Here is an 88,536-nt window from a genome sequence, read left to right on the forward strand (position 1 = left end):
GAACGGAATGAAATCCTGCAGCTGATGGACGATCTGCGGTCCGCCAATGTCGACTTCATGACCATCGGCCAATACCTGCAGCCGTCGAAGAAGCACCATCCGGTGATCCGCTTCGTCACTCCGGAGGAGTTTAAATCTTTCGAGACGATCGGCCGGACCAAGGGTTTCCTGCTGGTGGCGTCCAGCCCGCTGACGCGTTCGTCGCATCACGCCGGCGACGATTTCGCCAAGCTGCGTGCGGCACGGGAAGCGATTCTCAAGAAAACAGCTTAACCCGCTGGTTTCATGCCAAAATTCGAAGCCACCCGACGCGTATCCCATACACCCGAGCAGATGTTCGCGCTGGTCGCCGATGTTGAATCCTATCCGCAATTCCTGCCGCTTTGCGAAGCGCTGACGGTTCGCTCGCGCAAGGAGCGTGACGGGCGCACGGTTCTGCTTGCCGACATGAGCATCGGCTACAAGGCGATCCGCGAAACCTTCACGACGCAGGTGCTGCTGAAGCCCGCCGAGAACACCATCGAGGTGAAGTACATCGACGGGCCGTTCAAATATTTGAGCAACGTCTGGCGTTTCGAAGCGGACGGCGTCGGGTGCACCGTCCGCTTCTTCATCGACTACGAGTTCAAGAGCCGTATTCTGGGCGCGGTCATGGGGACCATGTTCGATCGCGCCTTCCGCATGTTCGCCGAAGCCTTTGAGAAGCGCGCCGACGTCATCTACGGTGCAGCACCCCGGGTCCAGGGTTAGCCGAGTGCTTGCAGGCCCAGCTCCAGCGCTTGCCGGACCGTTTCGCGACGAATGAAATCGCGGCCTTTGTCTGCAAAGAGCTGGTGCTCGGCGACAATCGGTCGGCCGTCCAGCGCAACCCCGAACCAGACCAGGCCGACCGGTTTTTCCGCCGAACCGCCGCCAGGCCCAGCGATCCCGGTGACCGCCAGGGTCAGCCCGGCGCGCGAACGGGCAAGCGCGCCTGCCGCCATTTCAATCGCAGTCTCGCGCGAAACCGCGCCATGCGCCCCGAGCGTGGCGGCGGAAACGCCGAGCATGTCCATCTTGGCTTCGTTGGAATAGGTGATGAAGCCACGATCGATCACGGCGGACGAGCCGGCGATGTCGGTCAACGCGGCGATGATCATGCCGCCGGTGCAGCTTTCCGCCGTTGCCAGCATAATGTCGCGTCTCTGGCAGGCTTGCAGCAGGGCATTTGCCAGCTCGTTGTGGGTCATTCCGGCACCTCGCCGGGAAACACCACGCTGGCGGTGGCGATCGCCGCAATGCCTTCCTCACGCCCGACAAAGCCGAGCTTCTCATTGGTTGTGGCCTTGATCGAGATGCGATCCGGCGTAATTGCCAGCATCTGCGAAAGGGCTGCGGTCATGGCCTCGCGATGCGGGCCGACGCGCGGCGCTTCGCAGATCAGCGTGATGTCGGCATTGGCGATGCGGCCGCCGCGCGCGCGCACCAGCCTTGCCGCATGCTCGACGAATATGCGCGACGCAGCGCCTTTCCACTGCGGGTCGGATGGCGGGAAATGCGTGCCGATGTCGCCGGCGCCGCAAGTCGCCAGCAGCGCATCGGTCAAGGCGTGCAGACCGACATCGGCGTCGGAATGGCCGGACAGCTTCTTGTCGTGCGTTATGGCGACGCCACACAAAGTGACATGGTCTCCCGGTTCGAAGGCGTGGACGTCGTAGCCATTGCCGGTACGGATGTCGGGAAAGCGCACGCGTTCGCCGGAAAGCCGCTGGTCCGCCATCGCAATATCCCGTGCCCAGGTGAGTTTGACATTGTCCGGCGAGCCCGGAACGATCTTGACCGGAATATGCGCCCATTCGGCGATCGCGGCATCGTCGGTAAAATCCGTTTTTCCCAGATGATGGGCTTTCTCGTGCGCGGCAAGAATGGGCCAGAACGGAAAACCTTGTGGCGTTTGCGCCGCGTGAAGCCCGCTGCGCGATACGGTTTCGCCAACCACGCCGGAGGCAGATTCGCGCTTCAGCGTGTCGGCGACGGGCAAAGCGGGCAACGCGCCCTCGCGCTCGCCGATGGCGGCGATGGTACGATCTATCAGGTCCGCATCGACAAACGGACGCACGGCGTCATGGATCAGAACCTGCGCCGGCGCGTGGCCTCTAAGGGCAAGCAGGCCGAGCCGAACGGATTCCTGCCTCGTCGCCCCACCCATGATGGCGGTGACGCGCTCGGCATTGGCGCCCGCCGCCTGCCGGAACAGCTCATGGTCATCGGCATGAATGGCGACGACGATCTCGCTGGTCCGCGGGTGGGCCAGAAAAATGTCCAGCGTGTGTGCAATGACGGCAAAGCCGCCAATGTGTTGATATTGCTTCGGTCCGTTGGCCTGTCCGGCGCGCGCACCACGGCCGGCCGCAACGATCACCACCGCGACCTTGCCATCCGCACCCGAAACGTGATTTTCACTTGCGTCAGTCATGCCTGTTTGGTCCTAGCGCACGATCCCGAAAAGTGTAATCGGTTTTCGGAAAGATCGTGCGCTAAGTATGAAATTCCAAAGCGTCTTTTGCGCGTCCTCGGCGACGCGCGGCGCTTTGGTCGCGGCCAAAGCCGAAGGCCAGCATTTTCCCAATTGCGCCTTAATGTGGCGTCATTCCGCGTTGCACATTGCGCCGGTTGTGGCTAGAGAATGTGCAACGAATGAAGGTGCTTGGTTTTTGTGCATGGTTAACTTGACCAAATTGGCCGCGCCGCTCGATGTCGGTGGCGTGAGAATCCGCAATCGCGTGTTCCTCGCACCGATGTCGGGGATTACGGACGAGCCGTTCCGGCAGCGTGCCCACGCGCATGGAGCGGGCCTGGTCGTGTCCGAAATGGTTGCCAGCGGCGAGCTCGCCAAGGGCAGGGCCGGTTTCAACCTGCGCATACGCCACTCCGGCCTGCCCGTCCATATGGTTCAGCTTGCAGGCCGTGAGGCGATGCACATGGCCGAAGGTGCCAGAATCGCCGCCGGTGAGGGGGCCGACATTATCGACATCAACATGGGATGCCCGGCCAAGAAGGTCACCGGCGGTTATGCGGGTTCGGCATTGATGCTGGACCTCGACCACGCACTGTCGCTGATCGACGCCGTTGTCGGCGCGGTCGAGGTGCCAGTGACGGTCAAGATGCGGCTTGGCTGGGACGAAGGCGCGCTCAATGCGCCGATGCTCGCGCGCCGCGCCGAACAGGCCGGCGTCAGCATGGTGACCGTGCACGGCCGCACGCGTTGCCAGTTCTACCGGGGCAAGGCCGACTGGCGCGCCATCGCCCGCGTCAAGGAAGCCGTGTCCATCCCGGTCGTCGCCAATGGTGACGTCTCTTCGCCGGCGGAAGCGGCCGACATTCTCGATCAATCGGGTGCCGACGCCGTGATGATCGGCCGTGCCCATTATGGCGCGCCCTGGATCGCAGGCGGCATTGCGGCCGCAGCGACCGGCGAGGCGACGCCAAACATGCCACGGGACTCGACAGCGGTCGCCGACTACATCGTGGCCCATTATGAGGACATGCTGGCGCTCTACGGCGCCGAAAGCGGCCTGCGCCAGGCGCGCAAGCATCTTGGCTGGTATCTTGATCGGCATGCTGGCGGCGTCGCCGACGACAGCCGAAAGGCCATACTGACTGCATTCCAGCCCGCACGCGTCATTGCCTTGCTGCGCGATGTGTTTTCGCGCGATCCGCAACCCTTGAACCTGCGGAGCGCCGCATGAACGCCGCCGCCGGCCAGGGCGCTGAAATGGCGGATGCCGCCCAGATCGTGCTCAACACCATCCGTCGCCCGGTGATCATGATCAGCGAGGAGGGGTTCATCACCTTCGCCAACGCCGATGCGGAAGACTTCTTTCGCTCGAGCGCGACCATGCTGGCGCGGAACACGCTGTCAAAACTCATTCCCTTCGGCAGCCCGCTGCTGACGCTGGTCGATCAGGTGCGCGAGCGTCGGGCTCCGGTCAACGAGTATCGGGTCGACGTGTCGTCGCCGCGTCTCGGCATCGAGAAGGTCGTCGATCTCTACGTCGCGCCGGTGCCGGAATATCCGGGCTCCGTCGTGGTGATGTTCCAGGAACGGTCGATGGCCGACAAGATCGACCGGCAGATGACGCATCGGGGTGCCGCACGTTCGGTGACCGGTCTGGCGGCGATGCTTGCCCATGAGATCAAGAACCCGCTCTCAGGCATCCGGGGCGCGGCCCAACTGCTTGAACTGTCGGCTTCCGACGAGGACCGTGCGCTGACGCGGCTGATCACCGACGAGACGGACCGCATCGTATCGCTGGTCGATCGCATGGAGGTGTTTTCCGACGAGCGGCCGATCGATCGCTATCCCGTCAATATCCATGTCGTGCTCGACCATGTGAAGGCGATTGCCAAGAACGGTTTTGCCAAGAAAATCAAGATAATGGAGGATTATGATCCTTCATTGCCTCCGGTGTTTGCCAACCGCGACCAGCTCATCCAGGTGTTCCTCAACCTGGTCAAGAACGCTGCCGAGGCGATCGGCAGCGACCCGCAGGGCGAGATCGTGCTGTCGACCGCCTTCCGGCCGGGCATCCGTGTTTCCGTTCCGGGCACGCAGGACCGCGTGTCGCTGCCGCTGGAATTCTGCGTGCGCGACAATGGCTCCGGCGTCTCCGAAGACATCCTGCCGATCCTGTTCGACCCGTTCATCACCACCAAGCCGAACGGCTCCGGGTTGGGTCTTGCGCTGGTCGCCAAGATCGTCGGCGAGCATGGCGGCATCATCGAATGCGAATCGACGCCGCGCGGCACCACATTCCGCATCCTGATGCCGGCCTGGAAAGAAGCGCCAAACGGCGCCGATGATGACGGCGAAGGAGACCTCAAATGACCGTTCGCGGCAATATTCTCGTCGCCGACGACGACGCGGCGATCCGCACCGTCCTCAACCAGGCGCTTTCACGCGCCGGTCATGAGGTGCGCGTCACCTCCAACGCTTCGACGCTTTGGCGCTGGGTGGCGGCGGGCGAGGGCGATCTGGTCATCACCGATGTGGTGATGCCGGACGAAAACGCCTTCGACATGCTGCCGCGCATCAAGAAGGCCAGGCCGGAGCTGCCGGTTATCGTCATGAGCGCCCAGAACACATTCATGACGGCGATCCGCGCCTCCGAAACTGGCGCTTACGAATATCTGCCCAAGCCGTTCGACCTGACCGAACTGCTCAACATCGTCAACCGGGCGCTTTCCGAGCCGCGTCGGCCAAAGATCGATGCGCGGCCGGAAGAACAGCCGGACGCGATGCCGCTGGTCGGCCGCTCGGCGGCCATGCAGGATATCTACCGCATGCTGGCGCGCATGATGCAGACCGACCTGACGGTGATGATCTCGGGCGAATCCGGCACCGGCAAGGAGCTGGTGGCGCGCGCGCTGCATGAATATGGCCGCCGCCGCGGCGGCCCCTTCGTCGCCATCAATATGGCGGCGATCCCGCGTGACCTGATCGAATCGGAACTGTTCGGTCACGAGAAGGGTGCCTTCACCGGCGCGCAGAACCGCTCGACCGGCCGCTTCGAGCAGGCCGAAGGCGGCACGCTGTTCCTCGATGAAATCGGCGATATGCCGATGGAGGCGCAGACGCGTCTGCTGCGCGTGCTGCAGCAGGGCGAGTACACCACGGTCGGCGGACGCACGCCGATCAAGACCGACGTGCGCATCGTCGCTGCCACCAACAAGGATCTGCGCACGCTGATCAACCAGGGGCTCTTCCGCGAGGATCTTTTCTATCGCCTCAACGTCGTGCCGCTCCGGCTGCCGGCGCTGCGTGAGCGCTCCGAGGATGTGCCGGACCTCGTCCGCCATTTCTTCAAGCTCGGCGAAATGGAAGGCCTGCAGACCAAGCGCATTTCTTCCGGCGGCATCGAGTTGATGAAGCGCTATCCGTGGCCGGGCAATGTGCGCGAACTGGAAAACCTGGTTCGCAGGCTCGCCGCGCTCTATTCGCAGGACGAGATTTCCGCCGAGATCATCGAGGCGGAGCTCAAGACCGGCGAACGTCCGGTGGTGCCGGGTGGCGGCAATCTGATCCCCGACGATTTGTCGATCGGGCAGGCGGTCGAGCACTTCCTGCAGCGCTATTTCGCTTCCTTTGCCGGCGAATTGCCGCCGGCGGGGCTTTATCAGCGCATCCTGTCCGAGGTCGAGTTTCCGCTCGTCCTGGCCTCGATGACGGCAACGCGCGGCAACCAGATCAAGGCTGCGGAACTGCTGGGCTTGAACCGCAACACGCTGCGCAAGAAGATCCGCGAGCTCGGCGTCAACGTCTACAAAGCATCGCGGCAGGGCTGAGCCTTGATCTGAGCCCGCGCTCTTTTCAGGGGATCGGCTCGCGAAAGATTTCCGTCTCGGTCACACTTGTTGCATAATCGCCACAATGCGTTGCATACATCCGACGCAATCATGGCTCTAGACGGCGACATGGCTCCGCAGGCACCGACAACAAACCAACCGCTCTTCAGCGAACCCGGCGCTCGTGACGGGCGCCGGCTGCTTGCGCTGCCGGGTGTGATCGCGGTCGTCGGCGCGCTGATGACGGCGGCGATCTCGTTCACCATCCTCGTTGGCGCCACGCCGATCACACCGAACGAGTCGACGACGCTGGCGTTGATTGCCCTCAACGCGGCTTTCGTCCTGTTTCTTATCGCGCTGGTCGGGCGTGAGGTGCACCGCATCCTGATGGCGCGCCGGCATGGTAAGGCCGCTTCGCGGCTGCATGTGCGCATTGTCGCCATGTTCGCCCTGGTTGCCGCCATTCCCGCCATCATGGTGGCCATCATTGCCTCGATCACGCTCGACATCGGCCTTGACCGCTGGTTCGAGATCCGCACCAAGACGATCGTCAATTCATCCCTCTCGATCGCCGACGCCTATGTCCAGGAAAATGCCCGCAACCTCCAGGGCACGACATTGTCCATGGCCTATGATCTCGATGCGTCGCGCACGCTCTACGGCCTTGATCGTACCGGCTTTCTCGACCTGATGAACAAGGAAGCCGTGGGCCGTTCGCTGGCCCATGCGGCGCTGATCAAGCCGGACGGCTCTTTCGTCATGAGCGCCAAGACCGATACGGAGTTCGCCATGCCCGAGCCGCCGGAAGGCGCGGTGGCCAGCGCTGCCGACGGCAAGCCGGTGCTGATCGAACCGAAAACGCGCAACATCATGGGCGCCATCGTCAAGCTGCGGGAGATCGAAGGGCTCTATCTCTACACCATTCGGCTCGTCGATCCCGAAGTGATCAAGGCACGGCAGATCGTCAGGTCCAACACCGACGAATATCGGGGGCTGGAAGATAACCGCCGTACCTCGCAGGTGGCCTTCGCGCTGCCCTATCTGTCGCTGACGCTCATCATCATCCTGTCCGCGATCTGGACCGGCATTGCGGTCGCCGACCGTCTGGTGCGGCCTATTCGCCAGCTCATCGGCGCCGCCGACGAGGTGGCGACCGGCAATCTCGACGTCGCGGTTCCCGTCAGGCCTTCGGACGGCGATGTCGCCTCGCTCGGCGATACCTTCAACAAGATGCTTCTCGAACTGAAATCGCAGCGCAATGAGATCCTGTCGGCCAAGGACCTGATCGACGAACGGCGCCGCTTTTCCGAAGCCGTGCTTGCCGGCGTTACCGCCGGCGTCATCGGCGTCGATCCCTACGGCATCGTCACCATCGTCAACCGCTCGGCCGAGGCGATGCTGGCGATTTCGGCCAGCGCAGCCCTTGGGCAGAATCTTTCCGCCGTGCTGCCGCATGTCGGCCGCGTCTTCGAGATCGGTCGCAAGTCCGGCAAACCCGTCTATCGCGAGCAGGTGACCTTTTACCGCGCCGGTGCCGAGCGGACCTTCAACGTGCAGATCACCATCGAGGCCCGCGACGACGGTTCGGAGGAAAAATCCTATGTCGTGACGGTCGACGACATCACCGACCTGGTTCAGGCGCAGCGCTCGTCGGCCTGGGCTGATGTGGCACGGCGTATCGCCCACGAGATCAAGAACCCGCTGACGCCGATCCAGCTCTCGGCCGAACGCATCAAGCGCCGTTACGGCAAGGTGATTACCGAGGACCGCGAGGTTTTCGACCAATGCACCGACACCATCATCCGTCAGGTTGAGGATATCGGCCGTATGGTCGACGAATTCTCGGCGTTCGCGCGCATGCCAAAGCCCGAGATGAAGGCGATAGATCTGCGCGAATCGCTGCGTGAGGCCTCGTTCCTGGTCGAGGTCAGCCGCGCCGACATCACTTTCGAGCGGATCTTCGGCACCGAGCCGCTCAAGGGCACTTTCGACAGCCGCCTGATGGCGCAGGCTTTCGGCAATGTGATCAAGAACGCCGCCGAGGCCATCGACGGATTGGAACAGAAGGACGGTTCGCACGGCATAATCCGGATTCAAGCCGCGCGCCAGAATGGTGCGATTCGAATCGACGTCATCGACAATGGCAAAGGCCTGCCGCGCGAGAATCGCCAACGGCTGCTCGAGCCCTACATGACCACACGCGAGAAGGGCACCGGACTTGGCCTCGCTATCGTCAAGAAGATCGTGGAGGACCATGGCGGCAGGCTGGAACTACACGATGCTCCAGCGGACTTCCACGATGGGCGCGGCGCGATGATCAGCATCATCCTGCCGCCTGCGGCCGCAACGGCTCCGCGCAGCGAAAGCAGGGCGGAAAACGAAAGAGAAACTGAAAAGGTCGGTAATGGCGTCTGATATTCTCATCGTCGATGACGAGGAAGACATCCGTGAACTCGTCGCGGGCATACTGAGCGACGAAGGTCACGAAACCCGCACGGCATTCGATGCCGACAGCGCGCTCGCTGCTATAGCTGATCGCGCGCCGCGGCTGATTTTCCTCGATATCTGGCTGCAGGGCTCGCGCCTGGACGGGCTGGCGCTGCTCGACGAGATCAAGACCATGCATCCGACCTTGCCGGTGGTGATGATTTCCGGCCACGGCAACATCGAAACGGCGGTCTCCGCCATCCGGCGCGGCGCCTATGACTTCATCGAAAAGCCGTTCAAGGCCGACAGGCTGATCCTTATTGCCGAGCGTGCGCTGGAGACCTCGAAATTGCGGCGCGAGGTTTCCGACCTCAAGCTGCGCAGCGGCGAAACCTTCGATCTGATCGGCATGTCGTCGGCGATGAGCCAGTTGCGCCAGACCATCGAACGCGTCGCGCCGACCAACAGCCGCGTGATGATCATCGGACCGTCGGGTTCGGGCAAGGAACTGGCCGCGCGCGCCATCCACACGCTGTCGGCGCGCAAGAGCGCACCTTTCGTGACGCTGAGCGCCGCCAACATCACGCCCGAGCGCATGGAGATCGAGCTGTTCGGCACCGAATCGAATGGCGTCGAGCGCAAGGTCGGCGCGCTGGAGGAGGCCCATCGCGGTATCCTCTACATCGACGAGGTGGCCGACATGCCGCGCGAGACGCAAAACAAGATCCTGCGCGTGCTGGTCGAGCAGCAGTTCGAGCGGGTAGGGGGAACCAAGCGGGTCAAGGTCGATGTCCGCATCATCTCCTCGACCTCGCAGAACCTCGAAGCGATGATTGCCGACGGGCGTTTCCGCGAGGATCTTTACCATCGCCTCGCGGTGGTTCCGGTCATCGTGCCGGGATTGGCCGAGCGGCGCGAGGATATTCCCTACCTCGTCGACAATTTCATGAAGCAGATCGCCCGCCAGGCCGGCATCAAGCCGCGCCGCATCGGCGACGACGCGCTGGCCGTGCTGCAGGCGCACAACTGGCCGGGCAACGTTCGCCAGCTGCGCAACAATGTCGAGCGCCTGATGATCCTTGCGCGCGGCGACGACGTCGATGCGCCGATCACCGCCGATCTGTTGCCGGCCGAGATCGGCGATGTCATGCCGCGCACGCCGAATCAATCCGACCAGCACATCATGGCGCTGCCGTTGCGCGAAGCGCGTGAGCAGTTCGAGAAGGACTACCTGATCGCCCAGATCAACCGTTTCGGCGGCAACATCTCGAAAACCGCCGAGTTCATCGGCATGGAGCGCTCCGCACTGCACCGCAAGCTGAAGTCGCTGGGCGTCTGACGCGGGTTAGCCGCGCCTGGGCCAAGCATTTGCCGGTTACGGCCGCGGTGGAATCGCATAAGAAAGCCCCAGAATTTCCTAGAGGTTGCCCATGCCGCGCATTGCCTATGTCAACGGGCGCTATGTCACGCACGCCGACGCTGCAGTGCATATCGAGGATCGCGGCTATCAGTTCGCCGACGGTGTCTATGAGGTCTGCGAGGTGGCGCATGGCTTCATCGTCGACATGCCGCGCCATCTGGCCCGGCTGAACCGCTCGCTGACCGAATTGTCGATCGCCTGGCCAGTCACCTCTCGAGTGCTGCCGCTTATCCTGCGCGAGGTGGTCAACCGCAACCATGTCGCCAACGGCCTGGTCTATGTCCAGGTGACGCGGGGCGTCGCCAGCCGCGACTTCGTCTTCCCTTCCGCCGACACCAAGCCGGCCCTGGTGGTGACCGCCAGGAAGGCCGACCCCGCAGCCGGAGCAAAGCGCGCCGAGACCGGCATCGCGGTCATCACCGTGCCGGAGAACCGCTGGGACCGCGTCGACATCAAGACCGTCGGGCTGCTGCCCAATGTATTGGCCAAGCAGAAGGCAAAGGAGGCCGGTGCGCAGGAAGCCTGGTTCGTCGACGCCGAAGGTAACGTCAAGGAAGGCGGCTCGTCCAACGCCTGGATCGTCACCAGGGACGGCGTCCTGGTCACCAGGCCGGCCGAGCACGGCATCCTGCGCGGCATCACCCGCACGACCATGTTCGAAGTGGCGGCCAAGCTCGGCCTGAAGATCGAGGAGCGCGGCTTTTCCGTCGCCGAGGCCAAGGCGGCACGCGAGGCGTTCATCAGCTCCGCAACGACACTCGCCATGCCGGTGGTGGCTATCGACGGCGATACGGTCGCCAATGGGCACCCCGGCTCAATAACACTTTCCTTGCGGCAGGCCTTTTTTGACATTGCGGAAAAAAGTCCAGCCTGATAACCGCACAGGTGGAATGAACATCAATATATCTCGTTCTGCTTGTCGTTACTGACGACAAGACGGTGTTTGCGAGCTTGACATGCGCCCGTTAATTTGGCGCATTGGCTTGCAAACCGAAGGGGATCGGCGAAAGACAAGAACAATGGCGGAACGATCGCAAAACCTTCAGGACCTGTTCCTGAATTCAGTTCGCAAGAGCAAGAACCCGCTCACCATCTTCCTTATCAACGGCGTCAAGCTGACCGGCGTGGTCACTTCGTTCGACAATTTCTGTGTCCTGCTGCGCCGTGACGGTCACTCCCAGCTCGTCTACAAGCACGCCATTTCCACGATCATGCCGAGCCAGCCGGTTCAGATGTTCGATGGCGAGGAAAGCCAGGGCGCCTGATTGGCACGTGAGAAAGACGCGGACGCCACCGTTCGCGGGAAACCAACGCATCATCCCGGGACGGAAGCCAAGGGCCCGACCCGGGCTGTTGTCATTGTGCCCGTCCTTACCCGCCACCAGCGCAACGACGACGAGACCAACCGTCCTCGGCTGATGCGTTCGGCTGATGCTCGTCACGACGAGGCCGTCGGCCTTGCCCGCGCCATCAACCTGGATCTGATCCACACTGCGGTGGTGACCGTCAACGATCCGCGCCCGGCGACGCTGCTCGGCAGCGGCAAGGTTGCGGAGTTCGCGGAAATCGTCAAAGAGGGACATGCGGAAGTGGTCGTCGTCGACCATCCGCTGACCCCGGTGCAGCAGCGCAATCTCGAAAAAGAGCTGAACGCCAAGGTGCTGGACCGCACCGGGCTGATTCTTGAGATCTTCGGCGAGCGCGCACGCACCAAGGAAGGCACGCTGCAGGTCGAACTCGCCCATCTCAACTACCAGAAGGGCCGCCTCGTGCGCAGCTGGACCCATCTGGAGCGCCAGCGCGGCGGCGCCGGCTTCCTCGGGGGCCCCGGTGAAACGCAGATCGAATCCGACCGGCGGCAGCTGCAGGAAAAGATCATCAAGCTGAAGCAGGAGCTGGAAACGGTGCGGCGCACGCGCGACCTGCACCGCGCCAAGCGCAGGAAGGTGCCGTTCCCGGTGGTGGCGATCGTCGGCTACACCAATGCCGGCAAGTCGACGCTGTTCAACCGGCTGACCGGGGCGGATGTGCTGGCGCAGGACATGCTGTTCGCCACGCTCGACCCGACGCTGCGCCGCGTGCGCCTCCCACATGGCACGCCGATCATCCTCTCCGATACGGTCGGCTTCATTTCGGACCTGCCGACGCATCTGATCGCGGCTTTCCGCGCCACCCTGGAAGAGGTGGTCGAGGCCGATCTCGTGCTTCATCTGCGCGATATTTCCGATCCGGACACTGCGGCACAGGCGGAAGATGTCGAGCGCATCCTCGCCGACCTCGGTGTCGACGCCGGCGACGCCAAGCGCGTGATCGAAGTGTGGAACAAGATCGACCGGCTCGACGAAGGCAACCGGACCCGGCTGCTTGCAGACGGCGCCGATGCCAACAAGGCGCCGCCGATTGCGGTGTCGGCGGTGACCGGCGAGGGCATCGATGCGCTGAAGGCGATCATCGAAACACGGATGGCGGGCGAACTCGAAGACCTCACCGTGACGATCGAGCCGGCCCAGTTCGGCCTTGTCGACTGGCTTTACCGCAATGGCGATGTCGTTTCGCGAAGCGACAATGACGACGGCAGCGCCACCATCTCGCTCAAGGCCACGCAAAGCGCGCGCGAAGAGATCGAAAGCAGATTGCGTCGTAAAAACAACGGGTAATCCGGAGCAATTCCAGGAAAAAGTGTATAGCGGTTTTCCGTCCGGAATTGCCCGAAAGAGAGATTACTTCGCGGTCTTTGCTTCCTGCCAGAGCGCTTCCATCTCGGCCAGATCAGCCTTTTCTAGTGTGCTACCGGATTTTTCCAGAGCTTGTTCGACATAGTGGAAGCGCGAGCGGAATTTTTCGTTGGTGCCGCTTAGCGCTGCTTCGGAATCGAGCTTGAGGTGACGGCCGAGATTGACGACCGCAAACAGCATGTCGCCGAACTCATCCTTGATCGAGGCGGTGTCGCCCTTGGCCAGCGCCTCGCGCAATTCGCCGATCTCTTCCTCGATCTTGTCGAGGATGGGCGCTGCCTCGCTCCAGTCGAAGCCGACGCGGGCGGCCTTCTCCTGAAGTTTCAGCCCCCGGGTCAGCGCGGGCAGGGCGACCGGAACGCTGTCCAGAAACCCCTTGCCGTTGTCTTCGGGATCGAGACCACGCGCGAGGCGGGCGCTTCGTTTCTCCGCCTTCTCTTCGGCCTTGATCTTTTCCCACATGCCCTTGGCCATGCCGGCGTTGCGGGCTTTCTCGTCGCCGAAGACATGCGGATGGCGGCGGATCATCTTCGTCGTGATGGCTTGCACCACATCCGGGAAGGCGAATTCACCGGCCTCCTCGGCCATCTGCGCGTGATAGACAACCTGCAGCAGAAGGTCGCCGAGCTCGTCGCGCAGATCGTCAAGGTCGCCGCGCGCGATGGCGTCCGCCACCTCATAGGCTTCCTCAATCGTGTAGGGCGCGATGGTCGAGAAATCCTGTTCGATGTCCCAGGGACAGCCGGTCTTCGGCGCCCGCAGCGCCGCCATGATCTCGATCAGGCGCGAAATGTCTTTCGATGGTGTCATAGGGCTGATGCTATCGCGCGGCCGGCCGCGCGGCCAACGCTGTCAGCCGGCGAGAGTGCCTTGTCCACAGGCGAGCCACGTCAGTCGAGCACAGAAACGATCGCCTTGGCGAGCTCGTCCATGCCGTCTTCGGGCAGGCCGGCGACGTTGATGCGGCTGTCGCCGACCATATAGATGCCGTGCTCGGCACGCAGTCGCTCGACCTGCGCTTCCGTGAGCCCAAGGCGGGAGAACATGCCGCGATGGCTGGCGACGAAATCGAAACGGTCGGAATTCGACTGCCGGCGCAGCGCCTCGGCGAACTGCACGCGTAGCCTGAGCATGCGCAGCCGCATCTCTTCAAGTTCGGCTTCCCAGTCGGCGCGCAAGGCGGCATCTTCGAGCACGATGCGCACGGCGGCAGCGCCATGGTCCGGCGGCATCGAATACATGGCGCGCGCCGCCGACAGCATCTGGCTCATCGCCACATCCGCCTGTGCGCCGTCCCTGGCCAGGATCATCGCCGCGCCGACGCGGTCGCGGTAGACGGCGAAATTCTTCGAGCAGCTCGAGGCGACGACCATTTCCGGAACTTTTGCCGCCAGCAGGCGCAAGCCGAGCGCATCGGCCTCGAGCCCATCGCCAAAGCCCTGATAGGCGATGTCGACAAACGGCAGCAGCTCGCGCTCGACGACCAGATCGGAAACGGCTGCCCACTGGCCCGCATCCAGATTGGCGCCGGTCGGGTTGTGGCAGCAGCCATGCAGCAGCACGACGTCGCCGCTGTTTGCGGTCCGCAGCGCTGCCAGCATGTCGTCGAAGCGAACAGCGCCCGAGGCGGCGTCGAAATAGGGGTATTCACGGATCTGCAGGCCGGCGGCGCGCATCACCGGCATGTGGTTCGGCCAGGTCGGGTCCGACAGCCAGATGGTTGCATCCGAGCGTGTCCGCTTCAGCAGTTCCGCCACCAGCCGCAGTGCGCCGGAGCCGCCGGGCGCTTGTGCAGCGCGGATGCGCGTCATGTCGGCGCCTGGACCGAAGGCGAGCTTGGCCATCACCGTGTTGAAGCCGGTGTCGCCGGCAAGACCGAGATAGGCCTTGGTGTCCTGAACCTGCAGCAGGCGCTTTTCCGCTTCGCGCACGGCGCGCATGACCGGCGTCTTGCCGTCGCGATCCTTGTAGACGCCGACACCGAGATCGACCTTGTCTGGACGCGGATCGGCTCGATAAAGGCCGATCAGGGCCAGGATCTTGTCGGCGGGGGCGGGCTGCAGGGCTTCAAACATCGCTAGGGCTCCAATAGCGGCGGAGTGATACGCAAATCGGTCGCGTTTCGCCAGCGGTTTTAGCTAGGTGCTCCAGCCTGAGACGGGGGTGCCGGGAAGCCTGCCCTGCCTGCTCCTTTCAGCTTTGCCTCGGCCAGCGGTCAGCCCCCGCCGTGTTTCCCAGTCTGCCGCAACAGATAGACGACCGCGCCCAGCACCATCAAGGCCAGCCCGAACCATGTCAGGGCATAGGCCAGATGGTTGTTGTGGAACGAAACGACCGTCAGGCCGCCGACCGGCCACCCTCCCGGATTGGGCGCGGCATCGGCATCGATGAAATAAGGAGCGACCTGCCCGAGGCCTTGCGTCGTGGCGATTGCCTGCACATCGCGCGAATACCAGCGGTTGGCGGCCGGATCGTTGTTGCGCAGGAAGCCGCCCTTCGGTTCGGTCAGGCGCAGCAGGCCGCGAATTCCGGTGTGATCGCCCGAGGGCTTGCCTTCGAGGCGGGTTGCCGGATCGCGCTTGTCCGTCGGCACGAAGCCCCTGTTCACCAGAATCGTGAAGCCATCATCCGCTCGGAACGGCGCCATTACCCAGAAACCACCGCCGCGATCGGTGACCGCCTGGACCAGGGTCTCGCGATCACCGAGAAACCGGCCCGTGACGGCAAGCTGGCGATACTCGTCATCCCTGGCGTTGATCTCTGACCAGGCCGAAGGCGCCGGGGCGGCCACAGGTACTGCCTTGAGACGATGGTCGACACGCTCGATCAGGTCGAGTTTCCAGACGCGGCGCTCCAGCTGCCAGACACCAAGCGCCGAAAAGCCGGTGATGCCGATGGCCCCGCAAAGGCAAAGCACCAACAGCGTCCATGGTGAACGCGTAACCCTTTGGCCGTCGCCTGTATTCGAATGCGGTGTCGTCCGCGCCTGTTCGTCCAAAGCCAGGTCCCTCTCTCAGGGTATCTGACTCATGTCATGGCCGGGCATCATGTTGACGTTCAGATGGTACATGACCCAGAGCGAGCCCGTCAGCGCGATCACCACCAGGATGAGGGTGAAGATCAGGGCCATCATGGTCCAGCCGCTCTCCGACCTGGTGTTCATATGCAGAAAGAACACCATGTGGACGATGATTTGCACGACGGCGAAGGCCATGATGGCAATCGCCGAAGCCATCTGATTGCCGAGTGCGTTGGTCATGACCAGCCAGAAGGGAATGGCGGTCAGCACGACGGACAGGCCGAAGCCTGTCAGATAGCCGCGCAGCGAGCCGTGGTCGACGCCGTGATGCGCGTGGCTCTGGTCGCTGGTGTCTGTGTGGTGGCCGGCGCTCATCGCAACATTCCCATCAGATAAACGAAGGTGAAGACGCCGATCCAGATGACGTCGAGGAAATGCCAGAACATGCTCAGGCACATCAGGCGCCGCTGGTTCGCGGCGATCAGCCCGTGCCTGGAGACCTGCACCATCAGCACCACCAGCCAGACCAGGCCGAAGGTGACGTGCAGGCCGTGCGTTCCGACCAGCGTGAAGAACGACGACAGGAAGCCGCTGCGCTGCGGCGTCGCCCCCTCGTGGATGAAATGGGCGAATTCGTAGAGTTCGATGCAGAGAAAGGCGAGGCCGAACAGGCCAGTGATCACCAGCCACACCTGCATGGGCTTCACCCGTCCCTTCGCCATCTCCAGCATCGCGAAGCCGTAGGTGATGGAGGACAGGAGCAGCATGGTGGTGTTGAGCGCGACCAGCGGAAGATCGAACAGATCCTTTGGCGCGGGTCCGGCCGCGTAATTGCCACCGAGCACGCCGTAGACCGCAAACAGCATCGCGAAGATGAGGCAGTCGCTCATCAGGTAGATCCAGAAGCCGAGCATGGTGCTGCTGCCGCTCTCGGCATGGCCGTGGTCGTCTTCCAGGTGGAAGACCGTGTCGTCGATCACCGTGTCGGCGTGTGCCATGGTGCTTATCCCGCCTGGCTGGTGGCTGCGAGCAGGCGTGTCCGCTCGTCCTCGACGCGGGTGACGTCACTGGACGGAATGTGGAAGTCCCGGTCGTAGTTGAAGGTATGCGCGATGGCGTAGCCGATCAGGGCGACGAAGCTGACGATCGCCAGCCACCAAATGTACCAGATGAGCGCCATGGCAAGCACCACGCTCAACCCGGCCAGGACGACGCCGGCTCCGGTGTTGCGCGGCATGTGGATGTCGCGGAAGCCCGTCAACGGACGCTGGTAGCCGCGATTCTTCATGTCCGCCCAGGCGTCGAGATCGTGGACGACCGGCGTGAAGGCGAAATTGTAGGCCGGGGGCGGCGACGAGGTTGCCCATTCGAGGGTGCGCCCGTCCCAGGGATCACCGGTATCGTCGCGAAGCTGCTCGCGCCGCCGCACGCTGACGAAGATCTGGATGAGGAAGGATAGGATCCCAAGCAGGATCAGGAAGGCGCCGAAGGCGGCGATAATGAACCAGATCTGCAGCGAGGGATCCTCAAAGGTGCGCAGCCGGCGCGTTACGCCCATCAAGCCGAGGATGTAGAGCGGCATGAAGGCGAACCAGAAGCCGACCACCCAGAACCAGAACGACATCTTTCCCCAGAACGGATCGAGCCGGAAGCCGAATGCCTTGGGGAACCAGTAGCTGATGCCGGCAAACAGGCCGAACAGCACGCCGCCGATGATGACGTTGTGGAAATGCGCGACCAGGAACAGGCTGTTGTGGAGCACGAAGTCGGCCGGCGGAACCGCGAGCAGCACGCCGGTCATGCCGCCGACGACGAAGGTCAGCATGAAGGCGACCGTCCACATCATCGGCAGTTCGAAGCGGATGCGGCCGCGGTACATGGTGAACAGCCAGTTGAATATCTTGGCGCCTGTCGGGATCGAAATGATCATCGTTGTGATGCCGAAGAACGAGTTGACGCTCGCTCCCGATCCCATGGTGAAGAAGTGATGCAGCCAGACCAGGTAGGACAGGATGGTGATGACGACTGTCGCGTAGACCATCGACGTGTAGCCGAAGAGCCGCTTGCCGCAGAAGGCCGAGGTCACTTCCGAAAATATGCCGAAGGCCGGCAGGATCAGGATGTAGACCTCGGGGTGGCCCCAGATCCAGATCAGGTTCACGTACATCATCGGATTGCCGCCGAAGTCGTTCGTGAAGAAGTTGGTGCCGACATAGCGGTCGAGAGCCAGCAGGGCCAGCACCGCCGTCAGCACCGGGAAGGCGGCGACGATGAGCACATTGGTGCAAAGCGCGGTCCAGGTGAAGATCGGCATTCTCATCATGGTCATGCCAGGCGCGCGCATCTTGACGATGGTGCAGACCAGGTTCACGCCCGACAGCAGCGTGCCGACGCCCGCCACTTGCAGGGCCCAGATATAATAATCGACACCGACATCGGGACTGTAGCCGATCCCCGACAACGGCGGATAGGCAAGCCAGCCGGTGCGGGCGAATTCGCCGACGAACAGCGACATCATGACGATGACCGCGCCGCCGACCGTCATCCAGAAGCTGAAATTGTTGAGGAACGGAAACGACACGTCGCGGGCGCCGATCTGCAGCGGGACGACGAAATTCATCAGGCCCGTCACCAGCGGCATCGCCACGAAGAAGATCATGATCACGCCGTGCGCGGTGAAGATCTGGTCGTAGTGATGCGAATTGAGATAGCCTTCCGAACCGCCGAAGGCCATCGCCTGCTGGAGCCGCATCATGATGGCGTCGCTGAAGCCGCGCAGCAGCATGACGATGCCGAGCACCATGTACATCACGCCGATGCGCTTGTGGTCGACGCTGGTGAACCATTCGCGCCACAGATAGCCCCAGAGCTTGAAATAGGTCAGTGCGCCGACGAGTGCCACGCCGCCCAGCGCGACGACCATGAAGGTCGCGACCACGATGGGTTCGTGCAGCGGCAGCGACTCGAGCGTAAGCCGGCCGAAGATCGCCTTGAGAAAAGCAGGATTGTCGAACATGTCTTGCGTGGCGCCTCAGGAGTTGAAGGGCGACCGAAGCGTCCCGGTTGCGGAAGGTGACGGCAGTCGGATCGACAGGGGCAGTGGCCGTTGCAGACCGGCGCCGACTATCGGCGTCGAGATCATCGGCGTGGCGGATTGATCGGCCTTCGAAGCCGCCAGTGCTTCTTCGGTCGTGCATATGCTGGCGACATAGGATGGGGCAGGGCCGAATATCGTGCCGCGCCGGGCGAACTTGTCATACAGCAGCGGCAGGGTGTTGCGGATGCCGGCCATTCCCAGACCGCCCTTGGCATCGATCTGCGACATCTCGCTCATGCACATCTTGCCGGGCTCGACGCACATGTTGAGGATCGCCTTGTAGAGATCGGCATCCACCGCCGCATAGTGGCGCACGGGTTGGTTCTCGCTGGGCTGTTCGAGTTCCAGATAGCCGTTTCGGTCGAGCTTGCCGCCGCCGTCCTTTGCCTTCGCGATCCATGCCTGGAAACCGGCATCGTCCAGGCCGTGGAACGCGAAGCGCATTCCCGAGAAGCCGGCGCCGCTGTAGTTGGCGGAGAACCCTTCATAGTCGCCGGACTTGTTTATGACCGCGTGCAGCCTGGTTTCCATACCCGGCATTGCATAGATCTGGCCGGCCAGTGCTGGAATGTAGAAGGAGTTCATCACCGATGCGGAGGTGATGCGAAAGCTGATCGGCCGGTCGACCGGCGCAGCCAGTTCGTTGACCATGGCGACGCCGTACTCCGGATAGATGAACAGCCATTTCCAGTCGAGCGCGACGACTTCGACCTCAAGCGGACGCACGTCCGGCGGCAGCGGCTTGCCGGCCGCTACACGTCCGATCGGGCGATAGGGGTCGAGCAGATGGGTGCCCATCCAGGTCACTGCGCCCAGGCAGATTATGATCAGAAGCGGCACAGCCCAAATGACGAGTTCGAGGTGGGTCGAGTGGTCCCAATCCGGCTCGTAGCGCGCCTCGCGGTTGGACTGGCGGTATCGCCAGGCAAAGAATATGGTGAGAGCCATCACCGGTATGATGACGATCAGCATCAGTGCCGTGGACACCATCAGCAGGTCGCGCTGCTGCGCGGCGACGTCGCCGGCAGGGTTCATGACGACCATGCTGCAGGAGCCGAGCGATGCCAGCAGGGGCAGCAGGAAAAGGGTACGGAGACGGCTCAATGTATGACCTGTCGGTTGTTCCCCCCAGTGCTAACCGTACCGCGGCAATGAAGGCATTGGACAATTTGTCCAATGCCGCAATGACGCGGCAGGCGTCATCAAAGCACCTGGCCCGCGCACATGGCAAGCGATCGTATGAGACCGCGGCGGGGCGACGGAGAATGCTGTGAGCCCAACTTCGAAGATCGAAGCCGACGCAAGACGGATCAACGCGCGGCATCATGAGGTGAAGCCCGGCGAAATCGCTGTCGGCGTCATCATCGGCAGGACGTCGGAATTCTTCGACTTCTTCGTCTACGCGATCGCTTCCGTCATCGTTTTTCCGAAGCTCGTATTTCCTTATGCCGACCCGTTGACCGGCACGCTCTACTCCTTCGCCATCTTCGCGCTTGCCTTCATCGCGCGGCCGATCGGGACGGCGATCTTCACCGCGCTCGACCGCGCCTACGGACGCAGCGCCAAGCTCACCATCGCGCTGTTCCTGCTGGGGACCTCGACCGTGTCGATAGCCTTCGTGCCCGGTTACGACCAGATCGGCCAGGCTTCGGCCTGGCTGCTGGCCATGTTCCGGATCGGTCAGGGACTGGCGCTGGGCGGGACATGGGACGGACTTGCCTCGCTGCTGGCGTTGAATGCGCCCGAAAAGCGCCGCGGCTGGTATGCGATGATCCCGCAGCTGGGCGCACCACTCGGGCTCATCGTTGCCAGCGCCCTGTTTGCATATTTCGTCGGCAACCTGTCGGCCGAAGACTTCTTCAGCTGGGGCTGGCGCTACCCGTTCTTTGTCGCCTTCGCCATCAATGTCGTCGCCCTGTTCGCACGGCTGCGCATCGTGGTGACGCCGGAATACACCAAACTGTTCGAAGGCCAGGAACTGGAGCCGACTTCCGTCCGCGAAACGTTGCGCGCCGAAGGGCGCACTGTCGTGCTCGGCGCCTTCGCGCCGCTGGCGAGCTTCGCCCTGTTCCACATGGTGACGGTGTTTCCTCTGTCCTGGATTTTCCTGTTCACGCGCGAGGGACCGGCCCGGTTCCTCGTCATCGAGACGATCGGAGCCTTCTTCGGCCTGGCGGCAATCGCGATCTCGGGCTTCGTCGCCGACCGGGTTGGGCGCTGGCCCTTGCTCGGAGGCTCGGCGGTGGCCATTGCCGTGTTCAGCGGTTTCGCGCCACAGCTGCTCGATGGCGGCTTCGTCGGAGAGTCCGTCTTCATGGTCTTGGGCTTCGTCCTGCTCGGCCTGTCGTTCGGCCAGTCTTCAGGAGCACTCGCCTCGAACTTTTCAAAGACCTACCGCTATACAGGGGCGGCGCTGACCTCGGATCTCGCCTGGCTGTTCGGGGCGGGCTTCGCCCCCATAGTCGCCCTGTTCCTGTCCGCCCATTTCGGGCTGATCTCATCAGGCGCCTATCTGTTGTCGGGAGCGCTATGCACGTTGCTTGCGCTGAGACTCAATCAGCGCCTGGATCGGACGCCCGCTTGAGTGACCTGCTTGGCCAGGGCTGGGGACCTCCCGGCCCAATGACGTTGCACGACAAGACCAACAAACAGAATTTTCTGCTTCTGATTCAACTGCGCTGGATCGCGGTCGGTGGTCAGATCGTGACGATCCTGTTCGTCCGCTACGTGCTCGGCATTGGATTGCCGCTGGTCCCGATGGCGGTGGTGATCCTGCTGCTGATCGCTCTCAATGTCGCCAGCCTGCGCCGGCACAGCAGCCAGGACGCGATCACCAACACCGAGCTGTTTCTTGGACTGCTGCTCGACGTCACCGCGTTGACGGTCCAGCTTTACCTGAGCGGCGGCGCGTCCAATCCCTTCATTTCGCTTTACCTGCTCCAGGTCATCCTGGGCGCGGTGCTGCTGGAGACATGGTCGGTTTGGGCGCTTGTCTTCATTGCAAGCACGTGCTTCATCGCGCTGACTACTTTTTACCGTGAGATCAGCCTGCCCGCCGCACACGGTGCCGGGCTGTTCAGCCTGCACATCCAGGGCATGTTCATCTGTTTCGTCCTGGCGGCAACGCTTCTGGTGCTGTTCATCACCAGGGTCCAGAACAACATTCGCACCCGCGACGCCCATCTTGCGGATTTGCGCCAGCAGTCGGCGGAGGAGGCTCACATCGTCAGGATGGGCCTGCTCGCCTCCGGTGCCGCGCATGAGCTCGGCACGCCGCTGGCCACGCTTTCCGTCATCCTCAATGACTGGCAGCGCATGCCGGCTCTCGAGGCAGATCCGGATCTGGCGCAGGAAATCCGGGAGATGCAGGGCCAGTTGGACCGTTGCAAGAAGATCGTTTCGGGAATCCTGATGTCGTCGGGCGAATTGCGCGGCGAAGGCACGGTTCGCACCTCCGTCGACGCGTTCCTGGCGGAGCTGGTGGCCGAATGGAAATCGACACGGCTGCCGCAAGGTTTCGAATACACCAGGCGTTTCGGCGCCAACCAGGAGATCGTCTCCGATCCCGCGCTCAAACAGGTGATGTTCAATGTACTGGACAACGCACTTGAAGCGTCGCCTCTATGGGTCGGGTTGATCGTCAGCCGCCACGCGGACGATCTCATCGTCGAAGTTGTCGACTCGGGACCAGGATTTGAAGAAGCCATGCTTGCAGAATTCGGCAAGCCCTACACGTCGACCAAGAACCGGCCAGGTAGCGGGCTCGGCCTGTTTCTGGTCGTCAATGTCATCCGCAAGCTGGGGGGTACCGTCACCGTAAGAAATAGAACCGAGGGGGGAGCTTCGGTTACGTTGCATCTGCCACTGGCTGCTCTGTCTCCACGAGGGCACAATGCCGACTAAACGCACGCTGTTGATCGTCGAGGACGACATCGCCTTTGCCAACGCACTGCGCCGGTCTTTCGAACGGCGTGACTACGAAACGCATAGCTGCCGGAGCGTCGACGGCGTGCATGCGCTGATCGGCACCGTTGCCTTCCAATATGCCGTCGTCGATCTCAAGCTCGCCAGCGGCTCGGGCCTGGAATGCGTCAGGGCGCTGCACGAGCACGATCCTGAAATGCGGATCGTCGTGTTGACCGGCTTTGCAAGCATCGCCACCGCTGTCGAGGCGATCAAGCTCGGCGCCTGCCAGTATCTCGCCAAACCCGCCAATACAGACGACATTGAAGCGGCTTTCGGCCAGGTCGAAGGCAATGCTTCGGTGCCGCTCGCCGAGCGACCAACCTCGATAAAGAACCTCGAATGGGAGCGCATCCACGAGACGTTGGTGGAGGCCGACTTCAACATTTCGGAGACGGCACGACGGCTGGGCATGCACCGCCGGACTCTGGCGCGGAAGCTGGAGAAGAGGCGTGTGAAGTAGGCACGATCTACTGCATTCCAGTCGCCACATTGGGCTCACTGCCGCCATGCCTGCCATCGATGCACCGATGGAAATCACCCGCACAACGATTCCGGGAGCTTGTATTCTCGGCTTCATCATGCGGTTCTAGGGATAGCCCCTCGATGCTGCGAGGCGAGGGTAGAGGCGAACGATGTCCTCAAAGGGAAAAAATTGGCAGGGCAGGGATTAAAATCCCTACATGCTCCGTAAACAGGACATGAAACCGCCGGTGCCACGCTTTGACATCATAGGACAGCTCGGTTCGCTGCGTCGCTATGCGCGCTCGCTGACGCGCGACAGCACCGACGCCGAGGATCTTGTCCATGACGCGCTGGTGCGCGCCTATGAGCGGCGCAGCACGTTCCGCTCCGGCGGAAACCTGCGCGCGTGGCTGCTGTCGATCGTCCACAACACCTTCATCGACAAGATGCGGTCCCGCAAGTCCGAAGCGTCGCGCGTCGAACAGGCTGGATACCTGGCCGACGGCAGCACGCCGGCACCACAGGAGCATTCGGTGCGCCTGGCGCAGGTGCGCGAGGCTTTTTTCAGCCTGCCGGAAGAACAGCGTTCAGCGCTGCACCTCGTCGCCATCGAAGGCCTCTCCTATCAACAGGCCGCCGATGCCAGCGGCGTGCCGCTCGGCACGCTGATGTCCCGCATCGGCAGGGCGCGCGCCGCACTGCGCGAGATGGAGGAGCCGGCGAAGGCAAAAAACCACCTCAGGATCGTTGGAGGCCCGTCATGACCGCAACTGTCGATCCCGTGACCGATATCGACCTCGACGCCTATGTCGACGACCAGGTCGACGTTACCCGCCGCATCGAGGTCGAAGCATTCTTGTCCGCTCGCCCGGAGGCGGCGGCGCGCGTGATGTCGGATCTCAGGACCCGCGATGAACTGCGCGTGGCGCTTGCCGGCTCCAAGGGCATGGCGCGCCCTGCGACCGCCGATGCCGCGCGGCGGCTGGAGAGGGGGCTTGCCCGCGGCCGGCTCTTCGGCGTGTTGCAGCGCGCGGCGGCGGTCGCCGGCTTCGTCGCCGCCGGCTGGCTGGCAAACGGCATCATCGGGCCGATGTCGGTGACCAAGGTTGTCGCCTCGCCGCAGCCGCCCGCCTATGTCGACGAGGCGGTGCAGGCCCACAGGACGACGCTGGTGCGCGAGAGCATGCCATCGCAGGCGGAAACGCCCAATTACAACGCCGGCGAAATCCGCGCCGCCACTGCCATCGTCATGCCGTCGCTGCCGACGGATTGGAGGGTGCGCGACGTGCAGATCTATCCGTCGCGCTTTGGGCCGAGCGTCGAGATGGCGGTCGAGACGAAAGACATGGGGCTGGTGTCGCTGTTTGCGATCCGGCCCGGAACCTTCGACGTCGTCAAGCCGGCGATAGCGCCCTCGGGCGACATTTCGTCGGCCTATTTCCAGATCGGCGATGTCGCCTATGCGGTGGTCGGACGAAGCGAGGTCCACGACCTCGACCGCGCCGCCGAGACGCTTGCCAAGACGCTTTACTGATCGATCCACAAAGGAGAACGCAAATGAACACCCCCAATCTGGGATATCGCGTCGGCGCCGGCGCCCAAACCGGAGCCATCTTCGACGAGGGCCTGCGCCAGCATATGCTGCGCGTCTACAACTACATGGGCGTCGGCCTGGTGGTCACCGGCCTCGTCGCCTTCATGATCTCATCGACGCCGGCGCTCTACGTGCCGATCTTCTCCAGCCCGCTGAAATGGGTGGTGATGCTGGCACCGCTCGCCTTCGTCTTGCTGTTCTCGTTTAAAATGCAGACCATGTCGGCGGCGAGTGCCCAGGCGATGTTCTGGGCCTTCTGCGCGGTCATGGGCCTGTCGCTCGCCTCCGTGTTCCTGGTCTTCACCGGAACCAGCATCGCGCGCACCTTCTTCATCGCCGCCACCATGTTCGGCGCCACCAGTCTCTACGGCTACACGACAAAGCGCGACCTGACCCAGTTCTCGTCGTTCCTGATCATGGGCCTGATCGGCGTGGTGATCGCCAGCATCGTCAACATCTTCCTCGGCTCGACCGCGCTGCAGTTCGCCATCTCGGTGATCGGCATCGCCGTGTTCATCGGCCTGACCGCCTGGGATACGCAGACGATCAAAGAACAGTATGCCGAGAATTTCGACGCGGAATCGCGCCAGAAACTTGCCGTCTTCGGCGCCTTCTCGCTCTATCTGAACTTCATCAACATCTTCCAGCTGCTGCTGAACTTCACTGGCGAACGCGAGTAATCCGGACCGTAGCAGGCAACATTTCGCAACTTACCGTGGCCGGAGGGAAACCTCCGGCCACGGTTTTTTATTTGAGGCAGCATTTGCCATGTGCGGTGGATCGTTCATCGCGGCTGACTGAGACGCGATGTAAATCTGCCGCTCTTGAGTTCGCACGTCCCCTTTTGCTAGCCTGCCGGCCACGCCAGATAGCCGCGAGGACGCATGGAACAGGACAGCCTGACGCTTCACGGTGACGGCATCTCGGCGACTGTTGTCGGGCAGGGCGCCGAACTTGTCTCCCTACGCGATGCCGACGGCACAGAGTTTCTGTGGCAGGCCGGTCCGGAATGGCGGCGTCACTCGCCGGTGCTGTTTCCAATCGTCGGCCGGCTGAAGGGCGACCAACTGCGCCATCGCGGCCAGACCTATCCGATGACCCAGCACGGCTTCGCGCGCGACAAGCCGTTCGCCTGGGCGCAGAGGGGACCACGATCCTGCACGTTGGTGCTCACCGACGATGCCGATACCCGCGCGCACTACCCCTTCGCCTTTCGCCTGGCAGTGACTTACACGCTGGACCGCCATCAGCTTGATGTGACCTTCGACATCACCAACACCGGCGATGAGCCGCTGCCGGCATCGATCGGGGCGCACCCGGCGTTCAATTGGCCTTTGCTTCCGGATCTGACCAAGACGGATTACCAGCTGACCTTTGCCTCCGCCGAGCAAGCGCCGATCCGCCGCCTGAAGGACGGCCTGCTGCTGAAAGCGCCACAACCGACGCCTGTGGAAGGCAAAAGGCTGGCACTCTCCGAAAGGCTCTTCGGCGAGGACGCGGTGATCATGGATCGGCCCGTCAGTTCCAGCGTGCGCTACGCTGCCGAGAGCGGTCCCGCGATCGAGATGTTGTGGCAGGGATTCCAGGAATTGGGTATCTGGTCCAAACCCGGCGGCGCGCCATTTCTTTGCATCGAACCCTGGCATGGCCTTGCAAGCCCGGTGGATTTCGATGGTGAGTTTATCGATAAGCCTAGCGTGATGTTGATCGAGCCTGCCGCGAAGCGTGTTCTGAGCTATCAGGTACGTCTGCTGCAGCGTCGTGCGCGAATGGCTGAATTGGAGTGAGCCCAGTGAATTCTGAAACAATCGAGATCTACCATCCACGTGGTGTTTCGAATTTGGGCCAATGGGACATTGGCGGTCTCAAGCTCAAAGTCTATGGCCTCGTCGCAGACAACAAGAAGGTCGACGGACCCATGGTGACCCTGGCACAGTCATTCGTGCGACAGGAGGTTCTGCCGCGTGTGGTGGACGAGGGTGACGACAATGGCATGGGCTTTGTGATTATTCATCCTGGCGAGCTGGGTGTTTCCATCTCGGTTCACTGGTGGATACAAGGTTCGGTGCTTTGTCAGCATATCTATCGGAAGCTGTATTCCGCCGCCGAACCGATGGATACGGTAAAGAGACCTGTTGTTGCCTGTGTTTGGGAATTGGCTCTGATGAATGCCGAGCAGGAAGCTTGGCGAAAAACGATGATGAAAAGCGAGCCCAGTCCGTCAGGATACATGGACGCTCGAGCTGGCTTCGAAGCTGCATAGAGACCGCCCATGATCGACTATGGCGTGGTCGCTCAGACCGTCGGTGCCCAATGAAGCTGTATTTCAGCCGCAATCCCAACCCTCGGCTCGCGGTCGCGGTGGCACGCTACCTCGACGCGAAAGTCGAATTTGAATTCGCCTCGCCATTCGCTCCGGGGCAAGCGGAGAAATTTCGCCGGTTAAATCCCAATCTCTCGCTGCCCATCCTCGCGGAAGAAGAGGGAAAAAGCCTCTGGGAGGCAGACGCCATAGCCTGCCGGCTCTCGCGCGATGCGCATTCGGATTTCTGGCGCACCGGCGATGACGAACCCGAGATGATCCGCTGGCTGAGCTGGGGCAAGGAGCACTTCGCACTCGCTTGCGACACGGTGCATTTCGAACGTGGGACCAAACAGCGGTACGGCATCGGCCCGATCGATCAGAAGCGGGTGGAGGAGGGCCTAAACCAATTCCATACGGCCGCGGCAATACTCGACGCCGTGCTTGCCGAGCGGCAGTGGCTGGTCGGGAATTCGGTTTCCTATGCCGATTTTCGAATGGCGACCTTTCTGCCGTTCAACGATGCCGCCAGATTGCCGCTCGACGATTATTCCTCTGTCAGCCGCTGGTACCGTCGGCTTGAAGACATCGGCCCCTGGCGTGACCCTTTCAAGGGGATGGATGCACCCGAATTGCCGCCGGTGCCGCAAACGGCTGTCGCGGACCAGCGGTGAGAACGCGCGCGAAGAGCCGCGCAGCAGGCCGAGCCTACCAAGGCAGTGATGTGCGGGGGATCGGATGAATATCTATGTCCTGAGCGTGGTCGAAGGACAGGAATGGGTCCTTCCCCGACAGGCGGACGACTACCAGCTGTTTTCGACGCTCTGCGGCCGGAAGCAGACACAATGGCATCCGCCCGGGATGGAGATCCTGTGCGAACACGACGACGGTACGCTCCGGCAATATTCAGATTTTCCATGGCTTGGCGAGCATGTGCTCATCCTGCGGGCGAGGGCGTTGAAGTTGCTTCGGCCAACCCTCGAACCGTACGGTGAATTCCTGCCGCTTCGTGCCGACGAGGCCATATCGCTCTTCAATGTCACCACTGTGATCGATGCGCTGGACGAGGAACGTTCAAAGATCGTTCGCTTTGACGATGGCGGCATAATGGTGATCGAAAGCCTCGTCCTTCGAGCGGACGCAATCGGCGGTACCGAGATATTCAAGCTGCCCGAGCGTGCCGATGGGGTGCGAATATCCGATATCTATCTGCAGGAGACGATCGTACGCCGGATCGGGGAGCTTGGGCTCAAGGGCATTGCTTTCAACTTGGTTTGGAGCGACGAGCCGGCCGGACAAGGCAGGATCGAGTACCCAGGTGTGGAAAAGGGCATTTCAACCGCAAGCTCGCTCACGCGCCTTTGGGCCGGTCTGCGGCGAAAAGCAGGGTTTTGATATCAAACCTGCCGGACGACGGTGCCGACCACATTGACGAGAAGGCGCGCGGCGGTCAGCGCTGACAGGCCGTCAATATCGGCCGGAGGATAGAACTCGACAAGGTCGAATCCTGCGATCCGGGCCCGTCTGCCGAGGCCGGCGATCAGGTCGATCACCTGCATGTAGGTTAGGCCGCCGGGTGTACGCGCCGCCACGCCCGGCATGACGCTTGGATCGAGGCTGTCGCAGTCGAGGGTGACGACAACCCGCGCGCCTTCCGGAATATGCCGGAGCGCGGCTTCGACGCCCTGAGCGTGAACCTCGCGGGCGGTCACGAAGTGGCTGCCATAGCGCCGTGCCGCTTCGATCTCGGTGATGCGTGCGCTGCCGACGCTGCGCAGGCCGACTTGCACCATGCCTGCGACATGCGGCATCTCGCTCGCCCTGCGCATCGGGCTCGAATAGCCGTGGCGTTCGCCATACACCTCGTCGCGCCAGTCGATATGGGCGTCGATCTGCAGGACCCAGACCGGCCCGTGCTCCGCAAAGCCGGCGAGGAAGGGAATGGTCATGGAACAGTCGCCGCCGATCAGGATCGGCACGGCCGACAATGCCAGGATTTCGCGCGTTTTTGCCTCGATCCTGACCCTGTTGCCGGCATTGTCATGCATGGTGGTCAAGATATCGCCGGCGTCGATGCAAGAGGCCGGCTTGCCGTCGAACAGCGGGCCGCCGAGATCGAAATCCCAGTGCTCGACGAACGCGGCATCGTCCTGGCTCGCAACGCGGATCGCATCCGCCGCCAAGGCATGGCCGCGGCTGTCCTTGCCGGGATAAGTGCTGCCGTGACCGGCCCCGAAGATCACCGCGCGGGGCATGTGACCATCTGCGAGACGGTCTGGAAAGCCGAGAAAGGGAGGCGAGGGGGTCATGCCTTGATGGATCCTGATGATGCTTAGCGCACGCCGATCGGGTGCGGTTAAGTCAAGCGCCCCGGCTTCAGCTTTGTGCCGATTGGGTAAGCCCAATAAACTCTAAAACAATCGAGATCGATCACCCACCTGGTCTTTCAAATTTGGGCCAACGGGGCATTGGCGGTGGCATGCGCCGATTTCGAGGCGACATTGCGCTGCCGGCGAGGACGTTGGGGCGGCTTGCGTCGGCAGGCGCGATCCCGAAATTTCCAGTACGTGACGAGAATGAACCTTGGCTGGTCGCCTGATAGCGGAACCAGGCGAGGTTCACGTTGTTACCACAGCGGGCGACTGCCGGTTGCCGGATTCGGAGTCATCGTTTCATGACCAATGGTCCATTGCCTGAAAACGTTCTGGTCTCGCTTCCCAAGATCGATGCAAAAGCGGCGCCGACGCTCAAAAATGCCGAGGCGGAGGTATTTTACACGGAAGCGATCCGTGAGCTTACCGCCACCGACATACCCTTTCTGGTCGCCGGGACCTACGCGGTAAGCGCTTATACGGGTGTCACCCGCCAGACCAAGGACCTCGATATCTTCTGCAAGGCAGGCGACTACGCGCGGATCCTCGCCCATTTCAAGCAGCTTGGATATGCCGTCGAAATCGAGGATGACCGGTGGCTCGGCAAGGTGTTCAAGGGCACGCATTTCTTCGACGTCATATTCGGCTCGGCCAACGGCACGGTGCCTGTTGGCGACCTGTGGCTGGAACACGCCCGCCAAACAGAGCTGTTGGGCAGCAGGGTGCGGATCATCGGCCCGACCGAACTCATCTGGTCCAAATGCTTTATCCAGGACAGAGGGCGACACGATGGCGCCGATATCGCTCATACGATTCTCAAGGCGGGCGATCAGATCGATTGGCACCGGCTGCTTTCTTATCTGGAGGTTCACTGGGAGGTTCTGTTGATGCAGCTTATCAATTTCAGGTGGATCTATCCGAGCGAGCGCGATCATATCCCGGCGTGGCTGCTCGATGAATTGCTCGACCGCCTCGCCAAGCAACGGCAGTTGCCGTCTCCAAGGATGAAGATCTGCCGTGGGCGGCTGCTTTCGCAAACCGATTACGAAATCGACGTCAAGGAATGGGGCTTCGCCGGCGTCGGTGGTGTGGGAGAATTCCGTGATGGCTGATCCCGTCAAGAGCAGCGCGCCCAAGGAGGGCGCACGCGCGCTCAAAGTTGCCGCGGTCGGGGATCTCCATGTGCGGGAAGATGCGCAAACCTCGTATCGCGACCTCTTCGGCGAGATATCGAGCGAAGCCGACATTCTCGTTCTCACGGGAGACCTGACCAATCTCGGCAAGCCTCGTGAAGCGGAGATGCTGGCCGAGGATCTGCGCAACTGCTCGATCCCGGTCGTGGCGGTGCTCGGCAATCATGACTACGAGTCTGGTGCGGTGGAAGACGTCACGAAGATCCTGCGCCAGGCGCATGTTCATCTCCTCGACGGGCAGGCAGTTGAAATCGAGGAGGTGGGTTTTGTCGGCGTGAAGGGATTCATAGGCGGCTTCGGGTCACGCATGCTCGGCTCATTCGGTGAACCGGCGATCAAGACGATGGTCGCGGAAAGCGTGAACGAGGCAATGCGACTTGAAAATGCGATGCGCCAGGTGCGGGCGAAGCGCACACTGGTGATCCTCCACTACGCGCCAATTGCCGACACAGTCGCGGGAGAACCGCCGGAGATATTTCCATTTCTGGGCTCTTCACGCCTGGCGGAGACGATCGATCGATTCCAGGTTAGTGCTGTCGTGCACGGTCATGCACATCGCGGTTCTTACGAAGGTCAAACACCTGGCGGAGCCAAGGTCTACAACGTCGCCATGCATGTGGCCAAGCCAAGCGGCCGCCCCTACGCCTTGCTCGAAATCTGACGCCAGCGGCATGCGCCGTGGTGTCCATTGGCCTTGACTCAATTGGTGGCGTTGATCGATTTCGCCAACTCTTCCAGCTTCCGGGGGTCGTTGCCGTGACGGCGCACCAGTTCGCGAGCCTGCCTGGACGGCAAATCGGTCGTGGCCGCCAGTTGTCGCACCTGCTGATCGTCGATGGCGACCTGCGGCAATGTATGGTCGATATTTCCTTCCTTGTCCTTCATCGCGCTTCTCCTTGATCCCTGTTCGACGACAACGGCTCGAAAATCCGACCGGTTCCGAACGATCTGCAACTTTTGCGCCTTCACCTGGGCGGACCAACATACTCGTGTCCCGAGGGCGTAACGATCTCGCTGGATTCTGCCAGGAACCATGCCACGGCGCACGAGTTGTTCCGACTGAACGGAGATAGTTCGATGCCACAACCAAGACAGCCAGACCCAAATCGCGATGTTCCCGTGCCGCCTCCAACATGGAAGCCCGAGCCGATCGAGGAACCCGAACCGGAAAGGCTCCCGGACGAGACCCCGCTGCCCAATCCCGACGAGAATGAAGAGCCTCCCATCCACGCGTAGGACGAAGGGGAGTTTCTTTATCGCGGGTTAAAGCACACCTTCGGACGGCTAACGATCGATCTCGCCAAACACGATGTCGAGCGATCCGATGATGGCGGCAACGTCGGCGATCATGTGCCCTCGAGACAGGAAATCCATCGCCTGCAGATGGGCGAAGGATGGCGCGCGTATCTTGCACCGGTAAGGGACATTGCCCCCGTCGGAAACCAGATAAACACCGAATTCTCCCTTTGGCGCTTCAACCGCGGCGTAGACTTCTCCGGCCGGCACGCGATGCCCCTCGGTATAAAGTTTGAAATGCTGGATGGTCGCCTCCATCGAGCGTTTCATCGTGGCGCGCCGCGGCGGCGTGATCTTCTGGTTTGGAAGCGCGACCGGCCCCTGGCCTTCGGGTGACCGCAGTTTTTCCAGGCATTGCTTCATGATCCGCACCGACTGGCGCATCTCCTCCATGCGGACCAGGTAGCGGTCATAGCAGTCTCCGTTCTTTCCGACGGGAATGTCGAAATCCATGTCCGGGTAACATTCGTATGGCTGTGCCTTGCGCAAATCCCATGCGGCGCCCGATCCGCGCACCATCACGCCGGAAAATCCCCAGGCCCAGGCATCCTCCAGCCCGATCACGCCCACATCGACATTGCGCTGCTTGAAGATACGGCTGCCGGTGAGCAATTCGTCGAGGTTGTCACAGACTTTGAGGAACGGATCGCAGAAAGCCCAGATGTCGTCGAGAAGCTTCGGAGGCATATCCTGGTGCACGCCGCCGATTCTGAAATAATTCGCATGCATGCGGGCGCCGGAGGCGCGCTCGTAAAAAACCATCAGCTTTTCCCGCTCCGCAAACCCCCAAAGCGGCGGCGTCAGCGCGCCGATATCCATGGCCTGCGTCGTGACGTTGAGGAGATGCGACAGAAGCCGGCCGATTTCGCAAAAAAGAACACGGACGAGTTGTCCACGCTTTGGAACGCTGATTTCGAGCAGTTTTTCGGCAGCGAGGCAGAACGCATGCTCCTGGTTCATCGGCGCGACATAGTCGAGCCGGTCGAAATAGGGCAGCGCTTGCAAATAGTTCTTGTGCTCTATGAGTTTTTCGGTGCCGCGATGCAGTAAGCCAATATGCGGATCGGCACGCTCGACGATCTCGCCGTCCAGTTCGAGCACCAGCCGAAGAACACCGTGGGCCGAGGGATGCTGGGGCCCGAAATTGATGGTGAAGTTGCGAACGGCGGCTTCGACCATTGCTGCTCTCCGCGACTGTCGGGGCAAGGCGTGATGCGAATGGTTGGGCGCCTCAAGTCGTCGTCTGAATGATCAGCGTCAGGGTGCCATCGCCATCTATGTTTGCAGCGACAACCTGCGAGGAATTGAGCCCATTCGCCCTCAAGGCCGATGTCGCTTGAGGCGAAGCATCGACTGAGTTTTGCAGGCGCAGCAAATCTTCGGCGCTGGTCTGATTGATCACGGCATCCGCCTGCGCCTTGATTTCGTCAGGCAGATCCTCGACGGCGACAATGGCAACGCCGGTGAAATTCAAATCAGCAGAGCCTGGATCTGGCAGCGCCTGCTCCGGTTGCACTTCGCCCTGCGGTGGCGTCACCTGGGGAAGCTGCGGTCCAACAGTTTGGGCGCAGACGGGCTGAATGATGACCGCCCCGGAAAGTGCGACAGCTATCGTCAACATGCGCATGGTCGCTCCTTGCATCCTTCGAGGGAGATTTTGAAGAAACCCCCATGCCGAGCGATTGTTCCCGCGGGGCTGGTCACACTGGGCAATTTCGCGTCGACCCCCTTGGGGAAACGCCGAACGAACCATGGCCCAGACGACGTCATATGGCTGTCTCCCAACCGGCTGAGCGGTTGCGTACGGAATCGTACCATCGATTGATCTGCACCTTGGAGAGGATCAAAATAAAGCAGAGGTGACCATGGGAGGGAGCCGCATGAGCATCGCCAGATGGGCAATAAGACCTGTCGGTACCGCCAAGGCATTTCTAGCAGAGGAGCTTCGAAGTGCGCGATACGGCGACATCGTTTCGGTCAAAGCGGCGATAGAGGCCGCTCGCAGGGACGCGCCTTATTTGCAGGATACAGACGATGAGTTGATGGAGACGATCGTCGAGCTGGCACGGGAACTGGGGCTGGCCGTCCTTTTTGACTCTCGCGATTGACCGATGAGCCATGGCTGGAGGACTCACCGGTGGTTGAAGCGATTTGGTACGAAATCGACAATTGGCTCATGGCCGAAAATGCGCAATCATTGGGAAATGGGACGACGGCTGGACGACAAACTCGATTGCAAGGCTTGTGGGACTATCCAAATGGACATTCCCGACAACGCCAAGGAATCGACGCCAATTCATTGCAGCAATTGCGGCGCCTTTCTCGGCGAGTGGGGCGAATTGCAGGACGATTTCTACCGCCAGGCTCGCGGTACCGAGGCATTCGACTTGCGCAACGGAACCATTATCAAGAAGTAGCGCGCAACGACGCGGCCTCCGGATGACATCGGCAAATTCGCAAGGGGTTGGCAGATCTAGCCGACCTCGATGACCACCATCAGCCCGCCGCCGCCCTTCTCCTCGACATTGTTGTTCGTCGTGTGATGCGGGATGTGGCAGTGAATGAGCCACTTACCCGGACGCAGCGCCTTCCACACGACGTCATAGCGCTGTCCCGGTCCGACATTGATGGTATCAGCTAGGAAGCGTGCCGAGGGAGAAAGCGTCTCACCGTCACGGGCGACGACCTCGAAGGGTCCGCCATGGATATGCATTGGATGGACGAAGCCGTTGTTGGTGCCGATGAAACGCACCTTCAGCGTCTCGCCCACCTTCATAGGAATGGTGTCGGTTGCGGGATAGGCTTTGCCGTTGATGGTGAAGAAGTTCGGCATGCCGCCTTCCATGGGCATCGACGGATAAGTCAGCCCATCGCGCACCAGCCATTCCTGAAGTTCGATGACATAGTCGTGGTCAGCCGGAACCTCGTCGGCAGGATTGGCGGGATCGATAATCAGCGCCCCATAAAGCCCCAGCGCCTGGGTGCGGTCCGGCTTGGCATGCGGATGATAGAAGTAGGTCCCGTGCTGGGTCGCGGTGAACGCATAGGAATAGGATTGTCCAGGCTCGATCGGCGGCTGGGTGATCTCGGCAGGTCCATCCATCTGGTTCGGCAGGATCATGCCGTGCCAATGCACCGTGGTTTCCTCGGGCAGGTCGTTGGTGACGTCGATGCGAACCTTATCGCCCTGGCGAATGTGGATGCGCGGACCGGGAATCTGGCCATTGTAGGCATAGGCGTCGACCGCGACGTTGCGCAGGATCTGCCAGCGGACCACCGATGGTCTGAGCTCGAACACCTTGACGCCGTCCTCTAGACGGAATGGCAGTTCCTGGTCGCCCTTGGCGGCAAGACCATAGGACGAGGTAACGCGACGCGGATCGGTTGCAGCCATGTCACGCATGGATTCCGCCGGCGTGTCGCGACCCATGATCATGCCTTGCGGCATGATCGCGCCGCCGACGTCACGCGCCGAAAGCGTCAGGTTCAGCCAGTTCGCCGGCGCGGCCATGCCGATCGCCAGCGCCAACACCGACACAATACCGAGGGCCGCAATCTGCGGCGTCGTAGCGTCCGTCTCCATCTGATGGCCGCTGCGTTTGGACTTGTGGGAGGTGTTGCGGCTTCGTCGATCGTCGCCGGCGTTGGGGTGATGCGTAGCGTGCTGTTGGTGGGCGGTCGGCTCTCCACTGCTCGTTTCGTTCGCCTGCGGGCGCTGCGTCATCAATCCGTGCTTCAGCCCGCGCGCGACCAGCCAGACATTGGCCGGATAGGCGAGCGTGAAGCCGGCGATGACGCCGATCGACATCACGCCCCAGAACAAAAGCTCGGTCGGCTCCATGGCGCGCATGTCGCGTCCCATCATCAGAAAGCTCATGACGGGCGCCATGCCGGCCATCATGAAATTCATCGAGATGAACTCGGGCAGGAAGCTCTTGCGCACGTTCTCCCAGTAGGTGCCGCCCATCATCGATTTCATGAACAGCGATTGGAAGATGAACAGGCCGAAGGCAAAGCCCGCCAGATATTCGACGATGAGGTCGAGCCACATCGGCAGGCCAAGCGTTGCCGTGATGACTGCGGCCAGAATGATGCCGGTCGCATCGCCGGCAACGCAGTGGATGGTCGAACCGACCCCCTGTTTCCACAGCGGCCTGGTGAAGTCTTCATGCTCGCCTGGCCGTGGCTCCTTGTCTGCAAGCACATAAAGCAGCAGCCCCAATGGACCCATATAGAGGGTCACCAGGATGAAACCCCATTTCATCACCACCGGTTCGGGATTGTTGCGGTATTGATCGAAGCCGACATAAAGCGTCGAGGCGGCGGCAAGAGCGAACCAGACGGCAAGGAAATAGTCGATTGGCTGGATGAACATGGATGCATCCCGTCGCGGATCAGTGGCTTGTCACAAGCAGCCCCGTCGATGAACGCAGCCGGCGTGTTTATGATCCCGCCGGCCCAATCCGGTTGTGTCGAATTCTCCAGCCTGGCGCTCTTGTCGAAGCATTAACGCGCGGTAATTCCCTTGAAGGCGTGGGCGCTTCGCTGCCTCAACAGGAGCTGGCCATGAAACATCAAACACTCGACCAACTGCATGCCGTCGCCAAGATTGAATCGTCGGCTGCTTATTCCGCCATGACACGAAATCAGCGCATAGAGCGCTGGGCTGAACTGCTGGAGCGTAATCCCGAGCGATGCCTTGGGGCGTTTGCAGGCACCGAACATCTGCACCCTGAAGCACGTTCATTGATGCGGGGCGAGGGAACGGCAATTTCGGTCGCCTTCGAGGATCCAGTGCTGCGCGCATCGGGTTTAAAGGACGACACATACGGTGAGGCAAAGCGCTTTTTCGAGCTGAACGACTGGCAGCTGCACGACATCGTCTGCGATTGCCACGTCGGCTCAACCATGAAAGCGCGCTGGGCTGCGACGCGGGTCCGCTCAGCCATCAGCGGCAGGTTCTTTGCGTGGTTGCGGCAAAGGATAATGCGCTGACCGTAGTTGGGGATCGTCGTCGCTTCGGTGCGGCATACGATCCCCTGTCTTGCCGATTGGATGTCTTGCCGATTGGATGTCTTGCCAATCGGATTGTCTTGCCGACGCGGATCATCGCTTGTCCTGGTACAGCCGGTTGGTCGCCCGGTCGCTCTCCCGTTGTTCGGCGGGTCCACGCCGACGGCGTGCGATAACGGCATAGGCCATCAGCACGATCAGCAGCAATGGGCCGCCGGCAACGACGACCAACCACATGATATCTCCAAACATGGCGGCATCTCCTTTCCCAGACAACTGGCGAGGAGGAGAACCGTTCCGTGCAGCAGGCCACCTCGGTCGCCCCTGGTCATTAACTTACGAATTGCGTTCGTAGGTTCCGATGAGTTCAGCCTGCTCAAGCGAATGTTTCTGCGCCTCCCGCCAGATGCGCTCGATGCCCACGCTCGCTGGAATGGCAAGGCTCGGCGTGTCGAGCGCGGCCAGCCGGAAATGGTAATGGTGAACGCCATGTCCGACCGGCGGTTCAGGGCCGTCGTAATAGGCGTTGCCAAAGTCATTCGTTGCTTGCCTGAGGGCGCCCGGACCCGGCTTGCCGCTTTCGGCCTCGGGAAGTTCCCTCGTGTCCGGGGAGATGTTGAACACCGCCCAATGACCAAACGTTCCGCTCGGCGCGTCAGGATCCTGAACGACGAGAACGAGGCTCTTTGCTTCGTCCGGCACTCCAGACCATTTCAGCGGCGGCGATACGTTTTTGCCGTCTCGTGTGTATCTTTCGGGAATTTGTCCGCCTTCGGCAAAGGCGGCACTGCTAAGGGCAAGTGGCATGGTTCGCTCCTTCCGGCGAAGTTGATCGCAGCGACGCGCAGGGCAGCTATTTGTTGGTCCGCATTTTTTGTCTTGGATCGATCCCGCCAGCGGCGGTCGTGTCGTTTTCGATGTCACCTTCGACCGTGTTCTCGCCTTCAAGCTCGAACTCTTCGCCTTCCTTGATCGTTCCCTTGGAAGTCCCGATACCAGGATTGTTCGCCAAGTCGGCATCGCTCGGTTTCTTCCATTTCGGATGTTTGGTTCCGGTCATGAGAAAACTCCTTCGACGGGGATTGCAGTTTTGAAATCGCAGACCGGATAGTTCGTTCCGGTTCCACGCCTCAGCTTCTTCATTGGTTCGCCGCGCGCCGGCTAAAGCCCGAAGGGGTAGGTGTCGGGAACGCCGGTTCTTGCATGCTCCGGGCCAAGCGGCGTCACTGCCGCGGTTTTGTCGAACCATAGGAACGCGTCGAACTGCCGGGGCAGGGAAGCGTCCGCATAGTGGCTGCCCAGCTCGGTTTCCGGCCGGTAGATCACCCCGATGAATCGCTCCAGCCTGCGTTCCAGCAGCCGCTCACGCAGCGTTGTGTCGCGCCCGAGGTCGAGCAGGAACCGCGACACAAGGGAATCGTGGCAAAGCCGTTCGTAGCTGTCGGCGTGCGACGCGCGGATTTGCTTCACCTCCATTTTGCCGTCCCAGTCGCTGGCGGCCGCTACAGTGCCGGAATGCGTGCCCATACCGATCAGCGCTGCCTCATCCCCGAAACGCTGCCGGCAGAGCTGGCCGATGTTCAGTTCGTCCCTGACGACGCCCATCTCGGTAAAGCGGGCATCGCCGATATGGGAATTGTGCGCCCACACCACGGCCTTGGCGTTGGGGCCGCCGGCATGCAGCAAATGTTCCAACGTTTCGAACATGTGCGTGTCGCGCAGGTTCCAGGACTCCGCGCCGCCATAGTACATGATCCGGTAATAGTGTTCGGCGGACGCGATCAGCCGGGCATTCTGACTGGCGTCGAGAAAGTCGGTGCCGTCCCTTTTTGCATATTCGAGCTGTTTGGCGAGCAAGTCCCGGCATTGTTCCAGCACCGCTTTTTCGCATTTTTGATAGCCGGCGGTGAGCACCGCGCGGCCGTAGGTGGACGGTTCGTGTTGCCAGGGCGTCAGGCAGCCATAGCGTTCGCGCGCGATCTTGGCTGCCTGGGGATCGACCCGGTCGAGATAATCGAGGACCGCGCCGATGGAACCGCTCATATTGTAGATGTCGAGGCCGTAGAACCCTGCTTGCGCCGAAGGCTCTAGCTTCTCGTTGTGACGGCGCATCCAGTCGGTGAAGGCCGCGACATCGGTGTTGCGCCACATCCAGGTCGGAAATCGCTGGAATGGCGCGACGCCAGTGCCGGTTCGCGGCCGACGATGGCGAACATAGCGGTCGATCGCCGCCGCGTCGGGCCAGTCCGCCTCGACCGCGACTATGGTGAAGCCGTGGCGTTCGATGAGCCTGCGGGTGATCGCCGCGCGCGCCCTGTAGAATTCGGACGTGCCATGGCTTGCCTCGCCAAGCAGAACAATGCGCCGGTCGGCGAACCGATCGAACAATGCGCCGAAGGCTGGATCGTCGAAATCGGGCAGGGGTTCGGCCGCGGCCGCGATCATATCAGGCAGGCTGATCGGATGGGGATGTCGAAGCGGACGACCAACGTCGGTGGCCGTGCCGTTTTCCGACCAACCCTGCTCGCCGATCAGAGGGACGAAGCGCACGCCGCCGAAATCCTCCTCGCTATAGGTTGCGGCGCCTGTCCGGGTGACTTTGAGCAGACGTTGCAAATCCGGGTCGTCGCCGACCGGAATGACGAGCCTGCCGCCGACATCGAGTTGCTCCTGAAGGGCGAGCGGTGCGCCGGGACCACTGGCTGTCACCACGATGGCGTCGAACGGCGCCGCCTGCGGCCAGCCCTTGGTGCCATCGCCTGTCCGAACCTCGATGTTTTGGTAGCCGAGTTTTTCAAACCGCCGCTTCGCCGTTTCGGCCAAACCGGGATGACGCTCTATCGTGTAGACCTGTTCGACGATCCGGCTCATCACCGCGGCCGCGTATCCCGAGCCGGTGCCAATTTCGAGCACATGGTCACCCGGTTTGACATCCGCCATCTCGATCATGAACGCGACAATGTAGGGTTGCGATATGGTCTGGCCATCGGCGATCGGCAGCGGCGTGTCTTCGTAAGCAAATTCCTCAAAACCGGGTTCGACGAAGGCCTCGCGTGGAACTTCGCGCATTGCCTGCAGAATCTCACGGTCATGAATGCCACGCCGGCCGACATGGATATTGACCATTCGATCACGGGCACGAGGAAGATCGAGCATCTTTTAGCTCCCTTTGGTGCAACGCTTCGAGGCTATCCTTCGCGGTACCTGCCTTGAGCCTGGTCTTCGCGATTTCAGTTTCTAACCGCCGGAGGACTTCAAGGTTCCCGCCTATTTGCGGATAGGGCCGCAAGCCCGGCCGAGATGGCGTCCGGTCTCTCGGCCGCGTGGGTCGTGACGCCGACCCGAACGCGGCAGTCGGGGGTTGCTCAAGCGCAAAGATGCCCCAGTTATCACCAGCGAACCGAAGCTGGAGATGTCGATGAACGACAAGGCTGCCGCGACGCCGCAGGCTATCGGCCACGAACGGATCGACCTCATGGACCGCTACTGGCGCGCCGCGAATTACATCTCGGTCGGCCAGATCTACCTGCTCGACAATCCGCTGCTGCGCGAACCGTTGAAGGCCGAACACGTCAAGCCGCGGCTGCTTGGCCATTGGGGCACGACGCCGGGGCTGAACTTTCTCTACGTGCATCTGAACCGCGTCATACGCGAACGCGACCTCGATGCTCTGTTTATCTGCGGGCCGGGCCATGGCGGCCCCGCAATGGTCGCCAACACCTGGCTCGAGGGCACCTATAGCGAGGTCTATCCCGATATCGGGCAGGGCGAAGACGGCCTCAGGAAACTGTTCCGACAGTTTTCCTTCCCCGGCGGCGTGCCAAGCCATGCCGCGCCCGAGACGCCAGGCTCCATCCATGAGGGTGGTGAATTGGGATATGCGTTGGTTCACGCCTTTGGTGCGGCCTTCGACAACCCGGATCTGGTGGTTGCCTGCGTCGTTGGTGACGGTGAAGCCGAGACCGGTCCGCTCGCGGCGGCCTGGCATTCCAACAAGTTCCTGAACCCAGCCTCGGACGGCGCCGTCCTGCCGATCCTGCATCTCAACGGCTACAAGTTCGCCAATCCAACGATCCTCGGCCGCATGGACGATCAGGAGTTGCGAAATCTCTTCGCCGGCTATGGCTACGAACCGTTCTTCGTCGAAGGCCACGAGCCGCTTGCCATGCACCAGTCGATGGCCGCGACGCTCGACATGGTGCTCGATCGCATCCGGTCCATTCAGGAACAGGCACGGGCTCCGGGATGGGATGGTCAACGCCCGCAATGGCCGATGATCGTGCTGCGCAGCCCCAAGGGATGGACAGGTCCCAAGGAGGTCGATGGCGAGAAGGTTGAGGGTTTCTGGCGCTCGCATCAAGTGCCGGTGTCGAACGCGCGCGGAAATGAGGGCCACCGCAAGATCCTCGAAAACTGGATGCGAAGCTACGAACCGGGAGAGCTGTTCGATGAAAGCGGGCACCTGTTGCCAGAGCTCGCGGCACTTGCCCCAACAGGGACAAAGCGCATGGGCGCAAGCCCGTACGCGAATGGCGGACTGTTGAAGCGCGATCTTGTGCTTCCCGACTGGAAAAGCCTGGCGCTGGAAGTTCCTCGTCCGGGAGGCGTCATCGCTGAAGCGACGCGGATTTGCGGAAGCTATCTTCGCGAGGTGTTCCGCCTCAATGCCGAGGCGCGGAATTTTCGCCTGATGGGGCCGGACGAGACGTCATCCAACCGCCTCGACGAGGTGTTCGAAGTTACCGATCGGCTCTGGATGCAGCGCATTGAACCCTACGACGTCCATCTTTCCCGTGACGGACGTGTCATGGAGGTGCTCAGCGAGCACCTCTGCCAGGGCTGGCTTGAAGGCTATCTGCTCACCGGCCGCCACGGCCTGTTCTCCTGCTATGAAGCCTTCATCCACATTGTCGATTCGATGGTCAACCAGCATGCCAAATGGCTGAAGACCTCCGGCGAGCTTGCCTGGCGCAAGCCGATTGCCTCGCTCAATTACCTTTTGACCTCGCATGTCTGGCGGCAGGATCACAATGGTTTCAGCCATCAGGATCCGGGCTTTGCCGATCTGGTCGCCAACAAGAAGGCCGATACGGTAAGGCTCTATTTTCCGCCGGATGCCAACACCCTGCTGTGGATCACCGATCATTGCCTGAGAACCTATAACCGCATCAATGTCATTACCGCCGGCAAGCAGCCGGCACCGCAATGGCTGTCCATTGAAGAAGCCGAAGTGCATTGCAAGGCGGGGGCGGGCATCTGGGAATGGGCCGGTACGGTTGCTCAGGGCGAGGAGCCCGACGTGGTCATGGCCTGCGCCGGCGACGTGCCGACCCTGGAAACGCTGGCCGCGACCGACATTCTGCGCTCTGCGATCCCCAACCTGAAAATCCGCGTCGTCAACGTCGTCGACCTGATGACGCTGCAGTCCAACACCGAGCATCCGCACGGGCTCGCCGATGGAGACTTCGATGCGTTGTTCACGAAGACACGGCCTGTCATCTTCGCCTATCACGGCTATCCCTATCTTATTCATCGCCTGACCTACCGTCGCGCCAACCATGACAACATGCATGTGCATGGCTTCCGAGAGGAGGGCACCACGACGACGCCGTTCGACATGGTGGTGCTCAACGAACTCGATCGCTACCACCTCGCGCTTGCCGCCATCGAACGCGTGCCGGGACTGGCCGAAAGGGCCGAAGAGCTTGCCGGCGAACTCCACGGCCGGTTGGTGAAGCACAGGGCTTATGTCCGCGAGCACGGCGAGGATATGCCCGAAATCCAGAAATGGAGCTGGCCCGACAAAGGCGCGGCAAAGGCGCGCCAATGACGCGTCGGTCGATTCTGGCGCTGAATGCCGGTTCGTCCAGCATCAAGTTCGCGCTCTACGATCTTGCCTCGTCACAGGATCTGCAGCTCGTTTCGCGCGGCATGTTGGACCTGGGCGACACACCCACCCTCCGCGCAAAAGCGGCCGACGGAACGGTAGTCGCCCATCTCGGCAACGGTGCCAGCCTTTGCGCTTTGCAGCAGGGCAAGAGCATCGATACGACGATGGGGTTTTCGGCGCTGGATGGCCTCGTCATGGGCACGCGGTGCGGCGCTATCGATCCCGGCGTGCTGTTGCACTTCCTACTGGAAAGAGGCATCGCGGCTGAGGAGCTGCAGACGATGCTTTACGAGAAGTCGGGACTGCTCGGCGTATCCGGTATTTCGGGCGACATGAGGACGCTGGAAGGGAGCAACGATCCTCGCGCCCAAGAGGCGATGGCGCTTTTTGCCTTCCGCGCGGCGAGGGAAGCAGCAGCGCTTGCAAACACGATGGGTGGTCTTGAATGCCTCGTGTTCACCGCCGGCATCGGCGAACGGTCCGCGTCCATCCGCAAGGCCATATGCGAAAAATTGACCTGGCTTGGCGTGGTGCTTGAAGAACGCGCCAACGACATCCACGCCGAAATCATCAGTCGTCCCGAGAGCAAGGTGGAGGTGCGCGTGATTGCGACCGATGAGGAAAGTGTCGTTGCACGTCACAGCCGCAAGGTGATGCAAGCCTGAAGGCTCGCCATTGGCATCGGAAACCCGGCGTCGGTTCGGCTCGGTAAAAGCGCGGGCAAGGGCATTCCCTGTACGAAAATTACCAAGCAAGCGGTCGGGGGAACCAACTGCCCATGGAAATATTGTGCGAGCAATCTCGGCTAACCCCGAGACCGTCGGCACGATGATCAGGCCGACAGCCTTACTTCAGGCATTGGCTGAGGAATCCATGTTTACGGACGATGTTGCGGTGAGGCGCCTGAAAATCCTGGTCCAGCAATATGTCGAGACACGCAAGAAACGCCACGATGTGATCTCTACCGCCAAGGCCGGAACCGCAATTCGGGAGGTGATGCCAAGTTGCCCGCTTTCGGGAAAGGCCTTCGATGATCTGATTGCGGCCTGCGCCATCGAGCATGGCCTTGCTGTGCTCTTCGACAATCCGGGTACATCAGGCATCGAAATCTGAGGCTGGCGCTTCCGATTCCATCATCGCAAAGAGGAGTTCAGTCGGTATGTCCAGGTACTTTTTCGACCTTCGAGATGAGAGCGGAAGCTTGCAGGAGGATCCCGAGGGCCAGGAATTTTCTGATCTCGCGAGCGCCGAGGAAAACGCGATGGCGTCGGCGAAGGAAATCCTCGCCGAAGAACTGCTGCATGGCAAGCCGCTGCGTACCGGATTGGCCTTCGAGATTTTTGACGAGAACCGCAACCTGGTGCTGCGCTTCCCCTTTGCGCTCGCGGCCGAAAAGGCCGGCGAGCCCCCTTAATCCCGAATTGCCTGGCGGCCGATCCCCTGCAGGGGTCATGCAAGCCGGGCCTCGATGCGTCCTATCCTTCCGCCTTGAAGTTTCTGGCTTCTTTCTCGACCTTGGGGCTGTCCTTGCCATGCTTTTGCATAAGCTCCTTGGCCTGCTTGGGTGAGACGTCGGTGGTCTCTGCCAAGCGCAGCGCCTTCTTGTCCTTGCTTTCGGTCTTCTGCTTCTTGGCCGTCATGGCTCTTGAACTCCCTTGAAGCCTGTTCCGATCGATCTTTGCCGGTCCCGAGCATATCCAGATGAATTGTCATTGCCTGGTTTGCTTCGACGAGACGTCAACGAGACGATGCGGGTCAGGTTCCGTGCATCGTCTGCTCATGTCCGAACTTGTCACGCCACGCGGCGATACCGATGGCGATCTCGGATGAATTCATTGAAGAAGCGGCCTTTTGAGGAAGCTTTGGTGAAAGCGGCATAAGTTACCGGAGCAACATCCTCATAGTCGTAACGTTTGCCGCTCGGAACAAACCAGACCGAGAGGATCCTGGTGGCGGGGTCGTATTGTGCGTTTCGGATCACGGTCGATGGCATGGTGGCACCCGACGGGTCTGCCCGAATAACCCGTTAGCGATCGTCAGGTTCCGCCGATGCCCTCGCGCCTTGCACCGCGACTACCGGTCGCGCGGGTTGCCCAACTTCGGGTCGCGCTTCCTCGAATATCGGTCGATGCGTGGCAGGCTGTCATCAAACTCGATGTACGGTAGCCTCAGATCCCAATAGGCATGGGCTTGCGGCTGAAAACCTTCAGGTTTGTCAAGAAAACCGACCGTCACGTAGAACTCGTCCGGCAGACCTTCGTCGCTATAGCCTATCGAGCTTCCACAGTCCGGGCAGAACGTGCGGGTGACGCCTGGCGTTTTAGAAAAGGCCTTCGGTGTCCCTCTAAGAAGCTGAAATTGCTCAGGCCGGTAACCGACCCAGATTGTCATCGGACTTCCGATGGCCCGGCGGCAATCGTCGTCGTGATCGTAGCATATCCAGAAAGGCTCTCCGTCCATGGCTGCGGCGATCCCTCCGCAGAAGCAGGCTCCGGTCTCGCGCCGCATCGTCTGTCCATCCTGTCGCGCCCAAGGGACGTTCAGAGAGCGGCCAAGCGGCCGCTCCCGTTCAAGGTGAAGTCCTCGAAATCATGCATCGTGATGCTCGGGCATGCTCTTGAGCTGATCCTTGGTCCAGTTCGTCACCGCGTGAACGTCGCCGTCTTCATCGCGCATGAATTCCAACTGGCTCGCGGGAACGGCCACCGGCTTGGCACCTATGCCGAGAAAGCCGCCGACATCGATGACGACCTGACTGGCGGCTCCAGAGCCGTGGACGTGCGAAACGCTGCCGACCTTGTTGTCGTCCGCGTCGTAAATCGTGGCGTCTTCGAGAATGTCTGGCGTCAGTTCGGTGCTTGTGAGGCGTACGTGGTTGGTGTGATCCATCGTTCGAGACTCCTGTTGGGTGGAATATTTGAACCTCTCAGCCGGGCAAACGTTCCGAAGAATCTCGGGGCGACGGACGGACGACGCAAGGGCGCAAGAACCCTCAAATCAGCCTTGGCCGAACTGACTCGCAAAGCTCTGTACGGAAGCGTACAAAGGGCAATCGTCAGCAGCACAGTTTGGGCGCTGACGCTTGGGAGTGACCATCGCTCTTGCCCATCACGAGGCATGGCGTTGCATGGCGAAGGAGCCCGAGCACCCCGGTCTGCCAGTAGTCGCGATAACCGCGCTTGCGCGGGATACAGGCGCCGCTGAACAACAGATACGTGATATCATATCGCTCCTCGGGTTCGATCGCGCCTCTATCCTGCGGGAGGCTCGTTTGCTGGCGAAAGATGGTCAGCCAACAAGGCCTTCGAGTCTTCAGCAGTAACTGTCGGTTTCATACCAACACGCCGGCTCGTCTAGTGCTGCGCGAGACGAAGTCTATGGTTCGTTACCGTCCGCTCGTTAGACGGGCGGCCGGCTAAGAGATCCCAGTGCTCTTGCCCAAGGGAAAAGAGTCTCGTGGATTACCAGATACTGCAAGCCAAGAGCGAATTGCTTCGCCGCATGAGCGCGGACGATTTCGCGCGGCTGAGGCCACATCTGGCGAGCGTTTTCCTGGAGTTGCGTGCGCCGATGGAGACTGCGGGGCAGAAGATCGAGGCCGTCTATTTTCTGGAAAGCGGACTGGCCTCGGTGGTGGCCAGGACTTCGGAGGCAACCGAAGCGGAAGTCGGAATCATCGGGTTCGAAGGAATGACCGGGTCGGCCCTGGTCATGGGGGACGACCAGGCGAACTTTGATTGCTACGTCCAGTCGACATGCGAGGCGCTCCGGATAGAGACTGCCCCATTCGTCGAAGCCCTGGAGGACAGTCCTACATTGCGGCCGTTCCTGTTGCGCTATGTCCAATATTTCCATGTTCAGACAAGCTACACGGCATCGATCAACGCACGGCAGAGCCTGGAAGTCCGGCTGGCAAGATGGCTTTTGATGTGCAGCGATCGCACTGTCGGCGACAGGCTTATGATAACTCATGAATTTCTTTCCATCATGCTTGGTGTCAGGCGTCCGGGGGTTACCGTCGGCCTTCAGATGATCGAGAGTTATGGCTATATCCGAGCGCGCCGCGGAGAAATCACGATCCGCGATCGAGACGGTCTCGTGAAGTTGGCGCGGGGCTCTTACGGTCCGCCTGAAACCCAGTATCGCCGGCTAATCGGAGATTTGGGCTCGAAGCACCCCGCGAGGCAGGAACGGCCTCGCGCTTGAGCGCTGGGCCAACAGAGGCTTCTCCGCCACTGAGCCGCCAAGGACCATTTCAAGTGGCCGACGCGATGGTGCCGGTGAGACACCGTTGCCTAAACCCGCGTCGGCCACCGCGGCATTTTTTGGGGATGCCGCGTTGCCAATCTAGTTGCTGACAAGCAACTGGCAACGGAAGCTGATGGTTCGGTAAGAATCGTACGTACATGGACGCAGCGTCCCTCGATCGCATTCAAGGCATGCCCGCGGAATCCTGGATTGAATACAGTCACCCCGATAGACTCCGGATTGACAGGCTTTGTCCGGTCGGTGCGGTGATATCCGCAAGGCGGAGTGCAGATTTGCTGGCTCGGTTCCGATATTGCCAGGCGGGCTGGCCTTCACCATCTAGCTGGGATGGCGACCCCCAAATCGAAAGCACTCGGCTCCGGCTCATCCGGGCTCCAGCATGATCTCTTTGGTGCCGCCGACGACCTGCCGGAAGGTTTCCTCTACCAGCCTGATCTTATCACCGCGCAAGAAGAAACCGAACTCGCCCGGCATCTCGAAGGCCTGCCTTTCGAGGCGTTCGATTTCCATGGCCATCTGGCAAACCGGCGCGTCGTGGGTTTTGGCCTGCGCTACGACTACGATAGGCGCCAGGTGGTCGAGGCCCCGCCGATCCCTGACTTCCTGTTGGCCCTGCGCGGCCAGATCGCGGCGTTGGCAGGCAAGCCCGCCGAGGCCTTCGCGCAAGTGTTGATCAATGAATATCGGCCCGGCGCCGGCATCGGCTGGCATCGAGACAAACCTCATTTCGAAGACGTTGCGGGTGTTTCGTTGCTGGCGCCTTGCAGCTTCCGGCTCCGGCGGAAGAATGGCGCCAAGTGGGATCGCCGGACCATCGTCGTCGAACCAAGGTCGGCGTATCTCATGACCGGACGATCGCGCACGGAATGGGAACACAGCATTCCGCCAGTTGACCTGCATCGATACTCGATCACCTTGCGGACATTGCGCTAACTCCGCAGGAGCATCGCGCACCTCGCCGTTCTGAGGCATCGCCAGCGCCATCACGAGTTCTTGAACGCAAACGGTTCCGGGAACCTCCCAACCACAAGTTGGTTTGGAGGACAGGTACAGCTTCAAAGGTGGAGAATGTCCATGGCCCGCGCCCGATCCGTGTTGGTGGCCGCCAGGCGTCCGTTGCATAGAACGCCGATGGCAGTCGCAAATGCATGTTTCGTCGGCACATTGCTGACCGACGTTGCCTATTGGCGAAGCGCTGAAATGATGTGGGCCGATTTTTCCGCCTGGCTGCTGCTTGCCGGCCTGCTTGTAGGCGTGCTCGCGGTTCTTGCAGCACTGGTCGATTTGTTTACCGACCGGCTTTCCGGTGAAGCCGGGCCTGTATGGCCATATCTCCTCGGCAGCCTCGTCGTGCTCGTCATATCGCTCTTCAATGCACTGGTGCACAGCCGGGATGCCTGGACCTCGGTCGTGCCGACGGGGCTCATCCTGTCCGCCGCCGCCGTGATCGTTATTCTCTTGGTGGGCCTGCTGGGATGGAGTTCCGGCCGCACTCAAGTGGAGGTGGTCGAATGAATGTCTCCGCCAGACATATCCCTTGTATCGCCAGCCTCGGTCTGCTGTGCGGATCGATTTTGGTGCTGCCCGCATGCAGCGACAACGAACCGGATCCCACCGATCAGGTCGGAGCGAACCCGATGCTGCCTGAACCTATTCAGTATCTGGTGCCGCCGATGCATGTCGCGTCGGTCATCGGTTGGAAACAGGAGGAAAGGCCGACGGTCGCCAAGGGTTTGCAAATCCAGGCCTTCGCCAAGGGCTTAAAGCATCCGCGCTCGCTTTACACATTGCCGAATGGTGACGTTCTGGTGGTCGAGTCCGTGGCGCCGCCCGGTGCGGTGATCAAGCGGCCGAAAGATCTGGTCATGGGCTGGATCGAGTCCATGGCGACGTCGGGCGGCGGCACCGAAGGAAGCAACCGTATCACTCTGCTGCGCGATACGAACGGCGATGGTGTGCCCGATGTCCAGGAGGTTTTTCTCGATCATCTCAATTCGCCCTTTGGTGTGGCGCTGGTCGGCAACGATCTCTACGTCGCCAACACCGACGCCATCGTGCGGTACCCCTACACGTCGGGCGACACCAACATCACCGCCCCGGGCACCGTGCTGACGCCGTTGCCCGGCGGGCCTATCGATCACCACTGGACAAAGTCTCTCGTGGCCAGCCGCGACGGGTCTCTGCTTTATGTCGGCATCGGATCCAACAGCAACATCACCGAGAACGGCATCCAGGCGGAAAAGGACCGGGCTGCCATCTGGGAAGTCGACAGGGCCACTGGCCGTTATCGTGTTTTCGCGAGCGGCCTGCGCAACCCCAACGGGCTGAGCTGGGAGCCGCAGAGCGGCGCGCTGTGGGCTGTTGTCAACGAGCGCGACGAGCTCGGTCCCAACCTGGTTCCCGACTACATGACCTCGGTCAAGGACGGCGCGTTCTATGGTTGGCCGTACAGCTACTATGGTCAGCATGTCGACCCGCGCGTGAGGCCGCAGCGGCCGGACCTGGTCGCCAAGGCGATCCCTCCCGACTATGCCTTGAGTTCCCACGTCGCACCTCTGGGCTTAGCGTTCTACACTGGAACCAACCTGCCGGACCTGTATCGCAACGGCGCCTTTGTTGGCGAGCACGGCAGCTGGAACCGCAAGAGCTTCAACGGCTACAAGGTCGTTTTCGTGCCGTTCAAGGACGGTCATCCAGGCGGCAAGCCGCAGGATGTCGTCACCGGTTTCCTCGACAAGGACAACAAGGCGCACGGGCGGCCGGTCGGTGTTGCCGTCGACAAATCGGGCGCGTTGCTGATCGCCGACGATGTCGGAAACACGGTCTGGCGCGTAACTTCCGCGAGCCAGTAGGCACCTGCATAAACGCGGATCGCTTCACCTATCTCGGTGCAAATTCCGCCAGCGCCTTGACGAATTCTGCCGGTGCCTCGATCGGCAGGAATTCGCCGCAGTTGGCGATCATGTGACCTTGCAGGTTCTTTGCGCCAGACAGCCTGCGTCGGAATCGCTCATCGCTGTCTGTCCTCCAGTAGTGGTCAGTGCCCCTGTGAGCCGGCTGGACCGTCACCAAGTGGGAGGAGGGGGCCATCTCGCCCCCGGCCTGTTGGTCCGCTTGGCGGAACAAGCATTCAACCCTGGCGTTAAATGCCGGGCGCTCCCGCAACGGGCGAATGGGCTGTCGCGACGTCGTCGCGGCGATTTGCAATTAGGACAATGCAGGGAGATCCAGATGCCGCTTACGGCCTTCGCACTCAATTGCTCGCTCAAAGCTTCGAACGACAGGGAAAAATCCTCCACCGATCGGTTGCTCGCCGATGTCCTGGCGGCGCTGATGCAATACGAGGTGAAGGGCGAGATCGTGCGTGCGCTCAGTCACGATATCAAGCCCGGCGTGCTCTCCGACATGGGCGAGGGCGACGATTGGCCGAAACTCAGAGAAAAAATACTGGCGGCCGACATTTTCGTACTCGGCCTCCCGATCTGGCTTGGCCAGCCCTCGAGTGTGGCCAAGCGCGTCCTGGAGCGGATGGATGCGTTTCTCGAGGAGACCGATGACAAAGGGCGCATGCCGGCAGCAGGAAAGGTGGCCTTGGTGGCCATCGTCGGCAATGAGGACGGTGCGCATCACTGCCACGCGGAATGCTTTCAGGCACTGAACGATGTTGGCTTCACCATCCCGGCCAATGGCGGGGTCTACTGGGTCGGCGAGGCCATGCAGGAGGTCAACTATGTCGATCTGCCGGCGACTCCGGAAAAAGTCTCGGGTGCGATCGAAATGGCAGCATCAAACGCCGCCCATCTCGCTGGATTGCTGAAAGACCGGGGCTACTTGGGCGTCTCGGGGTGACCTTTGTTCGCCTGACATCCTTGAACCTGGCAGCGTCGATGCGGTCTCAGTCGGGAACAGGAAGGCTTGTAGCGAGTTCATAATTACATCAGCCGGCGACCGCCGCTCCGTCTAAGGCGCGAAGCCGCAAACAGGAGAGCAAGTCATGGGTCTCGGCACAATTCTTATCATCATTCTGATTATTGCATTGCTTGGCGGTTTTAGTGGGCTTGGCGGCGGGCCATTCTACGGCACCGGCTATTACGGCGGCGGCGGCCTCGGTCTTCTGCTGCTTATAGTCATTATCCTGGTCGTGCTCGGGCGTCTCTAGCCCTCGCGATGCGGTGGCAGGGTGTATCACCTGCCGCTTGCAGTCCCTTTTGCGGGTTGCTTTGAATCCATAGCAGCCCAGCAATGGCGGTCCGCCCGAGGGAGGGCGGGCCACGGCTCGGACATATCAGGTCAAAATCAGGACGATCTTGAACGTATCCGGATCAACGATCACGATCCGGCCGTCCGCAAGCACGAAATATTCGTAACTTTCGTAAGCGGGAACGATCTTGACGATACGAGCCGGCAAACGATGCAGCCTGACCTTTTGCCGCGGAACTTCGACGCCGACGGTGATGTCAAAATCGACGTTGGACACAGGCTCGACTTTCGTCTCCCGGATGATCTGGGTGACTTGGGTTTTCTGCTCCACCGTCACGTTGTTGATGGAACCGGTCGACGTCGTATCCTGCGTCGAGGCCTTGCCCTGGGCCTGCTCGTCGGTTTGCGTCTTGGCCTTGTCCTGAGCCTGCTGGTCGGTGGTGGTGCCGGCCTTGCCCTGAGCCTGCTCGTCAGTCTTCAGCTTGGTCTTGTCCTGGGCCTGCTGATCGGTTGTGCCGGCCTTGCCCTGAGCCTGCTCGTCGGTCTTCAGCTTGGTCTTGTCCTGAGCCTGCTGGTCGGTGGTGGTGCCGGCCTTGCCCTGTGCCTGCTCGTCAGTCTTCAGCTTGGTCTTGTCCTGGGCCTGCTGATCGATTGTGCCGGCCTTGCCCTGAGCCTGCTCGTCAGTCTTCAGCTTGGTCTTGTCCTGAGCCTGCTCGCCCATCTTGGAACCATTCTGGCAGCCAGCTTGCCCGGAAGCGCAATTGGCGTCTGCGCCAGACTGGCTTTCGGGCTGTTGTGTCTGAGCCATCGCCGTTCCACAGCCGAGCCCGATCGCCAGCATGCTGGTAATGAGAACATGTTTCATGGGGAAATCTCCCTGGGTAAGGTTCGTCCCTTCAGTGCGTAGAACCAGCACCCAAAAAAAATGTTCCGAGATAGTTGAGTGAGGGCTAAAAAACGACCTCGCTTGAGATCATACGATCGCGGGCGAAAGCCGCCACTAAAACGACCTTTTCAACTCTGCCGATTGCCCTAGCTCTCTCCTGAGAGGAGACCGGATATGGCAATTTATAGTCTGAGAGTGGTCAGCTTCATTTTCGTTGTATTGGCTTTTGTTCCGGCCGCCGCGCATTTCTTCACGATGTTCAACAAAATGAAGCTCGACGGGCCGAACTATCTGGCTGCGCAACGCGCCTATGATGGATGGAGCCTGTTCGGCATCGTAGTGCTGGGAGCATTGCTCTCTACGGTCGCCCTGGCGATCCTGCTCTACCGAGCGAGTGCATCTTTCGGCTTGGTTGTTGTCGCCTTTCTCAGCATCGGCGCCACGCAATTTGCCTTCTGGACGCTGACCTATCCAATCAATCAGGCGACCCGGAACTGGACTGTCCTGCCTGAAAACTGGGAGCTGCTGCGGCGCCAATGGGAGTATTCGCATGCCATCGCCGCCGGCCTCAACGCCTTGGCGTTGCTTGTGCTTTTCCTATCGGCGCTTCGCGCTGCGGTGCGTTGAACGACCACGTCTTCACCAGCACGGCCGCCGAGCGGGCAGGAACCACCAATGAAGCGAAAACATTGACCCGCCAGATGTTTCCAGCGTGGCCCGAAAATGAAGCGGTACTATTTCGATCTTCAAAACGGTGACGGCGCGATACCCGATGATAACGGGCAGCTGTTCGAATCCCGGGAACAAGCCAGAGCGGAAGCAATTCGTATTTTGCAGGATGTTGCCCAAGACGAAATGCCCGACTGCGATTTCGTCAAGGTAACCGTCAAAGTACGCGATGAGATCGGTGCGCAGATGTTTGAGGCATCGCTTGTCCTGACCTCCGGATGGAGCGTGTGATGCCGCAGTGCTAGCGGCTATACCGCACCGGGATTTGCACGACATTCTCCGATCCAGGCAGATCGAAGGCCATGGCCAGCTGACGTACGGAGGCCATCTCCACGATCAGTTCCTCGATCGAAAGATCCGGCAGACCGGTCTTCACCCTCTGCCTCACCCTGGCCGCAAGTTCATGGACCCGTACCGGGACGAAAAGCGGGCTGTCGTCCAGCAGCTTGCTGATTTCGATGACCACATCGGCGTCGATGTCTTTCGGCAATTCCCGCATGGGCGTCACCTCCAATCGAAGCAACAGCCCGCCATATCGGTGCGGCGGGCGATCAGGCATTGAGCGCCGGGCAGTGGGATCGGAGAGGGACGTGCTCGACGCTGGCCGATAGCCAGATTCATAAAGCTGCGGGCATCGGTGTGTCACGAAAAAATATCAGTACGAAAATTACCAAGCGGTTCGTCCCACGCAATCCACAAGCGCCTTCCCGAAATCGCGGCTCCGGCAGCGGCTGTTCCCGACAGAGGAGGAACAAAAAATATGGCCCGGAATTGAGACTGACGAATTGGAGGATCTGGCCATGGACAGCAGGGAAGAAAAGATCAAACGGCGAGCCCATGAAATCTGGGAACAAGAGGGCCGGCCGGCTGGCCGCGAGCAGGAGCACTGGGACCAGGCCGTGCAGGAGATCGAGGCTGAGGGTTCGGAGACTGAACGTGGCCCGGTTTTGCCTGATCCGACAGTTGCAGCCGATTCTAATAGCTTGAAGCGTTGATCGTCAGATGCCGTGGCGTCTTGAGAGGACGATCAGGCAACCAAATTGGTGGAACCTCGTTTGCCGGACAGCAACCAGAGGAGGTTTCGATGAAGAGGTTCTTTTCACTCCTGGTCCTGGCCGCTGGCCTTACGCTCGGCGCCTGCGACAACAATATCGAGCCGATGAAAGCCAACACCGGCACCATCAACAAGAACCCACAGGTTGACCAGGCCGCCAGGCCAGAGTCCGCGACTGGTGATGATAAGCCAGCTATTGTGCCTAAGAGCCACTGAACTCCGTCTCACATTGCGACACACCTCTGCTGCGCGTCGCCTATCTCGATGGTGGACCGCAGGACGGCGCCCCGGTTATCCTGCTGCATGGCTGGCCCGACGACGCGACGACATACGCTCGGATTTCGCCGGTCCTTCATGAAGCTGGCTTCCGGACGTTTTCGCCTTGGTTGCGGGGCTTCGGGCCGACATCGTTCCTGTCAAAAGAAATCATGCGCTCGGGCGAGATTGCCGCGATGGCGCAGGATGTGCTGGATTTTGCCGATGCGCTAGGCCTCAGCCGCTTTGCGGTCGTCGGACACGATTGGGGTGCCCGGATATCCTATCTGCTCGCGTCGGTTTTCCCGGACCGCATCAAGTGCTGTGCTGCGCTGTCGCTCGGCTGGCAACCAGGCAAACCAGCAACGCCGGCGCCCGGACAAGCGAAAGCATTTTGGTATCAATGGTTCATGGCGACGGCACGGGGCGCCGAGTTCGTACGAAACAACGGCAAGGAATTCGCCAGATACCAGTGGGACAGCTGGGGTCCATCAGGCTGGTTCGACGACGCTATTTTCGATGGTGTCGCGAGTTCGTTCGAAAATCCTGACTGGGCGGATGTGACGTTGCATTCCTATCGGGTCAGATGGGAAGAGGCCGAGCCCGATCCACGCTATGCCGAACTCGCCCGCCGGCAAGCAGCGGTCAAGATCATCACGGTGCCGATCCTGACGCTTCATGGTGGCGACGACCGCGTTGTGTTTGCCCAGTCCTCAGAGGGGCTCGAAGAGCATTTCACCGCGTTCTACAGGCGGGTGGTGCTGGATGGCATCGGACACTTCCCGACGCGTGAGGCTTCTGATCAGGTTTCGCGATTGTTGGCTGCGTTTCTCGACAGCCATGGCAAACGCTGAAGTGGGGTCGTCATCCGACCTCATAGTAGAGGCCGGAACCTGACGCATCGCCGCGCATTTCGTCTCCATGCATGACGAACCGAAATGCGGTCTCGCAATCAATCGGCAGCCAGGGAGAATTTGAATGCAAGCTTCAGACGCAATCTCAGCACACCATGCTGGCCAGCTGGCCATAGTACCGTTTGTCGGCACGGTGACGGTACGATTTTCCGACGCCATAGTCGCTGCTACGGAACGGGCGAAAGTGCTTCAGGAAGAAGGACATGAGCCCGTGTTCTACATCCCTTTCGAAGACATCTATTTCGACCTTTTCGAAAAGACGAACACCACCAGCCGCTCCCCTTCGAAAGGCACCGCGAGCTACTGGCGCGTCCATGCGGTGGGCAGCTCGGCTGACGATTTCATGTGGGCATACGAGACGCCTGAAACCGCGGCGCGGCCCATTGCACGTCATGGTGCATTCGATCCGGAAAAGGCGCGCATCGATGCTGAGCCCGCGGAGGACAGACGGCACACGCCCCACGTCCCGGAGTAGATTGCCCGTTCGCAGCGGGGCGATCTGAATTCAAGGCTGGTGCTGACGGCGCGGAAACTCGTCATCAAGGATGCGTAGTGCCTCCTCATATTTGACAGTCGATGCCCCGACCTGTCGGGACTGCCAGATATTGTCCGCCAGATTCGCGCGCTTCACCGGCAGCGCCAGTGGATTCGATGCCGCTCGTCGCACGAACGCGAAGTAGTCCTCGCCATCCCTGCGCGACATGGCGTCGACGGCCGAAGCGATCGTCGGGCCAAAACCGGCCTCGTCCAACCTGGTCCGGTTCCAGCCTTCGCCCTTTTCCACGACGTCATGGAGATAGGCGACGACCTTCTGGTCCCTGGTTTCGACCGCGTCGACGACCCGGCGGCAGTGCTCGATATACGGTCGCCCGGTCTTGTCGCGCTGTGCTGCGTGGACCTCTTCGGCAATCTTGGCCGCCCGGTAAAAGATGCTCATCTGGCTTGCCCTTCTTACCATCGCTCCTCGGTATCGTGGTGCGGCAGGTCTATTCCGCAGCAAACCCAGCCAAGTCGCTGCCTCGATCCATAATTATAGCGCGGCTCCAGGCGAGCCGGATCGTCGAACGTTCCGACATGCAACGCGATCTCTCCGGGCGATGCGTCATAGGCAAGGCTGAGCGGCGATCCGCAGGCGGAGCAGAAGCCCCTCCGGGCAATCGGCGAAGATCTGCGATAGGCCGGCGCCGCATTGGTCCAGGTCACGCTTTGGGAAGGCACCCAGGCCAGAACCGCGAACGCACTGCCGGTCGTTCGCCGGCACATATCACAATGGCAATAATGCACTCTCGGTTCGCTTCCAACGCGGAAGCGGATCGTGCCGCAGAGACATCCTCCGCTCAGTTCCATTTTGGCGCCCCGGCTGACTTGCCGCTCCAACGTCTATCGCGCGGTCGCATGCGAGCACCTCCATTCATCTCAGCGGAAACGCCAGCCATTTGCGTCGGTTCCTGTGGCTATCTCAGGAACCAGTGCTTGCGCGCGGCGTTGCGTGTCTTTGCCGACAATGGGAGGAAACAGGGAAATGCATCGTCGGTCGGAGAAGCGCTGATGTCGATGCCGGGGCTGGCATACGGACCTCTCGGCGATCGATGCATGCATGTCTGCGTGGATATGCAGCGGCTGTTTGCCGAGCCGTCTCAATGGGCAACGCCCTGGATCACCCGGGTTCTCCCGCAGATCGAGAGGCTGGTCGAAAGACGCGCGCCACAGACGGTCTTTACACGCTTCCTGCCAGCCGAAAAGCCGGGGCAGGGCGTCGGCACATGGAAGCGCTATTATGAGCGCTGGGCTTCCCTGACGATCGAGACGATCGGGCCCGAAATGACCGAACTGTTGCCGTCTTTAGCCGGCTACTGCCCGCCAGCGGCGATCATCGACAAGCACATCTATTCGCCCTGGTTCGAAGGGCGCCTCAGAGCCCTTCTGGTGGAGCGCGGCATCGATACGCTGGTCATTACCGGTGGCGAAACAGATGTTTGCGTTCTCGCCACCGTGCTCGGGGCCATCGATTTCGGCTATCGCGTGGTTCTCGTCACGGACGCGCTGTGCAGTTCTTCCGACGCAACCCATGACGCACTGCTGACCGTTTACCACCAACGTTTCGCGCAGCAGGTCGAGACGGTTGAGATGGAAACGGTTCTCTCGAACTGGACTTGACGTCCGCTAACGCGGCCCGGGTGGAAGTGTCCATGCTTCCTTGCGCGGTTGGGCTGCCTATCTGTTAAGAGAATGACGGACACCAGAACAGGTAGCAGACGTGACGCAACGATCGGGAAGTGCTGATCTTCCACTCCATGGCGGGCGCGTGCCGAAATGGCTCGGCGACCGCATGACGCGTCTTGGCGCTGTGATGTGCGAGGCGATCATTCATCACTATGGTCGAGACGAGCTGCTGCGGCGGCTGGCGCATCCATTCTGGTTCCAGTCCTTTGGTGCTGTCATGGGCATGGATTGGCACTCGTCGGGGATCACGACCAGCGTCGTGGGCGCTTTGAAGCGTGGCCTCACGCCGCTCTCCGGCGAGCTCGGCATTCATGTCTGCGGTGGTCGCGGCGCGCATTCGCGCAAAACCCCGCATGAGCTGGAGGCCATCGGCCAACGCGTCGGCTTCGACGGAGCGGGCCTGGCCACCGTCAGCCGGCTTGTCGCCAAGGTCGACAGCGCCGCAGTCCAGGACGGTTTCGATCTTTACCTGCATGGTTTCATCGTCACCGATGACGGTCGCTGGGTCGTGGTGCAGCAAGGCATGAACGGTGACAGCAAGGTGGCGCGCCGCTACCATTGGCTCTCCGAGGGCCTCAAGAGTTTTGTCGACCAGCCGCATGCCGCCATCGAGGGCGCCCATCAAGGTGAGATCGTCAACCTGACCGACAGGCGCGCCGACGCGTCGCGCCAAGGGCAACTGAACCTTTTGCAAGACCTCGGACCCGATCGCATCCTGGGCGAGCTTGCAGCATTGGAGCGTTGCGCGGAGCCGACGCGCCGGCAAGAACCGGAGCAGCCGCTGCTGCCGCATTTGGTCATGCCGGCCCACCATGATGTTCGCGAAAGCGATGTCGTCATGCATCGTCTTCACGGCAATATCGCAGCCGCCGCGGACCGCGGTCCCACCGATTTCGCCGAGCTCCTTCTGGTCCCCGGCGTCGGCGCGCGCACGGTGCGCGCTCTGGCCCTCGTTGCCGAGGTGGTGCATGGCGCGCCTTGCCGGTTTTCCGATCCCGGCCGCTTCTCGCTGGCGCATGGCGGCAAGGACAGGCATCCATTTCCAGTACCGCTGAAGGTCTATGACGAGACGATCGGGGTTCTGAAGTCGGCCGTGCAGAAGGCAAAGCTCGGTCGCGATGAAGAAATCGGTGCCTTGAGGCGGCTCGACGATCAGTCACGGCAAGTCGAGCGATACGTGACCGGCCCCAGCCTGAAGGAAATTGTCGCGGGAGAATTCGACCAGTCGCATCTGCTTGGCGGGCGCAGCGTGTTTGGCTGGGAAGCGCCGCCGGACACAGCATCAGCTGAGCGGAACGAGAAAGCGTGAGCACGGGTGGAGGGGCTGGAGATCAATCGTCAAGATCGATGAGGGCGACACCGAGCTCCGGACGCTTGCTGCGGCGCAAATGGCCGGGCGCCTCCACCACGGTGATCTCAAGCGTTGGCAGAACGATGCCGTCAAGCAGATGTCCGCCCCGGGTGGTGCCGTCGCTCAGTCCAAGCACCGCATGGACGTGCAGGCTGGGCTTGTCGTCGTCACCCAGTGCGACATCGCCGATCGCGCTCAGAACCTCGCACTGTTCGTCGACAGGGATCTTGCGGTAGGTCTTCGAGGCCGGATCAAACCAGCCCACCGTGGCTTTTTCGAAAGCCCCTATGGCGGTCAAGGAGGCGCTGCCGATCTTCTGCTCGACCGCGAAGGCGGTCAGTGCCGCGAACGCTTCTTCGCCTGGGTCGAGCACCACGACGAATGTCCGTTGTCCGCCGATCTCATTGACGAGCTGCGATTTCATCCCTGTGCTCCCGCCGCATTCAGTGCCGTCCTCAGATCAATGGGCGCGGTGTTCCGCATTGCGCTTGCGGGTCGCCGCAGCTTTCCTTGCCGATTCCGATCGGCTTGCGGCAGACCGTGATGCCGATGCCTTGCCGCCGCTTTTGCCGCCTTTGTGCGCTGCAGGATGGCCCGTGTGTTTGCCGCGGCCGGAACCGCCTTCCTTCTTGCCGCCGCCATCGTCCTTGTTGACGGTAGCCCATGCGCGCCGCTCTGCCTCCTTGTCGGAAACCCCGCGCTTCTCATAGCCTTCGGCAATGTGGTCGGCTTTGCGCTCCTGCTTGTCAGTGTATTTCGATTTCTCGCCTCGTGGCATGGCCTGTTCCTCCTGTTGAATAAGGGCTGAACGTCGACTCGACGCGCTGGTTCCAACAGAAGTCGCGTAGCCAATGGCGCATCGCGATGCATGGCCAAACACCGCCGCGCCGCGCAAGCTAGCGCCTTTCGGGCCGGGGAGGGTGCAGCAGCAAGGCGAGGGGGATTGGTTCAGCCGATTGCCAACCTCACGACGAGGGCCAGGATCACGACGCCGACCAAGCCGGCTATGAAGACGACCCGACGCGTGCGCGTTCGCAGGATGATATCGCCTTGTCTCGCCTGCTCCGCAGAGAATACGGGTCCATTGTCACCGTCCTTGCCATGCCGACCATCGCTCATGATCGCCTCCTTCCCGCTGTTGGCACAAAACCATCGCTTGACCGGGGAGGTTCCGATTGCGTCGATCCCGCCGACAGAAAAAAGGATCACAGGCTCGTGAGGAGGGAACTTTGCCCTCCGCGAGTGGTTTGGGCCGCTTGAGACCCAGCCAGCCCGGAGCCAGCCATGTCCGATGCCAAGATTTCCAGTGGCCTGAGCAGACGCATGTTCATGACGGCCTCTGTTTCGGCGGCGGCGGTGATGCCGCTTGTAAATTCCCCGACGAGAGCTGCCCAGCCCGCGTCCGCAAAACCGGCCGAACCGCGCGATTTGTCGGCGGTTTCGATGCGTATCAACAAGCAGACCTACAACCTCGCGCTCGACAATCGAACCAGCCTGCTTGACGCGCTGCGCGACCATGTCGGCCTGACCGGCACCAAGAAAGGTTGCGATCACGGTCAGTGTGGTGCCTGCACGGTGCTGATCGACGGAAAGCGGGTACTGTCCTGCCTGAGCTTTGCCGTCATGAACCAGGGCCGAGAGATCACAACGGTGGAAGGCCTGGCTTCGGCGGAAGGGGAATTGCATCCGGTCCAGAAGGCCTTCGTCGACCACGATGCCTTCCAATGCGGCTATTGCACACCGGGTCAGATCATGTCCGCCATCGGTTGCATCAACGAAGGCCATGCTGGGTCGGAAGACGATATTCGCGAATATATGAGCGGCAATCTATGTCGCTGCGCGGCCTATCCCAACATCGTTGCCGCGATCGTCCAGGCACGCGACGAGACCAGGAGGGCTTAGGATGCGCCCATTCGTATATGAAAGACCAACCAGCGTCTCCGCGGCAATCGCCATGGCGTACCGTCCCGATACCGTGCATGTTCCGCCAACCGGTGCCGACACGCAGTTCATCGCCGGCGGCACCAATCTGGCCGACTACATGAAGCTCGGTGTCGCGCGGCCGGAGCGACTGCTCGACCTCAACACTCTTGCCGAGCCGGCCTTGCGGCAGATCAGGATAGACGATGATAAGATCCGGTTTGGTGCGCTGGTCCGTATGGGTGAAGCAGCAGACAACAATGATGTCAGGCGCCGTTGCCCGGTCCTCGCCGACAGCCTGAAATTCGCTGCCAGCGGTCAGCTTCGCAACATGGCGAGCCTGGGCGGCAATGTGCTGCAACGTACGCGCTGCGAGTATTTTCGAGAGATATCTTGGCCGTGCAACAAGCGCGAACCGGGCTCCGGCTGCGCTGCGATGGAAGGGTCCAATCGCCAGCATGCCGTGCTGGGTACGAGCGATGCCTGCATTGCCACGTATCATGGTGATTTCGCGCAGGCGCTGGTTGCGCTGGACGCCACCGTCGATGTCGAAGGTTCGCGGGGAAGGCGCACGCTCACTTTTGCCAAGCTGCATAGACGGCCGGGCGAGACGCCCGACATCGAGACGGATCTGGCCGCCGACGAGCTCATTACCGCCATCGAAGTGCCGCTCGCACGGTGGAGCAGCCGGTCGCGCTATCTGAAGATACGCGATCGCGAATCCTACGCGTTTGCGCTGGCGTCCGCGGCTGTCGCGCTCGACATGAATGGCGAGACGGTAAGGAGTGCGCGCATTGCGCTCGGCGGAGTGGCGACGGTGCCGTGGCGTGCGCGCGAAGCAGAGGACGCGCTACAGGGCAAAGTGCTTGACGAAGCCACGGCGCAGGAGGCCGCAGAGGCTGCTTTCGCCGATGCCAGACCGCGCGAGCATAACGCATTCAAGATACCGCTCGGCAAGCGCACGCTGGTGCGGGCGCTGCTCGAAACCCGGGATATGAAGGGCTGAGCCATGAACCAAGCTGCACCCGCTCCAAGGGAAAACCAGGGCGATCCCGTTGTTCGCATTGACGCCCGGCTAAAAGTTACCGGACAGGCCGGCTATCCCGCCGACATCGTCACGGCCAACGTCGCCTACGGTGCCCTTGCCACCAGCAGCATTGCCCGGGGCAAGGTTTCCGAACTTCACACGAAAGACGCCAGGGCCGTACCCGGTGTGCTGGACATCGTCACCTATGGCGATCTGGACAAGACCGACATGCCGAAATTCGGCAACACCGGCGCAAGTTCGATTGGGCCTTTGCACGACAAGACGGTTTTTCACGATGGTCAGATCATCGCTCTGGTGGTTGCCGAAACCTTCGAGGCGGCGGAGGAGGCAGCGATGTTGATCCGCGCCGACTACGAGGACGAACGGCCCAGCGCCAGCTTTGATTCCAAGGGCGTGAAGATGGAACCGGCTGCCGGCAAAAGCCCGATGTTCAAGGAGGATGCGAAGGCCGGTGACTTCGACGCCGCTTGGGCGGATGCGACGGTGAAGATCGACGAAAAATATTCGACGCCGACCCAGCATCATAATCCGATCGAGCTGTTTTCGACCACGGCCATATGGCAGGGCGACCAGTTGACGATCCACGAGCCCAGCCAGAATGTTACGGGCTGGAAGGTGGAACTGGCACGCCAACTGAAGCTCGATCCGGCCAATGTGCGGATCGTCAGTCCCTATATCGGCGGCGCCTTCGGCTCCAAGGGGCCGATGACGGCACGCACTGCGATCGTTGCCGTCGCGGCGCGGCGCATCGGCCGGCCGGTTCGCTGCGTCGTCAATCGCATGCAAGCCTTCGGTACGCAGACCTATCGAGCCGAAACGCGGCATCGGATCCGCATGGGCGCCGGCAAGGACGGCCGCATCACGGCGTTCGGACATGAGGCCTGGGAGGTGACGTCACGCCCTGACCCTTATGTCGTCGGCGGCACGTCAGCCACCGCGCGCATGTACAATTACGGCTCCGTTCTGACGCATGTTTCGCTGGTTCATGCCGACCGCAACACTCCTGGCTACATGCGATCGCCGCCGGAGACGCCTTATGTCTACGCGCTGGAAAACGCCATGGACGAAATGGCCGTGGCCCTCGGCATGGATCCTGTCGAGTTTCGTCGCATCAATGAACCGGAGAAGGAGCCGATCGGAGGCAAGCCATTTTCCAGCCGCTCACTCATCAAGTGCTATGACCAGGCGTCCGAGGCCTTTGGCTGGTCGAAACGCGATCCCACGGTCGGCTCGATGCGCGACGGCGATTGGCTGGTCGGGATGGGCTGTGCGACGGCAATCTATCCGACAGCCGCCGCGCCTTGCGCGGCCCGGGTTCGTCTCACCGCCGATGGCGAGGTTCGGGTCCAGTGCGGCTCGCATGAAATCGGCACCGGCGTTCGCACCATCGCCGGCCAGATGGCGGCCGAAAGGCTGGGGGTTGGCATGGACAAGATCAGCGTCGAGATGGGCGACAGTGCCTTGCCGCCGGCTCCCGTGTCAGGCGGATCGATCTCGACCGCCAGCGTCTGCTCCGCAGTCATGAAAGCCTGCGACGCGATACGCGAAAAACTGTTTGCCGCCGCTGCGGGCAAGGGGGCTCCGCTGGCAGGTTCGGCCAATGCGAAGCTGGATTTGAAGGACGAAGAGGTCGTTGCCGAGACCGGCAAGTCCGCCAAGCTGGCCGATGTGTTCAAGGCCATGCAGGTCGGCGCCATCGAAGAATATGCCGAGTTTGCGCCGAAGGGTTCTTCGCCTGAAGCCCTCAGCAAACTCTATGCCGGACAATCGGAGTTTCATGGTGGAGAGAACGACGAAGATTCGGTCAAATATGCCTTTGGCGCCGAGTTCGTCGAAGTGCGCATCAACAGCTATACACGCGAAATCCGGGTGCCACGCATTGTCGGAGCCTTCGCTGCCGGGCGCATCATGAACACGCGCACCGCGCGCAGCCAGTTGATGGGTGGCATGATCTGGGGCATCGGCCAGGCGTTGCACGAGGCCACGGAAATCGATCAGCGACACGCGCGCTACGTCAATCGCGACCTGCAGGACTATCTCGTGCCGGTCAACGCCGACATCAAACAGGTCGACGTTATCCTAGTCCCCGAAGTCGACCACCAGGTCAATCCTGCCGGCGTCAAGGGCTTGGGCGAACTCGGCAATGTCGGAACGGCTGCTGCCGTGGCGAGTGCCGTCTATCATGCCACCGGCAAGCGCATTCGCGATCTGCCGATCAGAATAGATGATTTGATAGGCTGACGATCAAGAGCTCTGGACGGAGTATGGAACTCGTAACCCATAGGAAATTCAAAAATGGCAGGTTGATGCCGTGGGGAAAAGGCACGGTCGTCACCGGAGCAAAGGGATTTGTCTACCTCTGCGGAAATACCGCAACCGCCGAGAATTACGATCCTGCCGGAAAGAGAGGAGGGGGCTTCCCTGGCGATGCGGCGGCACAGTGGCGCGCAATTTTGGCGAACATCAAATCAGATCTGGAAGAACTCGGCAGCGCGCTCGACTATCTCATCCGGCTGACCTTCTTCATCAAGGGGCCATTTCCCGATGGCGGCGTTCTAAGTTCTCCCAATTTTCGTCTCGACGTGCTGGACGAGTTCTTTGCCGAGCATTGCCCGAAGCACTGCAGCTATAACAACCCGCCGCCCTCGGAGGTGATCGGGGTTGCAGCGCTTGCGCAAGCCGACATCGTCGTTGAAATTGTCGCGGTGGCGGCGTTGCCTGACTGAAAAAGTTTTCGCGTGCAGCGATAGCTTAGTTGCCTTGGCTCTCGAGTGTCACTCCGGGGCTGTGGCCGGAGCCGTGTAACGGCGGCGTACAGCGTCAAGCACCCGCTTGCGGCTATCCTGCGCCGACAGGGTCTTGTCCTCTTCCGCCTCGGCGGTTTCGCGCGCCAGGTCCTTGTCCCTGATCTGATGTCGGAACCATTTGGAATAGTCGCCGGTGCGCAAATGAAACTCCCAGGTCTTGTCGTCTATCCCCTCGGCGATCTGAGCGAAGATCATCAGATTGTGAGCCCTGAGGTTCATTGCATTGTCAGGGCCATGGAAATAGAAGCTGCCCGCTTCGTCGAGCTGGCCTTCGGCATATTTCCGGCTGTGCCGCTTGAGTGACTGACGTGGTTCGACCACCTTGACCGTCTTGACTTTCTTGCCCGACTGCGGCCGCCAGAACAGCACGCGCGCGCCTTTGGGCGTTGGAATGTCCTTTGGCGGCTCAATGCCAGTTTCCTTGCAGAAGACCTTCACCACGTCCTTCGCCTTGGGGCCAAGCGCAATGATGGCTGTGACAAGGCGCAAGGCGTCTGTCGAGATCGCCTCCGGGTGAACGGTGATCAGGATTGTGCCCGGCAATTCCAATGACAGGACCGCCCGCGTATCGTCGCGCCGCTTGGGCAGAAGATGGTGCGCTTCATCGATGACGAGCCAGTGCGGTCTCGCGGTGCGCCGGCGGAAACTGCTCAGGCCAGGCAGCAGGTCGGCAAAGAAATCCGGCCTCTCGTCGACGCGCAGGGCCAATCCATTGACGACAATGTTGCTGTCGGCCTTGGCGATCAGATCCAGCACCTGCGCCTTTGTCGGCGCGCTTGAGCCGTCTCCCAGGCGAACGGCGCCTTCGAGGCCGTCATAGTCGCCTTCGGGATCGAAGACGCAGAACTGAAAACCACTTTCGACGAAGCGTTCCGTCAGCGCGGTGGCCAAGGTGGATTTGCCAATGCCGGAACTCCCGGCAATGAGGATCGTGTCGCTCGGCGACAGGTAGACATCATCGCCGCCAGACGATCCAAGAACGATGCCGTCATGGCGCTTCGGCACTATCGCGTGATCACGCTTTATCAGCTTTGCGATTAATTGCTCCACGCCCTTGCCGCGGGCGCCACGCATGACCAGGTCGGCTGTATCCTTGACCGCCGGAATTGCATTGTCGACGGCGGCGCTGCAGCCACAGGCCTGCAGGAACGCGTGGTCGTTCTCGGCATCGCCGACGCCGACGACATTGTGCGGCGAAAGTCGAAGGTCCTGAAGGGCCGCAGCGAGCCCGGTGGCTTTGTTGATGCCGCTCGGCAGGATCATCACCGCGCCCTTGTTGAAGATGATTTCCAGTTCGAGACCCATCTTCTTGATGATATCGAGCACGGTCGCCTGATGGGGTTCCCAAGTCGCGACGATCGATCGCCCGACCGAAAGCGGCTTGACGCCCTGCCGCTTCAATCTGGCGACGAATTTGGGCTCGGGCGATGGGGCGATCACCCGTTCTTCCTCGCTGGCCGGCGTGTAGATCATCGCGCCATTCTCAGCGACGACCTTGTCGAAGAGGCTAAGCTCGGGAAAGACGCGCTTGAGATCGGGCAGTTCACGCCCGGTGACGAGAACCAGCTTGCGGCCGCTTTTCTTGAACCGCTCAAGCGCGGCGAGCGTCTTTTTGGCGACGATCCCATCATGAGCCAGCGTGCCGTCATAGTCTGCCGCCAATGCAATGAAATACATTCCGCCGACCCTTCTCGTTCCGGTTACCCTGCGGCTAGAACGTGTGATCGAGACAAAGGCTCCCCACCGGCCGGATCGCAGGTCTGGAGAAGGGCGGTTCGCCCTCGGAAATCAGGAACTCCTTCGGTGCCGGTACGTTGACCAGACAAGCCGGGAACCGTCCCGGTCTTTGCTGGCGGCGTGCAAACCCCGTCGCCGAAATCCACACCGAGCGCAATGAAAGGTAAGGCCATGGGCTTCTTTTCGAAGGACATCAAGACACTCGACGATCTCTTCGTGCACACGCTGCGCGACATCTACTACGCCGAAAAGCAGATCGAGAAGGCGCTGCCGAAGATGATCGACAAGGCAACCGACCCGCAATTGAAAGCCGGATTTGAAAAACACCTCGACCAGACGAGAGGCCATATCGAGCGCGTCGAAGAGGTGTTTGAGTTGCATGGCGTGAAGGCCAAGGAGGTCAGCTGTCCGGCAATCGACGGCATTCTCGAGGAGGCCGACGATGTGAGCGGTGACGTCGATGACAAGGAGGTTCTCGATGCGGCGCTGATTGCTTCGGCGCAGGCCGTCGAACACTATGAGATGACACGCTACGGCACGCTCATCGCCTGGGCCAAGCAACTCGGCCGCACGGACTGCGCCAATGTGCTGACCAAGAACCTCAGGGAAGAACAGGCGACCGATCGCAAGCTCACCGAAATGGCGGAAAGCAAGATCAACCTGCAGGCAGCCGAATAAGGCTGCAATCCGGCCGGCTGATAACTCGGCCGGCCGGATTGCCGGCAGGTTTCCACTCCGTCAGCGAGACGGGTCGACGCCCAGGGCCGCTGATTGCTTGCGCAGCGCCTCATCGTCATCCTGCGGCACATGCCGAGCAGATCCTGCTGTTTCCGTGTAGATGCGGTACGCTACGCAAGCGAGCGCCACCATGAAAAGCAGACGGCCCATCCATCCTACTCCTTGGTTACGGATTTCGTTTCGGCCATCCTCAGTACCCTCCGACGACCGGCAAGATCTCGCCGGTGATGTAGCTCGAGCAGTGCGGCGAGGCGAGGAACACATAGGCCGGCGCGAGTTCTTCCGGTTGCGCGGGTCGTTTCATTGGCGTGTCCGCGCCGAATTTCGAGACGTCGTCGGCTTCCTTGTCCGACGGATTGAGCGGCGTCCACACCGGCCCCGGTGCGACCGCATTCACCCTTATGCCCTTGCCGATGAGATTGCCCGACAAGGCCCGCGTGAAGGCATGTATGCCGCCCTTGGTCATCGAATAGTCGACCAGTTGTTTTGAACCGTCGATACCGGTTACCGAACCGGTGTTGATGATCGCCGAACCGGGCTTCATGTGCGGCACCGCTTCCTGCGCCATATGAAAATAGCCGTAAAGATTGGTCTTCAGCGTCGTGTCGAAATGTTCTTCGGTCAGCTCGCCGAAATCGCTGGAATGGACCTGGAACGCGGCGTTGTTGACCAGCACGTCGATGCGGCCGAATTTTTCAACGGTCTCCATGACCGCTTTGTGGCAGTGGCTGCGTTCGCTGACATCGGCCTTGACCAGGATGCAGCGTCGTCCCTCCTTTTCCACCGCTGATTTGGTCTCTTCAGCATCCTTGTCCTCGGCCAGATAGACGATCGCGACGTCGGCGCCCTCGCGGGCGAACAACACCGCCACCGAGCGGCCGATGCCGGAATCGCCGCCCGTGATGAGTGCTACCTTTTGGTCGAGTTTTTTCGATCCGAGATAGTACGGCGCATCATACAAAGGCTCCGGCTCTAGTGCCCATTCGTGCCCCGGTTTGGGCTGATGTTGCTCGGGGAAGGGGGGCTCGGGATATTCACGGGCGCCAGCCTGCATGGCGCCTTGCTGCTTCCCATCGCCTTTCGATTTGTCCTTGGCATCGACGCCACGTTGGATATGGCGCTGCTTGGCCGCTTCACCGGCTATTTCCGACTTCATCTGCATGATCGTCTCCTTGGCTTGGAGAGGAAACAACGCATGTCAGGCAAAAAGGTTTGCGCAAAAGATCGAGAGATTCCGGCCAGCGTTTGGCAATGCGTAACAACGACATCGCCAGTTGCACCAATTCAGCTGCAATGCAGCCGCGCCAGCCACCGCCGCCGATGGGATCGAGCATCCCGGCTTGCCCGTTGCCTGTGCCGCCTTGGCAGCGAGCCAAATGTGATGATGTGGATTGGGGAAGCTATTGCGTCAAACTGGCGTGCGCAAAGCAGCGCCATCCAGAGGCGCATCTGAATCCAAGGCCCGTGGCGACTCTATCGCCGCCACATCAGGAAGTCGCATAAGATAGATTATGGAACTGATGCATGGGCCAGGAACTGTAAATTGCCGCTGATTCTCATAGGCTTGAGCGCTCTTGGCGTATTGTCTTGAGCGGATAGCCAACGCTAGGCTGTCGAAATGAAGATGGCAAACAGCGGGATCGAAGCGGCGGTCGAGGTGTTCGTGCATGGCTTCAGTGCCGACAGAAGCCGCACCTTTCCTTACGTGGCCAGCCGTGTTGGGCCGTTGTGGCTGATGCGCGACGCCGAGCGCAAGAATCCTCGCGACTACCACGGCGAAGAATGGGTCGTCCATGACGTCGCCGCTCAAGAGGCCGATGCCATCGTGCGGCAGCATGCACGGCCGGGCTTTGCCATTTCCGTTGTGATCGCCCACGAGGATCCGGACGGGCCGACACGAACCGCCTACAAAGCTCTCGGCTACCGGCTGCTTCGGACCGAAGGCTTTTTTGTCCACCGATTGCGCCGGATTCCCAGCCCGCCGGCGGTTGCTTCGATCGAACGCGTGCAGACAGCCGAACGGGCGGTGCAGTTGGGAAAGATCATCCGCAGGCAGCCGATCCCAGACGATTTGCTCGGCGACAGCGCGCCATTCCGTCAGTATGTGGCAGTCGATGGCGCCGATATCGTTGGGCGCGTACGCAGCCTTGATGCCCTGGGAGCCACATGGTGTTCGAGCATGTATGTCGAGCCGTCGCACCGGCGTCGCGGCATTGGCCAGGCTTTGATGTCGAAAATGTTGCAAGACGATCGGGCTTTTGGGTCGAGATACTCGGCGCTGGCTGCAACCCACGTCGGGGCGCTGCTTTATCCCCGGATGGGCTACGAGCGGATCGGAACGCTGCTGATATTTGCGTCAAGGAGCCGGAAGACCGTATGAGGGTTTATTCGCATCATGCTGATTTATAGTGGATTTCAGCTTGATCGGTGGTCAGAGCCCCTCTCCTTTTACAACAGCTGGCCTAGCTTAACATCTTCGATGCCGATGAACTTCATCACAGCCCGCGATTTCACCAGGGAACGGTGCGGCCGAGATAGTCAAGATATTCCAGGCCGGGGTTTCCCCGTTTTGCGAGGAGCACGTTCACAAGGCTGGGAATGCTCTCTTGGATGGTGAGCCGTGCGCCCGGGCCGCCCAACTCCGTGCGAACCCAGCCCGGCGCCATCAGGACCATCGAACGGGCCTCGCCCGCGTGCCGGGCTGCATAGCAGCGCATATACTGGTTCAAGGCGGCCTTGCTGCCGCGGTAGACCTCGCGCATGCCGGTCGTGTTGTTGCTGACGCTGCCCTGTCCAGACGACATCACGCCAATCAACCCAAACGCCTCGACAAGATCATCGAGGCTCTCGATCACGCGTATTGGGCTCAGCGCGTTCGTGAGCATGACCCGGATGAATTCGTCCGTCGTAACCTGCCCGACCGTATCCGTTTCGTTGTTCGTCGTTCCTGCGTTAACGAACAGCATGTCGAACATCCTGCCGGTCAGGCGCTGGCGCAGGCCCGCAATCTGGTCGGGCTCGCAGATGTCCAGGGTCTCTATCTCGACCCGGCCAGCATGCTCGTCTGCCAGATCGTGCAGCAAGGTCCGGGTTCCGCCGCCGCGAACTGTCCCGACGACATTCCATCCCTTTTTCAGGAACTCGGCCGCCATGCCATGGCCGAGGCCCCGCGATGCGCCAATGAGGAGGATTGTGCGAGCTGGGTCGCTCGGAATGGGTTTGGGCATGAGAGTTGGTAGCTTTCGATGTTGGTCCGACAGCCGATATAAGCGGCCGTGCGAAGGGCGCCAGACGCATCAAAGTCAAAGTATGGTTGCATCAAACGCTATGTCTGGCGACGCGGCTGGGATAGGCTCAGGTCATGACCAATGTTGATGTGGACCTGAACCTTCTCGTCGCACTGGATGTGCTGCTCGCCGAGGGCAGCGTGACAGGGGCAGCCCGTCGCCTCGGCTTGAGCGCATCGGCCATGAGCCGGACGCTCACGCGACTTCGGGCAGCAACAGGCGACCCGCTGCTCGTTCGCGCCGGGCGAGGCCTGGTGCCGACACCGCGCGCTGCCGAACTGCGCGAGCGCGTCCATGAGCTTGCGCGGGACGTGCAAGCAGTGCTCCGGCCGCAGATCACGCATATGGACGTCGCGTCGCTCGAACTGACATTTACCCTCCGAGTGAGCGAGGCATTTCTGGAATTTCTGTCTGGCCCCGTCGTGGCCGCGGTCACTCGGGCAGCCCCACGGATTTGCCTTCGCTTTGTCCCCAAACCTGACAAAGACGCGCGGCCGCTAAGTGAGGGGATCATTGATCTGGAGATCGGCCTGCTTGGAACGTCCGCGCCGGAGATACGCACCCAGTTCCTGTTCCATGACAAGCTTGTCGGCGTGGCCCGAATTGGACATCCTCTTCTCGAGCGCGCGGCGGTGACCGCAGAAAGATATGCCGCCTGCGACCATGTCTTGGCGTCCAAGGATGGGGAGAGAATCGAGCCCGTCGATGCCGCCCTGGAGAAGCTGGGGCTTAAACGGGCGATAAGGGTCGTCGTGCCTGGATATCCGGATGCAATGCGGATTGCACGCCAATCGGATCTGGTCGCGCTGGTGCCGCATTCATGCCTGGGCAACAGCTTGACGAGCGATCTCCCTGTCACGTCGGGTCTTGCGACCTTCGAAGTCCCGGTGCCCACGCCGGAGTTCAAGATATCGGCGATGTGGCATCCGCGAATGGACGCCGACCCGGCCCATCGCTGGCTTCGCGATACTGTGATGGCCGTGTGCCGGGCAGCATATCCGAGACGGTGAGGTCACGTCGTCATGCATACCGGCATCGGCAGCGGCTTTGGGCACGCGAGCCCTGGAGCCGGTCATGAAGATCTGTTTCTTTCACGCTGATTCGTAAGGGATTTCTATAACCATGCCGTCATAGGCAGGTTCGACATTGGCTGGTGTCTCGGCCACCACCGTGGCGTAGTCGAGCGGAACATGCATATGCGTCAGTACGGCGTGTCTTGGCGCCAGCCGATCGATCCATTCAAGCGCTTCGCCAAGGGACAGGTGACTAGGATGCGTCCGGTACTGCAGCGCGTCGATGATCAGCACGTCGAGGGCGCGCAGCCGTTCGGCGGTGGGTTCCGGAAAGTCGCTGATGTCGGGGCAATAGGCGAGACCGCCGATGCGGAAACCGAGCGATACGATGTCGCCGTGGATCTGCGGCAGCGGCTCGAGGGTGAGGGTACCCCCCTCTCCTTCGATGACCACCGGCCTGGTGTGGTCGATGAGATGCGGCCTGACGATCGGCGGATAGGAACTGCCTTGCGGCGTCTCGAAACAGTATCCGAACGCTTCCCGCAGCCGAAGCATCGTCGCCCTGTCGGCATGAACGTCGATCAGCTGGCGCTGATCGAGAACGAAGCCGCGCAGATCGTCGATGCCATGGATATGGTCGGCATGCGGGTGGGTATAGACGACCGAATCGATACGTTTAACGCCGGCCAGCAGCATCTGCTGCCGAAAATCCGGCCCCGTGTCGATGACCACAGTCGTGCGGCCGCCATTCGACGCGATCCGCTCGACGAGTGCGGCGGCACGCGTGCGCCGGTTCTTCGGGTTGTCGGGGTCGCAATTGCCCCAGTCGCCGGTGATGCGCGGCGTACCTGGCGACGAGCCGCAGCCGAGAATGGTGAGGCGCAGCCGGTCGGTCATCGTTCAGGCGCTTTGCTCTACAGGCCGCGGCATCTTGCCGAACAGCCGGAAGAAATTATCCGTCGTCAGATCAGCGATTTCAGCTTCGCTGACGCCGATGGTTTCGGCCAGCACCTTGGCGGTATGGGCGACATAGGCCGGCTCGTTGCGTTTGCCGCGAAACGGCACGGGCGCCAGGTAGGGCGCGTCGGTTTCGACCAGCAGGCGGTCATGCGGCACATCGGCGGCAATGGCGCGCAACTCAGCCGAATTCTTGAAGGTCAGGATACCCGAGAACGACACGTAGCCGCCGAGAGCGACGCCAATTTCGGCGAGCCGATGTCCGGAAGAAAAGCAATGCAGGATGAAGGGGAAGGCGCCCTTCCCCGTTTCGGCCTCAAGAATATCAGCCATATCTGCATCGGCATCGCGCGAATGGATGACCAGCGGCAGCCCCGTTTCGCGTGCGGCGGCGATGTGATTGCGAAAGCCTTGTGCCTGCGCATCGCGTGGCGCCTTGTCGTAGAAATAGTCGAGACCGGCCTCGCCGATCGCAACCACCTTCGGGTGAGCAGCCAGCCGTACCAGATCGGCAGATGTTACGTCTAGCTCTTCCGCGGCATTGTGCGGATGGGTGCCGACCGAACAGTATATTTCGTCGAAAGTCTCTGCAATTTCAATAATTTGCTGAAATCTCTTCACGCGAGTTGAGATCGTCACCATGCGGCCTATACCGGCCGCCTTGGCGCGAGCGACAATGGAAGCCCGCTCCTCGGCGAAATCTGGAAAATCCAGATGGCAGTGGCTGTCGACGAGCATCAGACGTTCGCGTCCGGCTGGTCGACGTAACGTGGGAAAACCCCTTCCGGCACGGGTAACGCGGTGCCCGGCACCAGCGCATGGTCCGCGTGGACATGCGCGAAATCGCGGCTGTCCGCCGGCACCGCCAGCAGATCGAGCAGTTTGGCGGCTGATCCCGGAGTAAAGGGCTGACACAGCACCGCCACGCGGCGCACGACTTCGGCGGTCGTCCACAGCACCGTTTCCATGCGCACCGGGTTGGTCTTCTTCAACGCCCATGGCGCCTCTCCGGCAAAGTAGCGATCGGCTTCCGCCACCACGCCGAAGATCGACGCCAGCGCCAGATGGATGCCCTGCTCGGCCATCGCCTTGCGCGCGGTGTCGAGAGCGGCGACGGTCTGGTCCAGGATCGCGCTGTCGGCATCCGTCAGGTCGCCGCGCTGTGGCACCACGCCGCCGCAGTTCTTGGCGATCATCGACAGCGAGCGCTGCGCCAGGTTGCCGAGACCATTGGCAAGGTCGGCATTGGTGCGGTTGACGATCGCGTCATGGCTGTAGCTGCCGTCGTTGCCGAAGGGCACCTCGCGCAGGAAGAAGTAGCGCACCTGGTCGAGACCGTAGTGCTCGACCATCGCGAATGGATCCACGACGTTGCCAACCGATTTCGACATCTTCTCGCCGCGGTTGAACAGGAAGCCATGCGCGAAAACGCGCTTTGGCAACTCGATGCCCGCCGACATCAGAAAGGCCGGCCAATAGACCGCATGGAAGCGGACAATGTCCTTGCCGATGATGTGCGTAGCCGGCCAATAGCGCCATTGCTCGGCCTTTGTGTCGGGATAGCCGGCGGCGGTGATGTAGTTGGTCAAGGCGTCGACCCAGACATACATCACATGCTTGTCGTCGCCTGGCACCGGCACGCCCCATTTGAAGGTCGTGCGCGAGATCGACAGATCCTTCAACCCGGACTTGACGAAGCTGAGCACCTCGTTGCGGCGCTCGGTCGGACCGACAAAGCCGGGCTGGCTCTCATAAAGCGCCAGCAATTTGTCCTGATAGGCGGAAAGCCTGAAGAAGTAGCTTTCTTCCTCGTTCCATTCGACGGGCGATCCAAGCGGTTCGCGACGCACGCCGTCGTCGCCGACGATCGTCTCACCTTCGTCGAAATAGGCTTCCTGGCGAACCGAGTACCAGCCGCTATAGCGGTCGAGATAGATGTCGCCATTGGCGGCCATCGCCTTCCAGATTGCCTGGCAGGATTCGTAGTGGCGCGGTTCCGTCGTGCGGATGTAGTCGTCGTTCGAGCCACCCATCGCCTCGGTCATGGCGCGGAAAATCGCCGAATTGCGGTCGGCCAGCGCCAGCGGCGTTATACCCTCCTTCTCGGCCGTTTGCTGCATCTTCAGACCGTGTTCGTCGGTACCGGTCAGGAAGAAGACGTCCTTGCCGTCCAAGCGCTGGAAGCGCGCCAGGGCATCGGTTGCAATGACCGTATAGGCGTGGCCAATATGCGGCTTGCCGTTCGGATAAAAGATCGGGGTGGTGATGTAGAACTTGTCGCGTGACATGAATGAACCGTCATGAATGTCTGAATGGAAAGGCGTGGCGGTGGATATCGTATCGAGGCAGCATTTGCCATCCCGATGCCAATGCATGCCGCCCAAAAGTGGCCCCGGTTTTGGGGACAACGGCATGCATCGGGAAAACCGTCACATTCGCATTGCAGAATTCAGGCGGTCGATCATGATCAGGGCGTGCTGCTTCTTGTCGAGATTGTAGGTATCGGTCTCAGATATAGCGTCCAGCGCCTCATGCCAAGTGTCCGACAATTTTTTGGCCCGTGCGAGATCGCCCGCCAGTGCTGCCTGACTTGCCGCGTCCGACAACAGGTCCAGCGCCCGGCGGTTGAAGATATCGAACTGGATCGCCTGATCGCGGCCGGCCACGGCTTCGGCGAGGCGAAACGCGCCGCCGACATCGCTCTTTCTGCCGGTGACCAGAGTGTCGAGCGTGGAGGCGATCTCCAGCCCGCCGTACTGCGTCAGCAGGATCGCGTTGCGGGCGCTGCCCCCTGCCCGCCCGACCAGTGCCGCGCGAGCCGCCGGATCGTCAGGCGGCGCCGGCTCGGTCGTTTCCAGCACCGTCATCAGGTCGTCGGCGTCGAGCGGGTTCAATCGCACCACCTGACAGCGCGACCGGATCGTCGGCAGCAGGCTGCCCGGCGCGTGGACAATCAGGATGAACAGCGTCCGTGCCGGCGGCTCTTCAAGATTTTTCAGCAACGCATTGGCCGCATTGGTGTTCATGTCGTCGGCGGGATCGACGATGACGACCCGATAGCTGCCGTCGTGCGAGGTCAGCGACAGGAAGCGGCTGACCTTGCGTATCTCATCGACGGTGACGACTGTCTTGAAACTCTTGGTCTTGTCGTTCAGCGGCCGGGTCAGATGCAGCACGGAAGGATGCGCCCCGGTGGCGATCTGGCGAAACAGCGACGAAGCCGGATCGGGAGCGGCAAGGCTTTCCGGCGCCTGCGCAAAATCGGGGTGCTTCAACAGATGATGCGCAAGATGGAAGGCGAGCGTCGCCTTGCCGATGCCGATCGGTCCGGAGAAGATCAGCGCATGAGGCAGCTTGCCCGCCCGATAGGCAGCGGTGAGCACGCCCGCAGCCTGGCCGTGCCCAACCAGAAGGGGCGTTTCGGCGGGCTCCGGCACGCCGTCCAGCGTGTCGTGCTGCTCGGGTGCGATGCGCTCGAAGATCATGCCGGCGTTGCCTGCCTGTCGCGTGCCGGCGTTCTCGCCGCCAGTGCCGCGAACACCGCCGCGGTGACGACGTTCTCGACCGCGTCGGGCTCGGCGGCTGCGTCGACGACGATGCAGCGCTCCGGCTCGGCCTTGGCGATCGCCAGAAACGCCTCGCGGCGGGCCTGATGGATCGCCAGCGTCTCCTTTTCGAAGCGGTCGGCGACTGCCTCGGTGCCGCGCCGCAGCGTTGCGCGCCTCAGGCCTTCCGCCGGATCGATGTCGAAGATCAGCGTCATGTCCGGCATCATGCCGTTGATGGCGACCTGCTCCAGCGCATCCATGAACGCCGGATCGATGCCGCCGGTGACGCCTTGGTAGACGCGTGAGGAATCGAGGAAGCGGTCGCAAAGCACGATGGAGCCACGCTCGACCGCCGGCCGGATGAGTTGCTCAACATGATCGGACCGCGCGGCGGCGAAAAGCAGCGCTTCCATCTTCGGTCCGAACGGTTCGGCCGCGCCCGAAAGCAACACATGCCTGACGGCTTCGGCGCCCGGCGAGCCGCCAGGTTCGCGGGTAAGCAGCACATCGTATTTCTTGGCGCGCATCTTCCTGGCCAGCCGCTCGATCTGCGTCGACTTGCCTGCCCCCTCGCCGCCTTCGAAGGTGATGAAAAAACCGCGTGCCAACCGAGAGGCCTTCTTGTCCATGGCTGAATGGGATTGTAGCGCTCTAGATAGTCCGCGTTCGGCCAAACGTCCATGCCGTCATTTTTTGCTTTCATGCATGTCGTTCGCCAAAACCATGGCCAGATTTGAGCGACGTGCCTTAGCGCAGCCAGCCGACCGCCAGTTCCTTGACTGCATCGAGGGCGCGCTGCGGCAGCGTGCCGACGCCGATCGATTCGGCGGCGAAAAGCGGCGTCTCCTGGCTCAGCGTATCGCCGATCCAGACGCGCAGCGCGCCCACCGGCTGCCCCTCCTCCACCGGTGCTGCAATCGGGCCGTCATAGACGATCCTGGCCGTCAGCTTGTCGCGGTTGGTGATCGGCAGGAAGATGTCGATCCGACCCTTGGCCTTCAGCATCACCCCGGGCTTGGCGCCGCCAAAAACCTGGGCTTCTCCAACCACTTCGTCCCTGGCGAAAATTTCGGTCTTCTCGAACGAGCGGACACCCCAGTCGAGCAGCTTTCGCGCCTCTTCGGCACGCTCCTTGTCCGACGCCAGCCCGCTCATCGCCGCGATCACCCGTGTGCCGTTGTGACTGACTGTACCGACGATGCCGAAGCCGGCTGCCTCGCTCGCACCGACCGCCAGGCCGTCGGCGCCGATGTCCATCGCCAGCAGCGGATTGCGGTTCCTCTGCGAAATCTTGTTCCAGGTAAAATCCTTCTGGCCGTAATAGCGGTAGAAATCTGGATAATCGCGCCACAGGTGCAGGGCGAGCTGCGCCAGCTCGCGCACGGTCGTCTGTTGGCCATCCGCCGGCAGGCCGGTCGAATTGACGAAAGTCGACGTCTTGAGGCCGATCTGGCGGGCCCGTTCGGTCATCTGCGCGGCAAAATTGTCCTCGGATCCCGACATGCCTTCGGCGATGATGATGCAGCCGTCATTGGCCGCCTGCACGGTCACGCCCTGAATCAGGTCTTCGAGCCGGATCGACGACTTGAGCTTGGCGAACATCGTCGATGTTCCCGAAGGCGCGCCACCCTTGCGCCAGGCGTTTTCGCTGACGACGAACGTATCGTCGAGCTTCAGGCGACCAGACTTGATGGCGTTGAAAACCACTTCCATGGTCATCAGCTTGGCCATTGAGGCCGGCGGTATCGGCTTGTCGGCATCCTTGGAAAACAGCACCGTCCCGGTCTCGGCGTCGATCATGAAGGCCTGTGCGGCCTTGGTCTCGAACAGCTGCGCGCCGGCCGGAGCCTGGAAAAACAGCAGCAGGCCAAAAACCAGAAGCCCGGCGAGCGGGAGCAAGCGAAATTGCATGATGTTCGACCCGTTGGCCGGCACCGCCGGCAAGCCCGCAAAAAGTATCGGGCTTTTTGCACGGCGGATCAACCGCGTAGCGGAAATCCAGCCTGGCTTGTACTCAGTTGCGCACAGCCAGCGCATCGGGAGCGCCGTGCGACCAGGCAGCCTGCAACATCTCGTCCAGATTGCGGTGGCCATCGGGATAGAGATTGACCGAATACCAATCCTCGCCGTCGAGTTCCGAACGCTGGATCTCGATCTTGCCGAAGGCGGCAAGCTGAGCGGCAATACGCTTGGCTTCTCCGGCGTCCTCGAACGAACCGGCAGCGACGTAGTCGGTGGACGGCCCGGCCGGTGGCGGCTGCCGCTTCCACGATTGAAGCACGTCGGCCGGCGACATCCCGTCGCCACCCATCGCGGCGAAGGCATTTGAGGCGCGTTCGACCCGCTCGTCGGCATAGGACAGCGAGGCCACGGCAAACGGCGATTGCGGCGGCAGATTGATCTGCGGGCGTTCCGGCACGATGGGGCCGAAATCGGGAAGCGCCAGATCGCCATACGCCGACGGCTGCGCCGACATGGCCGGCTGGACAGAACCGGAATCGGTCAACTGGCCCGGAAACGGCACGGCGGCGCTGCCCGCAGGCAGGCTTGGCGACGGCCCGTTCATGGCGACCATGACGCCGGTCGGCAGTCCGTCCGACGGGTCGGGCACCCTATTGCCGGGATGGTAGGAAGCCATCAGATATTGGTCGTCATCGCCGTCAAGCGGCGCGCGGCCGACATATTCGACCTTCACCTGAGCGGTGCCGGTGTTGGCATAGTCAAGCATCTGGGCAGCGCGCTCCGACACATCGATGATGCGGCCTTCGTGATATGGGCCGCGATCGTTGACGCGAACGATGACCGAACTGCCGGTCTTGAGATTGGTGACACGGGCATAGCTTGGCAGCGGCATGGTCGGGTGCGCTGCGGTCAGGTGGGTCATGTCGTAGACTTCGCCATTGGCGGTAAGCCGGCCATGGAAGGCATCGCCATACCAGGAGGCCAGGCCGACCTTGGCGTAGCGCTTGTCTTCCTTCGGGTAATACCACTTGCCGCGGACCTGATAGGGTTTGCCGAGCTGATCCCTGCCGCCGCCACGTTGGATGCGCCCATTCTGGGAGATCACACGCGGGCTTGCCTTCACGCCATATTCGGATTCGGCGAAATATTCCTTGGAGCGGGTCTTCTTGTAGACCATCGCTTTCGGCTCGGGCTGCGACGCACAAGCCGCCAGCAAGGCGGCCGACATGGCGAACAACGCGACTGTAGCAGCGCGACGAAGACGCGGTTGCGTCACAGCCTGCATTTTCCTGATGTCCCCTTCAGTCTTGCCTAGACGTCGTATCCAACCGTCGAAGAAGCCGAAACACTCACCCGACCAATACCAGCGACGCCTTCGAACCCCGATCCTTTGTGCGCAGGAATTGCTTATCACGGTATTAACCGATTGTGGCCGCAACCGGGCAAGATTGTGGCGTCTCCACCGCGAGCGCCCTCTGAAAAGTAACGATTTTCGCGCTTCCACGCGAGAGATGTGATGCCCTCTGCCACAGAGGGCCTGGCTTCGCTCCTGCCGGCGATACCTGCCGGTTGACAGGCTTTGTCGGGCAGCGGGCCGACAGTCCGGAACAAAGAAATGCGCCGCTAGTTTCATCCGCAGGGCACTCGAACAGAAGGATGAGCATGATGAAAATGGCTTCATTGACAATCGCGATCGCAATGTCACTTTCTGCCGGGTCTGCGATCGCCGCATGCCCGGACAAGTCGGCTTCCAACGCCGGGACGGATGCCGAGCAGACCGCCGGTATTTCGAAGGATGGAACTCACGCGCCCTTAGAGGCCCCGAAAGCCACGGACAGCGCGGGCAAGCCAACCGCCAAGGATGGCGCCACAATGCCATTGGCGGGCGCTGAAGGCGGCGGCGACAAGAATCTCGCAACCTCGCAGCAGGACATTGAGGCGCAGCAGCATGGTGATAAGGCCGCGGCGGCAAAGGCCGATGAAAGCTGCAAAGACTGAGGACCGCTCAGGCCGGAGCCAAATTGCAGCTTCGGCCTTCCTCACCAGCAGCTGTTCCCTTGGCGAACTAAATTTTTGGGGAAATACCGCAGCCGTCCCAAGAGGTTGGCCCTGTGGGGATTAACCCGTCCGCCCGGTTGCTTGATGGTTCCGGTCGATAGCCGGATCGCGCCCTTGCCTGGGCCCCTGCATGCAAGCACTGCAGCGCCTCACATCTCGGGCAACGCCTGCGGCGGGCTTCTTCATGCACCATTGGACCGCGATAGTCCCGGTGCTCGATCCCGACAAGCTCAGAGTCTGCCCAGGAAAGCATGAACCGACGCAGCGGTGGTTGACGCAGCCATCAATGCCGCTTTACAGGAATGAGGCGTGAACCAGCCGGGAGCGCCTTCGGTGCCAATCCGGTGCCAACAGGCCAAACGAGCTGGCTTCGCGCTACCCAAGTGGTTGAAGAATCACGATGGAGGAATGGCCGAGCGGTTTAAGGCACCGGTCTTGAAAACCGGCGTGGGTGCAAGCTCACCGTGGGTTCGAATCCCACTTCCTCCGCCAGACGTCGAAGGTCCGTTCCGGAGACATGGGTAGCAGTTTGTACCTAAGACATGATGACAACCGCGTGCTTGACGGGTTGTCGATTGGTTGCAAGGTCCTCTGTTCCAGTCGATATATCCGAACTGCGAGTCATCGTCTCGATCAGAGCGCCCGGTTGCGTCAGGCTCACTTTGAAGTTCGGATGGATGACTGTTATTTCCTCTCGGGAGCGCTCCGCCGAACATCTCCATGGTCCTTTCAATGAGGCGATAGATAGTCAGGCTGCGCCGGCTGTAGTTGCGGTCAATGGCTGGAGGAAGTGATCGTTGATGACACCGGCCGCCCCTGCATTCAGGCATGGGCGGCCGTCTTGTGGAGCGGGATGACGCGGCTCGATAAGCAGCCAGCCTGTTGGCGCTGGATCGCTCCAGCTTTCGTCACCTCCGCCCAGATCAGCCCGCGGCGCTCGGCACCGGCGTGTTGAGCAGCTGCTGTTCCCAGAGGTACGCGATGCCGCTGCCGCCGAAGTGCTGAATGAGAATCTCGGTCAGCTCCTCGACATGCTCGGTGCGCGCCCAATCGCGTTGCCATTCGCCAGTGAGCGCCATCACGGTCATCACGTTCGCGCCGGCCGCGATCATTCGCTGGATGGCAACTTCGTGAGACTCCCTCGAAATCCCGCCCGACGCGTCGGTGATCACGGTCACGTCCCAGCCTTCGCCGGCGGCCTGGATCACAGGCATTGCGACGCAGACCTCGGTCCACAGGCCGGCGATGATCAGCTGCTTGCGGCCGGTCGCCTTGACGACGTTCACCACATTCTCGTCCTGCCAGGTGTTCACCCAGGTGCGATCGATGACTTCCTGGTCCGGAAATACGTCGGTGATCTGCTTGAAGAGAAGTCCTCCGCGCGCCGCAATCACGCTGGTGAGAATGGTCGGAACACCGAAGGCTTTTGCTAGCTTCGCCAGCGCGGTCGTGTTGTTGACCACCATGTGTGGGTCGTGGCTGTTCAGATTGGCCAGCTGATAGGGCTGGTGGTCGATCAGGACGAGGACCGAATCTGCGGGACGAAGAAGCGAAGCAAGGCCGTTACGAGGGGTCATCAAGACTTCCTTTCTCTGCCGTCTGGACGGCATGGGTTTTCGGGAGACATGCGCCAGCGGGCGACGTTGCCGAAACGCAATTTGCTGTTCCTTTTAATGATGCGATAGTGCCATATTCAGGCAAGCTGTGTCGCGAAACGAGGAACGCCGATTGGACATCGAAGATCTGCAGACATTCGTCGTAGTGGCCGATGCAGGGGGCGTATCGGCCGCCGCCCGCCGACTCGGCGTCTCCAAGTCGATCGTCAGTCGGCGGCTCTTTCGGGTTGAGGCGGAGCTTGGCGTCCAGCTTCTTGCACGAACGACCCGCGGCGCCGCGCTCACGGAGGCGGGAATTACTTTCAGAGATCATGCGGCCCGAGCCAGCGCCGAGATTGATACGGCCAGGGAAGCGATCTTCCCCACCGGTGAGCTACGCGGCCGCCTGAGGGTTGCCATGCTGCTTACTTTCGGCGCGACCCATTTTGCCCCCGTGCTCGCGGAAATGGCGCGTCTGCACCCGAATCTTCACATCCATACTTCATACAGCGATCGCTTCGTCGATCTCATCGCAGAGGGTTTCGATTGCGCGATCCGGGGCGCCTACCTTCAGGACTCCAACCTGATCGCGAAGCGCGTCGGGCCTATCCATGGAAAGCTTGTCGCGAGCCCGGACTACATCAAAGCGCACGCATCACCCGAGACTCCGGACGAACTCGTCACCCATCAGGCCCTCATGCAGGGAACGGAAGCCTGGCAGTTCATGGATGGCGACAAGATTGTTACGGTCCAGCCGCAGGGAAGATTCAAGGCCGACAGCGCCACGGCGCTTGCCGCGGCGGCGGCGGCGGGTCTCGGCATCGCCTGGCTCCCCGATTGCATTACACATGAACATGTGGCCTCCGGCGCGCTGGTCCCGATCATGACACGCTATCCGGTACCTCCGGGAGCTGCGTATGTCGTACGCCCGCCAGGGCAGCATCCTACGCGGAAAGTGCGCGTGCTCACCGAGATGCTGATTGAGTATTTCAAACGCAACCCGGATCTTTGGGGTCTTGACGGCTAGGACACGAACGGTTCGAAGCCGTGTCAAAGAACCGCGTTCGACGGTCCCATTGCTCCGAGCCGTTGCGTTCGGCGACATTGCTTGCACGTTCCGTGCGTTAGCGCCCTTACAGAGCCTTTAGCCTTTGGAAAGGGAGATGTGGTTCCTCTCGGAGGCGCAGACGACGCGCAGAGGCGAATCGATGGATATCTTTGGCATCAAGGCACTGTTGATCTGCGCGCTGATCTTCATTCCGTTCGAACATCTGTTTGCCGAGCGGCCGCAGAAGATCTTCCGCAAGGGGTTTGCTGTCGATCTGATTTATCTGCTGTTCAACGGCTTCATCATAAAGCTGGCCATCGTCATGATGGCGGCAGGCGCGCTCGGTGCCGCTGCGCTCCTTGTCCCGCCGGCGATAACGCAGGCCGTCAGCGGCCAGCCCGTCTGGCTGCAGGTTGCCGAAATCATCGTGATTACCGATATCGGCGTCTACTGGACACATCGGGCCTTCCACAAAATCCCCGCGCTTTGGAAGTTCCATGCCGTTCACCACGGCATTGAGGAACTCGACTGGCTCGGGGCCTTCCACAATCACCCCGTCGACGCCATCGTCACAAAGGCAATATCGCTGACGCCGATCTTTTTCCTCGGCTTCTCGGAAGCCTCGATCGCTGTCTTTTCGACCATCTACCTTGGACACACGCTGCTTGTGCATTCAAACGTGCGGATTCCGTTCGGCCCTTTGAAGTGGCTGATCGCCAGCCCGCAGTTCCATCGCTGGCACCATGCCAACCAGCGCGAAGCCTATGACAAGAACTTCGCCGGGCAGTTGCCTTTCCTCGACATGCTGTTCGGCACCTACAATCCCACCGGCGACAAGGTGCCGGAAAAGTACGGCGTCGACGATCCGATCCCTTCCACCTATTTCGGTCAGATCGGCTATCCGCTCCTGCGCCGCAGGAAGCTGCCGAACCGGGCAGTGCCGAACGCCGAATCCTGACGGCTGGCCCGACGGTGCGGCATCCACCCCGATCCGCTTTCGGGCCGTGAAACGCCGAACCACGGGAAGGCTTTTCGCGTCGAATCGGCTAACCTTCAAGGCATGAATGAGACGTCTCTCTATGCGCCGGTGAAGCGGTTCCTCGAAAGCCTCGACTACGTCGTCAAAGGCGAGATCGGCGGCTGCGATGTTGTTGCATTGCGCGAGGGGGAGCCGCCGGTTGTCGTCATCTGCGAGTTGAAGCTGCAGTTCAATCTCGAACTGGTGCTGCAAGGTGTCGATCGTGCGGCGGCCTGCGACGAGGTCTGGCTGGCCGCGCGCATGTCGGCCCGCGGCAAGGGCCGCGAAAGCGACGCCAGGTTCCGCAATCTCTGCCGCCGTCTTGGCTTCGGCCTGCTCGGTGTGACCGCGACGGACCGGGTCGAGGTGCTTCTCAGCCCGATCGCGCTGGCGCCGCGCAAGAATGCCCGCCGGCGCTCTCGTCTGGTCGACGAGCACCAGCGCCGTCGCGGCGATCCGGTTGCCGGAGGAGGATCGCGCAATCCGATCATGACGGCCTATCGCCAAAGCGCCCTCGCCTGCGCTGCCGCCATGGCGGACGGACCCAGGCGGCCGCGAGATCTGAAGGCGGTGACGCCGATCGCGCCGAAAATCCTGCAGCACAATGTCTATGGCTGGTTCGCGCGCGTCGACCGCGGCCTTTACGATCTCACCGATGCCGGCCGTGCGTCTTTGGTCCGTTGGCCGCAGGCATCGCACGACGAATCCCGACACGCAATTTTGAACGCACCGGCCATATGATTGAAGATTCCCGCGGCGTCCGAGGCGGTTCGCTCGGTTGATTTCTCCGACAAAATATGTTGGTTGTCCCGCCCATGAAGAAGCTCTGCATGACCGCCTTGGCGTCAGTGACACTGAGTTTTCCAGCCAGCGCAATGGACAATGCATTGCGCGCCGGTCTGATGAAACTCGATCCCCAAACCCGTCTTGAACAGCGTTGCGACGCCGAAGTGCTCGACCGCATCACCCATGACGATCGCAAGTTCAAAGCCGATCGCGTCGTCGCCTACGCCTTCGCCACGCCCGAGATGGGCGCCGATGCAATCAAGAGCTCGGGTGCTGCGTTTCGCAGCAAGGGGCAGTGGTACCGGCTGAAATTCAAGTGCCAGACCGCGCCGGACCATATGGAAGTTCTGCAGCTCCGTTACCGGATCGGGGACGAGATTCCAGAAGCCGACTGGGCAAAGTACAATCTCTACGATTGATTTGTGATCGGCCATGGTTTTGCCCGGCTGCCGGCGAGTGCCGCAAAGCCTGATCCGGCTTGACGCAGCGCTGCTTCGGTGATGCAGCCACGCGTGATCCCTTGACGCCAGGGGACCACCAAGTTAGGGCCTCTGGATAATCGACGAACACTCGGCAAATCAGCAAGGGCTTCCTGTCGATGGACATTTTTTTCAGCGCTGCCAGTCTGACCGCCCTGCTCCAGGTCATCGCCATCGACCTCGTGCTGGCTGGCGACAATGCGATCGTCATCGGCCTCGCCGCGGCCGGCCTGCCTGCCGAACAACGCAAGAAGGCGATTCTTCTCGGCGTGGTGGCGGCAACGGTGCTGCGCATCGGGTTTGCCGCAATTACCGTCAAGCTGCTGGCGATCGTCGGCCTGCTGCTCGCCGGCGGCATCCTGCTGCTGTGGGTCTGCTGGAAGATGTATCGCGAGTTGCGTACGTCCCATGCCGATGAATTGGAAGCGACCGAGGCACTGTCGAATTCGGACCTCAACAACGACCAGGCGGTCGCCGGCAAGACGAAGCGCAAGACCCTTGGCCAGGCTGCCTTGCAGATTGTCGTCGCCGATGTGTCGATGTCGCTCGACAACGTGCTGGCGGTGGCTGGAGCGGCGCGTGACCATTTTCCGGTGCTGATCATCGGCCTGGTGCTGTCGATCGCCCTGATGGGGCTGGCCGCGACTTTCATTGCCAAGCTGCTGCATCGCCACCGCTGGATTGCCTATGTCGGCCTGCTGATCATTTTCTATGTGGCTGTGGACATGATCTATCGTGGCGCGGTGGAGGTTTGGCCGCATGTAAACGGTGCGGTCGGCTGAGGCTGGCGGACATCGGCATCTTCACGCCGTGGAAGCAAGACCGCCGTGCGTTTTGCCGCATCGCGGGCGTGCCCATACCAATGCCGCAATAAGTGTGGTACTGCGCCGGCAATCCTGAAAAGCCCGGAAACGCTCTATGTCCGCTCCACGCGTGAGTTTTGTCAGTCTTGGATGCCCGAAGGCCCTTGTGGATTCGGAGCGCATCATCACGCGCCTGCGCGCCGAAGGTTACGAAATCGCCCGCAAGCATGACGGCGCCGACCTTGTCGTCGTCAACACTTGCGGCTTTCTCGATTCCGCTCGCGACGAGTCGCTCAACGCCATCGGCTCCGCGCTTTCGGAAAACGGCCGGGTGATCGTCACCGGTTGCCTGGGCGCCGAGCCGGACGTCATTCGCGAAAAGCACCCCAATGTGCTGGCGATCACCGGGCCGCAGGCCTATGAGAGCGTGATGGCTGCCGTGCATGAGGCCGCGCCGCCTTCGCACGACCCTTATGTCGATCTTTTGCCGCCGCAGGGTGTCAAGCTGACGCCGCGCCACTACGCCTATCTGAAAATTTCCGAAGGCTGCAACAACCGCTGTACCTTTTGCATCATTCCGGCACTGCGTGGCGACCTCGTCTCGCGGCCGGCGGCCGATGTGCTGCGCGAGGCCGAGAAACTGGCCAAGGCCGGGGTCAAGGAACTTCTGGTGATCTCACAGGACACCAGCGCCTACGGCATCGACATCAAGTACCAGACGTCGATGTTCGGCGACCGTGAGGTGCGCGCAAAATTCCTCGATCTGTCCGAGGAACTGGGCAAGCTCGGCATCTGGGTGCGCATGCATTATGTCTACCCCTACCCGCATGTCGCCGACGTCATCCCGCTGATGGCAGAGGGCAAGATCCTCCCTTACCTGGATATTCCCTTCCAGCATGCTTCGCCGCAAGTGTTGAGGAACATGCGCCGGCCGGCACACGGCGAGAAGACGCTCGAGCGCATTCGCGGCTGGCGTGAGGTCTGCCCGGATCTGGCCATCCGCTCGACCTTCATCGTCGGCTTCCCCGGCGAGACGGACGACGATTTCGAGATGCTGCTCGACTGGCTCGACGAGGCCAAGATCGATCGCGCCGGCTGCTTCAAATACGAGCCGGTCCGCGGCGCCCGCTCCAACGATCTCGGTCTCGAACAGGTTCCCCAGGAGATCAAGGAGGCGCGCTGGCACCGTTTCATGCAGCGCCAGCAGAAGATTTCGGCAACGCAGCTGGCCAAGAAGGTCGGCAAGCGCCTGCCGGTGCTGATCGACGAGGCGCATGGCACGTCGGCAAAGGGCCGCACCAAATACGACGCGCCCGAGATCGATGGCTCGGTGCATATCCAATCGCGCCGCCCTTTGCGCCAGGGCGATATCGTCACCGTCAAGATCGACCGCGCCGACGCCTATGACCTTTATGGTTCGGCGGTCTGAGGGCCGTATTTACTACATCTGGCGATAGTTCAGCCTTTTAACCCGCTCAGCCGCGATCCGCTCTATGGTTTGCGGACCGGAGATGCGGGGAAATGCGGATGAACACCAGATCTGCGGAACAAAATTACATCGCGACGCTGGACCTGCTCAGGCTGGCGGCAGCACTTGCCGTCGTGTTCTTTCACTATTTCTTTCGCGGCGCGGCCGCCGAAGGCTACCTCGCGCAGGGCTATCCGCTTGCCGCACCGTTCGCCCTCTACGGCTATCTCGGCGTCAATCTGTTCTTCCTGATCAGCGGTTTCGTCATTGCCTGGTCGGCGGAAAACCGGAGCTGGGATCAGTTTGCGATCGCGCGGTTCGTTCGCCTCTATCCGGGTTTTCTGTTCTGCATGACGATCACCTTCGCAGTTCTCACCCTTGCCGGCACACCGTTGCTTCCAGCCTCTTTCAGCCAGTACGTCGCCAACCTGTCGATGTTCGCGCCGGCCTTCGGCCAACCCTTCATGGACGGCGTCTACTGGTCGATCGTGCTTGAACTGGTGTTCTACGGATGGATCACGCTGGCCCTGTTCACCGGGCTCTTCCAGAAACGCAAGCTGGAGCTGATCTTCATCTGGCTGGCAATCTCGGCCTTGAACGAGTTCTTCATCGGCAGCGGCGGAGCCAGGCTGCTGTTCCTCACCGAGTTCGGCCCGTTCTTCGCCGCCGGCGTGCTGGTCCACCACATCCATTCGCATGGCCGTTCTGTGCCGGCCCTGCTGCTGCTCGCCGCCGCGTTCCTGATCTCCTGCGGAACGCTGTCGGTGACGCAGCGCTGGATGCTTGGCCACTACGGCATCGCCGTCTCCTCGGCCAATCTTGTCCTCGCCAACGCCGTCATGCACGCGGCTCTGATCGGCGCGGTGCTGCTGCGCCACCGTGTGAGGGCATCGGCGCTCACCCTGGCGCTGGGCGGGCTGACCTATCCGCTCTATCTGCTGCATCAGGAGATCGGCTATCTCGCCATCAATGCGGCAACGCCCCTTGTCGGCAAATGTATTGCCGCCCTTGGTTGCGTCGTGCTCATGCTTTTCATTTCGTGGGCGATCTGGCGCACCTGCGAACGACCGGTACAGCGGTTGCTCAGGTTTTGGCTCGACCGCGCGGTCGATGCCGGACGAACGCGGTTTCGTCGCCCCTCTGCCGGCGCACAGCCCGCCGAATGAAGAAGGGCGCCTCGCGGCGCCCTTCCAGACTGCTGACAAACCCCTGGCATTTGCTGGGGGTTTTTGATTCACTGGGTCATGTTGAAGCGACCCGCCCCTGAACAGAC

100 protein-coding genes and 1 tRNA gene (1 of these 101 running past the window's edge) are annotated in these 88,536 nt (G+C 61.4%); 59 read left to right on the forward strand and 42 right to left on the reverse strand.

The genetic code is table 11. The features are described 5' to 3' along the window. On the forward strand, nt 1–273 hold the end of the coding sequence (gene lipA, locus NKJ67_RS22565) for a lipoyl synthase (protein WP_127408712.1). It extends 693 nt beyond the left edge of the window; the window shows 273 of its 966 coding nt (coding positions 694–966); its start codon lies beyond the left edge, outside the window; its stop codon occupies nt 271–273. Between the two features lie 12 nt (nt 274–285). Further along, nucleotides 286–750: a type II toxin-antitoxin system RatA family toxin gene (locus NKJ67_RS22570; protein ID WP_292134933.1), complete on the forward strand. Its 465-nt coding sequence runs from the start codon at nt 286–288 to the stop codon at nt 748–750. Here the strand turns inward: NKJ67_RS22570 and NKJ67_RS22575 are convergent. Next, on the reverse strand, nt 747–1,229 hold the full coding sequence (locus NKJ67_RS22575; RefSeq protein WP_352583170.1) for a CinA family protein: 483 nt from the start codon (nt 1,227–1,229) through the stop codon (nt 747–749). The two genes, NKJ67_RS22570 and NKJ67_RS22575, sit on opposite strands and share 4 nt — an antisense overlap. After that, nucleotides 1,226–2,455, reverse strand: coding sequence for a bifunctional 2-C-methyl-D-erythritol 4-phosphate cytidylyltransferase/2-C-methyl-D-erythritol 2,4-cyclodiphosphate synthase (locus NKJ67_RS22580; RefSeq protein ID WP_352583172.1), 1,230 nt, complete (start codon nt 2,453–2,455; stop codon nt 1,226–1,228). The genes NKJ67_RS22575 and NKJ67_RS22580 overlap by 4 nt, the downstream gene beginning before the upstream one ends. Nucleotides 2,456–2,699: 244 nt before the next feature. Between NKJ67_RS22580 and dusB the strand changes: the two genes are divergently transcribed. The 8 genes from dusB to hflX all read left to right on the forward strand — a co-directional run bounded on the left by dusB (nt 2,700) and on the right by hflX (nt 12,828). Beyond that, the gene (gene dusB, locus NKJ67_RS22585) at nt 2,700–3,728 is read left to right on the forward strand and encodes a tRNA dihydrouridine synthase DusB (RefSeq protein ID WP_352583173.1); all 1,029 of its coding nucleotides are present in this window, start codon (nt 2,700–2,702) and stop codon (nt 3,726–3,728) included. Then, a complete protein-coding gene (locus tag NKJ67_RS22590; RefSeq protein WP_292562865.1) occupies nt 3,725–4,867 on the forward strand; it encodes a two-component system sensor histidine kinase NtrB in 1,143 nt (380 codons plus the stop codon). The genes dusB and NKJ67_RS22590 overlap by 4 nt, the downstream gene beginning before the upstream one ends. After that, entirely contained in the window at nt 4,864–6,324 is a 1,461-nt protein-coding gene (gene ntrC / locus NKJ67_RS22595) for a nitrogen regulation protein NR(I) (protein ID WP_352583175.1), read from the forward strand. The genes NKJ67_RS22590 and ntrC overlap by 4 nt, the downstream gene beginning before the upstream one ends. Nucleotides 6,325–6,453: 129 nt before the next feature. Further along, nucleotides 6,454–8,739: a sensor histidine kinase NtrY-like gene (locus NKJ67_RS22600; RefSeq protein ID WP_352583177.1), complete on the forward strand. Its 2,286-nt coding sequence runs from the start codon at nt 6,454–6,456 to the stop codon at nt 8,737–8,739. Beyond that, nucleotides 8,729–10,090, forward strand: coding sequence for a nitrogen assimilation response regulator NtrX (gene ntrX, locus NKJ67_RS22605; RefSeq protein ID WP_023812026.1), 1,362 nt, complete (start codon nt 8,729–8,731; stop codon nt 10,088–10,090). Before NKJ67_RS22600 ends, ntrX begins: the two co-directional genes overlap by 11 nt. Nucleotides 10,091–10,181: 91 nt before the next feature. Further along, a complete protein-coding gene (locus NKJ67_RS22610) occupies nt 10,182–11,045 on the forward strand; it encodes a D-amino-acid transaminase (RefSeq protein WP_256746237.1) in 864 nt (287 codons plus the stop codon). Nucleotides 11,046–11,190: 145 nt separating this feature from the next. Further along, a complete protein-coding gene (gene hfq / locus NKJ67_RS22615; protein WP_006202172.1) occupies nt 11,191–11,436 on the forward strand; it encodes an RNA chaperone Hfq in 246 nt (81 codons plus the stop codon). After that, nucleotides 11,437–12,828: a GTPase HflX gene (gene hflX, locus NKJ67_RS22620; protein WP_127272395.1), complete on the forward strand. Its 1,392-nt coding sequence runs from the start codon at nt 11,437–11,439 to the stop codon at nt 12,826–12,828. Nucleotides 12,829–12,891: 63 nt separating this feature from the next. Here the strand turns inward: hflX and mazG are convergent, their stop codons facing one another. The 7 genes from mazG to cyoA all read right to left on the reverse strand — a co-directional run bounded on the left by mazG (nt 12,892) and on the right by cyoA (nt 20,126). Further along, nucleotides 12,892–13,716, reverse strand: coding sequence for a nucleoside triphosphate pyrophosphohydrolase (gene mazG / locus NKJ67_RS22625; RefSeq protein WP_352583179.1), 825 nt, complete (start codon nt 13,714–13,716; stop codon nt 12,892–12,894). Nucleotides 13,717–13,796: 80 nt separating this feature from the next. Continuing rightward, nucleotides 13,797–14,981 (reverse strand): amino acid aminotransferase, encoded by a 1,185-nt coding sequence (locus tag NKJ67_RS22630; protein ID WP_352583181.1) that lies wholly within the window; start codon nt 14,979–14,981, stop codon nt 13,797–13,799. A gap of 140 nt (nt 14,982–15,121) precedes the next feature. Continuing rightward, nucleotides 15,122–15,823 (reverse strand): SURF1 family protein, encoded by a 702-nt coding sequence (locus NKJ67_RS22635; RefSeq protein ID WP_352583269.1) that lies wholly within the window; start codon nt 15,821–15,823, stop codon nt 15,122–15,124. Nucleotides 15,824–15,919: 96 nt separating this feature from the next. After that, nucleotides 15,920–16,300, reverse strand: a complete 381-nt coding sequence (gene cyoD, locus NKJ67_RS22640) for a cytochrome o ubiquinol oxidase subunit IV (protein ID WP_352583183.1) — start codon at nt 16,298–16,300, stop codon at nt 15,920–15,922. Further along, the gene (cyoC, locus tag NKJ67_RS22645) at nt 16,297–16,923 is read right to left on the reverse strand and encodes a cytochrome o ubiquinol oxidase subunit III (protein WP_127397268.1); all 627 of its coding nucleotides are present in this window, start codon (nt 16,921–16,923) and stop codon (nt 16,297–16,299) included. The genes cyoD and cyoC overlap by 4 nt, the downstream gene beginning before the upstream one ends. Nucleotides 16,924–16,928: 5 nt before the next feature. Further along, the gene (cyoB, locus tag NKJ67_RS22650) at nt 16,929–18,941 is read right to left on the reverse strand and encodes a cytochrome o ubiquinol oxidase subunit I (RefSeq protein WP_352583185.1); all 2,013 of its coding nucleotides are present in this window, start codon (nt 18,939–18,941) and stop codon (nt 16,929–16,931) included. Between the two features lie 15 nt (nt 18,942–18,956). After that, entirely contained in the window at nt 18,957–20,126 is a 1,170-nt protein-coding gene (gene cyoA / locus NKJ67_RS22655; protein ID WP_352583187.1) for a ubiquinol oxidase subunit II, read from the reverse strand. Between the two features lie 166 nt (nt 20,127–20,292). Here cyoA and NKJ67_RS22660 point away from each other — a divergent pair, with 166 nt between their 5' ends. The 10 genes from NKJ67_RS22660 to NKJ67_RS22705 all read left to right on the forward strand — a co-directional run bounded on the left by NKJ67_RS22660 (nt 20,293) and on the right by NKJ67_RS22705 (nt 28,741). Next, entirely contained in the window at nt 20,293–21,606 is a 1,314-nt protein-coding gene (locus NKJ67_RS22660; RefSeq protein WP_127268838.1) for an MFS transporter, read from the forward strand. Then, nucleotides 21,603–22,925: an ATP-binding protein gene (locus tag NKJ67_RS22665; protein WP_352583189.1), complete on the forward strand. Its 1,323-nt coding sequence runs from the start codon at nt 21,603–21,605 to the stop codon at nt 22,923–22,925. Before NKJ67_RS22660 ends, NKJ67_RS22665 begins: the two co-directional genes overlap by 4 nt. Continuing rightward, nucleotides 22,915–23,448: a response regulator transcription factor gene (locus tag NKJ67_RS22670; protein WP_127321068.1), complete on the forward strand. Its 534-nt coding sequence runs from the start codon at nt 22,915–22,917 to the stop codon at nt 23,446–23,448. Before NKJ67_RS22665 ends, NKJ67_RS22670 begins: the two co-directional genes overlap by 11 nt. Before the next feature lie 220 nt (nt 23,449–23,668). Continuing rightward, entirely contained in the window at nt 23,669–24,214 is a 546-nt protein-coding gene (locus NKJ67_RS22675) for a sigma-70 family RNA polymerase sigma factor (protein WP_127321069.1), read from the forward strand. Then, nucleotides 24,211–24,984 (forward strand): anti-sigma factor family protein, encoded by a 774-nt coding sequence (locus NKJ67_RS22680; protein ID WP_127272302.1) that lies wholly within the window; start codon nt 24,211–24,213, stop codon nt 24,982–24,984. Before NKJ67_RS22675 ends, NKJ67_RS22680 begins: the two co-directional genes overlap by 4 nt. A 23-nt stretch (nt 24,985–25,007) precedes the next feature. Further along, entirely contained in the window at nt 25,008–25,724 is a 717-nt protein-coding gene (locus NKJ67_RS22685) for a Bax inhibitor-1/YccA family protein (RefSeq protein WP_127271130.1), read from the forward strand. Nucleotides 25,725–25,928: 204 nt separating this feature from the next. Beyond that, nucleotides 25,929–26,831 carry an aldose 1-epimerase family protein gene (locus NKJ67_RS22690; protein WP_352583192.1) on the forward strand — a complete coding sequence of 301 codons (903 nt, stop codon included), beginning with the start codon at nt 25,929–25,931 and terminating at the stop codon, nt 26,829–26,831. Between the two features lie 5 nt (nt 26,832–26,836). Beyond that, a complete protein-coding gene (locus NKJ67_RS22695; protein ID WP_352583194.1) occupies nt 26,837–27,307 on the forward strand; it encodes a hypothetical protein in 471 nt (156 codons plus the stop codon). Between the two features lie 50 nt (nt 27,308–27,357). Next, nucleotides 27,358–28,020, forward strand: a complete 663-nt coding sequence (locus tag NKJ67_RS22700; RefSeq protein ID WP_352583271.1) for a glutathione S-transferase family protein — start codon at nt 27,358–27,360, stop codon at nt 28,018–28,020. 64 nt (nt 28,021–28,084) lie between these two features. Then, nucleotides 28,085–28,741 carry an imm11 family protein gene (locus NKJ67_RS22705; RefSeq protein WP_352583196.1) on the forward strand — a complete coding sequence of 219 codons (657 nt, stop codon included), beginning with the start codon at nt 28,085–28,087 and terminating at the stop codon, nt 28,739–28,741. 2 nt (nt 28,742–28,743) lie between these two features. Here NKJ67_RS22705 and NKJ67_RS22710 read toward each other — a convergent pair whose 3' ends face one another. Further along, on the reverse strand, nt 28,744–29,655 hold the full coding sequence (locus NKJ67_RS22710) for an agmatinase (protein ID WP_352583198.1): 912 nt from the start codon (nt 29,653–29,655) through the stop codon (nt 28,744–28,746). Nucleotides 29,656–30,020: 365 nt separating this feature from the next. On the opposite strand from NKJ67_RS22710, the gene NKJ67_RS22715 reads away from it, so the two are divergent. Together NKJ67_RS22715 and NKJ67_RS22720 are read left to right on the forward strand one after the other, a co-directional pair. Beyond that, complete coding sequence (locus NKJ67_RS22715) at nt 30,021–30,830, forward strand: nucleotidyltransferase family protein (RefSeq protein WP_023812007.1); 810 nt, start codon at nt 30,021–30,023, stop codon at nt 30,828–30,830. After that, nucleotides 30,823–31,572 (forward strand): metallophosphoesterase family protein, encoded by a 750-nt coding sequence (locus NKJ67_RS22720; RefSeq protein WP_127271062.1) that lies wholly within the window; start codon nt 30,823–30,825, stop codon nt 31,570–31,572. The genes NKJ67_RS22715 and NKJ67_RS22720 overlap by 8 nt, the downstream gene beginning before the upstream one ends. 38 nt (nt 31,573–31,610) lie before the next feature. Here the strand turns inward: NKJ67_RS22720 and NKJ67_RS22725 are convergent, their stop codons facing one another. The 3 genes from NKJ67_RS22725 to NKJ67_RS22735 form a co-directional block, all read right to left on the reverse strand. Beyond that, the gene (locus NKJ67_RS22725) at nt 31,611–31,796 is read right to left on the reverse strand and encodes a hypothetical protein (RefSeq protein ID WP_127271064.1); all 186 of its coding nucleotides are present in this window, start codon (nt 31,794–31,796) and stop codon (nt 31,611–31,613) included. Between the two features lie 399 nt (nt 31,797–32,195). Next, nucleotides 32,196–33,386, reverse strand: coding sequence for an NADH-quinone oxidoreductase subunit D (locus tag NKJ67_RS22730; RefSeq protein ID WP_128309968.1), 1,191 nt, complete (start codon nt 33,384–33,386; stop codon nt 32,196–32,198). Between the two features lie 52 nt (nt 33,387–33,438). After that, a complete protein-coding gene (locus NKJ67_RS22735; protein WP_352583201.1) occupies nt 33,439–33,834 on the reverse strand; it encodes a hypothetical protein in 396 nt (131 codons plus the stop codon). Between the two features lie 253 nt (nt 33,835–34,087). Between NKJ67_RS22735 and NKJ67_RS22740 the strand changes: the two genes are divergently transcribed. Continuing rightward, entirely contained in the window at nt 34,088–34,315 is a 228-nt protein-coding gene (locus tag NKJ67_RS22740; RefSeq protein ID WP_023812003.1) for a hypothetical protein, read from the forward strand. A 150-nt stretch (nt 34,316–34,465) separates the two neighbouring features. Continuing rightward, on the forward strand, nt 34,466–34,624 hold the full coding sequence (locus NKJ67_RS22745) for a hypothetical protein (protein WP_081738677.1): 159 nt from the start codon (nt 34,466–34,468) through the stop codon (nt 34,622–34,624). Nucleotides 34,625–34,680: 56 nt separating this feature from the next. On the opposite strand, the gene NKJ67_RS22750 is transcribed toward NKJ67_RS22745, so the two are convergent. After that, entirely contained in the window at nt 34,681–36,582 is a 1,902-nt protein-coding gene (locus tag NKJ67_RS22750; RefSeq protein WP_352583203.1) for a multicopper oxidase domain-containing protein, read from the reverse strand. A 191-nt stretch (nt 36,583–36,773) separates the two neighbouring features. On the opposite strand from NKJ67_RS22750, the gene NKJ67_RS22755 reads away from it, so the two are divergent. After that, nucleotides 36,774–37,202 (forward strand): hypothetical protein, encoded by a 429-nt coding sequence (locus tag NKJ67_RS22755; RefSeq protein ID WP_352583205.1) that lies wholly within the window; start codon nt 36,774–36,776, stop codon nt 37,200–37,202. Between the two features lie 111 nt (nt 37,203–37,313). Here the strand turns inward: NKJ67_RS22755 and NKJ67_RS22760 are convergent, their stop codons facing one another. From NKJ67_RS22760 to NKJ67_RS22775, 4 genes are all read right to left on the reverse strand, one after another. Beyond that, entirely contained in the window at nt 37,314–37,472 is a 159-nt protein-coding gene (locus NKJ67_RS22760) for a hypothetical protein (protein WP_127268877.1), read from the reverse strand. An 84-nt stretch (nt 37,473–37,556) separates the two neighbouring features. After that, entirely contained in the window at nt 37,557–38,027 is a 471-nt protein-coding gene (locus tag NKJ67_RS22765) for a YbhB/YbcL family Raf kinase inhibitor-like protein (protein WP_127268875.1), read from the reverse strand. A gap of 46 nt (nt 38,028–38,073) precedes the next feature. Continuing rightward, nucleotides 38,074–38,280 (reverse strand): hypothetical protein, encoded by a 207-nt coding sequence (locus tag NKJ67_RS22770; RefSeq protein WP_128309935.1) that lies wholly within the window; start codon nt 38,278–38,280, stop codon nt 38,074–38,076. Nucleotides 38,281–38,381: 101 nt separating this feature from the next. After that, nucleotides 38,382–40,376, reverse strand: coding sequence for a protein-L-isoaspartate(D-aspartate) O-methyltransferase (locus tag NKJ67_RS22775; protein WP_352583208.1), 1,995 nt, complete (start codon nt 40,374–40,376; stop codon nt 38,382–38,384). 262 nt (nt 40,377–40,638) lie between these two features. Here NKJ67_RS22775 and NKJ67_RS22780 point away from each other — a divergent pair, with 262 nt between their 5' ends. Genes NKJ67_RS22780 through NKJ67_RS22795 form a run of 4 tightly spaced genes read left to right on the forward strand, consistent with a single transcriptional unit; the run spans nt 40,639 to nt 44,524 of the window. Further along, the gene (locus NKJ67_RS22780) at nt 40,639–43,050 is read left to right on the forward strand and encodes a phosphoketolase family protein (RefSeq protein ID WP_352583210.1); all 2,412 of its coding nucleotides are present in this window, start codon (nt 40,639–40,641) and stop codon (nt 43,048–43,050) included. Then, nucleotides 43,047–43,775 carry a hypothetical protein gene (locus tag NKJ67_RS22785; RefSeq protein WP_352583212.1) on the forward strand — a complete coding sequence of 243 codons (729 nt, stop codon included), beginning with the start codon at nt 43,047–43,049 and terminating at the stop codon, nt 43,773–43,775. The genes NKJ67_RS22780 and NKJ67_RS22785 overlap by 4 nt, the downstream gene beginning before the upstream one ends. Before the next feature lie 10 nt (nt 43,776–43,785). Next, entirely contained in the window at nt 43,786–44,223 is a 438-nt protein-coding gene (locus tag NKJ67_RS22790) for a hypothetical protein (RefSeq protein ID WP_352583214.1), read from the forward strand. A gap of 46 nt (nt 44,224–44,269) precedes the next feature. Beyond that, nucleotides 44,270–44,524, forward strand: coding sequence for a DUF6894 family protein (locus tag NKJ67_RS22795; RefSeq protein ID WP_127267425.1), 255 nt, complete (start codon nt 44,270–44,272; stop codon nt 44,522–44,524). 61 nt (nt 44,525–44,585) lie between these two features. On the opposite strand, the gene NKJ67_RS22800 is transcribed toward NKJ67_RS22795, so the two are convergent. From NKJ67_RS22800 to NKJ67_RS22815, 4 genes are all read right to left on the reverse strand, one after another. After that, the gene (locus NKJ67_RS22800; RefSeq protein WP_081738679.1) at nt 44,586–44,750 is read right to left on the reverse strand and encodes a hypothetical protein; all 165 of its coding nucleotides are present in this window, start codon (nt 44,748–44,750) and stop codon (nt 44,586–44,588) included. A 152-nt stretch (nt 44,751–44,902) separates the two neighbouring features. Next, nucleotides 44,903–45,103, reverse strand: a complete 201-nt coding sequence (locus NKJ67_RS22805; RefSeq protein ID WP_127320534.1) for a KTSC domain-containing protein — start codon at nt 45,101–45,103, stop codon at nt 44,903–44,905. 80 nt (nt 45,104–45,183) lie between these two features. After that, nucleotides 45,184–45,618, reverse strand: a complete 435-nt coding sequence (locus NKJ67_RS22810) for a GFA family protein (protein ID WP_127267420.1) — start codon at nt 45,616–45,618, stop codon at nt 45,184–45,186. An 81-nt stretch (nt 45,619–45,699) separates the two neighbouring features. Beyond that, a complete protein-coding gene (locus NKJ67_RS22815) occupies nt 45,700–45,999 on the reverse strand; it encodes a PRC-barrel domain-containing protein (protein ID WP_013531539.1) in 300 nt (99 codons plus the stop codon). Nucleotides 46,000–46,566: 567 nt separating this feature from the next. On the opposite strand from NKJ67_RS22815, the gene NKJ67_RS22820 reads away from it, so the two are divergent. The 6 genes from NKJ67_RS22820 (at nt 46,567) to NKJ67_RS22845 (ending at nt 51,538) form a co-directional block, all read left to right on the forward strand. Further along, nucleotides 46,567–47,316: a Crp/Fnr family transcriptional regulator gene (locus NKJ67_RS22820; RefSeq protein WP_352583217.1), complete on the forward strand. Its 750-nt coding sequence runs from the start codon at nt 46,567–46,569 to the stop codon at nt 47,314–47,316. A 390-nt stretch (nt 47,317–47,706) separates the two neighbouring features. Then, nucleotides 47,707–48,312: an alpha-ketoglutarate-dependent dioxygenase AlkB gene (locus NKJ67_RS22825; RefSeq protein ID WP_352583219.1), complete on the forward strand. Its 606-nt coding sequence runs from the start codon at nt 47,707–47,709 to the stop codon at nt 48,310–48,312. Between the two features lie 141 nt (nt 48,313–48,453). Next, the gene (locus tag NKJ67_RS22830; protein ID WP_352583221.1) at nt 48,454–48,894 is read left to right on the forward strand and encodes a DUF2231 domain-containing protein; all 441 of its coding nucleotides are present in this window, start codon (nt 48,454–48,456) and stop codon (nt 48,892–48,894) included. Then, nucleotides 48,891–50,231: a PQQ-dependent sugar dehydrogenase gene (locus NKJ67_RS22835; protein ID WP_352583273.1), complete on the forward strand. Its 1,341-nt coding sequence runs from the start codon at nt 48,891–48,893 to the stop codon at nt 50,229–50,231. Before NKJ67_RS22830 ends, NKJ67_RS22835 begins: the two co-directional genes overlap by 4 nt. 379 nt (nt 50,232–50,610) lie before the next feature. Next, the gene (locus NKJ67_RS22840) at nt 50,611–51,228 is read left to right on the forward strand and encodes a flavodoxin family protein (RefSeq protein ID WP_128309807.1); all 618 of its coding nucleotides are present in this window, start codon (nt 50,611–50,613) and stop codon (nt 51,226–51,228) included. A gap of 145 nt (nt 51,229–51,373) precedes the next feature. Next, nucleotides 51,374–51,538 carry a DUF3309 family protein gene (locus tag NKJ67_RS22845; RefSeq protein ID WP_013531546.1) on the forward strand — a complete coding sequence of 55 codons (165 nt, stop codon included), beginning with the start codon at nt 51,374–51,376 and terminating at the stop codon, nt 51,536–51,538. A 126-nt stretch (nt 51,539–51,664) separates the two neighbouring features. Here the strand turns inward: NKJ67_RS22845 and NKJ67_RS22850 are convergent, their stop codons facing one another. Then, nucleotides 51,665–52,444 (reverse strand): DUF1236 domain-containing protein, encoded by a 780-nt coding sequence (locus NKJ67_RS22850; protein ID WP_352583222.1) that lies wholly within the window; start codon nt 52,442–52,444, stop codon nt 51,665–51,667. A 216-nt stretch (nt 52,445–52,660) separates the two neighbouring features. Between NKJ67_RS22850 and NKJ67_RS22855 the strand changes: the two genes are divergently transcribed. Together NKJ67_RS22855 and NKJ67_RS22860 are read left to right on the forward strand one after the other, a co-directional pair. Next, nucleotides 52,661–53,092 (forward strand): hypothetical protein, encoded by a 432-nt coding sequence (locus NKJ67_RS22855; RefSeq protein ID WP_352583224.1) that lies wholly within the window; start codon nt 52,661–52,663, stop codon nt 53,090–53,092. 96 nt (nt 53,093–53,188) lie between these two features. Then, nucleotides 53,189–53,425 (forward strand): DUF6894 family protein, encoded by a 237-nt coding sequence (locus NKJ67_RS22860; RefSeq protein WP_127329012.1) that lies wholly within the window; start codon nt 53,189–53,191, stop codon nt 53,423–53,425. A 10-nt stretch (nt 53,426–53,435) separates the two neighbouring features. On the opposite strand, the gene NKJ67_RS22865 is transcribed toward NKJ67_RS22860, so the two are convergent. Next, a complete protein-coding gene (locus NKJ67_RS22865; RefSeq protein WP_127267547.1) occupies nt 53,436–53,693 on the reverse strand; it encodes a hypothetical protein in 258 nt (85 codons plus the stop codon). Nucleotides 53,694–53,994: 301 nt separating this feature from the next. Between NKJ67_RS22865 and NKJ67_RS22870 the strand changes: the two genes are divergently transcribed. The 4 genes from NKJ67_RS22870 to NKJ67_RS22885 all read left to right on the forward strand — a co-directional run bounded on the left by NKJ67_RS22870 (nt 53,995) and on the right by NKJ67_RS22885 (nt 55,892). After that, nucleotides 53,995–54,189, forward strand: coding sequence for a DUF2934 domain-containing protein (locus NKJ67_RS22870; RefSeq protein ID WP_127267550.1), 195 nt, complete (start codon nt 53,995–53,997; stop codon nt 54,187–54,189). 89 nt (nt 54,190–54,278) lie between these two features. Then, the gene (locus NKJ67_RS22875; RefSeq protein ID WP_352583227.1) at nt 54,279–54,464 is read left to right on the forward strand and encodes a hypothetical protein; all 186 of its coding nucleotides are present in this window, start codon (nt 54,279–54,281) and stop codon (nt 54,462–54,464) included. 83 nt (nt 54,465–54,547) lie between these two features. After that, nucleotides 54,548–55,357 carry an alpha/beta fold hydrolase gene (locus NKJ67_RS22880; protein WP_352583275.1) on the forward strand — a complete coding sequence of 270 codons (810 nt, stop codon included), beginning with the start codon at nt 54,548–54,550 and terminating at the stop codon, nt 55,355–55,357. Nucleotides 55,358–55,481: 124 nt separating this feature from the next. After that, complete coding sequence (locus NKJ67_RS22885) at nt 55,482–55,892, forward strand: DUF427 domain-containing protein (protein ID WP_127267544.1); 411 nt, start codon at nt 55,482–55,484, stop codon at nt 55,890–55,892. Nucleotides 55,893–55,922: 30 nt separating this feature from the next. On the opposite strand, the gene NKJ67_RS22890 is transcribed toward NKJ67_RS22885, so the two are convergent. Next, nucleotides 55,923–56,354 carry an HD domain-containing protein gene (locus tag NKJ67_RS22890; RefSeq protein WP_352583229.1) on the reverse strand — a complete coding sequence of 144 codons (432 nt, stop codon included), beginning with the start codon at nt 56,352–56,354 and terminating at the stop codon, nt 55,923–55,925. A gap of 14 nt (nt 56,355–56,368) precedes the next feature. Then, a complete protein-coding gene (locus tag NKJ67_RS22895) occupies nt 56,369–56,764 on the reverse strand; it encodes a GFA family protein (protein WP_127329007.1) in 396 nt (131 codons plus the stop codon). 201 nt (nt 56,765–56,965) lie between these two features. On the opposite strand from NKJ67_RS22895, the gene NKJ67_RS22900 reads away from it, so the two are divergent. Together NKJ67_RS22900 and NKJ67_RS22905 are read left to right on the forward strand one after the other, a co-directional pair. Then, complete coding sequence (locus NKJ67_RS22900) at nt 56,966–57,574, forward strand: cysteine hydrolase family protein (RefSeq protein WP_127267549.1); 609 nt, start codon at nt 56,966–56,968, stop codon at nt 57,572–57,574. A 100-nt stretch (nt 57,575–57,674) separates the two neighbouring features. Beyond that, nucleotides 57,675–58,949, forward strand: a complete 1,275-nt coding sequence (locus tag NKJ67_RS22905) for a DUF763 domain-containing protein (protein WP_292655822.1) — start codon at nt 57,675–57,677, stop codon at nt 58,947–58,949. A gap of 22 nt (nt 58,950–58,971) precedes the next feature. On the opposite strand, the gene NKJ67_RS22910 is transcribed toward NKJ67_RS22905, so the two are convergent. From NKJ67_RS22910 to NKJ67_RS22920, 3 genes are all read right to left on the reverse strand, one after another. Then, the gene (locus NKJ67_RS22910; RefSeq protein ID WP_352583232.1) at nt 58,972–59,415 is read right to left on the reverse strand and encodes a PPC domain-containing DNA-binding protein; all 444 of its coding nucleotides are present in this window, start codon (nt 59,413–59,415) and stop codon (nt 58,972–58,974) included. Between the two features lie 36 nt (nt 59,416–59,451). Next, nucleotides 59,452–59,769, reverse strand: coding sequence for a plasmid stabilization protein (locus NKJ67_RS22915; protein WP_127329054.1), 318 nt, complete (start codon nt 59,767–59,769; stop codon nt 59,452–59,454). Nucleotides 59,770–59,939: 170 nt separating this feature from the next. Further along, the gene (locus tag NKJ67_RS22920) at nt 59,940–60,110 is read right to left on the reverse strand and encodes a hypothetical protein (RefSeq protein WP_352583234.1); all 171 of its coding nucleotides are present in this window, start codon (nt 60,108–60,110) and stop codon (nt 59,940–59,942) included. Nucleotides 60,111–60,275: 165 nt separating this feature from the next. Here NKJ67_RS22920 and NKJ67_RS22925 point away from each other — a divergent pair, with 165 nt between their 5' ends. Genes NKJ67_RS22925 through NKJ67_RS22940 form a run of 4 tightly spaced genes read left to right on the forward strand, consistent with a single transcriptional unit; the run spans nt 60,276 to nt 64,685 of the window. Further along, the gene (locus NKJ67_RS22925; RefSeq protein ID WP_127322071.1) at nt 60,276–60,893 is read left to right on the forward strand and encodes a (2Fe-2S)-binding protein; all 618 of its coding nucleotides are present in this window, start codon (nt 60,276–60,278) and stop codon (nt 60,891–60,893) included. A 1-nt stretch (nt 60,894) separates the two neighbouring features. Next, complete coding sequence (locus NKJ67_RS22930; RefSeq protein ID WP_352583236.1) at nt 60,895–61,917, forward strand: FAD binding domain-containing protein; 1,023 nt, start codon at nt 60,895–60,897, stop codon at nt 61,915–61,917. 3 nt (nt 61,918–61,920) lie between these two features. Further along, nucleotides 61,921–64,200, forward strand: a complete 2,280-nt coding sequence (locus NKJ67_RS22935; RefSeq protein ID WP_352583238.1) for a xanthine dehydrogenase family protein molybdopterin-binding subunit — start codon at nt 61,921–61,923, stop codon at nt 64,198–64,200. A gap of 23 nt (nt 64,201–64,223) precedes the next feature. Continuing rightward, a complete protein-coding gene (locus NKJ67_RS22940) occupies nt 64,224–64,685 on the forward strand; it encodes a RidA family protein (protein WP_292630920.1) in 462 nt (153 codons plus the stop codon). A 48-nt stretch (nt 64,686–64,733) separates the two neighbouring features. On the opposite strand, the gene NKJ67_RS22945 is transcribed toward NKJ67_RS22940, so the two are convergent. Further along, nucleotides 64,734–66,443: an HAD family hydrolase gene (locus NKJ67_RS22945; protein ID WP_127272262.1), complete on the reverse strand. Its 1,710-nt coding sequence runs from the start codon at nt 66,441–66,443 to the stop codon at nt 64,734–64,736. Nucleotides 66,444–66,674: 231 nt separating this feature from the next. Here NKJ67_RS22945 and NKJ67_RS22950 point away from each other — a divergent pair, with 231 nt between their 5' ends. Continuing rightward, the gene (locus tag NKJ67_RS22950; RefSeq protein ID WP_352583240.1) at nt 66,675–67,181 is read left to right on the forward strand and encodes a YciE/YciF ferroxidase family protein; all 507 of its coding nucleotides are present in this window, start codon (nt 66,675–66,677) and stop codon (nt 67,179–67,181) included. Nucleotides 67,182–67,241: 60 nt separating this feature from the next. On the opposite strand, the gene NKJ67_RS22955 is transcribed toward NKJ67_RS22950, so the two are convergent. The 3 genes from NKJ67_RS22955 to NKJ67_RS22965 are packed head-to-tail and all read right to left on the reverse strand — an operon-like array spanning nt 67,242 to nt 68,575. Continuing rightward, nucleotides 67,242–67,391: a hypothetical protein gene (locus tag NKJ67_RS22955; RefSeq protein WP_127397577.1), complete on the reverse strand. Its 150-nt coding sequence runs from the start codon at nt 67,389–67,391 to the stop codon at nt 67,242–67,244. 40 nt (nt 67,392–67,431) lie between these two features. Further along, on the reverse strand, nt 67,432–68,403 hold the full coding sequence (locus NKJ67_RS22960; protein ID WP_352583242.1) for an SDR family oxidoreductase: 972 nt from the start codon (nt 68,401–68,403) through the stop codon (nt 67,432–67,434). Then, a complete protein-coding gene (locus tag NKJ67_RS22965) occupies nt 68,375–68,575 on the reverse strand; it encodes a hypothetical protein (protein WP_127268843.1) in 201 nt (66 codons plus the stop codon). The genes NKJ67_RS22960 and NKJ67_RS22965 overlap by 29 nt, the downstream gene beginning before the upstream one ends. 401 nt (nt 68,576–68,976) lie before the next feature. Here NKJ67_RS22965 and NKJ67_RS22970 point away from each other — a divergent pair, with 401 nt between their 5' ends. After that, nucleotides 68,977–69,621: a GNAT family N-acetyltransferase gene (locus NKJ67_RS22970; protein ID WP_352583244.1), complete on the forward strand. Its 645-nt coding sequence runs from the start codon at nt 68,977–68,979 to the stop codon at nt 69,619–69,621. 130 nt (nt 69,622–69,751) lie between these two features. Here NKJ67_RS22970 and NKJ67_RS22975 read toward each other — a convergent pair whose 3' ends face one another. After that, on the reverse strand, nt 69,752–70,468 hold the full coding sequence (locus tag NKJ67_RS22975; protein ID WP_352583246.1) for an SDR family oxidoreductase: 717 nt from the start codon (nt 70,466–70,468) through the stop codon (nt 69,752–69,754). 134 nt (nt 70,469–70,602) lie between these two features. Between NKJ67_RS22975 and NKJ67_RS22980 the strand changes: the two genes are divergently transcribed. Beyond that, entirely contained in the window at nt 70,603–71,538 is a 936-nt protein-coding gene (locus NKJ67_RS22980; RefSeq protein ID WP_352583247.1) for a LysR family transcriptional regulator, read from the forward strand. 81 nt (nt 71,539–71,619) lie between these two features. On the opposite strand, the gene NKJ67_RS22985 is transcribed toward NKJ67_RS22980, so the two are convergent. The 7 genes from NKJ67_RS22985 to NKJ67_RS23015 all read right to left on the reverse strand — a co-directional run bounded on the left by NKJ67_RS22985 (nt 71,620) and on the right by NKJ67_RS23015 (nt 79,293). Beyond that, nucleotides 71,620–72,438: an MBL fold metallo-hydrolase gene (locus NKJ67_RS22985; RefSeq protein WP_352583249.1), complete on the reverse strand. Its 819-nt coding sequence runs from the start codon at nt 72,436–72,438 to the stop codon at nt 71,620–71,622. A 3-nt stretch (nt 72,439–72,441) separates the two neighbouring features. Next, a complete protein-coding gene (locus tag NKJ67_RS22990) occupies nt 72,442–73,236 on the reverse strand; it encodes a TatD family hydrolase (protein WP_127269113.1) in 795 nt (264 codons plus the stop codon). After that, the gene (gene metG / locus NKJ67_RS22995) at nt 73,236–74,786 is read right to left on the reverse strand and encodes a methionine--tRNA ligase (RefSeq protein ID WP_352583252.1); all 1,551 of its coding nucleotides are present in this window, start codon (nt 74,784–74,786) and stop codon (nt 73,236–73,238) included. The genes NKJ67_RS22990 and metG overlap by 1 nt, the downstream gene beginning before the upstream one ends. A 141-nt stretch (nt 74,787–74,927) precedes the next feature. Beyond that, on the reverse strand, nt 74,928–75,983 hold the full coding sequence (locus NKJ67_RS23000) for a DNA polymerase III subunit delta' (protein ID WP_352583254.1): 1,056 nt from the start codon (nt 75,981–75,983) through the stop codon (nt 74,928–74,930). Next, nucleotides 75,980–76,654, reverse strand: a complete 675-nt coding sequence (gene tmk, locus NKJ67_RS23005) for a dTMP kinase (RefSeq protein WP_164895655.1) — start codon at nt 76,652–76,654, stop codon at nt 75,980–75,982. Before tmk ends, NKJ67_RS23000 begins: the two co-directional genes overlap by 4 nt. A 139-nt stretch (nt 76,655–76,793) precedes the next feature. Further along, nucleotides 76,794–77,957 (reverse strand): D-alanyl-D-alanine carboxypeptidase family protein, encoded by a 1,164-nt coding sequence (locus tag NKJ67_RS23010; RefSeq protein WP_352583256.1) that lies wholly within the window; start codon nt 77,955–77,957, stop codon nt 76,794–76,796. 103 nt (nt 77,958–78,060) lie between these two features. Then, a complete protein-coding gene (locus tag NKJ67_RS23015; RefSeq protein WP_352583258.1) occupies nt 78,061–79,293 on the reverse strand; it encodes a septal ring lytic transglycosylase RlpA family protein in 1,233 nt (410 codons plus the stop codon). Between the two features lie 371 nt (nt 79,294–79,664). On the opposite strand from NKJ67_RS23015, the gene NKJ67_RS23020 reads away from it, so the two are divergent. After that, nucleotides 79,665–80,006, forward strand: a complete 342-nt coding sequence (locus NKJ67_RS23020; protein WP_236383389.1) for a hypothetical protein — start codon at nt 79,665–79,667, stop codon at nt 80,004–80,006. A gap of 462 nt (nt 80,007–80,468) precedes the next feature. Continuing rightward, nucleotides 80,469–80,558 (forward strand) — tRNA-Ser (locus NKJ67_RS23025). 431 nt (nt 80,559–80,989) lie between these two features. Here NKJ67_RS23025 and NKJ67_RS23030 read toward each other — a convergent pair. Next, nucleotides 80,990–81,643 carry a hydrolase gene (locus tag NKJ67_RS23030; RefSeq protein WP_127268278.1) on the reverse strand — a complete coding sequence of 218 codons (654 nt, stop codon included), beginning with the start codon at nt 81,641–81,643 and terminating at the stop codon, nt 80,990–80,992. 151 nt (nt 81,644–81,794) lie between these two features. Here NKJ67_RS23030 and NKJ67_RS23035 point away from each other — a divergent pair, with 151 nt between their 5' ends. From NKJ67_RS23035 to NKJ67_RS23065, 7 genes are all read left to right on the forward strand, one after another. Continuing rightward, entirely contained in the window at nt 81,795–82,688 is an 894-nt protein-coding gene (locus NKJ67_RS23035) for a LysR family transcriptional regulator (RefSeq protein ID WP_352583261.1), read from the forward strand. Nucleotides 82,689–82,869: 181 nt separating this feature from the next. Next, the gene (locus NKJ67_RS23040) at nt 82,870–83,667 is read left to right on the forward strand and encodes a sterol desaturase family protein (RefSeq protein WP_352583278.1); all 798 of its coding nucleotides are present in this window, start codon (nt 82,870–82,872) and stop codon (nt 83,665–83,667) included. Between the two features lie 102 nt (nt 83,668–83,769). Next, nucleotides 83,770–84,468 carry a DUF2161 domain-containing phosphodiesterase gene (locus tag NKJ67_RS23045; RefSeq protein WP_127395987.1) on the forward strand — a complete coding sequence of 233 codons (699 nt, stop codon included), beginning with the start codon at nt 83,770–83,772 and terminating at the stop codon, nt 84,466–84,468. 56 nt (nt 84,469–84,524) lie between these two features. Further along, nucleotides 84,525–84,932, forward strand: coding sequence for a DUF930 domain-containing protein (locus NKJ67_RS23050; protein WP_164895712.1), 408 nt, complete (start codon nt 84,525–84,527; stop codon nt 84,930–84,932). Nucleotides 84,933–85,111: 179 nt separating this feature from the next. Continuing rightward, nucleotides 85,112–85,774, forward strand: a complete 663-nt coding sequence (locus NKJ67_RS23055) for a TerC family protein (RefSeq protein WP_127271063.1) — start codon at nt 85,112–85,114, stop codon at nt 85,772–85,774. Nucleotides 85,775–85,910: 136 nt separating this feature from the next. Beyond that, a complete protein-coding gene (gene rimO, locus NKJ67_RS23060; RefSeq protein ID WP_352583263.1) occupies nt 85,911–87,224 on the forward strand; it encodes a 30S ribosomal protein S12 methylthiotransferase RimO in 1,314 nt (437 codons plus the stop codon). Nucleotides 87,225–87,322: 98 nt separating this feature from the next. Further along, nucleotides 87,323–88,429, forward strand: coding sequence for an acyltransferase family protein (locus NKJ67_RS23065; RefSeq protein WP_352583265.1), 1,107 nt, complete (start codon nt 87,323–87,325; stop codon nt 88,427–88,429). Nucleotides 88,430–88,536 lie beyond the last annotated feature (107 nt).

This window comes from Mesorhizobium sp. M0088, from assembly GCF_040322895.1.
GTDB lineage: Bacteria > Pseudomonadota > Alphaproteobacteria > Rhizobiales > Rhizobiaceae > Mesorhizobium.

Coding starts and splice junctions, on each gene's coding strand:
- hfq (WP_006202172.1), top strand. CDS start 11,191: ATGGCGGAACGATCGCAAAACCTTCAGGACCTGTTCCTGAATTCAGTT.
- NKJ67_RS23045 (WP_127395987.1), top strand. CDS start 83,770: ATGAATGAGACGTCTCTCTATGCGCCGGTGAAGCGGTTCCTCGAAAGC.
- cyoD (WP_352583183.1), bottom strand. CDS start 16,300: ATGAGCGCCGGCCACCACACAGACACCAGCGACCAGAGCCACGCGCAT.
- NKJ67_RS22955 (WP_127397577.1), bottom strand. CDS start 67,391: ATGGGCCGTCTGCTTTTCATGGTGGCGCTCGCTTGCGTAGCGTACCGC.
- NKJ67_RS22755 (WP_352583205.1), top strand. CDS start 36,774: ATGAAACATCAAACACTCGACCAACTGCATGCCGTCGCCAAGATTGAA.
- NKJ67_RS22845 (WP_013531546.1), top strand. CDS start 51,374: ATGGGTCTCGGCACAATTCTTATCATCATTCTGATTATTGCATTGCTT.
- NKJ67_RS22950 (WP_352583240.1), top strand. CDS start 66,675: ATGGGCTTCTTTTCGAAGGACATCAAGACACTCGACGATCTCTTCGTG.
- dusB (WP_352583173.1), top strand. CDS start 2,700: ATGGTTAACTTGACCAAATTGGCCGCGCCGCTCGATGTCGGTGGCGTG.
- NKJ67_RS23055 (WP_127271063.1), top strand. CDS start 85,112: ATGGACATTTTTTTCAGCGCTGCCAGTCTGACCGCCCTGCTCCAGGTC.
- NKJ67_RS23050 (WP_164895712.1), top strand. CDS start 84,525: ATGTTGGTTGTCCCGCCCATGAAGAAGCTCTGCATGACCGCCTTGGCG.
- NKJ67_RS22925 (WP_127322071.1), top strand. CDS start 60,276: ATGTCCGATGCCAAGATTTCCAGTGGCCTGAGCAGACGCATGTTCATG.
- NKJ67_RS22990 (WP_127269113.1), bottom strand. CDS start 73,236: ATGCTCGTCGACAGCCACTGCCATCTGGATTTTCCAGATTTCGCCGAG.
- rimO (WP_352583263.1), top strand. CDS start 85,911: ATGTCCGCTCCACGCGTGAGTTTTGTCAGTCTTGGATGCCCGAAGGCC.
- NKJ67_RS22570 (WP_292134933.1), top strand. CDS start 286: ATGCCAAAATTCGAAGCCACCCGACGCGTATCCCATACACCCGAGCAG.
- NKJ67_RS22800 (WP_081738679.1), bottom strand. CDS start 44,750: ATGACGGCCAAGAAGCAGAAGACCGAAAGCAAGGACAAGAAGGCGCTG.
- NKJ67_RS22915 (WP_127329054.1), bottom strand. CDS start 59,769: ATGCCACGAGGCGAGAAATCGAAATACACTGACAAGCAGGAGCGCAAA.
- NKJ67_RS22830 (WP_352583221.1), top strand. CDS start 48,454: ATGGCCCGCGCCCGATCCGTGTTGGTGGCCGCCAGGCGTCCGTTGCAT.
- NKJ67_RS22935 (WP_352583238.1), top strand. CDS start 61,921: ATGAACCAAGCTGCACCCGCTCCAAGGGAAAACCAGGGCGATCCCGTT.
- NKJ67_RS22770 (WP_128309935.1), bottom strand. CDS start 38,280: ATGACCGGAACCAAACATCCGAAATGGAAGAAACCGAGCGATGCCGAC.
- NKJ67_RS22675 (WP_127321069.1), top strand. CDS start 23,669: ATGCTCCGTAAACAGGACATGAAACCGCCGGTGCCACGCTTTGACATC.
- NKJ67_RS22750 (WP_352583203.1), bottom strand. CDS start 36,582: ATGTTCATCCAGCCAATCGACTATTTCCTTGCCGTCTGGTTCGCTCTT.
- NKJ67_RS22760 (WP_127268877.1), bottom strand. CDS start 37,472: ATGTTTGGAGATATCATGTGGTTGGTCGTCGTTGCCGGCGGCCCATTG.
- NKJ67_RS22975 (WP_352583246.1), bottom strand. CDS start 70,468: ATGCCCAAACCCATTCCGAGCGACCCAGCTCGCACAATCCTCCTCATT.
- NKJ67_RS22785 (WP_352583212.1), top strand. CDS start 43,047: ATGACGCGTCGGTCGATTCTGGCGCTGAATGCCGGTTCGTCCAGCATC.
- cyoC (WP_127397268.1), bottom strand. CDS start 16,923: ATGGCACACGCCGACACGGTGATCGACGACACGGTCTTCCACCTGGAA.
- NKJ67_RS22890 (WP_352583229.1), bottom strand. CDS start 56,354: ATGAGCATCTTTTACCGGGCGGCCAAGATTGCCGAAGAGGTCCACGCA.
- NKJ67_RS23030 (WP_127268278.1), bottom strand. CDS start 81,643: ATGACCCCTCGTAACGGCCTTGCTTCGCTTCTTCGTCCCGCAGATTCG.
- NKJ67_RS22815 (WP_013531539.1), bottom strand. CDS start 45,999: ATGGATCACACCAACCACGTACGCCTCACAAGCACCGAACTGACGCCA.
- NKJ67_RS23020 (WP_236383389.1), top strand. CDS start 79,665: ATGAGCATGATGAAAATGGCTTCATTGACAATCGCGATCGCAATGTCA.
- NKJ67_RS22775 (WP_352583208.1), bottom strand. CDS start 40,376: ATGCTCGATCTTCCTCGTGCCCGTGATCGAATGGTCAATATCCATGTC.
- NKJ67_RS22710 (WP_352583198.1), bottom strand. CDS start 29,655: ATGACCCCCTCGCCTCCCTTTCTCGGCTTTCCAGACCGTCTCGCAGAT.
- NKJ67_RS22795 (WP_127267425.1), top strand. CDS start 44,270: ATGTCCAGGTACTTTTTCGACCTTCGAGATGAGAGCGGAAGCTTGCAG.
- NKJ67_RS22825 (WP_352583219.1), top strand. CDS start 47,707: ATGGCGACCCCCAAATCGAAAGCACTCGGCTCCGGCTCATCCGGGCTC.
- NKJ67_RS22980 (WP_352583247.1), top strand. CDS start 70,603: ATGACCAATGTTGATGTGGACCTGAACCTTCTCGTCGCACTGGATGTG.
- NKJ67_RS22690 (WP_352583192.1), top strand. CDS start 25,929: ATGGAACAGGACAGCCTGACGCTTCACGGTGACGGCATCTCGGCGACT.
- ntrC (WP_352583175.1), top strand. CDS start 4,864: ATGACCGTTCGCGGCAATATTCTCGTCGCCGACGACGACGCGGCGATC.
- NKJ67_RS22945 (WP_127272262.1), bottom strand. CDS start 66,443: ATGTATTTCATTGCATTGGCGGCAGACTATGACGGCACGCTGGCTCAT.
- NKJ67_RS22740 (WP_023812003.1), top strand. CDS start 34,088: ATGAGCATCGCCAGATGGGCAATAAGACCTGTCGGTACCGCCAAGGCA.
- NKJ67_RS23010 (WP_352583256.1), bottom strand. CDS start 77,957: ATGCAATTTCGCTTGCTCCCGCTCGCCGGGCTTCTGGTTTTTGGCCTG.
- NKJ67_RS22870 (WP_127267550.1), top strand. CDS start 53,995: ATGGACAGCAGGGAAGAAAAGATCAAACGGCGAGCCCATGAAATCTGG.
- mazG (WP_352583179.1), bottom strand. CDS start 13,716: ATGACACCATCGAAAGACATTTCGCGCCTGATCGAGATCATGGCGGCG.
- NKJ67_RS22600 (WP_352583177.1), top strand. CDS start 6,454: ATGGCTCCGCAGGCACCGACAACAAACCAACCGCTCTTCAGCGAACCC.
- cyoB (WP_352583185.1), bottom strand. CDS start 18,941: ATGTTCGACAATCCTGCTTTTCTCAAGGCGATCTTCGGCCGGCTTACG.
- NKJ67_RS22920 (WP_352583234.1), bottom strand. CDS start 60,110: ATGAGCGATGGTCGGCATGGCAAGGACGGTGACAATGGACCCGTATTC.
- NKJ67_RS22580 (WP_352583172.1), bottom strand. CDS start 2,455: ATGACTGACGCAAGTGAAAATCACGTTTCGGGTGCGGATGGCAAGGTC.
- NKJ67_RS22780 (WP_352583210.1), top strand. CDS start 40,639: ATGAACGACAAGGCTGCCGCGACGCCGCAGGCTATCGGCCACGAACGG.
- NKJ67_RS23000 (WP_352583254.1), bottom strand. CDS start 75,983: ATGATCTTCGAGCGCATCGCACCCGAGCAGCACGACACGCTGGACGGC.
- NKJ67_RS22850 (WP_352583222.1), bottom strand. CDS start 52,444: ATGAAACATGTTCTCATTACCAGCATGCTGGCGATCGGGCTCGGCTGT.
- NKJ67_RS22965 (WP_127268843.1), bottom strand. CDS start 68,575: ATGCTCGATCCCATCGGCGGCGGTGGCTGGCGCGGCTGCATTGCAGCT.
- NKJ67_RS22765 (WP_127268875.1), bottom strand. CDS start 38,027: ATGCCACTTGCCCTTAGCAGTGCCGCCTTTGCCGAAGGCGGACAAATT.
- NKJ67_RS22910 (WP_352583232.1), bottom strand. CDS start 59,415: ATGAAATCGCAGCTCGTCAATGAGATCGGCGGACAACGGACATTCGTC.
- NKJ67_RS22960 (WP_352583242.1), bottom strand. CDS start 68,403: ATGCAGATGAAGTCGGAAATAGCCGGTGAAGCGGCCAAGCAGCGCCAT.
- NKJ67_RS22900 (WP_127267549.1), top strand. CDS start 56,966: ATGTCGATGCCGGGGCTGGCATACGGACCTCTCGGCGATCGATGCATG.
- NKJ67_RS22575 (WP_352583170.1), bottom strand. CDS start 1,229: ATGACCCACAACGAGCTGGCAAATGCCCTGCTGCAAGCCTGCCAGAGA.
- NKJ67_RS22970 (WP_352583244.1), top strand. CDS start 68,977: ATGCGCGACGCCGAGCGCAAGAATCCTCGCGACTACCACGGCGAAGAA.
- NKJ67_RS22720 (WP_127271062.1), top strand. CDS start 30,823: ATGGCTGATCCCGTCAAGAGCAGCGCGCCCAAGGAGGGCGCACGCGCG.
- ntrX (WP_023812026.1), top strand. CDS start 8,729: ATGGCGTCTGATATTCTCATCGTCGATGACGAGGAAGACATCCGTGAA.
- NKJ67_RS22715 (WP_023812007.1), top strand. CDS start 30,021: ATGACCAATGGTCCATTGCCTGAAAACGTTCTGGTCTCGCTTCCCAAG.
- NKJ67_RS23015 (WP_352583258.1), bottom strand. CDS start 79,293: ATGCAGGCTGTGACGCAACCGCGTCTTCGTCGCGCTGCTACAGTCGCG.
- metG (WP_352583252.1), bottom strand. CDS start 74,786: ATGTCACGCGACAAGTTCTACATCACCACCCCGATCTTTTATCCGAAC.
- NKJ67_RS22590 (WP_292562865.1), top strand. CDS start 3,725: ATGAACGCCGCCGCCGGCCAGGGCGCTGAAATGGCGGATGCCGCCCAG.
- NKJ67_RS22840 (WP_128309807.1), top strand. CDS start 50,611: ATGCCGCTTACGGCCTTCGCACTCAATTGCTCGCTCAAAGCTTCGAAC.
- NKJ67_RS22730 (WP_128309968.1), bottom strand. CDS start 33,386: ATGGTCGAAGCCGCCGTTCGCAACTTCACCATCAATTTCGGGCCCCAG.
- NKJ67_RS22685 (WP_127271130.1), top strand. CDS start 25,008: ATGAACACCCCCAATCTGGGATATCGCGTCGGCGCCGGCGCCCAAACC.
- NKJ67_RS22680 (WP_127272302.1), top strand. CDS start 24,211: ATGACCGCAACTGTCGATCCCGTGACCGATATCGACCTCGACGCCTAT.
- NKJ67_RS22745 (WP_081738677.1), top strand. CDS start 34,466: ATGGACATTCCCGACAACGCCAAGGAATCGACGCCAATTCATTGCAGC.
- NKJ67_RS22885 (WP_127267544.1), top strand. CDS start 55,482: ATGCAAGCTTCAGACGCAATCTCAGCACACCATGCTGGCCAGCTGGCC.
- NKJ67_RS22940 (WP_292630920.1), top strand. CDS start 64,224: ATGGAACTCGTAACCCATAGGAAATTCAAAAATGGCAGGTTGATGCCG.
- NKJ67_RS22700 (WP_352583271.1), top strand. CDS start 27,358: ATGAAGCTGTATTTCAGCCGCAATCCCAACCCTCGGCTCGCGGTCGCG.
- NKJ67_RS22985 (WP_352583249.1), bottom strand. CDS start 72,438: ATGACCGACCGGCTGCGCCTCACCATTCTCGGCTGCGGCTCGTCGCCA.
- NKJ67_RS22865 (WP_127267547.1), bottom strand. CDS start 53,693: ATGCGGGAATTGCCGAAAGACATCGACGCCGATGTGGTCATCGAAATC.
- NKJ67_RS22930 (WP_352583236.1), top strand. CDS start 60,895: ATGCGCCCATTCGTATATGAAAGACCAACCAGCGTCTCCGCGGCAATC.
- NKJ67_RS22860 (WP_127329012.1), top strand. CDS start 53,189: ATGAAGCGGTACTATTTCGATCTTCAAAACGGTGACGGCGCGATACCC.
- NKJ67_RS22805 (WP_127320534.1), bottom strand. CDS start 45,103: ATGCCATCGACCGTGATCCGAAACGCACAATACGACCCCGCCACCAGG.
- NKJ67_RS22630 (WP_352583181.1), bottom strand. CDS start 14,981: ATGTTTGAAGCCCTGCAGCCCGCCCCCGCCGACAAGATCCTGGCCCTG.
- NKJ67_RS22610 (WP_256746237.1), top strand. CDS start 10,182: ATGCCGCGCATTGCCTATGTCAACGGGCGCTATGTCACGCACGCCGAC.
- NKJ67_RS22875 (WP_352583227.1), top strand. CDS start 54,279: ATGAAGAGGTTCTTTTCACTCCTGGTCCTGGCCGCTGGCCTTACGCTC.
- NKJ67_RS22725 (WP_127271064.1), bottom strand. CDS start 31,796: ATGAAGGACAAGGAAGGAAATATCGACCATACATTGCCGCAGGTCGCC.
- NKJ67_RS23040 (WP_352583278.1), top strand. CDS start 82,870: ATGGATATCTTTGGCATCAAGGCACTGTTGATCTGCGCGCTGATCTTC.
- NKJ67_RS22835 (WP_352583273.1), top strand. CDS start 48,891: ATGAATGTCTCCGCCAGACATATCCCTTGTATCGCCAGCCTCGGTCTG.
- NKJ67_RS22705 (WP_352583196.1), top strand. CDS start 28,085: ATGAATATCTATGTCCTGAGCGTGGTCGAAGGACAGGAATGGGTCCTT.
- NKJ67_RS22670 (WP_127321068.1), top strand. CDS start 22,915: ATGCCGACTAAACGCACGCTGTTGATCGTCGAGGACGACATCGCCTTT.
- NKJ67_RS22895 (WP_127329007.1), bottom strand. CDS start 56,764: ATGGAACTGAGCGGAGGATGTCTCTGCGGCACGATCCGCTTCCGCGTT.
- NKJ67_RS22810 (WP_127267420.1), bottom strand. CDS start 45,618: ATGCGGCGCGAGACCGGAGCCTGCTTCTGCGGAGGGATCGCCGCAGCC.
- NKJ67_RS22735 (WP_352583201.1), bottom strand. CDS start 33,834: ATGCGCATGTTGACGATAGCTGTCGCACTTTCCGGGGCGGTCATCATT.
- NKJ67_RS23065 (WP_352583265.1), top strand. CDS start 87,323: ATGAACACCAGATCTGCGGAACAAAATTACATCGCGACGCTGGACCTG.